The 115,343-nt window shown below is 36.0% G+C and carries 122 protein-coding genes and 6 pseudogenes (1 of these 128 running past the window's edge); 94 read left to right on the top strand and 34 right to left on the bottom strand.

Annotated features, from left to right (window positions below):
* Together namA and proC are read right to left on the bottom strand one after the other, a co-directional pair.
* A protein-coding gene (gene namA, locus ACFTQ7_RS02695) for an NADPH dehydrogenase NamA (RefSeq protein WP_386827125.1) crosses the window boundary here: on the bottom strand, window positions 1–853 show its 5' portion. Its footprint begins 158 nt before the window's first position; 853 of the gene's 1,011 nt are visible here — the first part of the coding sequence; it begins with the start codon at window positions 851–853; the stop codon falls past the left edge of the window.
* A gap of 45 nt (window positions 854–898) precedes the next feature.
* On the bottom strand, window positions 899–1,705 hold the full coding sequence (proC, locus tag ACFTQ7_RS02690; protein ID WP_386827124.1) for a pyrroline-5-carboxylate reductase: 807 nt from the start codon (window positions 1,703–1,705) through the stop codon (window positions 899–901).
* A gap of 454 nt (window positions 1,706–2,159) precedes the next feature.
* On the opposite strand from proC, the gene ACFTQ7_RS02685 reads away from it, so the two are divergent.
* The 18 genes and pseudogenes from ACFTQ7_RS02685 to ACFTQ7_RS02600 all read left to right on the top strand — a co-directional run.
* Entirely contained in the window at window positions 2,160–3,107 is a 948-nt protein-coding gene (locus ACFTQ7_RS02685; protein ID WP_386827123.1) for an MBL fold metallo-hydrolase, read from the top strand.
* An 8-nt stretch (window positions 3,108–3,115) separates the two neighbouring features.
* Window positions 3,116–3,871, top strand: a complete 756-nt coding sequence (locus ACFTQ7_RS02680) for an SDR family NAD(P)-dependent oxidoreductase (protein WP_386827122.1) — start codon at window positions 3,116–3,118, stop codon at window positions 3,869–3,871.
* A gap of 134 nt (window positions 3,872–4,005) precedes the next feature.
* The gene (locus ACFTQ7_RS02675) at window positions 4,006–4,458 is read left to right on the top strand and encodes a MarR family winged helix-turn-helix transcriptional regulator (RefSeq protein ID WP_386827121.1); all 453 of its coding nucleotides are present in this window, start codon (window positions 4,006–4,008) and stop codon (window positions 4,456–4,458) included.
* Window positions 4,445–5,788: a serine hydrolase domain-containing protein gene (locus tag ACFTQ7_RS02670; RefSeq protein ID WP_386827120.1), complete on the top strand. Its 1,344-nt coding sequence runs from the start codon at window positions 4,445–4,447 to the stop codon at window positions 5,786–5,788. Before ACFTQ7_RS02675 ends, ACFTQ7_RS02670 begins: the two co-directional genes overlap by 14 nt.
* Window positions 5,789–6,494: 706 nt before the next feature.
* The gene (locus ACFTQ7_RS02665) at window positions 6,495–7,685 is read left to right on the top strand and encodes an argininosuccinate synthase (RefSeq protein ID WP_079562025.1); all 1,191 of its coding nucleotides are present in this window, start codon (window positions 6,495–6,497) and stop codon (window positions 7,683–7,685) included.
* A gap of 86 nt (window positions 7,686–7,771) precedes the next feature.
* Entirely contained in the window at window positions 7,772–9,145 is a 1,374-nt protein-coding gene (gene argH, locus ACFTQ7_RS02660; RefSeq protein ID WP_386827119.1) for an argininosuccinate lyase, read from the top strand.
* Window positions 9,146–9,357: 212 nt separating this feature from the next.
* The gene (locus ACFTQ7_RS02655; protein ID WP_386827118.1) at window positions 9,358–9,735 is read left to right on the top strand and encodes a carboxymuconolactone decarboxylase family protein; all 378 of its coding nucleotides are present in this window, start codon (window positions 9,358–9,360) and stop codon (window positions 9,733–9,735) included.
* A gap of 489 nt (window positions 9,736–10,224) precedes the next feature.
* Window positions 10,225–10,602: a GntR family transcriptional regulator gene (locus tag ACFTQ7_RS02650; protein ID WP_386827117.1), complete on the top strand. Its 378-nt coding sequence runs from the start codon at window positions 10,225–10,227 to the stop codon at window positions 10,600–10,602.
* Between the two features lie 7 nt (window positions 10,603–10,609).
* Complete coding sequence (locus tag ACFTQ7_RS02645; RefSeq protein ID WP_386827116.1) at window positions 10,610–11,689, top strand: DUF1648 domain-containing protein; 1,080 nt, start codon at window positions 10,610–10,612, stop codon at window positions 11,687–11,689.
* A gap of 13 nt (window positions 11,690–11,702) precedes the next feature.
* On the top strand, window positions 11,703–12,995 hold the full coding sequence (locus tag ACFTQ7_RS02640; protein WP_386827115.1) for an alpha/beta hydrolase: 1,293 nt from the start codon (window positions 11,703–11,705) through the stop codon (window positions 12,993–12,995).
* Window positions 12,880–13,128, top strand: coding sequence for a DUF3784 domain-containing protein (locus tag ACFTQ7_RS02635; RefSeq protein WP_386827114.1), 249 nt, complete (start codon window positions 12,880–12,882; stop codon window positions 13,126–13,128). The genes ACFTQ7_RS02640 and ACFTQ7_RS02635 overlap by 116 nt, the downstream gene beginning before the upstream one ends.
* Window positions 13,129–13,328: 200 nt before the next feature.
* Window positions 13,329–14,066, top strand: coding sequence for an ABC transporter ATP-binding protein (locus ACFTQ7_RS02630; RefSeq protein WP_386827473.1), 738 nt, complete (start codon window positions 13,329–13,331; stop codon window positions 14,064–14,066).
* Window positions 14,035–15,603 (top strand): putative ABC transporter permease subunit, encoded by a 1,569-nt coding sequence (locus ACFTQ7_RS02625; protein WP_386827113.1) that lies wholly within the window; start codon window positions 14,035–14,037, stop codon window positions 15,601–15,603. Before ACFTQ7_RS02630 ends, ACFTQ7_RS02625 begins: the two co-directional genes overlap by 32 nt.
* Before the next feature lie 169 nt (window positions 15,604–15,772).
* Window positions 15,773–16,093, top strand: coding sequence for a hypothetical protein (locus tag ACFTQ7_RS02620; protein WP_386827112.1), 321 nt, complete (start codon window positions 15,773–15,775; stop codon window positions 16,091–16,093).
* Window positions 16,094–16,424: 331 nt separating this feature from the next.
* Window positions 16,425–16,556 carry a protoglobin domain-containing protein gene (locus tag ACFTQ7_RS02615; protein ID WP_386827472.1) on the top strand — a complete coding sequence of 44 codons (132 nt, stop codon included), beginning with the start codon at window positions 16,425–16,427 and terminating at the stop codon, window positions 16,554–16,556.
* A 452-nt stretch (window positions 16,557–17,008) separates the two neighbouring features.
* Window positions 17,009–17,857 carry a MerR family transcriptional regulator gene (locus ACFTQ7_RS02610; RefSeq protein ID WP_386827111.1) on the top strand — a complete coding sequence of 283 codons (849 nt, stop codon included), beginning with the start codon at window positions 17,009–17,011 and terminating at the stop codon, window positions 17,855–17,857.
* Between the two features lie 86 nt (window positions 17,858–17,943).
* The gene (locus ACFTQ7_RS02605; RefSeq protein WP_386827110.1) at window positions 17,944–19,047 is read left to right on the top strand and encodes a C45 family autoproteolytic acyltransferase/hydrolase; all 1,104 of its coding nucleotides are present in this window, start codon (window positions 17,944–17,946) and stop codon (window positions 19,045–19,047) included.
* Window positions 19,048–19,276: 229 nt separating this feature from the next.
* Window positions 19,277–19,552 (top strand): annotated as a pseudogene (locus ACFTQ7_RS02600) (transposase); the annotation flags it as partial.
* Between the two features lie 195 nt (window positions 19,553–19,747).
* Here the strand turns inward: ACFTQ7_RS02600 and ACFTQ7_RS02595 are convergent.
* Window positions 19,748–20,338, bottom strand: coding sequence for a hypothetical protein (locus ACFTQ7_RS02595; protein ID WP_386827109.1), 591 nt, complete (start codon window positions 20,336–20,338; stop codon window positions 19,748–19,750).
* Between the two features lie 270 nt (window positions 20,339–20,608).
* Between ACFTQ7_RS02595 and ACFTQ7_RS02590 the strand changes: the two genes are divergently transcribed.
* From ACFTQ7_RS02590 to ACFTQ7_RS02540, 11 genes are all read left to right on the top strand, one after another.
* Window positions 20,609–21,331, top strand: a complete 723-nt coding sequence (locus tag ACFTQ7_RS02590; protein WP_386827108.1) for an ATP-binding cassette domain-containing protein — start codon at window positions 20,609–20,611, stop codon at window positions 21,329–21,331.
* The gene (locus ACFTQ7_RS02585; RefSeq protein WP_386827107.1) at window positions 21,328–22,077 is read left to right on the top strand and encodes an ABC transporter permease; all 750 of its coding nucleotides are present in this window, start codon (window positions 21,328–21,330) and stop codon (window positions 22,075–22,077) included. Before ACFTQ7_RS02590 ends, ACFTQ7_RS02585 begins: the two co-directional genes overlap by 4 nt.
* An 8-nt stretch (window positions 22,078–22,085) precedes the next feature.
* On the top strand, window positions 22,086–22,370 hold the full coding sequence (locus tag ACFTQ7_RS02580) for a group-specific protein (protein WP_386827106.1): 285 nt from the start codon (window positions 22,086–22,088) through the stop codon (window positions 22,368–22,370).
* 103 nt (window positions 22,371–22,473) lie between these two features.
* A complete protein-coding gene (locus tag ACFTQ7_RS02575; protein WP_386827471.1) occupies window positions 22,474–22,977 on the top strand; it encodes an RNA polymerase sigma factor in 504 nt (167 codons plus the stop codon).
* A complete protein-coding gene (locus tag ACFTQ7_RS02570) occupies window positions 22,970–23,218 on the top strand; it encodes a hypothetical protein (protein WP_386827105.1) in 249 nt (82 codons plus the stop codon). The genes ACFTQ7_RS02575 and ACFTQ7_RS02570 overlap by 8 nt, the downstream gene beginning before the upstream one ends.
* A gap of 122 nt (window positions 23,219–23,340) precedes the next feature.
* Window positions 23,341–24,996, top strand: coding sequence for a sensor domain-containing diguanylate cyclase (locus ACFTQ7_RS02565; protein WP_386827104.1), 1,656 nt, complete (start codon window positions 23,341–23,343; stop codon window positions 24,994–24,996).
* A 28-nt stretch (window positions 24,997–25,024) separates the two neighbouring features.
* On the top strand, window positions 25,025–25,822 hold the full coding sequence (locus ACFTQ7_RS02560) for a nucleotidyltransferase domain-containing protein (RefSeq protein ID WP_386827103.1): 798 nt from the start codon (window positions 25,025–25,027) through the stop codon (window positions 25,820–25,822).
* Window positions 25,823–25,893: 71 nt separating this feature from the next.
* On the top strand, window positions 25,894–26,046 hold the full coding sequence (locus tag ACFTQ7_RS02555) for a YpzG family protein (RefSeq protein WP_068984661.1): 153 nt from the start codon (window positions 25,894–25,896) through the stop codon (window positions 26,044–26,046).
* A 143-nt stretch (window positions 26,047–26,189) separates the two neighbouring features.
* Window positions 26,190–27,068, top strand: coding sequence for a YwqG family protein (locus ACFTQ7_RS02550; protein ID WP_386827102.1), 879 nt, complete (start codon window positions 26,190–26,192; stop codon window positions 27,066–27,068).
* 14 nt (window positions 27,069–27,082) lie between these two features.
* Window positions 27,083–27,556 carry a hypothetical protein gene (locus ACFTQ7_RS02545; protein ID WP_386827101.1) on the top strand — a complete coding sequence of 158 codons (474 nt, stop codon included), beginning with the start codon at window positions 27,083–27,085 and terminating at the stop codon, window positions 27,554–27,556.
* A gap of 139 nt (window positions 27,557–27,695) precedes the next feature.
* Window positions 27,696–28,034 carry a cupin domain-containing protein gene (locus tag ACFTQ7_RS02540; protein ID WP_386827100.1) on the top strand — a complete coding sequence of 113 codons (339 nt, stop codon included), beginning with the start codon at window positions 27,696–27,698 and terminating at the stop codon, window positions 28,032–28,034.
* A gap of 45 nt (window positions 28,035–28,079) precedes the next feature.
* On the opposite strand, the gene ACFTQ7_RS02535 is transcribed toward ACFTQ7_RS02540, so the two are convergent.
* Window positions 28,080–28,568, bottom strand: coding sequence for a GNAT family N-acetyltransferase (locus ACFTQ7_RS02535; RefSeq protein ID WP_386827099.1), 489 nt, complete (start codon window positions 28,566–28,568; stop codon window positions 28,080–28,082).
* Window positions 28,569–28,636: 68 nt separating this feature from the next.
* Between ACFTQ7_RS02535 and ACFTQ7_RS02530 the strand changes: the two genes are divergently transcribed.
* Window positions 28,637–29,065: an NUDIX hydrolase gene (locus tag ACFTQ7_RS02530; protein WP_386827098.1), complete on the top strand. Its 429-nt coding sequence runs from the start codon at window positions 28,637–28,639 to the stop codon at window positions 29,063–29,065.
* 59 nt (window positions 29,066–29,124) lie between these two features.
* Here ACFTQ7_RS02530 and ACFTQ7_RS02525 read toward each other — a convergent pair whose 3' ends face one another.
* Entirely contained in the window at window positions 29,125–30,288 is a 1,164-nt protein-coding gene (locus ACFTQ7_RS02525) for an aminotransferase class I/II-fold pyridoxal phosphate-dependent enzyme (RefSeq protein ID WP_386827097.1), read from the bottom strand.
* Between the two features lie 2 nt (window positions 30,289–30,290).
* Window positions 30,291–31,406, bottom strand: a complete 1,116-nt coding sequence (locus tag ACFTQ7_RS02520) for a methionine biosynthesis PLP-dependent protein (protein WP_349661410.1) — start codon at window positions 31,404–31,406, stop codon at window positions 30,291–30,293.
* A 200-nt stretch (window positions 31,407–31,606) separates the two neighbouring features.
* On the opposite strand from ACFTQ7_RS02520, the gene ACFTQ7_RS02515 reads away from it, so the two are divergent.
* A complete protein-coding gene (locus ACFTQ7_RS02515; RefSeq protein ID WP_386827096.1) occupies window positions 31,607–31,996 on the top strand; it encodes a Rossmann-fold NAD(P)-binding domain-containing protein in 390 nt (129 codons plus the stop codon).
* A gap of 237 nt (window positions 31,997–32,233) precedes the next feature.
* On the opposite strand, the gene mscL is transcribed toward ACFTQ7_RS02515, so the two are convergent.
* The gene (gene mscL / locus ACFTQ7_RS02510; RefSeq protein WP_386827095.1) at window positions 32,234–32,623 is read right to left on the bottom strand and encodes a large conductance mechanosensitive channel protein MscL; all 390 of its coding nucleotides are present in this window, start codon (window positions 32,621–32,623) and stop codon (window positions 32,234–32,236) included.
* 171 nt (window positions 32,624–32,794) lie between these two features.
* On the opposite strand from mscL, the gene ACFTQ7_RS02505 reads away from it, so the two are divergent.
* Window positions 32,795–33,493, top strand: a complete 699-nt coding sequence (locus tag ACFTQ7_RS02505) for a lytic transglycosylase domain-containing protein (protein ID WP_386827094.1) — start codon at window positions 32,795–32,797, stop codon at window positions 33,491–33,493.
* A 263-nt stretch (window positions 33,494–33,756) separates the two neighbouring features.
* Here the strand turns inward: ACFTQ7_RS02505 and ACFTQ7_RS02500 are convergent, their stop codons facing one another.
* Window positions 33,757–34,014 carry a GlsB/YeaQ/YmgE family stress response membrane protein gene (locus ACFTQ7_RS02500; protein WP_079562065.1) on the bottom strand — a complete coding sequence of 86 codons (258 nt, stop codon included), beginning with the start codon at window positions 34,012–34,014 and terminating at the stop codon, window positions 33,757–33,759.
* 217 nt (window positions 34,015–34,231) lie between these two features.
* Window positions 34,232–34,777 (bottom strand): cysteine hydrolase family protein, encoded by a 546-nt coding sequence (locus tag ACFTQ7_RS02495; protein WP_386827093.1) that lies wholly within the window; start codon window positions 34,775–34,777, stop codon window positions 34,232–34,234.
* A 435-nt stretch (window positions 34,778–35,212) separates the two neighbouring features.
* On the opposite strand from ACFTQ7_RS02495, the gene ACFTQ7_RS02490 reads away from it, so the two are divergent.
* From ACFTQ7_RS02490 to ACFTQ7_RS02370, 25 genes and pseudogenes are all read left to right on the top strand, one after another.
* Window positions 35,213–36,388, top strand: a complete 1,176-nt coding sequence (locus ACFTQ7_RS02490; protein WP_386827092.1) for an amino acid deaminase/aldolase — start codon at window positions 35,213–35,215, stop codon at window positions 36,386–36,388.
* Entirely contained in the window at window positions 36,376–36,723 is a 348-nt protein-coding gene (locus ACFTQ7_RS02485; RefSeq protein WP_386827091.1) for an FAD-binding protein, read from the top strand. Before ACFTQ7_RS02490 ends, ACFTQ7_RS02485 begins: the two co-directional genes overlap by 13 nt.
* 668 nt (window positions 36,724–37,391) lie before the next feature.
* The gene (locus tag ACFTQ7_RS02480) at window positions 37,392–37,529 is read left to right on the top strand and encodes a helix-turn-helix domain-containing protein (RefSeq protein WP_386827090.1); all 138 of its coding nucleotides are present in this window, start codon (window positions 37,392–37,394) and stop codon (window positions 37,527–37,529) included.
* Window positions 37,472–37,621, top strand: coding sequence for a zinc ribbon domain-containing protein (locus tag ACFTQ7_RS02475; RefSeq protein WP_386827089.1), 150 nt, complete (start codon window positions 37,472–37,474; stop codon window positions 37,619–37,621). Before ACFTQ7_RS02480 ends, ACFTQ7_RS02475 begins: the two co-directional genes overlap by 58 nt.
* 240 nt (window positions 37,622–37,861) lie before the next feature.
* Window positions 37,862–38,812, top strand: coding sequence for a D-arabinono-1,4-lactone oxidase (locus ACFTQ7_RS02470; protein WP_386827088.1), 951 nt, complete (start codon window positions 37,862–37,864; stop codon window positions 38,810–38,812).
* 353 nt (window positions 38,813–39,165) lie between these two features.
* Window positions 39,166–40,836: a dihydroxy-acid dehydratase gene (ilvD, locus tag ACFTQ7_RS02465; protein ID WP_386827087.1), complete on the top strand. Its 1,671-nt coding sequence runs from the start codon at window positions 39,166–39,168 to the stop codon at window positions 40,834–40,836.
* A 467-nt stretch (window positions 40,837–41,303) separates the two neighbouring features.
* A complete protein-coding gene (ilvB, locus tag ACFTQ7_RS02460; RefSeq protein WP_386827086.1) occupies window positions 41,304–43,070 on the top strand; it encodes a biosynthetic-type acetolactate synthase large subunit in 1,767 nt (588 codons plus the stop codon).
* The gene (gene ilvN / locus ACFTQ7_RS02455) at window positions 43,067–43,582 is read left to right on the top strand and encodes an acetolactate synthase small subunit (RefSeq protein ID WP_079562071.1); all 516 of its coding nucleotides are present in this window, start codon (window positions 43,067–43,069) and stop codon (window positions 43,580–43,582) included. Before ilvB ends, ilvN begins: the two co-directional genes overlap by 4 nt.
* A gap of 98 nt (window positions 43,583–43,680) precedes the next feature.
* Complete coding sequence (gene ilvC, locus ACFTQ7_RS02450) at window positions 43,681–44,715, top strand: ketol-acid reductoisomerase (protein ID WP_386827085.1); 1,035 nt, start codon at window positions 43,681–43,683, stop codon at window positions 44,713–44,715.
* A 34-nt stretch (window positions 44,716–44,749) separates the two neighbouring features.
* Window positions 44,750–44,907: pseudogene (locus ACFTQ7_RS02445) on the top strand (2-isopropylmalate synthase); the annotation flags it as partial.
* Between the two features lie 263 nt (window positions 44,908–45,170).
* Window positions 45,171–46,271 carry a 3-isopropylmalate dehydrogenase gene (gene leuB, locus ACFTQ7_RS02440; RefSeq protein WP_349661399.1) on the top strand — a complete coding sequence of 367 codons (1,101 nt, stop codon included), beginning with the start codon at window positions 45,171–45,173 and terminating at the stop codon, window positions 46,269–46,271.
* A 16-nt stretch (window positions 46,272–46,287) separates the two neighbouring features.
* Entirely contained in the window at window positions 46,288–47,697 is a 1,410-nt protein-coding gene (gene leuC, locus ACFTQ7_RS02435; protein WP_386827084.1) for a 3-isopropylmalate dehydratase large subunit, read from the top strand.
* Between the two features lie 30 nt (window positions 47,698–47,727).
* Window positions 47,728–48,318 carry a 3-isopropylmalate dehydratase small subunit gene (leuD, locus tag ACFTQ7_RS02430; RefSeq protein WP_386827083.1) on the top strand — a complete coding sequence of 197 codons (591 nt, stop codon included), beginning with the start codon at window positions 47,728–47,730 and terminating at the stop codon, window positions 48,316–48,318.
* Between the two features lie 381 nt (window positions 48,319–48,699).
* Window positions 48,700–49,911: an MFS transporter gene (locus ACFTQ7_RS02425; protein WP_386827082.1), complete on the top strand. Its 1,212-nt coding sequence runs from the start codon at window positions 48,700–48,702 to the stop codon at window positions 49,909–49,911.
* Window positions 49,908–50,078: a DUF2197 domain-containing protein gene (locus ACFTQ7_RS02420; RefSeq protein WP_386827081.1), complete on the top strand. Its 171-nt coding sequence runs from the start codon at window positions 49,908–49,910 to the stop codon at window positions 50,076–50,078. Before ACFTQ7_RS02425 ends, ACFTQ7_RS02420 begins: the two co-directional genes overlap by 4 nt.
* Window positions 50,079–50,210: 132 nt before the next feature.
* The gene (gene rbsK, locus ACFTQ7_RS02415; RefSeq protein ID WP_386827080.1) at window positions 50,211–51,092 is read left to right on the top strand and encodes a ribokinase; all 882 of its coding nucleotides are present in this window, start codon (window positions 50,211–50,213) and stop codon (window positions 51,090–51,092) included.
* A gap of 231 nt (window positions 51,093–51,323) precedes the next feature.
* Complete coding sequence (locus tag ACFTQ7_RS02410) at window positions 51,324–53,174, top strand: dynamin family protein (RefSeq protein ID WP_386827079.1); 1,851 nt, start codon at window positions 51,324–51,326, stop codon at window positions 53,172–53,174.
* Window positions 53,175–53,410: 236 nt separating this feature from the next.
* Window positions 53,411–54,475, top strand: a complete 1,065-nt coding sequence (locus ACFTQ7_RS02405) for an RtcB family protein (protein WP_386827078.1) — start codon at window positions 53,411–53,413, stop codon at window positions 54,473–54,475.
* The gene (locus ACFTQ7_RS02400) at window positions 54,448–54,636 is read left to right on the top strand and encodes a hypothetical protein (protein ID WP_386827077.1); all 189 of its coding nucleotides are present in this window, start codon (window positions 54,448–54,450) and stop codon (window positions 54,634–54,636) included. Before ACFTQ7_RS02405 ends, ACFTQ7_RS02400 begins: the two co-directional genes overlap by 28 nt.
* 96 nt (window positions 54,637–54,732) lie before the next feature.
* The gene (locus ACFTQ7_RS02395) at window positions 54,733–55,722 is read left to right on the top strand and encodes a LacI family DNA-binding transcriptional regulator (RefSeq protein WP_386827076.1); all 990 of its coding nucleotides are present in this window, start codon (window positions 54,733–54,735) and stop codon (window positions 55,720–55,722) included.
* Between the two features lie 105 nt (window positions 55,723–55,827).
* Window positions 55,828–57,249 carry an aldehyde dehydrogenase family protein gene (locus ACFTQ7_RS02390; protein WP_386827075.1) on the top strand — a complete coding sequence of 474 codons (1,422 nt, stop codon included), beginning with the start codon at window positions 55,828–55,830 and terminating at the stop codon, window positions 57,247–57,249.
* 217 nt (window positions 57,250–57,466) lie between these two features.
* Window positions 57,467–58,312, top strand: coding sequence for an AhlS family quorum-quenching N-acyl homoserine lactonase (gene ahlS / locus ACFTQ7_RS02385; RefSeq protein ID WP_386827074.1), 846 nt, complete (start codon window positions 57,467–57,469; stop codon window positions 58,310–58,312).
* A gap of 17 nt (window positions 58,313–58,329) precedes the next feature.
* Window positions 58,330–59,511, top strand: coding sequence for an iron-containing alcohol dehydrogenase (locus tag ACFTQ7_RS02380; protein ID WP_386827073.1), 1,182 nt, complete (start codon window positions 58,330–58,332; stop codon window positions 59,509–59,511).
* 231 nt (window positions 59,512–59,742) lie between these two features.
* Window positions 59,743–60,138: a DUF6262 family protein gene (locus ACFTQ7_RS02375; protein ID WP_386827072.1), complete on the top strand. Its 396-nt coding sequence runs from the start codon at window positions 59,743–59,745 to the stop codon at window positions 60,136–60,138.
* Between the two features lie 333 nt (window positions 60,139–60,471).
* Entirely contained in the window at window positions 60,472–60,678 is a 207-nt protein-coding gene (locus ACFTQ7_RS02370) for a hypothetical protein (protein ID WP_386827071.1), read from the top strand.
* A gap of 236 nt (window positions 60,679–60,914) precedes the next feature.
* On the opposite strand, the gene ACFTQ7_RS02365 is transcribed toward ACFTQ7_RS02370, so the two are convergent.
* The 7 genes from ACFTQ7_RS02365 to ACFTQ7_RS02335 all read right to left on the bottom strand — a co-directional run bounded on the left by ACFTQ7_RS02365 (window position 60,915) and on the right by ACFTQ7_RS02335 (window position 68,000).
* Complete coding sequence (locus ACFTQ7_RS02365; RefSeq protein WP_386827070.1) at window positions 60,915–61,115, bottom strand: hypothetical protein; 201 nt, start codon at window positions 61,113–61,115, stop codon at window positions 60,915–60,917.
* A gap of 272 nt (window positions 61,116–61,387) precedes the next feature.
* Window positions 61,388–61,897 (bottom strand): ferritin, encoded by a 510-nt coding sequence (locus tag ACFTQ7_RS02360; protein ID WP_349661388.1) that lies wholly within the window; start codon window positions 61,895–61,897, stop codon window positions 61,388–61,390.
* 108 nt (window positions 61,898–62,005) lie between these two features.
* Window positions 62,006–62,638, bottom strand: coding sequence for a Bax inhibitor-1/YccA family protein (locus ACFTQ7_RS02355; protein ID WP_386827069.1), 633 nt, complete (start codon window positions 62,636–62,638; stop codon window positions 62,006–62,008).
* Between the two features lie 194 nt (window positions 62,639–62,832).
* Window positions 62,833–63,594, bottom strand: coding sequence for a TerC family protein (locus ACFTQ7_RS02350; protein WP_349661386.1), 762 nt, complete (start codon window positions 63,592–63,594; stop codon window positions 62,833–62,835).
* Window positions 63,595–64,258: 664 nt separating this feature from the next.
* Window positions 64,259–65,410 (bottom strand): Ger(x)C family spore germination protein, encoded by a 1,152-nt coding sequence (locus tag ACFTQ7_RS02345; RefSeq protein ID WP_386827068.1) that lies wholly within the window; start codon window positions 65,408–65,410, stop codon window positions 64,259–64,261.
* Entirely contained in the window at window positions 65,407–66,876 is a 1,470-nt protein-coding gene (locus ACFTQ7_RS02340) for a spore germination protein (protein ID WP_386827067.1), read from the bottom strand. The genes ACFTQ7_RS02345 and ACFTQ7_RS02340 overlap by 4 nt, the downstream gene beginning before the upstream one ends.
* Window positions 66,876–68,000, bottom strand: a complete 1,125-nt coding sequence (locus ACFTQ7_RS02335; RefSeq protein WP_386827066.1) for an endospore germination permease — start codon at window positions 67,998–68,000, stop codon at window positions 66,876–66,878. The genes ACFTQ7_RS02340 and ACFTQ7_RS02335 overlap by 1 nt, the downstream gene beginning before the upstream one ends.
* Window positions 68,001–68,210: 210 nt before the next feature.
* On the opposite strand from ACFTQ7_RS02335, the pseudogene tnpC reads away from it, so the two are divergent.
* Both tnpC and ACFTQ7_RS02325 read left to right on the top strand, forming a co-directional pair.
* A pseudogene (gene tnpC / locus ACFTQ7_RS02330) lies at window positions 68,211–68,951 on the top strand (IS66 family transposase); the annotation flags it as partial.
* Between the two features lie 49 nt (window positions 68,952–69,000).
* Window positions 69,001–69,308 (top strand): annotated as a pseudogene (locus tag ACFTQ7_RS02325) (DDE-type integrase/transposase/recombinase); the annotation flags it as partial.
* A 206-nt stretch (window positions 69,309–69,514) separates the two neighbouring features.
* On the opposite strand, the gene ACFTQ7_RS02320 reads toward ACFTQ7_RS02325, so the two are convergent.
* Window positions 69,515–70,411, bottom strand: a complete 897-nt coding sequence (locus ACFTQ7_RS02320) for a DegV family protein (protein WP_386827065.1) — start codon at window positions 70,409–70,411, stop codon at window positions 69,515–69,517.
* Between the two features lie 166 nt (window positions 70,412–70,577).
* Here ACFTQ7_RS02320 and ACFTQ7_RS02315 point away from each other — a divergent pair.
* A pseudogene (locus tag ACFTQ7_RS02315) lies at window positions 70,578–71,169 on the top strand (IS66 family transposase); the annotation flags it as partial.
* 158 nt (window positions 71,170–71,327) lie between these two features.
* Here ACFTQ7_RS02315 and rsiV read toward each other — a convergent pair.
* Together rsiV and ACFTQ7_RS02305 are read right to left on the bottom strand one after the other, a co-directional pair.
* Complete coding sequence (gene rsiV, locus ACFTQ7_RS02310; protein WP_386827064.1) at window positions 71,328–72,218, bottom strand: anti-sigma-V factor RsiV; 891 nt, start codon at window positions 72,216–72,218, stop codon at window positions 71,328–71,330.
* Window positions 72,211–72,729: an RNA polymerase sigma factor SigV gene (locus ACFTQ7_RS02305; RefSeq protein WP_386827063.1), complete on the bottom strand. Its 519-nt coding sequence runs from the start codon at window positions 72,727–72,729 to the stop codon at window positions 72,211–72,213. The genes rsiV and ACFTQ7_RS02305 overlap by 8 nt, the downstream gene beginning before the upstream one ends.
* 613 nt (window positions 72,730–73,342) lie before the next feature.
* Here ACFTQ7_RS02305 and ACFTQ7_RS02300 point away from each other — a divergent pair.
* Both ACFTQ7_RS02300 and ACFTQ7_RS02295 read left to right on the top strand, forming a co-directional pair.
* Window positions 73,343–73,537, top strand: a complete 195-nt coding sequence (locus tag ACFTQ7_RS02300; RefSeq protein WP_386827062.1) for a hypothetical protein — start codon at window positions 73,343–73,345, stop codon at window positions 73,535–73,537.
* A 174-nt stretch (window positions 73,538–73,711) separates the two neighbouring features.
* Window positions 73,712–73,858, top strand: a complete 147-nt coding sequence (locus ACFTQ7_RS02295; protein ID WP_386827061.1) for a hypothetical protein — start codon at window positions 73,712–73,714, stop codon at window positions 73,856–73,858.
* Window positions 73,859–73,883: 25 nt separating this feature from the next.
* Here the strand turns inward: ACFTQ7_RS02295 and ACFTQ7_RS02290 are convergent, their stop codons facing one another.
* Window positions 73,884–74,651, bottom strand: a complete 768-nt coding sequence (locus tag ACFTQ7_RS02290; protein WP_386827060.1) for a sulfite exporter TauE/SafE family protein — start codon at window positions 74,649–74,651, stop codon at window positions 73,884–73,886.
* Between the two features lie 216 nt (window positions 74,652–74,867).
* On the opposite strand from ACFTQ7_RS02290, the gene ACFTQ7_RS02285 reads away from it, so the two are divergent.
* Together ACFTQ7_RS02285 and ACFTQ7_RS02280 are read left to right on the top strand one after the other, a co-directional pair.
* Window positions 74,868–75,293, top strand: a complete 426-nt coding sequence (locus ACFTQ7_RS02285; protein ID WP_386827059.1) for a hypothetical protein — start codon at window positions 74,868–74,870, stop codon at window positions 75,291–75,293.
* A gap of 73 nt (window positions 75,294–75,366) precedes the next feature.
* Window positions 75,367–76,368, top strand: a complete 1,002-nt coding sequence (locus ACFTQ7_RS02280) for an LLM class flavin-dependent oxidoreductase (protein ID WP_386827058.1) — start codon at window positions 75,367–75,369, stop codon at window positions 76,366–76,368.
* A 292-nt stretch (window positions 76,369–76,660) separates the two neighbouring features.
* Here the strand turns inward: ACFTQ7_RS02280 and yfkAB are convergent, their stop codons facing one another.
* Window positions 76,661–77,773, bottom strand: coding sequence for a radical SAM/CxCxxxxC motif protein YfkAB (gene yfkAB / locus ACFTQ7_RS02275; RefSeq protein ID WP_386827057.1), 1,113 nt, complete (start codon window positions 77,771–77,773; stop codon window positions 76,661–76,663).
* A gap of 266 nt (window positions 77,774–78,039) precedes the next feature.
* Between yfkAB and ACFTQ7_RS02270 the strand changes: the two genes are divergently transcribed.
* The 9 genes from ACFTQ7_RS02270 (at window position 78,040) to ACFTQ7_RS02230 (ending at window position 88,921) form a co-directional block, all read left to right on the top strand.
* The gene (locus ACFTQ7_RS02270) at window positions 78,040–78,741 is read left to right on the top strand and encodes a YjjG family noncanonical pyrimidine nucleotidase (protein ID WP_386827056.1); all 702 of its coding nucleotides are present in this window, start codon (window positions 78,040–78,042) and stop codon (window positions 78,739–78,741) included.
* 579 nt (window positions 78,742–79,320) lie between these two features.
* Window positions 79,321–80,112: a methyltransferase domain-containing protein gene (locus ACFTQ7_RS02265; RefSeq protein WP_386827055.1), complete on the top strand. Its 792-nt coding sequence runs from the start codon at window positions 79,321–79,323 to the stop codon at window positions 80,110–80,112.
* Between the two features lie 24 nt (window positions 80,113–80,136).
* Entirely contained in the window at window positions 80,137–81,426 is a 1,290-nt protein-coding gene (locus ACFTQ7_RS02260) for an opine metallophore biosynthesis dehydrogenase (RefSeq protein WP_386827054.1), read from the top strand.
* Between the two features lie 242 nt (window positions 81,427–81,668).
* The gene (locus tag ACFTQ7_RS02255; protein WP_386827053.1) at window positions 81,669–82,298 is read left to right on the top strand and encodes a 50S ribosomal protein L25/general stress protein Ctc; all 630 of its coding nucleotides are present in this window, start codon (window positions 81,669–81,671) and stop codon (window positions 82,296–82,298) included.
* 156 nt (window positions 82,299–82,454) lie between these two features.
* A complete protein-coding gene (locus tag ACFTQ7_RS02250; RefSeq protein ID WP_386827052.1) occupies window positions 82,455–83,693 on the top strand; it encodes a DUF2399 domain-containing protein in 1,239 nt (412 codons plus the stop codon).
* Window positions 83,672–85,096 (top strand): hypothetical protein, encoded by a 1,425-nt coding sequence (locus ACFTQ7_RS02245; RefSeq protein WP_386827051.1) that lies wholly within the window; start codon window positions 83,672–83,674, stop codon window positions 85,094–85,096. Before ACFTQ7_RS02250 ends, ACFTQ7_RS02245 begins: the two co-directional genes overlap by 22 nt.
* Entirely contained in the window at window positions 85,038–85,718 is a 681-nt protein-coding gene (locus tag ACFTQ7_RS02240) for a hypothetical protein (RefSeq protein ID WP_386827050.1), read from the top strand. Before ACFTQ7_RS02245 ends, ACFTQ7_RS02240 begins: the two co-directional genes overlap by 59 nt.
* Entirely contained in the window at window positions 85,715–86,722 is a 1,008-nt protein-coding gene (locus ACFTQ7_RS02235; RefSeq protein WP_386827049.1) for an AAA family ATPase, read from the top strand. The genes ACFTQ7_RS02240 and ACFTQ7_RS02235 overlap by 4 nt, the downstream gene beginning before the upstream one ends.
* Window positions 86,723–86,863: 141 nt before the next feature.
* Entirely contained in the window at window positions 86,864–88,921 is a 2,058-nt protein-coding gene (locus tag ACFTQ7_RS02230; protein WP_386827048.1) for a coiled-coil domain-containing protein, read from the top strand.
* 261 nt (window positions 88,922–89,182) lie between these two features.
* Here ACFTQ7_RS02230 and ACFTQ7_RS02225 read toward each other — a convergent pair whose 3' ends face one another.
* The 3 genes from ACFTQ7_RS02225 to ACFTQ7_RS02215 all read right to left on the bottom strand — a co-directional run bounded on the left by ACFTQ7_RS02225 (window position 89,183) and on the right by ACFTQ7_RS02215 (window position 90,833).
* Window positions 89,183–89,788: a DUF2812 domain-containing protein gene (locus ACFTQ7_RS02225; RefSeq protein WP_386827047.1), complete on the bottom strand. Its 606-nt coding sequence runs from the start codon at window positions 89,786–89,788 to the stop codon at window positions 89,183–89,185.
* Window positions 89,775–90,062, bottom strand: a complete 288-nt coding sequence (locus ACFTQ7_RS02220; protein ID WP_386827469.1) for a PadR family transcriptional regulator — start codon at window positions 90,060–90,062, stop codon at window positions 89,775–89,777. The genes ACFTQ7_RS02225 and ACFTQ7_RS02220 overlap by 14 nt, the downstream gene beginning before the upstream one ends.
* 144 nt (window positions 90,063–90,206) lie before the next feature.
* Window positions 90,207–90,833: a YczE/YyaS/YitT family protein gene (locus ACFTQ7_RS02215; protein ID WP_349661022.1), complete on the bottom strand. Its 627-nt coding sequence runs from the start codon at window positions 90,831–90,833 to the stop codon at window positions 90,207–90,209.
* 159 nt (window positions 90,834–90,992) lie between these two features.
* Here ACFTQ7_RS02215 and ACFTQ7_RS02210 point away from each other — a divergent pair, with 159 nt between their 5' ends.
* Window positions 90,993–91,130, top strand: coding sequence for a pyridoxamine 5'-phosphate oxidase family protein (locus ACFTQ7_RS02210; RefSeq protein WP_386827046.1), 138 nt, complete (start codon window positions 90,993–90,995; stop codon window positions 91,128–91,130).
* A gap of 46 nt (window positions 91,131–91,176) precedes the next feature.
* On the opposite strand, the gene ACFTQ7_RS02205 is transcribed toward ACFTQ7_RS02210, so the two are convergent.
* Window positions 91,177–91,788, bottom strand: coding sequence for a site-specific integrase (locus ACFTQ7_RS02205; RefSeq protein WP_386827045.1), 612 nt, complete (start codon window positions 91,786–91,788; stop codon window positions 91,177–91,179).
* 149 nt (window positions 91,789–91,937) lie between these two features.
* Here ACFTQ7_RS02205 and ACFTQ7_RS02200 point away from each other — a divergent pair, with 149 nt between their 5' ends.
* Together ACFTQ7_RS02200 and ACFTQ7_RS02195 are read left to right on the top strand one after the other, a co-directional pair.
* The gene (locus ACFTQ7_RS02200) at window positions 91,938–92,321 is read left to right on the top strand and encodes a hypothetical protein (RefSeq protein WP_386827044.1); all 384 of its coding nucleotides are present in this window, start codon (window positions 91,938–91,940) and stop codon (window positions 92,319–92,321) included.
* A 63-nt stretch (window positions 92,322–92,384) separates the two neighbouring features.
* Window positions 92,385–92,603, top strand: a complete 219-nt coding sequence (locus ACFTQ7_RS02195; protein WP_386827043.1) for a hypothetical protein — start codon at window positions 92,385–92,387, stop codon at window positions 92,601–92,603.
* Window positions 92,604–92,622: 19 nt separating this feature from the next.
* Here ACFTQ7_RS02195 and ACFTQ7_RS02190 read toward each other — a convergent pair whose 3' ends face one another.
* Window positions 92,623–93,066 (bottom strand): carboxymuconolactone decarboxylase family protein, encoded by a 444-nt coding sequence (locus tag ACFTQ7_RS02190; RefSeq protein ID WP_386827042.1) that lies wholly within the window; start codon window positions 93,064–93,066, stop codon window positions 92,623–92,625.
* Window positions 93,067–93,883: 817 nt separating this feature from the next.
* On the opposite strand from ACFTQ7_RS02190, the gene ACFTQ7_RS02185 reads away from it, so the two are divergent.
* The 5 genes from ACFTQ7_RS02185 to ACFTQ7_RS02165 all read left to right on the top strand — a co-directional run bounded on the left by ACFTQ7_RS02185 (window position 93,884) and on the right by ACFTQ7_RS02165 (window position 95,008).
* The gene (locus ACFTQ7_RS02185; RefSeq protein WP_386827480.1) at window positions 93,884–94,009 is read left to right on the top strand and encodes a hypothetical protein; all 126 of its coding nucleotides are present in this window, start codon (window positions 93,884–93,886) and stop codon (window positions 94,007–94,009) included.
* Entirely contained in the window at window positions 93,996–94,202 is a 207-nt protein-coding gene (locus ACFTQ7_RS02180) for a hypothetical protein (protein WP_386827041.1), read from the top strand. Before ACFTQ7_RS02185 ends, ACFTQ7_RS02180 begins: the two co-directional genes overlap by 14 nt.
* Window positions 94,168–94,338 carry a hypothetical protein gene (locus ACFTQ7_RS02175; RefSeq protein ID WP_386827040.1) on the top strand — a complete coding sequence of 57 codons (171 nt, stop codon included), beginning with the start codon at window positions 94,168–94,170 and terminating at the stop codon, window positions 94,336–94,338. The genes ACFTQ7_RS02180 and ACFTQ7_RS02175 overlap by 35 nt, the downstream gene beginning before the upstream one ends.
* Window positions 94,338–94,757, top strand: coding sequence for a M15 family metallopeptidase (locus tag ACFTQ7_RS02170; protein ID WP_386827039.1), 420 nt, complete (start codon window positions 94,338–94,340; stop codon window positions 94,755–94,757). The genes ACFTQ7_RS02175 and ACFTQ7_RS02170 overlap by 1 nt, the downstream gene beginning before the upstream one ends.
* A gap of 65 nt (window positions 94,758–94,822) precedes the next feature.
* Window positions 94,823–95,008: a hypothetical protein gene (locus ACFTQ7_RS02165; protein WP_386827038.1), complete on the top strand. Its 186-nt coding sequence runs from the start codon at window positions 94,823–94,825 to the stop codon at window positions 95,006–95,008.
* Window positions 95,009–95,167: 159 nt separating this feature from the next.
* Here the strand turns inward: ACFTQ7_RS02165 and ACFTQ7_RS02160 are convergent, their stop codons facing one another.
* Window positions 95,168–95,698: a hypothetical protein gene (locus tag ACFTQ7_RS02160; protein ID WP_386827037.1), complete on the bottom strand. Its 531-nt coding sequence runs from the start codon at window positions 95,696–95,698 to the stop codon at window positions 95,168–95,170.
* Window positions 95,699–96,252: 554 nt separating this feature from the next.
* Window positions 96,253–96,894, bottom strand: coding sequence for a YukJ family protein (locus tag ACFTQ7_RS02155; RefSeq protein ID WP_386827036.1), 642 nt, complete (start codon window positions 96,892–96,894; stop codon window positions 96,253–96,255).
* A gap of 323 nt (window positions 96,895–97,217) precedes the next feature.
* On the opposite strand from ACFTQ7_RS02155, the gene ACFTQ7_RS02150 reads away from it, so the two are divergent.
* Window positions 97,218–97,991: a CsxC family protein gene (locus ACFTQ7_RS02150; protein WP_386827035.1), complete on the top strand. Its 774-nt coding sequence runs from the start codon at window positions 97,218–97,220 to the stop codon at window positions 97,989–97,991.
* A 690-nt stretch (window positions 97,992–98,681) separates the two neighbouring features.
* On the opposite strand, the gene ACFTQ7_RS02145 is transcribed toward ACFTQ7_RS02150, so the two are convergent.
* Window positions 98,682–99,266 (bottom strand): histidine phosphatase family protein, encoded by a 585-nt coding sequence (locus tag ACFTQ7_RS02145; protein WP_386827034.1) that lies wholly within the window; start codon window positions 99,264–99,266, stop codon window positions 98,682–98,684.
* A 2-nt stretch (window positions 99,267–99,268) separates the two neighbouring features.
* The gene (locus ACFTQ7_RS02140; protein WP_386827033.1) at window positions 99,269–100,333 is read right to left on the bottom strand and encodes a M4 family metallopeptidase; all 1,065 of its coding nucleotides are present in this window, start codon (window positions 100,331–100,333) and stop codon (window positions 99,269–99,271) included.
* A 582-nt stretch (window positions 100,334–100,915) separates the two neighbouring features.
* Here ACFTQ7_RS02140 and ACFTQ7_RS02135 point away from each other — a divergent pair.
* The 3 genes from ACFTQ7_RS02135 to ACFTQ7_RS02125 all read left to right on the top strand — a co-directional run bounded on the left by ACFTQ7_RS02135 (window position 100,916) and on the right by ACFTQ7_RS02125 (window position 102,574).
* Entirely contained in the window at window positions 100,916–101,242 is a 327-nt protein-coding gene (locus ACFTQ7_RS02135) for a pyridoxamine 5'-phosphate oxidase family protein (RefSeq protein ID WP_386827032.1), read from the top strand.
* Between the two features lie 257 nt (window positions 101,243–101,499).
* Complete coding sequence (locus ACFTQ7_RS02130; RefSeq protein WP_386827031.1) at window positions 101,500–101,847, top strand: hypothetical protein; 348 nt, start codon at window positions 101,500–101,502, stop codon at window positions 101,845–101,847.
* A gap of 88 nt (window positions 101,848–101,935) precedes the next feature.
* Complete coding sequence (locus ACFTQ7_RS02125; protein WP_386827030.1) at window positions 101,936–102,574, top strand: hypothetical protein; 639 nt, start codon at window positions 101,936–101,938, stop codon at window positions 102,572–102,574.
* A gap of 237 nt (window positions 102,575–102,811) precedes the next feature.
* On the opposite strand, the gene ACFTQ7_RS02120 is transcribed toward ACFTQ7_RS02125, so the two are convergent.
* Entirely contained in the window at window positions 102,812–103,369 is a 558-nt protein-coding gene (locus tag ACFTQ7_RS02120; protein ID WP_349660942.1) for a flavodoxin family protein, read from the bottom strand.
* A 113-nt stretch (window positions 103,370–103,482) separates the two neighbouring features.
* Between ACFTQ7_RS02120 and ACFTQ7_RS02115 the strand changes: the two genes are divergently transcribed.
* Window positions 103,483–104,373 (top strand): LysR family transcriptional regulator, encoded by an 891-nt coding sequence (locus ACFTQ7_RS02115; protein WP_386827468.1) that lies wholly within the window; start codon window positions 103,483–103,485, stop codon window positions 104,371–104,373.
* Window positions 104,374–104,572: 199 nt separating this feature from the next.
* Here ACFTQ7_RS02115 and ACFTQ7_RS02110 read toward each other — a convergent pair whose 3' ends face one another.
* The gene (locus ACFTQ7_RS02110) at window positions 104,573–105,598 is read right to left on the bottom strand and encodes an S-layer homology domain-containing protein (protein ID WP_386827029.1); all 1,026 of its coding nucleotides are present in this window, start codon (window positions 105,596–105,598) and stop codon (window positions 104,573–104,575) included.
* Between the two features lie 149 nt (window positions 105,599–105,747).
* Between ACFTQ7_RS02110 and ACFTQ7_RS02105 the strand changes: the two genes are divergently transcribed.
* From ACFTQ7_RS02105 to ACFTQ7_RS02075, 7 genes are all read left to right on the top strand, one after another.
* Window positions 105,748–105,900 carry a hypothetical protein gene (locus tag ACFTQ7_RS02105; RefSeq protein WP_386827028.1) on the top strand — a complete coding sequence of 51 codons (153 nt, stop codon included), beginning with the start codon at window positions 105,748–105,750 and terminating at the stop codon, window positions 105,898–105,900.
* Between the two features lie 3 nt (window positions 105,901–105,903).
* Window positions 105,904–106,695 (top strand): bile acid:sodium symporter family protein, encoded by a 792-nt coding sequence (locus ACFTQ7_RS02100; protein ID WP_386827027.1) that lies wholly within the window; start codon window positions 105,904–105,906, stop codon window positions 106,693–106,695.
* A 329-nt stretch (window positions 106,696–107,024) separates the two neighbouring features.
* Window positions 107,025–107,180 (top strand): hypothetical protein, encoded by a 156-nt coding sequence (locus ACFTQ7_RS02095; RefSeq protein WP_386827026.1) that lies wholly within the window; start codon window positions 107,025–107,027, stop codon window positions 107,178–107,180.
* 193 nt (window positions 107,181–107,373) lie between these two features.
* Window positions 107,374–108,561, top strand: a complete 1,188-nt coding sequence (locus ACFTQ7_RS02090) for an MFS transporter (RefSeq protein ID WP_386827025.1) — start codon at window positions 107,374–107,376, stop codon at window positions 108,559–108,561.
* Window positions 108,562–108,895: 334 nt separating this feature from the next.
* Window positions 108,896–110,170 (top strand): MFS transporter, encoded by a 1,275-nt coding sequence (locus tag ACFTQ7_RS02085; RefSeq protein WP_386827024.1) that lies wholly within the window; start codon window positions 108,896–108,898, stop codon window positions 110,168–110,170.
* Between the two features lie 238 nt (window positions 110,171–110,408).
* A complete protein-coding gene (locus tag ACFTQ7_RS02080; protein WP_386827023.1) occupies window positions 110,409–110,756 on the top strand; it encodes a DMT family transporter in 348 nt (115 codons plus the stop codon).
* Entirely contained in the window at window positions 110,753–111,067 is a 315-nt protein-coding gene (locus ACFTQ7_RS02075) for a DMT family transporter (protein WP_386827022.1), read from the top strand. The genes ACFTQ7_RS02080 and ACFTQ7_RS02075 overlap by 4 nt, the downstream gene beginning before the upstream one ends.
* Window positions 111,068–111,385: 318 nt before the next feature.
* On the opposite strand, the gene ACFTQ7_RS02070 is transcribed toward ACFTQ7_RS02075, so the two are convergent.
* Complete coding sequence (locus tag ACFTQ7_RS02070; RefSeq protein ID WP_386827479.1) at window positions 111,386–111,628, bottom strand: hypothetical protein; 243 nt, start codon at window positions 111,626–111,628, stop codon at window positions 111,386–111,388.
* A gap of 291 nt (window positions 111,629–111,919) precedes the next feature.
* Between ACFTQ7_RS02070 and ACFTQ7_RS02065 the strand changes: the two genes are divergently transcribed.
* On the top strand, window positions 111,920–114,103 hold the full coding sequence (locus tag ACFTQ7_RS02065; protein WP_386827021.1) for a M60 family metallopeptidase: 2,184 nt from the start codon (window positions 111,920–111,922) through the stop codon (window positions 114,101–114,103).
* A 488-nt stretch (window positions 114,104–114,591) separates the two neighbouring features.
* Here ACFTQ7_RS02065 and ACFTQ7_RS02060 read toward each other — a convergent pair.
* Window positions 114,592–115,343 (bottom strand): annotated as a pseudogene (locus ACFTQ7_RS02060) (IS3 family transposase); the annotation flags it as partial.

Below are 115,343 nucleotides of genomic sequence, written 5' to 3'. Positions count from 1 at the left end.
TAATAAGGCCGACCGTTCCAGTTGGAATATCAGCACCATGCTTAATTGCTTCAGCATGAGGCACTTGATAGCCTGGAAAAACATTTATATGCGCTTGAACGACACCACCAGTAGAAACATCCACTAAATCAACACTTTGTGATTTCATCCAGCGACTGAAGACGAAAAAGTCATCCATTGTTGTACCATCTTCTGCATAGTCTTCAGCGGAAACACGCACAAGCAAAGGACCTTCCCAAACACTACGAATAGCATCGATGACTTGACGTAGCAATCGATAACGATTTTCTTGAGAACCACCATACTCGTCATTACGTTTATTCGTTGCTGGTGATAAAAATTCACTAATTAAATAGCCATGTGCACCATGGATTTCGAGAACATCAAAGCCTGCTTTAGCTGCTCGGACAGCTGCTTGTTTAAAAGCTTCTACAACATACTCAATGTCTTCTAATGTCATCTCAGTAGGCGTTTTATAATCATCGCTAAATGTAATGGCTGACGGTGCGAATATTTCGCCATCTACAGTTGCTTTACGTCCCGCGTGACCAAGCTGTATGCCAGTTCTTGCTCCGTACGCCTTCATTCCTTGAACTAATTGACGTAAACCTTCGATATGGGCGTCATCCCAAATTCCAAGATCTTTACTAGATATACGACCTTCTGGTACAACACCAGTAGCTTCGATAATGATTAAACCAACTTGACCAGCAGCCCGCGTTGCGTAATGTACTTGATGAAATGGTGTTACAAGCCCATCATTCTGTGCTGAGTACATACACATCGGTGCCATCACAACACGATTTTTTAATGAGATATTTTGTAATTGATAAGGTTCGAATAATTTAGCCAAAATAAAGCCCCCTAATCCCTAGTGATATACTATATTTTGCACCCATTATTTACTATTTGCAAGTAAACGGGATCGAGCTTCTGCTTCTTTAATACATGCTTCTATCGCTTCATTAAATTGATATTGTTCAAGAGCCTTAATTCCAGCTTCTGTTGTACCGCCAGGACTTGTTACTTTACGGCGTAATACATCAGGCTCATCGACCGATTGCTTTAGCATTTCTGCAGTACCAGCAAGCGTTTGCGTCATTAATAGTCGTACTGTATCTTTTGGGAGACCGACTTTTGTACCTACCCGTTCAAATGCCTCCATTAAATAATAAATATAAGCTGGGCCACTCCCTGAAAGAGCCGTTACAGCATGTAATTGATCCTCATTCACCTCAATTACTGAACCAACCGCCTCTAATAGCTGTAAGAAAGTGGAGCGCTGTTCTGCCGTCACTTTGTCATTAAATGCAATCCCACTTGCAGACATACCGATCGTAGCGGAAGTGTTAGGCATAACGCGTGCGACTGGACGAGCACCTAAATGTTCTATAATAGTCGCAATAGCAATACCGGCTAAAATAGAGAGAATGGCTGATTGCTCTGTAATTTTAGGTTTTAGCTCACGCATCGCTGCAATGGCATCTTTAGGCTTCATCGCTAAAATGATTAAATCAGCGTTCTGATAAATAGCATCATCAAAATTGCAATTTACACCATATGTGTCGTGTAAAAAATGTAAACGGTCTTTGTCTGAACGATTGGTGACGTAAATTTCTTGCGCTGTAAATACCTTTTGTTTAATCCAGCCCTGAATCAATGCCTCTGCCATAGAGCCTGCACCTATAAATAGTATTTTTTTCATGATAAAACCTCCAGTTTAAAGTCAATTTTGCCTTGGTGTAATTGTAGCTGTAGCTTTGCTTTCGTTACCAAGCATTCTTAATGAAGATAAAAAAAGCGCTCTCGTCCTTATAAAGAAGGACGAAAACGCTGTAGTTTCCGCGGTACCACCTTTGTTTGCCATTTGGCACAACTCATAGCCCTTTTATCGCAAGGGAAACGGTTATGTTTTCATAACTGCTCAGAAGTAGGTTCGGTAATGGGAGTGGGTGATGTTACTTTCAGCAAATGTAACACTCTCTAAGACACCTTCACCAATTACGTACTTGGCTTCATCAACGCATAAAAATAATTAGATTATTCAAAATTATATTGGTAAGACGTCAGCCTGTCAACAGGAGGGTGACGAAAAGAAAAAAAACTTGTAAAATAGAATGAATCGTTGTTCACTAGTTGCATAAAGGGGGAAACAGCTTTTGTCTACATACAAAATAGAAATACCAACACCCTATGATGTAGGAGATGTAAATGCATTTGTTGTCAAAGGCGATGCATTGACAATTTTTGATGTTGGTCCAAAAACAATGGAAGCCTATGACGCGCTAAAATGGGGGATTCGCGCTGCGGGCTTTGACATGCGAGATATTGAACAGGTTGTGTTAACCCATCATCATCCAGATCATGCAGGTTGGGTGGATGCCTTTCCAAACGCAGAAATTTTAGGGCATGCCTATAATGATAAATGGCTTCGTCATGACGAGGATTTTTTACGTTACCATGTGCAGTTTTACAGTGAACGCTTATTTGAGCATGGTGTTCCTCAACAATATATCCAGCCGAGTGTACATGTCCGTCGTGAAATAGAGCTTGTAGGTGAACGACCATTAACACAAATTCTTAACGATGGGGATGAAGTGCCAGGACATCCTGGATTAAAGACTATTGAAACATTAGGACACGCACAAAGTCACTTAATCTTCTGGGATGAAAAAACGCACCATGTAATTGGTGGAGATTTATTGCTTGAAAAAATAACACCAAATCCGTTAATTGAGCCACCACTAGACCGTACATTAGGACGTACGAAATCGTTACTACAATATAATGAATCGCTAGAAATATTACGACGATTACCCGTTAAAACAATGTATACAGGACATGGTGCAGAGTTGCACAATATTCCTGATTTAATTGATAAACGATTAGAACGTCAGCATCAGCAAGCTTTGAAGGTTTGCGAATTATTTGGTGATGAATCATTAACTGCTGTACAAGTAACGAAGCGCTTTTACCCAGCAGTTTTTCAACGACAGCTTGGACTGACACTGTCTAAAACGCTCGGATATTTAGATTACTTAGAGGCCAACAATTTGATTACATCTACAAAATCTGAAGAAGGTATTTATTTATTTCATAGAAAGTAGGTGTAAACATGAGCGTGAATAAAAAGACGATCTTCGTGACCGGTGCAACAAGTGGTGTTGGACTGAAAATAACAGAATTATTAGTAGCACAAGGCCATTCCGTTTATGCGACAGGGCGCAATACAGTGGCATTGAAAGCATTAGAACGCGTTGGTGCAAACGTGATCCAAGCAGATTTAACTAATTTATCTACAATCGATGAAGTATGTGCACAGCTACCGCCTCTCGATGTAGCTATTTTATCTGCCGGGGTAGGTAAATTCGGTATTGCACCTGAATTAACAGATGAAGCTATTAGACAAATGGTAGAGCTAAATGTCAGTGTACCGATGTATTTAGCAAAACGTCTTGCAGCGCCTATGATACAACGTCAGCAAGGTCAACTCATCTTCATCGGCTCACAGGCAGGGAAGGTAGCGACACCTAAGGCAAGTGTTTATGCTGCTACCAAGCATGCGATTGTTGGCTTTACAAATGGGCTTCGTATGGAACTAGCTCCGTATAATGTGAAAGTCACAGCGATACATCCAGGTCCAATCGATACACCTTTTTTAGACAAGGCGAGTGATGAAAGTGGCTATCGGGAGTCTTTAGGGAGATTTTTATTAACGGCTGAAGAAGTGGCACAAGCTACGATAAAAACAATCGAGCACCCTGTTCGTGAGGTTAATTTACCACGGATCATGGGGTTAACGAGCAAGCTATATGCATTGGCACCTGCAACCGTCGAATTTTTAGGGAAGTCATTTTTTAATAAAAAGTAAGTAATTAACTGTAGGCATACTCAAGTGAAAATTGAGTGTGTTTACAGTTTTTTTATTTAAAATTCCCTTTTTATTGACAAAATAATTTATATTGCTTAACATTTAAGTTAACTAAAGCATTAAGGCTGGTAAAGATGACTAATATAAAGCAAATTGTTGATGACATTAATCAATATACTTATGAAATGAATGTAAAATTAGCGAAGGCACAAGAGGCTCTATTTAAAGATGATTTATCGATGAAACAAACGATGGTAATCGATTTTGTACATAAGCATAAAAAGTGTACAATGGGCGAAATCGCTCACTTCATGGAAATCTCCCCGAGTGCTGTGAGTCAAATAGTAGCGAGACTTGAAAAAGAAAACTACCTAAAACGCGATATTAATCCTAACAATCGTCGGGAAGTGGTTGTCATGTTAGCTGAAAACGGAGAGGCGTATTATCATCGTGATGAGCAAATTAATGAACTCATTATTGATAAAATTTATAGCAAAATGCCTGTGGAAGATTTAGAACAATTGCGTTGCTTAATCCAGCGCTTAAATCTAATTGTTGAGGAGGAAATTTCAAATGGATTGGAATAAAGTGAAAGAACAGCTTAACGATACGTTTAATGGTACTGTGCTGCTCGCACAAGATGAGACGGTTTTATTACAAGGTGCCTATGGTGAAGCCTCGATTCAAACACACGCACCTATGGAACTCCATCAACGTTTTAACTTAGCTTCTGTATCAAAGCCGATTACAGCATTGGGAATTTTACTTTTAGTACAAGAAAAGAAATTAACATTTGATGATGACATTAACCAATGGTTCGAGCATTTACCTTACACAAATATAACTGTACGCCACTTACTACATCATACATCAGGTTTGCCTGATTATATGGCATTGTTTTCAAATTGGGATGAAACTACATTTGCTACAAATGAAGACGTGCTGCAGCTATTAATTCAACATGCGCCACCTCGACTTTTTGAAGCAGGAGAACGAATGGAGTACAGCAATACAGGTTATGTCTTATTAGCTCTTTTAATCGAGCGTGTGACCAATAAAACTTATACTGAATATATGGAAGAAGCTATTTTTAAACCGCTAAAGATGATGAACACAACTGTAACATCAACTACTTTTACTGAACAATATAGGTATGAAATTGCACAGGGCTATGTGTTTGATGTGTATGCTGGACAATATGTGGACCCTTCGGAATTTGAGGAAACGAAAGGTACTACTTGTTTGAATTATATTACTGGCGATGGCGGGATCTATTCAACGGTAGAGGACTTATGGAAATTAGGGTGTGCTGTTATTCAGTCACAATTTTGGAAAGAAGCTTTACTTGTGCAAGCCTTTACGCCCTCAACTCTTACAGTGGAACAACCTTTTTCTTACGGGATGGGGTGGATTATTTCCGAGGATGAACAACTTGGGAAATGTATATGGCATAATGGCGGTTGGCCAGGGTATGCAACTACATTTAAAATTTACCCGCAGTCTAAGAGAATCTTTGTATTTTTACGCAGTAAAGAGCAAGAATTAGATTATGAAATAGCGGTCGGTGAAGCAATTGAAAAAGCAATAACGACTCATGAGTTCCATTTGCCGAAAAAGCCTGAGCAATATAAAGCTGTGCCTTTACCAGTAAACGTTTTACAGGGCTATGAAGGGAAATACCAACTTCAAGAACACCCTGAACATGCAGTGGAAATAGCGTTACAAGAGGATAATCGTTTATACATTTTCCTACCAGCTACAATGCCACTTGAGCTACATGCGATAAAAGAAGATGAATTTTTCTTACGTGGTATCGGCGTTCTAGTAACGATAAAGCAAGACATTTTAACAGTTATCAATGAAGGTCAAAAAACGATCGCTAGAAAAATAAACGACCACGTGCTTAAAGGGGAATAACTATTCTCGTAGTTTTATAATTTGAGAACAAATAAAACCGTTGTGCATAATGAATTCAATGATTGTAGACGTTAGCTTTTTTAGCAATCAAGGAGATTGAAGACAAACCAGAGGAATGCGCCAACACGGAGTGAAAAATCAACCTTTGCTTATTTATACACATAAATTAATATTTATCTTTTTGTTAACATAAGAACTCATTTTACACAGTGGGTTCTTTTTTTATAGCGTTTAAAAACAATAAATTATAGAGTCATGCCAGAAATACATGCTAAGTGAAGCGGTTGCTTGGAGTGGAGGATGGACGATTCCTCGGGGATCAGCAATTGTTTTATCTATGCGAAAGCGTAGCGACAGCAACAACAAATGTTTTCTGTAGCGAAAGCAAAGCGGCAGCTACAAAGCGTCCATCCGGAACGGAAATCACCCCCCTCGTTTTGCCGAAAAGCCATTTACTTGCCTGAAACGTATATTATATACATTCATGTTGCGAGTAAAAAATTGTTTTTCCGAGTAAAAATATTCATAGTTTGTACAAGCGCTTAAAGTATTGGAATGACACACTTTTTACAATAAACATAAAAGTCTATTAATTTATAAAAATACACTTGTTTTTATTTTTATAACATGATACTATTCGTGTATAAACTTTTAGTTGAGTGTATAAACATACATATCTTATAGATTAATTGGAGGCGCATTTTTAATGGCAAATAAAAAAGTAGTATTAGCATATTCAGGAGGTCTTGATACATCTGTAGCAATTCCTTGGTTAAAAGAACAAGGTTGGGACGTTATTGCAGTGTGTCTTGACGTTGGTGAAGGTAAGGATCTTGAATTCGTAAAAAACAAAGCTCTTCAAGTAGGAGCAATTGAATCATATATGGTAGATGCGAAAGATGAGTTTGCTGAAGAATATGCATTAATCTCATTACAAGCTCATACTTGGTACGAACAAAAATATCCATTAGTATCGGCGCTTTCTCGTCCATTAATTTCAAAAAAATTAGTAGAAATTGCGAATCAAGTAGGTGCGGACGCAGTAGCTCATGGTTGCACAGGTAAAGGGAATGACCAAGTTCGTTTCGAAGTTTCCATCAAAGCGTTAAATCCTGACTTAGAAGTTTTAGCACCTGTACGTGAGTGGGGCTGGAGCCGTGATGAGGAAATCGAATATGCCATGAAACATAATGTACCGATTCCTGCAACATTAGATTCACCATTCTCTATCGACCAAAACTTATGGGGCCGTGCAAATGAAGCGGGCGTAATGGAAGATCCATGGGTATCTCCACCTGAAGAAGCATACGGTTTAACAGTTTCTGTTGAAAACGCTCCAGATGAAGCGGAATACGTAGAACTTGAATTCGTTGCTGGTAAGCCAGTAGCTTTAAACGGTAAGGAAATGAAGCTTGCTGATTTAATTCAAGAGCTAAATGCAGTAGCTGGTGCACACGGTGTTGGTCGTATCGATCACGTAGAAAACCGATTAGTTGGTATTAAATCTCGTGAAGTATATGAAATACCAGGAGCAAAAGTGCTTTTAACAGCTCATAAAGAGCTTGAAGACTTAACACTTGTAAAAGAGTTAGCGCACTTTAAGCCAGTCATTGAGAAAAAATTATCGGAATTAATTTATGATGGTTTATGGTTCTCTCCATTACGTGTAGCACTGGAATCATTCCTAGCTGAATCACAAAAATTTGTGAACGGAACTGTGCGCGTGAAGCTTTATAAAGGTCATGCGATCGTGGAAGGACGTAAATCCCCAAATTCCCTATATAGTGAAAAACTTGCAACATACTCTAAAGAAGACCAATTCAACCATGCTTCAGCAGTAGGCTTCATCGAACTATGGGGTCTGCCAACAGTGGTTAACTCTTCTGTAAATAAATAACAATTAATTTTGACAAGCAAGGTGTAGTATAGACTTGTGCTGTGCTGCACCTTTTCAAAAAGAAATGAAGGAAAAGGTGAGCTGTTATGACAAAACTTTGGGGCGGACGTTTCCAAAAATCAGCAGAAGCATGGGTGGACGAGTTCGGCGCATCGATTGGCTTTGACCAACAGCTTGTTCTAGAAGACCTTGAAGGTAGCGTTGCACATGTTACGATGCTTGGGGCAACAGGAATTTTATCAGCAGCTGACGTAGAGACAATTCTTGGTGGACTTGCACAATTACAAGAGAAAGCAATCGCAGGGGAACTTGAATTTACAGTTGCTAATGAGGATATTCACTTAAACCTAGAAAAAATGCTCATTGATTTAATTGGTCCTGTCGGCGGTAAGCTTCACACAGGCCGTAGCCGAAATGACCAAGTAGCAACGGATATGCATATTTTCTTGAAAAAACGTGTGAATGAAGCAATCGGTTTAATAGAGACATTCCAAAAGACATTGCTAGAAAAAGCTGAGGAGCATGTGGAAACAATTGCTCCAGGCTATACACATTTACAACGTGCACAACCAATCTCATTTGCGCATCACTTAATGGCCTATTTCTGGATGTTAGAGCGTGATAAACAACGTTTTATGGAGTCACTTAAACGCATCGATATTCTGCCTTTAGGTGCAGGTGCCATGGCGGGCACAACTTTCCCAATCGACCGCTTAAAATCCGCTGAGCTTTTAGGCTTTAGCGAGGTATATGCGAATTCTATGGATGCAGTGAGTGATCGTGATTTTATCGTTGAGTTTTTAAGCAATTCATCTTTATTAATGGCGCATTTATCTCGTTTTGCAGAGGAAATTATTTTGTGGTCGACAGATGAATTCAAATTTATTGAATTAGATGATGCCTTCTCAACAGGATCTTCTATTATGCCACAAAAGAAAAATCCTGATATGGCGGAGTTAATTCGTGGGAAAACAGGGCGTGTTTACGGAAACTTAATGGGCTTATTAACAGTTCTTAAAGGAACACCGTTAACATACAACAAAGATATGCAGGAAGATAAAGAAGGTATGTTCGATACAGTCCATACAATTCTTGGTTCATTAAAAATCTTTGAAGGTATGATTCGCACGATGACTGTCAATACAGAGCGTTTGCACCAGGCAGTACACTCTGACTTCTCTAATGCTACGGAGCTTGCAGATTATTTAGCAACAAAAGGTATGCCTTTCCGTGAAGCACATGAAGTGACAGGAAAACTTGTATTCACATGTATTCAAAAGGGCATCTACTTATTAGATTTACCTCTTGAAGACATGAAAAAAGAAAGTGAACTTTTCGAAGCGGATATTTACGATGTATTAGCACCTGAAGCTGCCGTTCGTCGTCGTCATTCATTAGGTGGTACAGGATTTGATCAAGTAATCATCCAAATCGAAAAGGCAAAAGCTTGTCTAATTTAACGATTATTTTAGCGTGCATGTCCTTGTGACTTTTGCATAGATATTCATTAAAGCTGTCCAGTGAGGCACTATGATAAACCATTTTCCTTTTTCGTTAGAACCAGAGGGTGAAACGCAAAAGAGACCCTTACATAGGTGAAGGACAATCCCCAATTCTGGAGACGCGGAATTGGGGTTTTTGTGTAATTAAATGATAATGGGAGGTGTTTTCAATGAATAAGCGTTTTACAAAGGGGTTCGAAACAATAAAGCAGTATGTGACAACGGAAGAAGCGGCAAGAATGATTGAGGCGGATGCACTAGCTGACATCGCACCAGATTTACGAAAAATGATTATTGAATTTGCATACGGTGATGTTTATTCAAGACCAGGGCTAGATGAGAAAAGTCGCGCACTTGTTGTCATTACAGCAGTAGTAACACAAGGTGCTGCTCCGCAAACAAAAACACATATTAAACGTGGTTTACATGCAGGTTTGGCACAGACAGAAATTGTGGAAGCATTATTACAATTAGTACCTTACATAGGTTTTCCGCGTGTGCAAAACGCTTTAACTATAGCTCAACAGGTTTTTAAAGAAGAAGCGTAAAATTTTTTCTTGGTGTTTCAAGCTATACGAAGGCACTTTAATAAAAATGTGCATCAAATGAATAAACACCTGTGAAACGGTTCATATTAAGAGCGGAACCACTTATTAATCTAATATGATTAGGAGGATGTAGAATGAGTAGTCAAACACCCAAAGACCAGGAATCTCAGGAAAGTCCGCCACAATTGTATAGGGTGAGCTTCTAAAATCTTAAGCAAAAGGTGAGGCAGAGGATATTCTGTTTTGCTGTATCTTAAGAAGAAGCAATAACCGATACAGATAAAATCAATAGAAATAAGTGTTCTTGGATCCAGAATTTTTCTGGGTCCTTTTTTTATCTCGCATTATAGTCGTAAAGCCAGAGTAATGAAGAAGAACCGCGGATTAATTTTCACTTTATAGAAAAATTTGACTTTTTAAGAAATCTGTCTTACTCTAAGTATGACAGATTTCTGTTTGGTGATGAACGATACAGATTGGAGGGATAAGATGAATATTCATTTAGATCCAAGCAGTGAATTACAGCTCTATAAACAGTTAGCAAATCAGTTAATTGAGTTAATTGCTAAGGGAGAGCTAAAAAATGGTGAAACATTACCTTCAGTTCGTTCCATGGCTGCAGATTTAGGGATTAATGTCAGTACGGTAAGTAAGAGTTATCACGAACTCGAAGAAAAATGTTTAATTGAATTAAAGCCGAAAGCAAAGGCTCTCATTATTGGTGGTCAAAAAAAAGAATTGAAAGAGACGGAAGTTGAAAAAGTAGAAAATGCATTAAAACCAATTATGGCAGAGGCATTTGCACGTGGCCTCGAAAAAGATCAGATGACAAATTTGTTTCAACGAATTCTAAAACAATGGAAGTAGGGGAAATATGCTTTTTCTAATAAGCATCTTCATCTTTGTAGGCGTACTGGAAACATTAACACCATTTTTGTCTAGAAAAACAACAGTGTTTGGTGTTTCAATTCCTGAGCCTTATGTGCAACATCAGCAATTACAATTATTTAAAAAGCATTATTGCATGCTGGTAGGGAGCATAGCAGCTGCATTTCTTTTAGGCCAAATTTTACTACTATTTACGTCTATTAAGGAAGAGAAATTTGTTTTATTATCTTTTATCTTGCTATTTGTCATGCTTCTCATATCAGCTGGGCTTTATATGTTTTATCATAAAAAAATAAAAAAACTAAAAAAACAAGAAAATTGGGAAGCGCATGTCAAAACTGTTTATGTGACAGATCTATCTATACGTGATCGAGATGAAGTACTCTCACCTAAATTTTTCACATTACCAATTATTATTACTTTAGCATTGATCACCTTCACTTATATGAATTACAATGCCATCCCAGATGTATTTGCTACCCATTGGAATGCAGCAGGTGAGGTAGACGGTTGGACTGAAAAAACATGGATTTCAGTAATAGTAACGCCACTTATTTTTCTAGGGATACAAATTAGCGTCTTCATCATGAGTTTTGGAATGAAAAATGCCAAAATACAATTGAGCGTACAGGCGAAAGAAGCTTCTGCCAATAGAGAGCTTGCACAGCGTAAATATGGCAGCTGGTACTTAGCGGCGATGAATTATAATATGACCATTCTTCTTGTTGTTTTACATTACACGACAGTGATTTTAAAAAATCAAACAGTTCCTTACTTCTTCCCCCTTTTTATTGTTTTTATGATCGTCTCTTTAGGGGGACTGATCTTCTTTATTTGGAAATTAAGTAAAAGTAATGAGCGCTTTGATGATTTACATACAAACGAAACAGCTGCAGCCGATGATCGCTACTGGAAATGGGGTATTGTTTACATCAATAAAAATGATCCATCACTATTAGTGCAAAAGAAATACGGTGTTGGTTGGACTGTGAATATGGCGAATAAATGGAGCTACATCATTTTACTCGTGATGTTTTTACCTATTTTGTTATTCATTTCCTTGTAGAGGGAGAGATATTATGAAAAAATTATTGTTTTTATGTTGTGCACTCTTATTATTAGCAGCGTGCGCGCAGGAGGAAGACAAAGCAAAAGGTAAAGAGACGAAAGGGGACAATAAAATGAATGAACAACTAATAGGAAAATGGGAAGGGAATATTGAAACACCGAATGGAGCATTTCCAATTATCGTTGAAATGCAAAAGGATAACGGGAAATTATCAGTACCTGCTCAAGGGAATTATCTATTTAAAAGCATTACATATAATGGTGATCAAGTGAATGTTTCCATCAACTTAAATGGCTCGGTAGTTGAAATTAATGGCACATTAAAAGATGGGCAAATTGAAGCCACGTTCCAACAAAATGGTGGCAAATTCCCACTTGTCTTAAAGCCATTCAAAGAACAGCCAGAACAACCAGTTACGTATGAAACGTTAAAGATTCCCGTTCAAAATGGTGAGTTAACAGCGGCTCTTCAAAAGGCTAGCAATGAGCCATCTCCAATTGCGCTTATTATAGCAGGCTCTGGCCCAACTGATAAGGATGGAAATTCAGCCTTAGCTGGGAAAAATAATAGCTTAAAAATGATAGCGGAGGGGTTAGCGAAAGATGGTATTGCAACTGTCCGCTATGATAAACGTGGAATTGGCGATAATCAATCCCTTTTAACAAAGGAAGAAGATATAACTTTTGACCAATACGTAGATGATGCAGTTCAAGTAATTAATACCCTGTTAGCTGATAAAGCATTTTCAAGTGTTCATATTATTGGACATAGCGAAGGCTCACTGATCGGTTTACTAGCAGCACAAAAAACAAAAGTAGAGTCTTTTGTTTCTATAGCAGGTACAGGAAGACCAATAGATGAAGTTCTGCTAGAGCAATTAAAAGTTCAGTTAACACCAGCGCTTCTAAAAGAATCAACAGATGCTCTTGCATCGTTGAAAAAAGGTCAGCAAGTTAAGAACGTTTCACAAGAATTACAGTCTCTCTTCCGTCCTTCCATTCAATCGTATATGATTTCATGGTTAAAATATAACCCTGCAAGTGAATTAGCAAAGGTGTATAGCGGAGTATTAATTATCCAAGGAACAACCGACTTACAAGTAGGTGTAACTGATGCAGAAGCATTAAAGAAAGCAAAATCAGATGCTGAGCTTGTATATATGGACGGAATGAATCATGTGTTAAAAAATGCCCCAGCAGATCGCGCGAAAAATTTTGCAACGTATTCAGACCCAACATTACCACTTCATAAAGAATTGTTGCCGGCCATCCAGCAATTTATTATCAATGAAAATAGAGACTAGGTATGGTGAATCCATTGTTCGTTTTATCATTATGTTTCCATTCCTAATCTTTGCGATAGTTCTATCTCAAGGAAAAGGTGCATTTTTTCTAGAGGGCTATAATACTATGCCTGCTAGTGAGAAAGAGAAATAATACGAAAAAGCGTAGAAAAAGCCTTGAAAAGATTTCTGAAAGAATGATGCTTAGCGATAAGATGATTAATCCAGAATAAAGTGAATGGATTTAAACTTCAAACATTTGATGATAACCACTTTTTTTTTTACTTGTTATGATTTCCACGAAAGCTTTACGAAGGTCATTAGATAATAAGATAAGGAGATGAAAGAATGGGAATCCTAGATATTAAAAATTTTTCAAAAGTGTATAAAGAAGAAAAGAAAGCTGTCGATAACATAAGTTTATCTGTAGAAAATGGCGATGTTTTTGGATTTATAGGTCATAATGGAGCAGGGAAAAGTACAACGATCAAATCAGTAGTAGGAATCCTAGATTTTGAGGAAGGCGACATCTATATTGATGGCCATTCTATTAAGAAAGAGCCTCTAGAATGCAAATCGAAATTTGCTTATATTCCTGATAGTCCCGAATTATATGAACATTTAACAGGAATCCAGTATTTAAATTTTGTAGCAGATATTTTCGGAGTGCCGGAAGATGTTCGAGTAAAGAGAATAAAAGAATATTCTGGAATGTTTGGAATAACAGAAAGTCTAGGGAATCTAATATCCTCTTATTCTCACGGAATGAAGCAAAAGTTAGCAATAACTGGAGCTATTATTCATGAACCAAAGCTTTTGATTCTGGACGAGCCATTTGTAGGTCTTGATCCAAAAGCAGTAGTTGTTTTAAAAGAGATAATGAAGAAAATGACTGCTAAAGGGAATGCAATATTTTTTTCAACACATGTCTTAGATGTTGCAGAAAAGCTTTGTAATAAGGTGGCTATGATTAATCGTGGAAAGCTAGTTTATAGTGGTACGATGGATGAAATAATACAAAATCAAACATTGGAAGAGTTCTTTATGAAGGAGTTAAAAGATGAGTCATTTTCTTATTCTTCTAAAAGTTAGGATTATTTCACAGGCGAGACTTAATACCCTAAAAGGTAAAGCCAGCATTGGTGATAAAATGGTTATTATCGGTATATCTCTTCCGATTGTTATCTTGCTAGCGTATTTTACAAGTCTTGGATATATGCTGAATGAATATAATATGAGAGAACACATACTTGCATTTTCATTTTTATTGAGTACTCTTATATCATTATTTATAGCATTTTTTAATGCTAGTGATGAGTTATTTGGAAAAAGAGATTATGACACATTAATGTCACTTCCTATTAAAACATCAATAATAGTTGTAAGTAGATTCTTTTATATATATTTCTTGAATACGGTAGTATCTTTAATAATCATGCTTTTAATGGGAGCAGTATATTTCTTTACAGGAACAGTAAGCGGAGTTTTTTGGATAAAGATACTGATTGGAATACTTACAGTTGCATTAGTACCATCAATTGTAGCGTCAATTGTTAGTATATTAGTTTTAGAAGTTTCATCGAGAGCAAAATATTCTCGTGCGGTTTCTTCAATTAGCTATATGTGTATTTTTTTATTTTTAGTATTAGCACCAACATTGAGTGGTTATAAATTTGATTCAAGCGATATGAAATTGATATTAACAAATGTATTGAATCAGTTTAACCAAGTGTATCCAATGTTTTATTTGTATAATAAAATACTGGAAACAGGAAAAGTGGAAGATTTTCTTATATATATAGCAGTTTCATTAGTATTAACAGTGATTTTCATTATTGGTCTTTCGTTTGTATACAAAAGACTAAATACTAAAATTCGATCAATGAGTAGTAACAAAAAATATGAAGTAAAAATATTAAAAAGATCAAGTATTTTAAAAGCATTATATGTGAAAGAAATCAAGCGACTATTTTCGTCCGCAATGTACTTAATGAACAAAGCATTCGGAATGTTCATGATGGTTATTTTTACGATTTCTTTAATGATTTCAATCACAAAAGTGATGGAAAAAATTCCGTTAGATAATATTAATACAGTAGAGATTCTGTATGAAATAACACCGTATATATTGTCATTGATGGTATGTCTATCAAATACAAGTAGCGTGTCTATTTCACTTGAAGGTAAAAATATTTGGATGATCAAAACTTTTCCATTGTCGAAAGAAATGGTTGTAAAGAGTAAGATACTTGTTAATCTTACGGTTACAATACCTCTTACGATTATAAACGGAATAATAATCGGAAGAGTGTTTGGAGCAACATTATTTGATTCCATCATATTAGTACTTCTTCCATGTGCATTTGCAGTATTTTCAGCAGTATACGGAATTGCTATTAATTTAAGATATGTAAATTATAGTTGGCAATCAGAGCTCCAAGTAATAAAGCGGAGTGTATCAAGTTTATTGGGGATGTTAGGTGGAATGATTCTGGTACTCATTGCAGCAGTTCCAAGAGTACTATGGTCAGGTTCGATAGTAGGCATATATGATGTTGTTATTATTTTATGCTTGGGCATCGTAACTAGCAAGTTATATGCTAAAACAATAAATGGTGAGCCTATTTAATTGGGGAAGAGTAGTGTGAAAACGAAATTAATAAATATTACTGAAAAAAGTAAGCTAAATAAAGATCGCAATTAATTGAAAAATCTATTAAAAAAATAAAGTGTCCCGCTCACTCGTTTTCATTACTGTTTGTGTCGTGAAGCGGACACGGGAGAGAATGGAGATTATTATGAATAAATCTAAAAAGTCAGTACGTATAATTCCTTGGATATTTTGTGCCTTGTTTTTTGTGTTTTCAATTATTGGTGTACAAAATATATCGGATGAGATTCCTATTACCTTCAACATGGCCGGTCCCAATTTGAACGGCAGTAAGTATTTTATCTTTATATATCCTGTATTGTCATTTTTTATAGGGATTACTGCGTTAGGTGGATTAGGGAAAAAGAAAAATACTAAATTACATGGAAACTTACTATTTATAATTATTGGGAACTTAATAGTAGGTGGATTTATGGTTTATACAATCTTATCAAATTGGAATATGTAATTTTAAAATAATTGGTGAATAAAAATAGAAGTAAAGGATCAAACACAACATCTCTGAGAGTCTTCAACTAGTCTATCATACTATGGATCAGTTTGATTCTGGGGAAAAATGTTCAATCTTGTTGAGCGATAATTGACTACTTTAGTTTAGCAGTTACATAAATAATAGTCGTCTTGTAGTTCCGATAAAAAAATATTAGATAACCAATAGTATTAAGGGTTTGTTCGTTTTCTCAAAATAGTGATATTAAATTGGATGTTCTAAGTAGAAGTGAAATACAAAGACAAATTTATATGATTAATTTGTCTTTTGAGGATAAGATTTATAAGTTATTAATAGATTACAACCATTTGTTGAAGAGAATATAGATTATATTGTAAATCGTTTTTACAAGAATCTTGAAATTGAGGAATCCTTGCTAATATTAATCAATCAAAATAGTTCAGTCGAGGCACTTGAATAATCATTAAAAGTACATATTTTAGAAATGTTTTGCGGAGTAAATGATGGTAACTAAAAGAACTAGGATTGCACTTGCTATATTTATTGGCAAAGTAAAATACCCCCGGAAACAAGGTAATACTCATATGAAACAAGTTAGTATATAACGAAAAGAAGTATGTTCAAATCATGAACACACTTCTTTTCGTTTTTAGGCATCCTTTCACCTTCTGTATTTGAGCAAGTTATCGCTGATAGTTTTTAAAACGTATACCATGATTATACATTGATTAGTGTGAAAGCTGTTTGATGAGACTTAAAGCAGGGCGTTCACCACCTCACGTACATTAAATCTGAAACAATTACTACAATTATATCGTACAATAACTATGCAAGGAGAGGTGTATTTCCATTCATTCAAGGTGAATGAAATAGCATGATGAATCGAAACTAAATTGAAAAGAAGGTGCTTTTATGTATAGCATTGGGAAATTTTCGAATCTATGCAATGTTCCTGTAAAAACCATTCGTTACTATAGCGATATTGGGTTACTCGAGCCATCTTTTATAGATGAAGTGACCGGCTATCGTTATTATGATTACGATAAAATGAAAGAGCTGAATACTATTCAGATTCTAAAAGATTGTCATTTTTCATTAAAAGAAATTGAACAGGTTATAAAAGGGGAAAATGATAAGCAAGATTTAGAGCTAAGATTAGATAAAAAAGTTCAGGAATTAGAGCACCAACAAGAAATGATCGCTGAACAAATTCAAAATATTGTCCATGTGAAAAATTCTATTAAGAACGCTGAGACATTTAATCCAAAGCCAATATTATCAAGTTGTTACATAGAAGAACGACCAGAAGTACAGGTGCTTTTCATTCGGGAAAAAATTAATATTATAGAAATAGATAGGCTAGTACAAAAATTATTTGAACGAATTTATGCATATCAATTAGAGGTAGTTGGGGAGCTTACTGCAATTTTTCATCAACATGGTAGGAAGCAAAATGTAGCAGATGTTGAACTACTGTTGCCAGTAAAAGCAACTCAACCGGCAAATTATATTAAACTAATACAAGAAGGCAGATATGCTTGTATAAATGTAAAGGGACCGTATTCAGAGTTGAATTTTGGCTATAGTCGCTTGCAAGAATGGTTGACGGAACAATCCCTTGAGACAGAAGGGATGTTTATGGAGCAATACATAAAGGGGCTAATCCCATCCGAAGTAGTAAACCCAATTAATATCAAACCAAATATTGAGATCCATCCAAACGATTTTTTGACAACAGTGTTTGTGAAAATAAGAAATTAGCTAAACTCTCCAGTAAATGGAGACTTTATTCTGTAATTAGTAAGGTAACAACGTCTTGCTAGTAACATACAGAATGGAGTACATCAATGACAACAAATATAGGACAGTTTGCATTTCTTAAAGGTAGTTCGTATGAGATTGGACAACATCAAGCACGAGAATTTCAAAAAAAACCTTTTGCGAAATCGCTATTTTTTACGGAAAAATTAACTTCGGACAAAGCTTATTTTCAAATGAAAGCACAAATAGAGCAGTATTGCCCAAGTTTAAATGAAGAATTAGAAGGCTTCGCGGAAGGCTTTGGATATAAGCCCGAGCAACTACATTTCTATCAAAATGCGTGGTTAATTCCTGGAGGATGTAGTTTAGGGGCTATTTTGCCTGGAAAAATGGTGGATGGTAAAACATATGTCATAAGAAATTATGATTTATCGCCCGCTATTTCAGATATGCGTTTATGTACAACGGTCGTCGAAGGAAAATATATTCATACAGGATTTTCTGTTTCTACATTCGGTCGGAGCGAAGGTTTAAATGAGAAGGGGCTATGTGTTGCGTATGCATCGTGTGGCATGCCCATTGGCAAATATCCTGGTATGAGACCATCAGTAGTACCTGGTTTACAGTTTATGGTTATTGTCAGAGCTCTATTAGAAAATTGTAAAAATGTAGAAGAAGCTATTAATATGGTAAATAATATACCAGTAGGAACGAATATGAATTTACTGATAGCTGATGCAAATGGCGCCGCAGCCTTGATTGGAACATATGACGGAATAAAAGAAGTGAAACGTGCAGAACTAGATTATCTTATTGCCACTAACCATGGTCTATTTTCTTCAATACAAAAAATGGAGCCAGGCAAACTTGAGCATTCTCAATTAAGATATGATATTTTAGAGGGGAAATTTACGGAAAGTGGTAAAAGATCTGTTGAAGAAATCCAAGAACTTCTATTAAAGGAGTTTCCTAAAGGACTATCTGTTCATAATTACAACGAAAGCTTTGGAACCGTCCATTCAATTTTGTTTAACCTTACTGACTTACAACTGGAATTTTCATTTGGCTCACCATTACAAAATCAGGTAAACAAGATAGAGGTCGGCGAAAACTTTGCAAAAACACAAATACCTGTTGGATTTACTAATAAAAGCTATGGAACGGAATTTTGGAAAATTATAAAATCCTAAATAACAACAGACCTCCCACTGTGAGGAGGGCATTGAAAAAGTCTATATCTTCTCACATTGCGAAGTATTCAACGATTAAATCGTTGAATACCTCGCTTTTTTCATTTGGCACTGTGACTCTACTGTTGTTTTCCGAAGCATTCCGCTCGCTTTCCGCGGGCGAGCGCAGAGCCTCCTCCTACGCTTCGCTTCGTGCGGGGTCTCGTCTGTCTCGCTTTCCCGCAGGAGTCGAGCGGGCTGTTATAAAGAAGGCGCAAAAAGTAAAACATATTCTGTCACAATTAAGTCGGATACACATGCCGAACAAGAGGCATTTCAAAATACGGAAGCATTTAAGCAATTAGCCGCAAATCGCTACAAAGTAGAAGCGAAGAATAGTGAATTAAAAAACGGACACGGGTACGATACGGCATCGGGTCTATTTAGCATGGAAATTCAAGGTGCTACAACGATATTCGCTGTCAATTTGAAACGGATATTAAAGCTACTAAACGAAAATGAATAAGGAATAGAGACAGAAATAAGGCACTTCCTGTTCAAAATTGAACAAGAAGTGCCTTATTTTTATCTGAAAAAAGTTCGCTTTTATGAAAACATAAGTTTTTCAGTGCCCTCCACTGTGAGAGGTCTTTTTGCGTGTATCCGAAAGGTAAGGCATATTGTGTTCAACTGAAATAACACTTACCAATTACACACTTATTTAATAACTTAATTCGTTCGTAACTACTTCGATAAATTTATCTCGATCTTGTGTTTCAAAAATAGTAATCCCTTTTTCTCTAGAAAGTTGTAGTAACTTTTGAATATTAGCTTCATCTTTCTCCATAAAGGCTTTTTCTACATATTTTAAATCTTGCAAGATATGATGAATAAATGTATCTCCTTCTCTTTTAATATCTATAGCAATAAAGTCGAAAGATAATTTTGTTTTAGGTGGAGTAATAATTGTATCAAACAAATAGTTTAAAGCTTTAAAGGGGACATAAGGGATACCTTTTTTATATTCATATTTCTCTATAATAGGTAAAATCTTATCAATAAATTTTTGTATTTTATCAATATTGTAAAGCTTTGTATCTTCTAAGTTATTTTTCTTAATAATTTGTTGTATTTTTTCAAATTGCTTTTGTTCTAACAGTTCTTTCATATATAAAAGTTCTTTTTTGAAGTTGGATCGTTCTTTTTTACTTAATTGTCGATGTTCAATAACAGCGTATTCGATTAGCTCCCATCCTATTTTCAAACCAAAATGAGGTTCTAAAAAATACTTAAGTTCTTCAAAATCGCGCACTTAGGTAACTCCTTTTAAGTTAGTATTATTAATCTTGCAGGAAAACAAGATAAAAATTTCTTGCCCTAACCGTTCATCAAACATCTTTCGTCAGAGCCATATTAAGATGATATTCCTTTATCTTTACTTAATTCCCAACAATTATGTATTTTACATAAAAAATCATTTTATAGAAATATATAATTTCATTTCATTTTTTTAAAAATAAAATGAACCTTTTCTATTTGCCGTTTGTATAGTCAGTGAACATAGTAATAAGGAGGGATTATTTTGGAGCTTATTGTGAAGGATATTGTGAAAAAATATAATGGTGTGAACGTTTTGGATGGTGTATCGGCCACATTTAAAATGGGGTATTGTTATTTATTATTAGGTCAAAATGGAGCGGGTAAATCTACATTATCAAAATGTATAGCTGGAGATATAAAACCTGATGCAGGTACTATTGTATTCAATGAAGCGTCTCAACATGTACAAGAACAAGTTGCGCTTCAATACCAATTTTTTTCGAGTTATCAGCATCTTAAAATTCGTGAAGTAATGGCTCTTTTTACTACATTGACGAACAATAAGGCTGAGTTGGGAGAACTATATGAAATATTAGGATTACCGACTTATGACCACCTATTGTTGAAAAATGCGTCAGGCGGTCAGCGAAAAGCAGTATCGATCTTCCTTTCTTTTTTATTAAATAAACCAATTATCATTTTAGATGAGCCGTTTGCTGATTTAGATTTAACGAAGAAAAAGCAATTGATGTTTTACTTACAAGGTGAAATTCGTCACCGTAACAAAATGATCATCATTATTAGTCATGAGGTGGCAGGATTAGAATCGTTATTTGATTATGTAGTGATTTTAAAAGACGGAAAACTCATTGAAAATAACACACAGGATGAGCTTTATCAAAAATACACAGAGGCGAAATTGCCGGGAATCGAAGGTCTCTACTATGAAGTGACAGGTCAAATTTTAGGAGGAAAAGCAGGATGATGAAACAAATTGCACGCATGTATATGTTAGAAAATATTCGTAGCCTAGGAATGACTATTAGGAATTTGTTACCAGCTTATATCTTTTTAGGAATATCATTTTTTGCTAAAAGCGCGATGACTGAAGAATCATATGATTTTTTGATTAAAGGTCAGTTTTTACCGATTTCTATAATAATGCTAATCTTCTTCTTTTGTTTTTCTAGTGCTACAATCTATTTAACGGATATGAAAGCCAATAAAACCCTCCAATGGGTGCAACGTACAGGCATTAAGCCACACACTTACTTTATAGGGATGGGAATAGGTGTTTTTACTTTATTAAATCTATTCTTAGTGTTACTACTCATTGGCTACTCTTTTATTATTGATATTTCATTATCTTCATTTTTATTAATTATTTTAATGAGTAACTTTGTGTTACTGGCATTATATCCATTGAGTTTTATATTGGCTGGTCTATTTAAAAATGAAAGAGTGGCAACAAGTATGTTGCAACCGATTATGTTGATATTTATGTTTTCAATACAAATGTCAACGATGTTTTTAACATTAGCGAAAAAAAACCCCCAGGATTATTTTATTTTCTTAATCTGGAATCCGATGCTATATTTATTTGATAGCTTGCAAGTGTCTTTAAATTTAATAGGTGAAACTTGGCTTCCACAATATCAGTATTTAATGATTTTAACAATTCTTAGCTTGGTGCTAGCAGCCATCGCTAAAAAAGTATATACAAGTAAGTAGGTGATTTTATGGGAATTGGATTTATTGTATCTTTAATTGTAGTTGGCGTTTGGACTATTATTATTTTGGGAATTACAATCCCGATGAATAAAAAATATGTTGTTCGCGAAAATGGAAAAATTAATTATAAAAAAACAACCATTTATTTACGTTGGAATGTCTTTGATACGTTAACGCTCGTTATAGCCATATATACAATACTTTGTGTGCAGGCATTAAACATGCTTTTGTCATTCTCTCAAACGATCGAAAATCCATACGTGCAATTTTTTACAAATCAATCGCAAGCATAGGTCATTGTAATAGTCGCATACTTAGTTTCACGTGTGTCCATGACATTGAAGTCTATTAAGGCTCATTGGGGGAATGAGCTAGATGATAAGCAATGAGGAGTGGATGGAGGCCTATAAAAACGGCGAAGTCGAGGGCTTTGAACACCTCTATAGTCGTTTGTATGAGCCATTGTACTGCTTTTTATTTCGCTATACTCGGGAAGATCAGCTAAGCATTGATATTGTGCAAGATACCTTTGAGCGTTTACAATATATAAAAGAAGATTTTGATGAGCAAAAGGGTACGGTCAAAGCTTTTTTATTTCAAATTGCTTATCGCTTAATGATTAATAAATTGAATCGGCGCAAAAAATGGCGTACGCTCTTCCCATTTTTAGTACCGACGTCCAGTCATCGAATGTCTGCTGACGAGAAATTAACGATACAAGAGGCGATACTTCAATTACCCGAAAAGCAACGAGCGGTTATTTTGCTCGTTTACTATCATGATTTGCCACAAGAGGAAATTGCACAAATTTTGTCCATTCCACTTGGCACAGTTAAATCAAGGCTACATAATGCGGTAAGGACTTTAAAGGAAAAGCTAAAGGAGGATTTCGATGCTTAAGGATGAATTTCAAAAGGAACAATGGTTAATAGACAGCTTAGATCAAGATAAAGTGGAGATTCCTAAGCAGCTAATGACATACAAGAAAAGTCGCTGGCAACGTTTTCTTCAATATTTAGCTTCACCAACGAAGGATCCGTTAGAGCCGATATGTACATCTTCAGTCGGCTATACTTCTTTGAAAATAGTGCCCATTGTTGCTGCTGTATTTATTACAATTCTCCAAATTTTATTGCAATAATTTTTATCAACTATTAAATTTCTCACTGCCACAATCATTCGGTTGTGGTATTTTTAATGAATAAAATACTATTTATTGCCCATTTTTTAGGAAATATTTAGATTAATTTGGAGGTTATTGCTTTGAGGGTTTTGAAAAAATTTCCACGACCAAACACGATAAAAGGTCAGCTTCATCGAGCGCTTTTATGGATTACTTTTATTATTGGTCTATGTATTTTTATTCCAACGCTTTACATTGAATATCGGGAAACTATACAGCATCAGAATGAAGAGATGACGCACTATTTGGATGCTCAAACATATTTTTTTGAAAGCTGGTTATCAGAACGATCCAGTGATATACATACATTAGCTAATTTAGATTTTGTAAAGGGCTATAATTATGAAAAATCGCAAGCTTTTTTTCTAGATTTTAAAGAAAAAACAGATTTTACCGACATAATATTCGTTAATAAAGAAGGCATCGTACAATTTGATACCGTTACTGAATATAGTACATCTGGTGTTGGTGTTGGAATGGATGTAAAGAATCGTAAGTATTTTCAGGTTGCTAAAAAGACGAAACAACCATATATAACAGATATTTTAATTAGTAAAGTTACGAAGAAGCCTATTCTTGCATTTGCTTCACCGATTTTAACTGCACAACAACAATTCAACGGTGTAGTTTTTGGTGCAGTAAATTTAGACACAATCGATCAACTGCTACATGAATCAAGAGTTGGCTTTTTAGGAAAAGCTTATATTATAGATCAGAATGGTACTATGCTTACAGAATTTAATAATAAACAGCAACGGACTTCTAGCAATTATTTAGTGGATGAGCATATCCTGAACGCAGCTAAAAAAAATACAATAAGTGACCTAGAGCTTTATAAAGATGCGAATAATAAGCGAGTACTTGCAAAAAGTAAGCCTATAAATGAAGGAAAATGGTTTATCATCTCAGAAATAGGTCTGTTTGAGGCGTATCAACCATTCATCATTAGAATTTTATTGATAACATTTTGTTTAGTCGTAGGTTCGTTTTTTACGATTAAAATGATGTTACATCTTTCTAAAAAAATTGAAGAACCAATTCAACAGCTTCTTACAGGCGTTAGAAAAGTAGAACAAGGATTTTATGATTATCAAATAGATGAACAACAGCTGGCACCTTATGCACATGAATTTCAGGAGCTCTGTTCGTCCTTCAACGAAATGAGTGCTAAGGTGAAAACGGATACAATCTTACTAAAAAAATTATCAGTTACTTGTCAGTTGACGAAGCTGTATAATCGCCGTTATTTGATTGAACATGGAAAGCTTGTTTTTCAGAAATGTTTAGAGGAACAAAATCATTGTTCATGTATAGCGATTGATATTGATTTTTTCAAAAAGGTCAATGATACATATGGGCATTTAATCGGTGATGAAGTCCTAAAACACGTCGCAAATATCATTTCAAATTCTGTGCGAAAAATCGACATTATTACAAGATATGGTGGAGAGGAGTTTGTCATTTTATCTCCAAATACTACGTTAGAGAGCGCAGTAAAGATAGCGGAAAGAGTTCGGAAGCATGTTGAACATTATCCTTATTATGCGGATGATGTTGAGATCAATGTGACAGTGAGTATTGGCATCGCAGGGTACGGTCATTCTAAAAACATTTCAACATTTTATGAGTTACTTGACAAGGCGGATCAAGCACTTTATATTGCAAAGGAAAGCGGTAGAAACCAACTGAGAGTATGTGATCATACAGGTAAAGTTGATACAAATCAGATACTTTAGAAGACTAAATTTGGGAAGTGGTATTTACATGAAGGAAGTTATACTAAGTAAATTAAAAGAAATTGAGAAAGAGTATCAAGTGAAAATTTTATATGCAGTAGAATCAGGTAGTCGTGCTTGGGGATTTCCTTCCAAGGATAGTGATTATGATGTTCGTTTTATATATATTCATCAACCTCAGTGGTATCTTTCAATTGACCCTCAAGGTATTGGTGCTAAGAGGGATGTTATAGAAGTACCGATTAATGATTTGTTGGATATTAGTGGATGGGAAATAACAAAGGCATTAAGGCTATTTCGCAAAAGTAATCCACCGCTATTAGAATGGTTACGAAGCAATATAGTGTATGACCAACAATATTCATTTATTGACAATGTACTATTACTGGAAAGTGAAGTATTTTATCCAAATGCAAGTTTATATCACTATTTAAACATGGCTAAAAACAATTATCGAGAGTATTTACAGGGATCAGAAGTGAAAATAAAAAAATATTTCTATGTCCTCAGACCAGTTTTAGCATGTAAATGGATAGAGAAAAACAATACGGTTCCACCAATTGATTTTCAGGAATTGTTAAATGCAATTATCTCTGAAGGTCCTTTAAAAACCGAAATTGAGCAACTTTTGCAGAGGAAAATGGCTGGTGACGAACTAAATATGGAGCCACGTATTGAAAATATTAATGAGTATTTAGATAAAGAAATAGAGCATATTGAGACATACTGTAAAAACCTCCGCGTTAAAGTGGAAGATCCTACACAAAAATTAGATGCGTTATTTAGAAGTACATTGCAAGAAGTATGGGGATCGAAAACTGAATAATTTTAAATCGCAAGGTCATACTAAAAAAGGTTTCACTTATGAAATCTATATTGATGAGGAGGATGGCGCGAATGAGTAGGTTCGAACATTTAGACCCAAAATCTCAAAAAATCCACCGCAACTGGTCTAGGATTAAGCATTCAAAATCTCAAGTAAATGGTGAAACGGAGATTACTCTCCATAACCGTATTTTGAGAAGTGAAGCAAAAGCCCGACAGTTTTAATCATGCTAGAAAAGTAAGTGTCATCAAGCCCAGAATATATTCTGGGTTTTTTTATTTTCTGTTAATTTATGGGGTTTTTCATTCTTGTTCTGATAAAATGAATATATGAAAAAATAAATATAATTATAGGAGGGGAAAGTAAATTGAGTAGCGTAGAAAAACTAAAAAGGGGATTAAAGGAATTTGGCTTAGAGCATAAAGCGGAGGAATTATTACCTCTCGCAAAGGAATCTATTCGAATGATGGTAAATCAAATACCTGAAGAAAAAATACAGATTGGCGGCTCAAAAGTTAGTGGCTGTCCGGATGTACCATCTGATTTCTCATGGCCACATACAAAAGACAATAGACCGTTGTATTTTCTTTGCCAACTAAATCTAGCAGAAATCAAGGCTTATGATACAAACAGCTTATTACCTACGGATGGTGTGCTTTCCTTTTTCTATGATGCTGTCGAGCAACCTTGGGGATACGACCCGAAAGATTACGATGGCTTTAAAGTTTTCTTTTTCTCTCAAGAGACTAGTAGCCTGAATAGAAAGGAAATTCCTGTATCATTATACGAGCATGGTAACATCGACGGCGCGGCGCTACAATTTAAGAATGAAATGACACTTCCATCATGGGACTCACCATACTCGATGTATTTAGAAGAGATATTAAGTGAAGAAGAAGCTGATAGCTACAGAGATTTTGAATACGAGTGGATGGAGGAAGATGATTTGTCTATGGCAACTCATCGCATAGACGGATATCCAGATGCGATTCAAGGTGACATGTATTTAGAATGCCAACTGGTGACAAATGGTTTATATTGTGGAGACTCAACAGGGTATAACGATCCTTTGCGAAAGGAATTAGAGGCAGGCGCAACTGATTGGCGATTATTACTCCAATTTGATACGGAGGATGATTTAGGGCTTATGTGGGGCGATAGTGGCAGATTGTACTTCTGGATACGTGAGGAAGATTGTAAAAATAAACAATTTGATAAAGCATGGGTAGTTTTACAGTGTTTTTAAAGGAGGGTGATGGAATGCGAGATATTACATTTATTCAAAACTATTTAACGAATCCTGATGATGAAAAATTAGCGGAACACGTTTTTTGGATTGACTGGTGTGAAGACAATGCTGATATTGTCCATTATAGCGAGAAACTATTAAACACAGGGAAGTTAACGTATGAGCATGTTGTAAACAATGAGAGAGGTGTTGATGTATATATTATCTATGGTGATAAAAAATCTCTTGTGGTGATGGAGGAGGATGATAGCTGTGATCCAACTATCATTGCCTTAACCGAGATTTTAAAGCCTGATTATGAAATCCGCATGTGGATGGAATCAATAGGCTCAGATACATTAGGCTTTGTTTTCCTAACGCCTGATGAATGGTCAGCCCTTGAACAGCAATTCGGATTAGAAAACGTAAAAGAGTATTTTATGAGTATTACGGCTGATACAAAAATATTCCGACTTACCTATGATGATGTCGAGCAGCTATTGTAGAATCGTAAAAATAAAGTTGGAAAAAGGATTTGAAAATAAGCTACATGACAATGAATATATAGACGTTGTTTTTAATGTATAAAATAGTTTGCAAATAATAATTTTGGCTTTTAATAAGAGAAAGGAGCATGCAAATTACATGGAAAAATATAATTTCACACAAGAATTGGCCAATCAAATCAATAATTATCAATCGATAGATGCTTTTTATACGAAAATCATGAAGACTGTGGGGCCTGCTAATATTGGCTTCATTTATATAGAACCTGGTGGTGTTGTTGGGATGCATGAGGCGCCTGTACCACAGTTGTTTATTGTCATTCAAGGAGAAGGATGGGTTTGTGGTGAGGATCAAGAGAAAGTAATTTTAAAGACTGGAGAAGGTGTTCTTTGGCAAACAGGAGAGGCCCATGAATCTGGGACTCATTCAGGCTTAACAGCACTTGTGATCCAATCAGAGCAAATCCATCTTGCTTAGATTACATATAAAATGTGTAACGGAGTAAGTTTTAACTCCGTTGCACTAAGCAGTTAGTGTTAAGGTAAGTTTAACTGTTTTCAATAAGTGACCATCAAATAATTCGTCAAATTCCTCTATTTTTTTAAAGCCCTTTGCCTCGTAAAAGTTCATACCAATCGTATTTTCCTTTTCTACACAAACTAAAAGTGACGTTAAATCTGGAAGCATTTTGATCCCTTCCTGTAATAGGGCTGTACCAATTCCTTTGCCTTGAGTTTCAGGAAGTAAATATATCGAGAAAAGCTCTGCCTCTCCATTTACAACATTTGAAAAATTGGCAAAACCTACAATCGTTTCTCCAATTATAGCAACTAAAAATAAACTTTTTTCCAAACGACCTTGCAATCGGTCTCTACTATAAGCGGCTTGTAAAAAACGATCTTGAACCTTAGGAGGGATAATTCCTTCATATGTTTGGTGCCAACTCTTTTTGGCAATTTCTTGTACAGAAATGATGTCATTCTTTTGCATATATCGTATAATTGAACTCAATACTTATCACCTGCAATTCCAATTTTTCTATTTATTGTAACATGAATCACGAAAAGGGGGATGACTTCATGCAAGTTGTTGAAAAAGCATTTGGCTATATTACGAGAGAGCATGAGGGTCAGTTACAAGTGCTAGTATTTGAGCAAAATACAGAAGGAGCAGGGATTCAAATTCCTAAAGGCACGGTAGAGGAAGGGGAAACACCGCTAGAAGCAGTAACTCGGGAAATGTTGGAGGAGACGGGGTTAGACTATTTAGTAGTGAAGGGGTTAATTGCCCAAGATTATTTTAATCATCATTCAGGGGTATTACAAAAGCGCTATTTTTATCATTTAACGGCAAATGAAAAACGAGATTCGTGGATGCATTGTCCGACAGGTGTAAACGAGGCAGACTTAGAATTTTCATTTTACTGGATATCAGATGAACAAAAAGTAACACTAGCGAAGGGACATGGAGATTATTTATATCGAGTACTAGCTCGTGTGAACAATTGAATCATCTAGAAGGTCATAAATAAAACGCGTTTCCAAATTTGGGAAACGCGTTTGTTCTATTATATTGTCTTTGCGGCAACCTCCAATGCTTGAGCGAAATCCGCGATCAGATCGTCAACATGCTCAAGCCCTACTGAGAAACGTAATAAACCATCAGTAATACCACGTTTTGCACGTTCCTCAGGCTCCATTGCTGCATGACTCATTTTAGCAGGGTAGGATAAAATCGATTCTACGCCACCTAAAGAGACAGCGAACACTGGAATTTTCATCGCTTCTACAAGTGCTTTTGCAGCTTCATAGCTAGGGAGGCGGAAGGATAATACTGCACCTGTACTAGTTGACTGACTTTGGTGAATCTCATAACCAGGATGTGATGCAAGCCCAGGGTAGTATACTTGCTCGACAAGAGCGTTTGTATCTAAAAACTCCGCAATCCTTTGTGCCGATTCAGTAGATCGACTAAAACGCACATCAGTTGTTTTCATGTTTTGCAATAATGTAAAGCAGTCCTGTACACCTAATATATTGCCGAATGAATTTTGGATAAAGTAAAGGTCCTGAGCGATCTTTTCATCAGCAGTGACTGTTAATCCTGCAATAATATCGGAATGCCCAGATAAAAACTTTGTAGCACTATGAATAACAACATCGACACCTAGCTCTAGTGGGCGTTGGTGTAAAGGTGTCATAAAAGTATTATCTAAAAACGTAAAGCAATTATGCTGCTTGGCAAGTGCTACTACTCCACGGATATCTGTGATGCCAAGTGTTGGATTCGACGGTGTTTCCATATAGAGAAGCTTTGTAGCTGGTGTAATGGCAGCTTCTACCGCCGTTAAATCTGTGAAATCGACGAAAGTATGTGAAATACCGAAGCGTGGTAAGACTTTTGAGACGAAGCGGTAAGTTCCTCCATAAACATCCTCTGTAATAACTATATGATCACCCTGAGATAATAGCATTAATGCTGCAGATACTGCGGCAATTCCAGAAGAATATGCATGAGCTCTGACCCCACCTTCAAGCTCTGCTACTGCTTTTTCTAATGCATCCCGCGTAGGGTTGCCAGAACGTGCATAATCATATTCGCCGAATTCATCGATACGCTCCTGATGGAAAGTAGATGATAAATACATAGGCACATTGACTGCACCTTTTTTATTTTCATAGCCGTCACGAACACCTGCGTGAATTAAACTTGTTTCAATATGCTGCTTCATCATTAAGCCTCTTTTCTAAGGGTATCGAATACTTGTTTTAAATCCGCAATTAAATCTTCAGCTTCTTCAACGCCAATAGAGAAGCGGAGTAATCGGTCACAAACTCCACGTTCAATACGTTCTTCATAAGGCATATCCGCATGTGTTTGAGTAGCAGGATATGTAATAAAGCTTTCAACACCACCAAGACTTTCAGCGAATGTAATTAACTTCAGGTTTCGAAGGAATGGGTCAATCCACTCGGCTTTTTTCAAGCGGAATGAAAGCATACCACCTTTTCCTGTGTAGAGCACGTCTGTTACAAGCTCTTCTTCCTCTAAATAGGCAGCAATTGCTTTTGCGTTTGCATCGTGCTGCTTTAATCGAAGATGCAATGTTTTTAATCCGCGAATAAGTAACCAGGAATCCATCGGACCTAATACCATACCGCTACCATTGTGAATAAAGCCAATGCGTTCTGCTAATTCAGCACCCTTAGCGACGACTAAACCAGCTAACACATCATTATGACCGCCAATATATTTAGTTGCTGAATGAATGACAATGTCTGCACCTAATTCGATTGGACGTTGGAAATAAGGTGTATAGAACGTGTTATCGACAATTAACCATGCTCCATGCTTGTGAGCTAATTCCGCATATAATTTCAAATCAAATTCCTGCATAAGCGGATTTGTCGGCGTTTCAATGAATAGGGCACGCGTATTGTCGGTGATTAATGCTTCTACCTGCTCAACCGATTCGAATTTTGAGTAGACAGGCTTAATATTATATGTTTCTTCAAAGAAATTAAAAAGTCGATATGTACCACCATATAAATCATCAGGCACCACTAATTCATCACCAGGCTTAAACAATGATAAAACTAATTGAATCGCCGCCATACCAGAGCTACAGGCAAAGCCCATATCTCCGCCCTCTAAATCCGCAATTCCGGCTTCTAATAGTGCACGAGTTGGATTTTTTGTCCGTGTGTAATCAAAACCAGTGGATTCACCGATACCTGTATGTTTGTACGCTGTCGATAAATGGATTGGTGGGTTAACAGCACCTGTTAACGGATCACTTAAATTGCCAAGTTGTACAAGTTTTGTTTCAATACTTCTGCTGTTTGTCATGTCGTCACTCTTTTCTTCATCATAATAATGGGGAGTCAAAATATCTAAAAGATTAGAACTTCTTGTCCCAATATTCTCAATAATAGTTACCAATTTAACATGTATACTAAAGAAGAACAAGATAATTTCAGAAAATTAGAGAGATTATTTAAATTTAATCATCTAGGAATAGTAGGAGATAAGTGAGGGAGGAAAATAAAATGAAAAATTGGTTAGTGATAGGTGGGACAGGTATGCTAAAGGATGTTTCTTTATGGCTTATACAGCAAGGTAATTATGTAACCGTTATCGGTAGACAACAAAAGAAAATGCAAAATTTGATAGATGAAGTTAAAAATGATTCGAAATTGTCACCTATATTAGTTGATTATACGAAATACAATCACTTTAAATTGGCATTAACAGAGTCTCAGCAAAAAAATGGAACATTTGATTGTATGATTGCTTGGATTCATGGTTTTGATAAAAGAGTTTGGGAGTCACTGTTAGAAGCGATTCCTACTACAAAAAATATAATTTTATACCATATAAAAGGAAGTAGCTCTTTCATAAAAATGACGGTATCAAAAGTTATTTACTTCCTAATATAGTTTATCGAGAAGTGCAACTTGGATTTGTCATAGAAAAGAACAACTCTTCAAGATGGCTAACAAATAGTGAAATTGCACAAGGAATTATTGATGCAATAAAACAAGAAATACCGGAAAAACATGTGGGGGTATTTGAACCATGGAATTTGCGTCCATAAATAAATCTCTTCAATAAAAAAGAATCTGCCCATTACCTCGGCTTATCTGTGGTAATGGGCAGATTTTTTTGAATATGGTTTAAGCTTGTTCTTTTTTTAATAAATCTCGAATTTCTTTTAGAAGCTCTTCTTTAGAATCTAACTCTGGTGCTGGTTCTTCCACAACAGCCTCTTCTTTTTTACGAGATAGTTTGGTCATAATTCGTAATGCCATGAAAATTGCAAATGCTATTATTAAAAAGTCAAGAATCGACTGTAAAAATACGCCTAATTTTACTTGAGCATCACCTGAGCCATACTTAAAGCTTTCTGTTAAATCAATACCACCAGTTAAGATACCGACTAATGGCATAATGATATTTTCAACTAAGGAGGTAACAATTTTACCGAAAGCACCACCGATTACTACTGCCACTGCTAGATCGACAATATTGCCTTTCATAGCAAACTCTTTAAAGTCTTTCCACAAAACAAATTCCTCCCTGTAATTATCCATAAAATTAATCGAATTATATTTTACTATATTTTTCCCTATCTTTTCAACTACTAAAATAGTGGTAATTATATTCGGAAAAATCTACTACAAATAACGGTAATTTTGGTAAAATAGAAATAGTAATAGAGAGATTAGGTGTGACATATGGCGAATAAAAAGAAGAAAAACCAACCGAAGCTATCGCCTTCCGTTCAATTAGGCATGATAGCTTTACTAATACCAATTGCGATAACTGTTTGTGTTTTCGCCTTTTTTGCATGGAAGGAGCTACAAACATTAACTATATTTGAAAAATTAGCAAAGCAAAAAGAACTAGAAGAAATTCAACAAAATTTCGATATGAACATTCCTGAGCAATATATTCCCATCTATATAGCAGCGGAAGCGAAATACGGTGTGCCTTGGACGTTGCTTGCCGCCCATCATCGAGTTGAAACACGATTTTCCTCAATGAGTTCGCTCGTTTCACCAGCTGGGGCAGAAGGACATTTACAATTTATGCCTTGTACGTTTGTCGGATGGAAACATTCATCCTGCTCGGGGTTAGGAAAAGGGGATATATCGAAGACTGAATTAATGAATCCAGAAATCATTCAAAAATATGGTGGATACGGAGTAGATGCAAATGGAGATGGAATAGCAGATCCTTATGATATTGAGGACGCTATATTTAGTGCCGCGAATTATTTATCGAAAAATGGTGCAGTAGATGGTCATATTCGGCAGGCGGTCTATACATACAATCACAGTGATGAATATGTTAATAAGGTGTTACATTATTTTAATTTATATAATGATTATCATGATGAGCTAAAAGAAGTAGTCCTATATAAAGAAAGGTAAACTACTTTATGGGTGCAATGACAGAAGATACATCTTTGTTGATCTTCGTTATGGCTTGGCCCCAAGCGACTTATCAGATGCCACAGGGAAGCTTTGCTCTGCGCGAAAGTGAAGCGACAGCAACAACAGCAACAACTAAGCGCACAGCCGGAACGGAAATCAATCTTCCGTTTTGCCGAAGAGCGATTTGATTTTTATGTATGAACACAATTTTTTTACAACAAGTAAAGAGCCATCAAAAATGATGGCTCTTTATTACATATTTAGGTTGCTTTACGCATACCTTTTAAAATAAGGCTTACGATGAAGATCAGCACGACAGCACCAATTAATGCTGGGAATACGTAAAAATTACTAACTCGCCAACCCCAGTTGCCAAGAACCATACTACCGATCCACGAACCGACAACCCCAGCAACAATATTTCCAATAATGCCGCCAGGTACATCTTTACCTAAAATTACGCCAGCTAACCAACCTAATACTCCGCCGATGATTAAATACCAAATGAAGCTAATCATTTTTTTCATCTCCTTAAACTAAGATATAATGGCGATTGCTTAGTTATGCCCTGAATGGAGTATATTAAACGCGCCTCGCTTCTTTAGTAATTATTACAAATTCACAAAAAGGTTTTATTAATATTTAGCTTATGCTGATACCTCACTTTTGTGAAAAAAACATCTGTAAGTGTTTTTTCTGTAGCGAAGAAACTACATTACGCCAACGAGAAATGGATTACTTAATAATAGTTGCACCTAATGTGTGCTTAAAATGACGCAATGCCCATTCATGACCTGCAGCATCAAAACTTGCAACACCATCTGCATAAATGATCGTTGATATGCCCAAATTATAAGCATCAACCGCAGTGTGTAAAATACAAATATCAGTACAAACACCAACTAAATGAATTTCTTTAATCCCTCGCTCATTCAATAAAATCGATAAATTAGTTCCTGCAAATGCGCTATAACGCGTTTTATCGAGCCACATCACTTTATCTTTGTGAAGGTTATACAGTTCACCAACTTGCCCGAATAAATGGCGTCCTTTAGTGCCGCGAATATTATGAGGAGGAAAGAGTTTGGTTTCAGGGTGGAATGGGTCATCTTCCTCATGTAAATCATTTGCAAAAACAACAAATTCTTTTTCAGCAATAAATTGGTGAATTAAAGAAGAAATTTTTTGATCTAGTGCTTGACCGGGCTCCCCACATGTTAGTTTTCCATCAGAAGCGACAAAATCATACGTATAATCAATTACTAATAAAGCCTTTTTCAACCTTTTCACACTCCTTATAGGTATAATTTCACTTATTATCATGCCATATTTGGGTCTGTTTGTCAGAAAAATGAATAAAATTTAATGTTGAGAATAGTTTGAAAATTGATTTTTCTGAGCGTATAATGTGAAAAAAGGAGAGTGGTCTATATGAATATGACAGCTATGAAACGTTTAAATCGCCAAGGATTTCTTATTGCAGGCTTGCATCTGCTAGTGTTATTAAACTTAGCAGCGGATTTTATATTCTCCTCGTAATCTCTTGAAAAATAGAAAGGTGAGTTAAATGCTTGTCCATTATTAAAACAACCGTGAAGGCATATTTTATTACATGTCCACGGTTGTTTTTTATTTGTCCTCATAGAATTTGCATAGAATTAAAAGGAATTTCTACGGTAAATGTCAAAGACAAAATACAAACAAAGGAGGGGTAGGATGACCACTAGATTTGATCGAGCGTTCCGTGAACTAGAGCGTCCTTTTGCTTGGGTGGACTTTGATGCACTGGATCACAATATAGCGACTGTATATGACTCCTGTGGGCAGAAAAATATACGTATTGCTACGAAATCGATTCGTTCTGTCGAGATATTACGCTATATACAAAATAATCTCCCCAATGTGAAGGGATTTATGACGTTTACTGCGGCAGAAACAATATTTTTACTTCAACAGCATTTTGATGATTTATTGCTAGGATATCCGGTGATGGAAGAGGCTGCTGTACGTCAGTTATTGCACTTCGTAAAGGCAGAAAAAACTGTCACTTTTATGGTCGATAGGTTAGAACATGTTCGATTTTTAGCGGAACTAGGGCGAGAGCTAGGCGTTCGTGTGCGAGTATGTATTGATATTAATGTATCCACGGATTTTAAGATGCTTTATTTTGGTACAAAACGCTCTTCGCTCCATTCACTTGAGTCACTAACACCATTCCTCGAATATATTAAAAATCAGGCTTTTATTGAGGTAGTTGGAGCGATGGGTTACGAGGCCCAAATTGCAGGAGTTGGTAATCGTCCAGCTAATTCTGTGAAAGGAAAATTGATTGAAGTTATGCAATTGCAAGCTAAAAAGCAAGTTACTCAGTTTCGTAGATTAGCCATTGCGCATATAAAAGCATATTTTCCAAGTTTGCACTTTGTAAATGGTGGTGGTTCAGGAAGTATGGCATACACAGCACAACAAAAGGAGGTAACAGAAATTACGGTTGGCTCAGCATTTTATGCACCTGCTTTATTCGACCAATTTACGCATCTACAGTTGGAAAAGGCAGCTGGATTTGCTTTAAGTGTCACAAGAAAGCCAGAAAAAAATATTGTTGTTTGTCACGGCGGAGGCTATACGGCGTCAGGGGCAATTAGTGCTGATCGCTTACCGGTATTCTATGATCCAACCTTTTTTTCATATCTTAACCTAGAAGGCGCAGGAGAAGTTCAGACACCCGTTAAGGTAAAACATAAAAATGTTCACGTAGGGGACACGCTTTATTTCCGGCATGCGAAGGCTGGAGAACTTTGCGAAAGATTTAAAGAACTACATGGAGTTAGAGGGGACAAGTATGTAGGAGCTTATACAACCTATAGGGGGGATGGACAATGTTTTCTATAGATAAATGGAAAAATGGTGAGAAGTGGACAAACTGGGCAGGTAATGTAATCTCTTATCCATCTGAGATGTACTTACCTCGTTCTATTGAAGAGGTTACAAATATCGTGGGGCATGCACGTGAATTTGGAAAAACGATTCGTGTCACAGGTGCAGCTCACTCCTTTAGCGCTGTTGCGATGCCTGAGCATATAGCATTGTCTTTACATAATATGCGTGGGCTTATAGCAGTGAATGAGGAGAAACAAGAAGCGACTCTTTGGGCAGGGACTTATTTATATGAAATAGGACCATTGCTTGCGAAGCATGGATTTGCCCTTATAAATATGGGTAACTAAACTGTTACAACAAATTTAGACAAACCTATACAAATCTGTATAGAAGCATAAATTTATAACAAAATACCCTTCGTATCAAGCGATTGGTGCGAACTCCACGTTAATTGCTTTTAACTCCTAAAGCCTTGTGACCAAAGCGGAGCTGGAAACGGCAGACGTAACGGTGCGAAAGCAGAAAAAATAACAAGGATGGCATAAGCTGAAAAAAATCACTCAGTGTCCGTAAAGGATCATCGTGACAACGGAAAACGGTGGCGCTAAGTGCTTTGACAATGGATGTTTAGCAGCGAAAGTCCTAAATCTCAAATGAGACAAGGAAGACGTTCAACGACTATCTCCTTGAGGGAGAGTAAAACCGCAAGCGAATGGCGGAAGAAAAATGTGGCTCTTATTAGAAAATAAGATGAAGATATAGTCTGCGCTTATGTGAAAACATAAGAGGTCTACTCGTGAGAGAAAGACTGCATGAAGGGTTGCGCCTCCGTGTGAACAAGAAAAATATATACAACTATAAAAATGTTAACAACCTCTCTAAATAGGGTAATGTGATTTTATCCTAGTGAAAGAGAGGTGATACGCATGGAATGAACGTCCATTGGGAAATTTGCTAAACAAAAGTTGGTCATTGGCTATTGTCGAGTCAGTACATCAAGTCAAGGTGAAAAACAATGATAATGGCGACAAAGATAAAACTAAAGCCAACTAAAGAACAAGAGGTTTTGTTTTGGAAGTCTGCAGGGACTGCGAGATGTGGTATCCATCATCAAAAACTTGTTCTAGTTGTGGACAAATCAAAATCGATTTGAGATTGAAAGACAGATTATTTATCTGCTCTTGCGGATTAAAGATGGATAGAGATTTGAACGCAAGCATTAACTTAGCAAATTATTCAATCTAAGGAGCTTAACTAAAAACTAACCCTTAGATGTGTACGCAACGATACTGCGGAATTTAAGCCTTTGGAGAGTCATACTAAATGGCAGTAGCTTTTTGCGAAATCAGACTCGGAGAATAAGGAAGACACACATACGAAAGTCGGAAGATATAAGTTGTGTCACAGTAGAGATGGCTACATTTTTTAAGAAATGTATATATTTTTCGTATCGGCGATATTCAAGAGCAAACGATTGCGGGAGCAGTGTCAACAGGGACCCATGGAACGGGCGTAACACTCGGGTCGCTATCCTCAGCTGTAACAAAATGGGGGTTTGTAGATGGTACAGGTACTTATAGGGAGCATATGAGAGGAATGGATGATTTATCGGAAGCTTTACATGTTTCATTAGGTATGCTTGGTGTGCTTGTTAAAGTGACGATCAAAGTAATCCCTCTTTACAGTTTACATTATGTAAGCACAAGAGATACTTTAGCAAATGGGTTGGCGATATTTGCTGAAGATATTCGACAGCATCGACATGTTGAGTGGTTTTATTTCCCTGGTAGCGAAACAATTCAAGTAAAGCGTATGAACGCTATAGCGCCTGTTTATCAGAGTGAATGGAGTAAAAGAATTGAAACATTGAAACTTCAAATAGTAGAGAACGGTGCTTTTTTTGCTATGTCAGAACTTTGTAAATGGAGGCCATCGTTTAGTGGTGCTATGAGTAAGTTAGCTGCAGCAAATGTTGTAGAAGGGGAGAAAATGGGGATAAGCTATGAAATTTATCCGTCTCCACGTAGCGTAAAGTTTCAAGAAAGTGAATATGCTATTCCATTAACGCAATTTGAGTCATGTATGGAGGAGATCCATTCAACTTTTAATAGTGGAATTTTTAATGTGCATTTTCCGTTAGAATGTCGGACGACAGCAGGTGAAGCAGGTTTTTTAAGTCCAACCCAAGGTCGAGAAACAGCGTTTATTGCCTTTCATATGTATAAAGGAATGCAGGAAGGTCCTTATTTTGAATGGGTCCATACGATGATGAAGAAATATAAGGGACGACCACATTGGGGCAAACTAAATCATTTAACTGCTAATTATGTATACGAGCTATACCCGGATGTTGAAAAATTTTTAGCCATTCGAAGTCAATGTGATCCTGATAATGTGTTTTTGACAGGGTACTTAAGAAAATTATTTACATTATAAGCGCTATCTCGTTAATTGCAGTTCTTCTCTTTTGAAAGATTAAGCAAAAATTATTAAAAGATTATTGAAAAAATTAAAATTTGAACGAAATGTCAAAATATTCACAGGAGCGAGATAAAAACGACGATTAGTCAGCATGAAAACGATTTCAAATTTTGTGGATTTTTTAAATTGTTTAGACAATTCAAAAAATACTGTTGACGAGACCTTTTTTTCGTACTATGATAACAACAATTTAACAAGTTCGTTACAGCAGTTAGTTGTCTTAGGCGATTAACATATACGCAAAAATAAAATAGACAGAACATTTCGTATATAGCAACGAACATAGCAATAAATGAGGGGCGTTTAAAATGAGAAGTGACATGATTAAAGTAGGCGTAGATCGTGCGCCACATCGAAGTCTTTTATATGCAACAGGCAAAGTAAAAGCGAAAGATTTAGGCAAGCCATTTATCGGGGTTTGTAATTCTTATATCGACATTATACCAGGTCACGTTCATTTACGTACATTTGCTGATGTTGTCAAAGAGGCCATTATTGAAGCGGGTGGAATTCCATTCGAATTTAACACAATCGGTGTAGATGATGGTATTGCAATGGGGCACATTGGTATGCGTTACTCGTTACCAAGCCGTGAAATTATCGCAGACTCTGCTGAAACAGTTATTAATGCACACTGGTTTGATGGCGTATTTTATATTCCTAACTGTGACAAAATCACACCGGGGATGTTAATGGCAGCAGTTCGTACTAACGTACCATCAATTTTCGTATCTGGTGGTCCTATGGAGGCAGGTACTTCTGCTACTGGCAAGCAACTTTCATTAACTTCAGTTTTTGAAGGTGTAGGAGCTCTTAAATCAGGCAAAATGTCATCTGAAGAGCTGTTAGATATTGAAAACAATGCATGCCCAACATGTGGTTCATGTTCAGGAATGTTTACTGCAAACTCTATGAACTGCTTAATGGAAATGCTAGGAGTAGCTTTACCTGGTAATGGAACAATCGTAGCTACTTCTGAAGAGCGCCATAAGCTTATTAAAGAAGCAGCTAAACAATTAGTCCGTATGGTTAAAGAGGACATCAAGCCTCGAGACATTATTACTAAAGAAGCAATTGATGATGCATTTGCACTTGATATGGCGATGGGTGGTTCGACAAATACAGTCCTCCATACATTAGCAATCGCCAATGAAGCTGAAATCGATTATAACATTGAAGATATTAATAAAGTAGCAGAGCGTGTTCCGTATCTAGCGAAAATTATGCCTGCTTCAGATATTTCAATGGATGATATAAATAAAGCAGGTGGCGTTAGTGCCATTATTAATGAATTAGTATCTATTCCGGGTGCTATTCACCCAAATCGACCAACTGTTGCAGGAGTAACAATGGGCGAACTTGTAAAGGATTATCACATTACAAATGATGAAGTTATTCGTACGAAAGATAATCCTTATAGCCCAGTTGGTGGTTTATCAGTTTTATTTGGTAATATCGCGCCAGACGGTTCAGTTATTAAAGTAGGCGCTGTAGACCCTTCTATCAAAGTATTCAAAGGTGAAGCAATCGTCTTTGATTCACAAGATGCAGCACAGGAAAATATTGATAACGGAACGGTAAAAGAGGGTCATGTAGTCGTCATTCGCTATGAAGGACCAAAAGGTGGCCCTGGGATGCCTGAAATGCTAGCACCAACCTCTGCAATTCAAGGTCGCGGTCTTGGTACAAAGGTTGCGTTAATTACGGATGGACGTTTCTCCGGTGCATCTCGCGGTATTTCAATCGGACATATTTCACCAGAGGCAGCAGAAGGCGGTCCTATCGCTTTAGTAGAGAATGGCGATGTGATCACAATTGATCTACCAAATCGTACGATCAATTTAGAAGTTTCAGATGAAGTATTAGCGGAGCGCCGTGCAAAATTACCGGTATTTGAACCGAAAATTAAGCGTGGTTGGCTAGCAAGATATTCTAAATTAGTAACAAACGCCTCTACAGGTGGCGTAATGAAAATTTAAAAAGGTAAAACGTTGATGAGGTTAAAGGTTCTAGAGCCTTGTATCTACCAGAGAGCCGGTCGTGCTGGAAGCCGGCGATACAACTAGATCCGACATCCCCTCGGAGTGAGCTATTAAACGCGTGTACGCAATTAGATAGCTCCGGGCATAATCGAAAGTGCTCGTTATTAATGAATAAATGATTTATGACATCGTTTTGGATGCGAGTGATTTCGCATAGGTGCATAAATACTTACATTTATTCGCGAGGTAGCAATTATTTGCTATAAACAAGGGTGGTACCATGGAAAGTCTTTTTCATCCCTACGCAAGGTAGTTCTTTGCGTGTGGAGAAAAAGGCTTTTTATTTTTTTAACGACGTTTGAAAGAGTCTGTTACCTCTTTTCAATGGGAGAACCAGCTAGTAACACTTCAATGATGCGCATTACTGATATGTGAAATTGAATGATAAGAAGGAGGCATATTTGATGAGTACGAATGTTTCTATCAATGAAAAAGAAGAATTAGCAACATCAGCAAAAGCTGAACAAACCTATCAAGCGAAAGATGGTGCTGACGTATTAGTGCAGGCACTTCATGAACAAGGTGTTGAAATTATTTTTGGTTACCCAGGTGGAGCGGTACTACCAATTTATGATGCCATTTATAAAAATCCGATTCGTCATATTTTAACTAGACATGAACAAGGTGCAATTCATGCAGCGGAAGGTTATGCACGTGTTTCCAATAAACCGGGTGTTGTTATTGCAACTAGTGGACCGGGGGCAACGAACTTAGTAACTGGTATTGCTGATGCAATGATTGATTCTATTCCATTAGTTGTTTTCACAGGTCAAGTTTCAACGGCTGTAATTGGTACAGATGCTTTTCAAGAAGCGGATATTATGGGGATTACGACACCAATTACGAAGCACAATTATCAGGTGCAGGATGTTAATGATATCCCGCGTATTGTTAAAGAGGCATTCCATATTGCGAGTACTGGTCGAAAGGGCCCGGTTGTAGTTGATTTTCCGAAAAACGTGTCTCAAATGCTATTTGATGTAGAGACCCCACCACAGGCACCTGATGAAATATATTTACCAGGTTATCAACCAACGTACAAACCAAATTATTTACAAATTCAAAAGGCTATACAGGCGATTTCATTGGCCAAAAAACCAGTTATTTTAGCTGGTGCTGGTGTTCTCTTCGCAGATGCCAAAGAAGAGTTAACAGCATTCGCTGAAAAATACCAAATTCCGGTAGCAAACACTTTGCTAGGACTTGGTTCAATCCATGGAGAGCATGATTTATTCATCGGCATGGCAGGAATGCATGGAACTGTAACAGCCAATACAGCTATTACAAAGTCAGACTTATTGTTGAATATCGGAGCTCGCTTTGATGATCGTTTAACTGGTAATTTGGCGACATTTGCTCCAAATGCGACAATCGTACACATCGATATTGATCCAGCGGAAATTGGAAAAAACGTGCCAACAGACATCCCAATCGTTTCAGATGCTAAAGAAGCTTTAAAAGCATTATTGAAAAAAGACTTCGATGGTCCGGATACAGCAGAATGGCTAACATTCTTAAATAATCATACAAAGGAATATCCATTATGGTACAGCAAGGAGCCGGGGGACAAAGAAGTATTACCGCAGGAAGCATTAGAGCTTGTGCATAAAATTACTGAAGGTGATGCAATTGTCACGACAGATGTTGGGCAGCATCAAATGTGGGCTGCACAATATTATCGATTAAACAATGATCATGGATGGGTAACGTCTGGTGGACTTGGTACGATGGGCTTCGGCTTCCCAGCTGCAATTGGCGCCCAGTTTGCGAAGCCAGACAAAAAAGTTGTTTCCATTGTAGGTGATGCAGGATTCCAAATGACTGCGCAAGAGCTTTCTATCCTGCAAGAGTTCAACTTACCGGTAAAAATCGTGATTTTAAATAACAGCTGTTTAGGAATGGTACGCCAATGGCAAGAAACATTTTATGAAGAGCGTTATTCATCTTCACTTATGCCGATCCAACCAGATTTTGTTAAATTAGCCGATGCATATAATTTGAAGGGCTATCGAATTAACACAATCGATGAAGCAGAGAGTATTTTCCGCGAGGCACTACTTTCTGATGAGCCAGCGTTAATTGATTGTCGTGTAAAACAACTTCAATGTGTTTACCCAATGGTAGCACCAGGCAAAGGCTTACATGAAATGATTGGGGTGAAAAAGAATTGAAACGAGTAATTACAGTAACAGTGATTAACCAAAGCGGTGTTTTAAACCGTGTAACAGGTTTACTTATGAAGCGCCAATTCAATATTGAATCAATTACAGTTGGTCATACTGAACAGCCAAACTTTTCGAAAATGACTTTTGTTGTAAACGTAGAGGATGAGCGTAAAATTGAACAGCTAGTGAAGCAATTATCAAAGCAAATTGATGTGTTAAAGGTCAATGACATAACAGATAAATCAATCGTGCTACGCGAGTTAGCGCTTGTAAAGGTAATTTCACCACCAAATTTACGTCTGGAAATGAATTCAATTGTTGAACCATTCCGTCCACAAATTATTGATACAGCGAAAAACGTTGTCACCTATCAAGTTGTAGGAGATCCAGATAAGATTGATGCCTTTATTGAACTTATTCGACCTTATGGTATTAAAGAATTAACGCGTACAGGGGCTACTGCATCTGTTCGTGAAACACAAAAAATCTCAAATTCGCAGCTCTCTATTTTAAAATAGTTTGCATATAAAATGGATAGCTTTGGATACATAGCCCTTAGTGGTTTACTGGCATCCGAAGTTTAAAAAAACAAACCAAAAATTAGGAGGAAACAACAATGGCTACTATGTATTATGATCAAAACATCAACGAGGAAGTATTAAAAGGGAAAAAAATCGCAATCATCGGTTATGGTTCACAAGGTCATGCACATGCCCTAAATCTTAAAGAATCAGGATTCGATGTAGTAGTAGGAGTTCGTCCAGGTGGATCTTTCGATGCAGCAAAAGCGGATGGAGTAGATGTAAAGACTGTTGCTGAAGCAGCGCAAGAAGCAGATGTTATCCAAATTTTACTTCCGGATGAGCGTCAAAAAGCTGTATATGAGGCTGAAATCGCTCCACATCTTGAAGCAGGTAAAGCACTTATGTTTGCACACGGCTTCAACATTCACTTCGGTCAAATTACACCGCCAGCAGATGTGGACGTATTCTTAGTTGCACCGAAAGGTCCAGGACACTTAGTTCGTCGTCAGTTCCAAGAAGGTGCTGGTGTACCAGGCTTATTCGCAATCCATCAAGATGCAACTGGTCAAGCAAAAGATTTAGCTCTAGCTTACGGTAAAGGAATCGGCGCAGCTCGTGGTGGTTTACTTGAAACATCATTCAAAGAAGAAACTGAAACTGATTTATTCGGTGAGCAAGCAGTACTTTGCGGTGGCGCTACACAATTAGTAAAAGCAGGTTTTGAAACATTAGTAGAAGCAGGCTACCAACCAGAGTTAGCATACTTTGAAACTCTTCACGAACTAAAATTAATTGTTGACTTAATGTTTGAAGGTGGTATGGCAACAATGCGTTACTCAGTATCAGATACAGCTGAGTGGGGTGACTATGTTGCAGGACCACGTATTATCAACGACTCCGTAAAAGCTCGTATGAAAGATGTTTTAACAGATATCCAAGATGGCACATTCGCTCGTCGCTGGATTCAAGAAAACGAAAACGGTCGTCCAGATTATACAAAATTCAAAGAAGCTGGTGCAAATCACCAAATCGAAGAAGTTGGTGCTAAATTACGTGCTATGATGCCATTCATCAATGAAGGTAAAGAAAAAGTTGTGAGAGAAGTGGCTACAAGCGTGAAAAATTAATATTTTCGATACAACACAAATTGCCAAGTAACCGGAGCGCCTAGGAGTGACAATTAGTGAAGCAGGTTTTCCTGCTTCGTCACCCGGTGACTTTGATGCGGTACATCGTATTGTAGGAACAGTAAAAAACTCTACTGTAACAGGATTAGCCCGCTGTGTATAAAAGATATCGATACAACTTGGGAAGCAATCGGCAAAAGCTTATTTAAATGCCATTAACCGTCATTTGATACAAGCAAACCTTCGTGCACAGCCTGTAAGTTAATCGATTTTCAAGCTTCTGTGTAAATGTCGCAGGTTTTGATGGTAGTGAATGGAATCAGCATAATGCACATTCCAAACGCAATTATGCCAATAACATGTAGTCGTAATATTGATGACCTCACCTATAAAAATTGGTGAGAGTATTACTAAAATAGCGTAGTCAACGCTATACAAAGAAAGGTGTTTTGACGATGGAGAAAAAAATTACAGTACTTCCTGGTGACGGAATTGGGCCAGAGGTTGTTGCTTCTGCTGTACGTGTATTACAGGTGATTGGTAAGCGATTCAACCATACATTCCATTTAGGTTATGCAACAATCGGAGGCGCTGCCATCGACCAACACAATAATCCACTACCAGATGAAACAATTGAGATGTGCGAAAACAGTGATGCAGTTTTACTTGGAGCCGTAGGTGGTCCGAAATGGGATAATAATCCTCCTGAATTACGTCCAGAAAAAGGTTTACTACGTATTCGCAAACATTTTGACTTATTCGCAAATCTTCGTCCAGTAAAGGCGTTCCCGAGTTTACTAGATGCTTCCCCATTAAAGCGTGAAGTAGCTGAAAATGTCGATTTAATAATTGTACGTGAATTAACAGGCGGCGTATACTTCGGGGAACCACGTATGCGTACTGAAAATGGCGCGATTGATACAACGGTTTATTCAACTGCAGAAGTTGAGCGTATCGTTGAAAATGCCTTTGAATTAGCACGTTTACGTGGAGGCAAATTATGCTCTGTTGATAAAGCAAATGTACTTGAAACAAGTCGTTTATGGCGCGAAGTAGTAGAAGCGAAGAAAAAGGATTATCCAGATGTGCATGTAGAGCATAATTTAGTTGACTCAGTTGCTATGAAATTAATTACAAATCCTAGTCAATATGATGTGGTAGTTACTGAAAATATGTTTGGAGATATTTTAAGTGATGAAGCATCTGTTATTACAGGCTCTTTAGGCGTACTACCTTCTGCGTCCATTCGCGGAGATAATTTTGGTCTATATGAACCAGTACATGGCTCAGCACCAGAAATTGCAGGTCAAGGTGTAGCTAATCCAGCAGCAACAATTCTTTCGGTTGCTATGATGCTACAATATTCATTTGGCTTAAAAGAAGAAGCAGCAGAAATTGAACGTGCTGTGAGTGCAGTATTTGATGATGGTTATTTCACTGCAGATCTTGCAAGTGACGGCGCTCGTATAATGTCGACAAATGAATGGACAGATAAAGTAATTAACGAAATAGATACAAGCTTTGTTTCAGAAAGCATTATGACAACATACATTTAAGAAATGAGTGAAGATAATGGGAAAAAATATAATTGAAAAGATTTGGGATAAACACGTCGTTTATCAGGAAGAGGGCAAACCGGACCTGTTATATATTGATCTCCATTTAATTCATGAAGTCACTTCTCCGCAAGCTTTTGAAGGTCTACGTTTGAACGGACGTCAAGTGCGTCGTCCAGATTTAAGCTTTGCGACAATGGATCATAACGTGCCTACAAAAAATCTACCGACGATTCATGATCCAATTGCACGTAACCAAATTGAAACGTTAGCTAAAAATGCTGAAGAATTTGGTGTCGAGCTTGCAGGAATGGGGCACCCTGACCAAGGTATTGTTCACGTAATTGGACCTGAGCTAGGTTTAACTCAGCCTGGTAAAACGATTGTTTGTGGGGACTCTCATACGTCCACACATGGTGCGTTCGGAGCGATTGCCTTCGGTATTGGTACATCTGAGGTAGAGCATGTATTGTCAACACAAACCCTATGGCAAAACAAACCAAAAACAATGGAAATTCGTGTAGAAGGTGAACTTCCTGTAGGTGTAGCTGCAAAAGATATTATTCTAGCGATTATTTCTAAGTTCGGGATTGGAGTAGGTACAGGACATATTGTGGAATTCACTGGAGAGGCTATCCACAAACTTTCTATGGAAGAACGGATGACAATTTGTAACATGTCGATTGAGGCGGGCGCAAAGGCAGGGTTAATTTCTCCTGACGAAACGACTGTTGATTTTATCCGTGGACGTAAACATGCACCTCAAGGAGAAAAGTTTAAGGAAGCGGCGAATTATTGGTTAAGCTTAGCATCAGATGAAGATGCAACATATGATACAGTTCGAATCATTCAAGCACAAGACATAGAGCCAATCATCACTTGGGGAACGAATCCGTCAATGGGTTCAGGTGTGTCAAGCCATGTTCCAACACAAGCAGATTATGAGGATGAGTCAGATAGAGCGGCTCTTCGAAAAGCGCTTTCTTATATGGGCTTAGAGGAAGGTCAACCGTTAACTTCAATCGATATTCAACACGTATTTATCGGTTCCTGCACAAATTCACGCATAAGTGATTTACGTGCAGCAGCAGATGTCATCAAAGGGCGTAAGGTGCATGAAAATGTAACAGCAATTGTTGTACCTGGCTCCTATTCGACGAAACAACAAGCAGAAGCAGAAGGATTAGATAGAGTCTTTACAGATGCTGGCTTTGAATGGCGTGAGACAGGTTGCTCAATGTGTCTGGCGATGAATGATGATGTAGTACCAGCTGGTGAACGATGTGCATCAACATCAAACCGCAATTTTGAAGGACGCCAGGGAGCTGGTTCTCGTACACACTTAGTTTCACCGCCAATGGCAGCAGCGGCAGCAATTGCTGGTCATTTTGTGGATGTTCGTGAATTCGTAAAGGAAACTGTGTAAATTCCATTTACACGGAAAGGATGATTGCAAATGGAACCAATTAATATCGTAAAAAGTGTGATAACACCACTTGATCGTAAAAATGTCGATACAGACCAAATTATTTCGAAAGAGTTTTTAAAGCGTATTGAGCGTACAGGGTTTGGGCAGTATTTATTTTACCATTGGCGCTTCGACGCAGATGGTAATGAAATAAAAGACTTTGTGTTAAACAAACCTGAATTCAAAAACTCTAAGATTTTAGTAGCACAAGATAACTTCGGCTGTGGTTCTTCTCGTGAACATGCACCGTGGGCAATAGTAGATTACGGCTTGAATGTAGTGATTGCACCATCATTCGCAGATATTTTCCATAATAACTGCTTCAAAAATGGGATATTACCAATCAAACTGGCTGAAGCAGAGTGTGATGAAATTTTAGCAAAAGGCTTAGAAAAAACGTACACGATGGAAGTCAATTTGGAGGCACAAACAGTAACGGGTGAAGATGATGTAGTTTATAAATTTAACATCGACCCTTACTATAAAGAAACATTGCTGAATGGTTGGGATGAAATTGCTCTTACCTTTAAATACGAAGAACAAATCGCTGCTTATGAAGCAAATCGTATTGCATTTTAATAGCTGAAGGGATTTCCTTATGACTGAAGACAGACTTGTTGTCTTCAGTTTTTTTATTGCTTAATTTAGGAATTGTTCGGGTAGGAGTGGGTAATGAAAAAAAGCTCTTTGACCGGTAAATGTCTAGACCTAATCACTTTACATAATAAAAATACGTTATTTTAATTCGTCATTTATTTGTAAAAAATGTATAACGAATTGAAGCAATATTTTGATAATATATAAATAGAGTTATGGTAAATAAATGGAATGCTATCCAGTTTATTGATTCATCAATAAAGCGCGCAGTCCAAAACTGAGACAACTACATGTTTTAGTAATGAGCTAGTTTATATAAATGTTTACAGAAAAAACTCAAGTGAAAAATAAAGGGGGAGCAACATGAAAATCCTTCGAAAATACAGCTTGTTAATTGGGGGCTTAGGTTTTTCTACATTAGGGGACTGGATTTATCTTGTAGCGCTCAATTTATTTGTATGGCATTTAACACAATCGCCTGCAGCGATGGCTGGAATCTTTATTGTCGGACCAGTTGCAAGAGTTTTAACAAGTTTGGTAGCTGGCTCTTTCATTGACCGTATGAATAAACGCAAGTTGATGATTACAACGGATATGATCAGAGGCTTGATCGTTTTTTGTATGCCGTTTATGGAATCTATTTGGCTCATCTATACGCTGTTATTTATAGCGAATATAGCAAGTAGCTTCTTTGGACCTAGTAGTACATATTATATTACGAAGTTTGTTCCTTCAGAAGATAGACAACGTTTTAACGCAATACTTGGCACGTTCAATTCAGGCTCGTTTTTAATAGGTCCAGCACTAGCAGGACTCCTCATCATTCTTTTTAATACGACAGTGACAATTTGGTTCAATAGCTTTACATTTTTTGTTTGTGCTTTGATTATTTCCTTTTTACCAGATGTAGATGATATGAAGGAAACTTCACGGCAATGTATTACGTGGCAACTATTAAAAAGTGACTATCTAGCTGTACTAGCTTTCATTCGACAAAATTTATTATTTATAACGATTTATTTCCTCTTTCAAAGTGCATTAATGATTGCATTTGCGCTTGATTCTCAAGAAGCCACTTTTATCAAGCATGATTTAGCTTTATCTGATAGTTTATATGGGGCCTTTGTGAGTAGTGCAGGAGCAGGAGCAATTTTCGGTGGGATAGTTGCCGCAAGCTTCGCCCAAAAATGGTCCACTCGATCATATATAGCTTTTGGTTTGTTTCTGACAATGCTGTTTTACACTGCCTTTTATGCCTCGACATCAAGTATTTTGGCATTTGTAAGTTTAGTTTTTCTAGGATTTTTTATGGCATTTAGTAATTCTGGTTATGAAACATTTTATCAGCAAAATGTACCGCCTGAAATAATGGGTAGATTCGGTAGTTTTGCGAATATATTTCAAAATATTTTGCAAATATCCTTAACCTTACTATTAGGACTATTTGCAGAATTATTTACACTTCAAATGACTGCAATTATTTTCGGTATTATTAGTATTTTATTTTCGATTTCATTATATTTTGTTCTATATTCTCAAAAAAACTATATCGGCTTAAAGGAGGAAATATTATGATTAGCTATTCGCTTCGTTGTATCTTTTGTAAGAAAACATTTGAGGTTGTAGAAGGATCAAATAAATATAGATTGTATAAACAAAATATGGAAGGAAAATTTTCTTGTGAAGATTGTGATAGAAAAATTGAATTGGAGTCAAGGAAAGGTTTATTAGGAAAACTTTAAATTGAAGCTTGTGCTGAATTGGTGAACATCAATAAGAAGATTAGTACTCCACAATTTTCTAATGGTATGCCCTGTCTTTCTACGGATTTCTCAGTTAAAATGAAAAAATAAGATGGAAGGCAGGGTATAAAGATGATTACAGTTATCGGTAGCATAAATATGGATTTAGTTGTACAAATGGGGAATTTTCCAAAGCAGGGAGAAACGATCCTCGGTAAAGATTTTCAAACGATTCCAGGGGGAAAAGGGGCTAATCAGGCAATAGCTGCGGCACGTCTTGGAAGTGAAGTCACAATGATCGGCTGTGTGGGCTCTGATAGTTTTGGTGAAACATTGCGCACTGTTTTACAACAAGAGCATATTCAAACTGAAGCTATTACAAGTGTATCGGCACCTACTGGGATTGCTAATATTTTACTCTATAATAATGATAACCGTATCATAGTAGTACCTGGCGCTAATTATGAATTAAAGCCTGCACATATAGAGGCAGCGAAAGAAATCATACAAAAAAGTCAGATGGTCATTATGCAGCTAGAAATTCCAATGAAAACGACTGCGTTTGCAATAAAACTTTGTAAAGAAGCAAATGTACCTGTTTTATTAAACCCAGCACCAGCGGCAAATTTTGATGTGAAATGGATGGAGGATATTACCTATATCACACCGAATGAAACGGAGTGTGCTGAAATTTTTGGAGATAATATAGAGCAGGTTTTAGAAAAATATCCTAATAAAATGATTATGACGCTAGGTGGTGATGGCGCACGCTATTTTGATGGTGAATACCCTATTCATGTTCCGGGTTATATGACGAGAGCGGTAGATACAACAGGAGCAGGTGATACGTTTAACGGTGCACTCGCTTATGCTTTAGTTGAAGGGCAATCTTTAGATCAGGCAGTGTATTTTGCAAATATTGCTGCTTCGTTATCAGTGGAGAAATTCGGTGCACAAGGTGGTATGCCAACACTTGGAGCAGTTTATGCACGTATGGCTGGAGTTGAAGAATAAAAAGAAGATCAACTCAATACAAATATTTACTAATAATTATTATTTCTTTTAGTCTGAATGAGGAATAATATCTGCGATAGAAGGTTTTGTGGAATAAGATTTTTTACCTATTTGTGACGGCGGTATTTAAGTATATTGTCCTTTTTTATCGTTTATTCTTAGTACTATGTATTAATAAAGGAATCTTTTCATTTATAATAACTTTAGATACATAGAAAAGAGGTATTGAGGATGACAGATATTGATAATGTGCCGATCGAATATACAGCCTCAGCGAATAATATTTTGCCACAGCTTGTGGATCATTTGCGACAATTACATGGCATTATTGTACAAAATACATATGTAAAAGATACAGCTAAACACTTAAATCGTATCATTCAAGATGCTGACAACGAAACAATGATTCTTATTGTTGGGAAAGAACGTGTCGGAAAAACAACATTGGTAAATGGATTACTAGGACGTCAAGTTTTGCCTGTTAGTGAGCAGCATCCAACTGGGGTAAATACATTTTTGCGATACGGTGAACATGAAGAAATAAAGGCGTATTTTTTAGATGGTGTTGTAGCCGTATTCGATATGAGCAAGCTAGAATTATTGACGACTGGCGATACGTTCGCCTCTCAAATACTACGAGAACATTTAGATTATCTAGAAGTATATTTAAAAAATGATTTATTAAAATCTGTGACAATTATTGATTCTGTTTCATTGGAAGCTGGGGGAGGAGAAATGGCCTACTTCCCAGAAGCATTGATGAACCGTGTGGACGAGATCTTTTGGGTAGTACGTTCAGGTTCGATGGCTATTAATCCAGAAATATTATTAATGGAAACGTTAAAAAACAAAGGTGTTGAGCCTCTTTGTGTCATCAATGCTATCGATTCAAATGAAAATACGAAGGCGTTTATTGAAGCTGAGAGAGAACGATTTGGTCATTTAATAAGTGATTTTGTTGCGATCTCTGCAAGAGAAGCAATTGAAGCTAAACAGATTAAAAGTGATGAGCTTTGGAAAAAAAGTGAGTACGAGCAATTAATTTCAGAAATTCATCGAGTTGCAGAAAATAGTGATAAGAAAACGTATGGTATTTTAATTCGTTTCTTGCAATGGCTTGAACGTTTCCGCTTCGAATTAACTGTTATTCCACAAAGAGACCCATTCCAATCCGCTGTTAAGAACATTGAAAAGTATACAGGCGATACACAATACGAATTTTCGCGCTATCAACGTGATTTAGCGATTGTGACCGAATATGAGCAAGAATACGAACAGGTTGCCAATGTATTTAAAAATGTTCAAACATTATACCAACTTTTACAAATAATTTCACAAACAGATTATTTGCAGGATGAAATTGTAGAAGGCTTTACAGAAAAGGCTGTATCGTATCAACAAATGTTACGAGAATATCGAAATATGCATAGTGAATATTTACGTGAATATGATCGATTGGATGCACAGCATAAAAAAATTCACGGGAAAGGTCTTATGAAGGCCATCTTTGGTCAGCATACACAAAATGGATTTTTCAAGGAACGTGTTAACAAGTTAAATGAGCAACAATTGGTTTGTATTGCGCAATATGAAAAAGTGCAAGAAGCGGAGGAATTAATTCTTCATTCCATCCATTCCATACAAAGTTATCTTATGGAGTTAACGAAAATACGTTTAGCACGTATTGAGGAAAAAGTACTAGAGCTAAATCAACAACGTTCAAAAGAAAAGTCCCAATTACAATTATACGCAAATAAATTGAATGAATTTTCTTGTTTGATGGAGGCGCAGGGCTATATTAAAGACAATATTCAACCGTTTTTAATGGACGAACAAATGCCGCTTAAAGCAAAGGATATTGAAATGCTAAAAGAAGCGGTTAACAGTATTATGAGCATTGATCTGTCGAATAATGGCCTACTTGCACGTAGTCAGATGAACAATAAAATGGAGAATACTGCAATTCCTTTCGATGTTCAGAAGAAATATCCATTTCATCCGTTAGCTTTAGCAGAAGTAGATGTAAAATCAAACGATATACCAGAAATTCCGAAAAAGTTAGATATTCAGTATGAAGATTAAACAATAAAGGAAATGTTCTAAAAGTAATTTAAACTTTTAGAGCATTTTTTTAGTAGTTCGTTTTTTTGCTCATCACCCAAAGTTGTGGATGACATTTAGAGGACCTCCCCAGGAAAGCGTCCAGTCGGAACAGAAATCAACAACAAGTAATGTTGATGCCCCTTGATTATTATAAATTGGGATTATATTGAAACAAAATGAATTGTTTTTTCGTATAAATAGAAGGAGGGGTTAAAATGATACGAATTAACGGACGTTTTACGGAAGCAAAAATTTATTCAAATACAGCATTACAATCAGCTATCGATCAAATTAAAGAATTGGCAAATCAGGCTTTTATGGAAGGAACAAAAGTACGGATTATGCCAGATTATCACGCAGGTAAGGGCTGTGTTATTGGCACAACGATTCAGCTTCAAAATCGTGTAGTACCTAACCTTGTGGGCATTGATGTTGGTTGCGGGGTATTTGTAGCTGAGTTAAATGAAGCGGATATAGATTTTTCTAAACTCGATGCTACAATTCGAGCATATATACCAAGCGGAAAGGATATCCATCAGGAAGTATCTCCTGAACGCTATTTTGCTGAATTCGAGGGGAGACAGTTTGTAGCAAGTGGCTTAAAGGATGACTATACAAATTTATCGCTTGGTACACTTGGGGGAGGAAACCATTTTATAGAGCTTGCAAAAGATAAAGCAGGTACACATTATTTACTTATCCATACTGGCTCGCGTTACGTCGGAGCTAAGGTAGCAAATTGGCATCAAAAAAGGGCTTTTGAAACATTGCAACGGGAAGATTTAAAAGTGAAAATAGCCGAACTGAAAGATCAGGGGCGTGAAAAAGAAATTCAAGCGATGATTAAAGCTCATAAAGAGCAAAATCCAATTGTACCAAAAGATTTAGCTTATTTAGAGGGCGAATATTTCCATGATTATATTCACGATATGAAAATCGCTCAGCAATATGCTCGGATGAATCGCTGGACAATTGCCGAAACAATTGCCAAGCATATGAACTGGCATTTTAGCGAAACATTTGATACGATCCATAACTATATTGATACGGAAACAATGACGTTAAGAAAAGGCGCCGTTCGAGCAAATAAAGGGGAGAAGCTCGTTATTCCTATGAATATGCGAGATGGTTCACTCATTTGTATGGGGAAAGGGAATGCAGATTGGAATTACTCTGCACCACATGGGGCAGGTCGTATGTATTCTCGACGTTCTGCAAAAAAAGCACTACATATGGAAGATTTTAAGAAACGATGCAAGGTATTTGGACAACATCCGTAAACGAAGAAACATTGGATGAAGCCCCAATGGCATATAAACCGATGTCAGAAATTACATCTGTTCTAGAGGAAACTGCGGAAATATTAAAAGTGATTACACCCGTTTATAATTTCAAAGCTAGTGAAGCAGCTAAGCCATATGAGCGGAAAAATAATCCCTAATAATAGAAATTAGTGATACTTGTACTTTCCCTTATCTATTAACATTATATCTGTAATAGTATAAAATAGGCTTACAAAGATGAAATGGGTGGTTTTTTGGTATCTTCAAAAGATGTGGCAAAGTATGCGGGTGTCTCTCAAACAACAGTTTCAAGAGTGTTAAATACTCCTGAACTCGTAAAGCCGAAAACTATTGAAAAAGTGATGAAGGCGATTGAAGAATTAAACTATATTCCAAATGATATTGCAAGGTCACTTGTACAGAAAAAAACAGGCATTATTACATTGATTTCGGGGCCATTACATAATCCTTTTTTTGTCGATACAACAACTGCAATCGTTAATTATGTTAATGCTCGGGGCTATAAAGTAAATGTTTATTTTGGTACGGAAGATAATTTAGATTCTATTTATAATGCTGTTTTGGAAACGAAGGCTGATGCGATTATTTTATCGTCTATGTTATATGAAGATGACTTATTTTTTAAGCTTGAAAAATTAGGTATCCCATTTATTATGTATAATCGCAAGCATCAGGAAAATAGGCATTTTGTAGAAATTGATAATGTGAAAGCTGGTTATATAGCGACGAATCATATTTTATCTTTAGGTCATCAAGATATATGCTGGATTGGTGGTCCACATGAAATAAGTACTTTTTATGGAAGGTACAAAGGCTTTAAAAATGCATTAAAGGACAGTGATATAGATGCGAAAACAGTGCCGGCGTTTTTAACAAATACTAACAAAAATGATATTAAACGAGCATTTGAAGAAATACTTGAACTTCCTAAAAAACCTACAGCTATTTGTGCTGCAACAGACGCAATTGCCATTGAAATATTAAGTCTTTGTTTAGAACAGGGCTTTCAAGTTCCTAAAGATTTTAATGTTATTGGGATTGATAATGTGGAGCTTAGTAAACACCATTCGATTGCTTTAACAACAGTAGGCTTAGAATCCGAGAAAAGCCTCGGATTTATTGCTATTGAAAAATTATTTGAGGTAATGGAGAAAAAAAGCACTTGCATCCAACAAACAGAATCTGTTAAACTTTTCCCAAGAAATACTACGAGTAAGAAATGAACTGATGAACATCAGTTTGTTTTTTACTCGAAAATGGTTACGTATTCATTTTTTTGTTTCCTGAAATGAATACGTAACCATTTGGAGAGAGGAGTGAGTGAGGTCTTGAAAAAGGGCTTATTTATTAATGGACAATGGCAAATGACAAATGAGTATATGGAGGTTCAAGCCCCCTACTCAAAAGAGGTTGTAGCTCAATTTGCGATGGCAACTGAAGATGATGTACAGCATGCAATTGAAAGTGCTCATGCAGCAGAATCCGAAATGGCAGCATTAACAGCATTTCAAAGAGCAGAGATTTTAGAACAGCTATCTGTTCTATTTACTGAAAATCGAGATGAGGCAGCTAGCATTATTTCGCTAGAATCAGCAAAGCCGTTAAAGTATGCCTATGCTGAAATTGATCGAACGATTGAAACTTACAAATTTGCAGCAGAAGAAGCGAAGCGACTATCTGGTGAAATGATTCCGATGGATGCATCTAAAAGCGGAGAGGGTAGATTTGGTTATACAATTCGTGAACCATTGGGCGTTATTGCGGCCATTACACCTTTTAATTTTCCGCAAAATTTAGTAGCCCATAAAGTTGGACCGGCATTAGCAGCTGGTAACACAATTGTATTGAAACCCGCAACACAAACAGCTTTATCTGCTCATTTTCTAGCAAACCTATTGGCACAAACAAATTTACCAAAAGGTGCATTTAACTTAGTAACTGGGCAAGGAAAACTAATAGGGGATGCATTTTTAGCACATCCAAAAGTAAAAATGATTACATTTACCGGGAGCCCAGCTGTAGGTATTTCCCTTCGCAATCGCGCTGGCTTAAAGAAAGTAACATTAGAACTAGGTTCGAATGCTGGTGTTATTGTGGATGAAGGCGTTCAACTCGATCGAATAATGGACCGAATTGTTATGGGTGCTTTTTCAAATCAAGGTCAAGTTTGCATCTCGCTACAGCGTATATATGTAAAAGAAAATATAATGAATGAATTTTTAGAGCAGCTAAAAGCAAAAGTAGAGCGCTTAACAATAGGGGACCCACTTGATGCAACAACAGATTTAGCGATGATGATTTCAGAAACTGAGCAGCAGCGTGCTATCACGTGGATCGAAGAGGCGGTAGCAGAAGGTGCGCAGGTACTGACAGGTGGTCGTATTGAAAACAATATTTTACTTCCAACAGTGTTATTGAATGTATCTTCTACTAGCCGTGTATCTTGTGAGGAAATATTTGCGCCTGTAGTTATTGTCAATACTGTTTCATCAGTAGAAGAAGCCATTGACGCTGTTAATGACTCAAATTATGGCTTACAGGCAGGGATATTTACACCTTCCATTGAGACGGCCTTTAAAGCTTCAAAAAAATTACAAGTCGGGGGTGTCATTATAAATGACGTTCCGACATATCGTGTAGATCAAATGCCATATGGTGGCGTTAAAGAAAGCGGAACCGGTCGTGAAGGAATTAAATATGCTGTTGAGGAAATGACAGAAATGAAGCTTGTGATTTGGAATAATAATTAATTTCTAACAGTGGATGTTTCGACACCCTCTGATATAGAGGAACTCAGTCTAAGAACGCCACGTCCTGTGGCTGCGACTGAGTGACCAACATCTTGTTGCTGACGCTACGTTAGCACTGCGCTTTCGCACAGAAAACATTTGTTGGCCCAAAGCCTCCGGCGGATTCCTGACGTAATTACGGCGAGGCATAATTAATCACGAATGGAGATGGTTGTAAATGAATACTATCAAACAACACCCGAAATTGTATGTTATGGACAATGGAACAATGCGAATGGATAAAAACTTTATGATTGCTCTGCATAGTCCTGCAACTATTGATTATCCAAACAAGCCAAATGAATTTGTAGAGTTTCCAGTTTATACAGTATTAATTGATCACCCAGAAGGAAAAATATTATTTGATACAGCATGTAACCCAAATTCAATGGGATCTGAAGGGCGCTGGGGTGAATTTACTCAGAAAGCATTCCCAATTAATATGCCAGAGGAATGCTATTTACATCATCGATTAGAAGAGTTAAATGTGCGTCCAGAAGATATTAAATATGTTGTAGCTTCACATTTACATTTAGATCATGCAGGCTGTTTAGAGCTTTTTACGAATGCAACAATTATTGTACAGGAAGATGAATTCAATGGAGCTTTACAAACATACGCAAGAAATGTAAAAGAAGGTGCCTATATTTGGGGTGACATTGATATGTGGATAAAAAACAATTTACAATGGCGATTAATTAAGCGTGGTGAGGATAATGTGAAACTTGCAGAAGGAATCCAAGTTTTGAATTTTGGAAGCGGTCATGCTTGGGGAATGCTAGGTTTGCATATTCATATGCCAGAAACAGGGGGGATTATTTTAGCTTCGGATGCCATTTACAGTGCCGAAAGCTTTGGTCCACCTGTCAAGCCTCCTGGTATACTGTATGATTCTGTTGGCTATAATTCTACAGTTGAACGAATTAGAAGAATAGCAAATGAAACTAATTCGCAAGTGTGGTTTGGCCATGATCCAGTCCAATTTAAGTCATTTAGAAAATCGACAGAAGGCTATTATGAATAGATAGGAGTAGAACGATTATGCATAAATTAACCTTTACTCCTGCGAGTTATACAGGCTGGGGTTGCTTGAGTCAGTTACTACCGGAAGTAGAAAAATTGAAAGTAAATAATATTTTAATAATCACAGATCCATTTTTAAAAGAGTTAGGTTTAACAGATCATCTTGAAAAGCCTTTACTTGAAAATGGCTACTCTGCAACTATTTATACCGATATTGCCCCTGAGCCACCGCTCGCAATTGGTGAAAAACTAGTTGAGTTTACAAGAAAGCATCATTTTGATTTAGTAATTGGTTTAGGGGGAGGAAGTGCATTAGACTTAGCGAAACTTGCTGCGGTTTTAGCAACACATGATGGGAAAGTGGCAGATTACTTAAATTTAACGGGAACAAAAACTCTTGAAAATAAAGGATTACCTAAAATTTTAATTCCAACTACATCTGGAACAGGCTCAGAAGTGACAAATATTTCAGTACTGTCACTTGAAACAACGAAGGATGTTGTGACACATGAATACTTATTAGCAGATGTCGCTATTGTAGATCCTGCGTTAACAATTTCTTTACCACCAAAAGTGACTGCTGCTACAGGTGTAGATGCTTTAACACATGCAATTGAGGCCTATGTTTCCGTAAATGCAAACGAAGTAACGGATGCACTTGCACTACAAGCTATAAAATTAATTAGTGGCGCTATCCGAACTGCTGTGCATGACGGTCAAAATAGGCAGGCACGCTCAGATATGAGTTATGGAAGTTATTTGGCAGGATTAGCCTTTTTCAATGCTGGTGTTGCAGGAGTACATGCTTTAGCTTATCCACTTGGTGGCCAATTCCATATTGCTCATGGAGATTCCAACGCAGTGCTATTACCATATGTCATGGGCTATATTCGTCAAAGTTGCGAAAAACGAATGAAAGATATTTTAGACGCAATGGGTATTTCATCTGCGTATTTATCGCAAGAAGAGGCTTCTTATAAATGTATAGATGCATTGAAGCAACTTGTGCAGGATGTTAATATTCCGTCAACATTACAAGGATTTAATATACCAGAAATAGCATTGGAACAACTAGCGGATGATGCGACAAAGCAAACAAGAATTCTAGCACGTAGTCCGATGCCACTTAAGCGAGAAGATATCTATACTATTTATCGTGCTGCATTTGATGGAGAAGTTTTAGAACCTCAGCCATTTTAAAAGAAAAGAGAAACGTTGAATGCCGGCGTTTCTCTTTTCTTCCTACATGTTTTATGTAGCGAAAGCAAAGCGGTACAAGAAGCAGCCGACAAGATATGATTGAAGCGAATGAAAAGAACTTGGAGAGATACCAAGAAATATATAATACCATTAAGAGTGGAAGCGTCATTTTCGGTAACTTGGAACGTATGCAGAGAAAACTAGAGCGTATGAAAAAGAAAGGAGTTAAGAATGGCTAGTATCAACCGAGAAGAGCAAATAAGGCACTTACACGAGGAACGTAAACGCAAAACTAAAGAAAAGGTTGAAAATGCCATTAAACGGCTTACAAAGGATTATAAGGCTATTAACTTCAACAGTGTGGCAAAAGAAGCTGGCGTAACAAAAGCGACCTTATATAATCATTCTGATATTCGAGAACGCATCGAATTCTTAAGAGATCAACAAGAAAAAGCATATAGTAATGCAAGAGTTAAGCGAGACGAAGCAAATCAAGACTCTATAATTGCTTCTCTTAGACGGAGAATTAAGAAATTGGAAGAAAGAATTGAAGAGTTGGAAGATGAAAACAAAAAATTACGCAAAACAGAAAGTACAGAACTAGCAGATTATATGAAAAACTTATAACAAAGGCTAGGGTAGTAAACATTGTTACATAGACCTTAAAAAAGAGACAGAAATCGCTGTCTCTTACTAAACGAACGCACCCGTTAGCCATCCATGTAGCGCAAAATCGGCGCTACACCACAGAAAATGAAAGACGATTACGTTCTTTCATGGGAGTTGAAGTATGATTCTTCACAAATTCTTGGATATTCGTAATAAGTAGTGGATTACCTTATTTGTTATTTTCCTCATAGTGTGCAGTAATTGAATTAAACAAACCTGCATTTTCAAACATTCACCAATTATGTTATTCTACTTATAAGTTATTAACATAGGTATTAGGAGTGTTATGCAATGAGAACAGACGGTACACATTCTAAAATTGGATATATAATATTTATTTTAGGTATCTTCTTGCTTGTTAGCGGAACAGGCAGATTATCGGGTCCCCTCGAATACAATTCATTTATTCCAAATAAATCTATTGCAATAATATTCATTTTTATTGGGCTTTCTGTTGTATTCAGTTCATTCTTTATAAAACCAAAAAAAGATAATTAATTTTACTGAACAATTTTTATCAAATATTTATTCAACATAGCGATATGTGTGGGATGTTTAAAACAGCAAATTGTTGAACTAAACTGCGCCGTTAGTTCAATAAGAAAAAGGGGTGCCTATGCAACTCAATGATCTTCAAGAAAAGCACCCGTTAGTTCAATTAGTAATACATTATTTAAGCAACGGTTGAAGACCTATTAGCAATGGAGCATACACGATTAGTGGAATAAGCAAAATTACTGCACCAATTTTTTTATTTCCCTTTGTAATAGCAAAAGAGAAGTCATGAAAAATAATGGGTAAATAATAAAAGCAATTATTAATATACCATCAACTAATTGATACAGTTTTCCTGAAAATGCCCCTATGAATGGGATTGAAATCCATTCTAGTACGCTAAACGCAATAACCAATATCCATAACCATTTAAGTGTCATCACTAATCACCTCTAAATCCCTGATTTCAAAAAAGTAAAAACTCTTTTTCTTCTTTATGCTAATATTTCAATTTCTTGTATTAATTTTACCAAATAAGCCTAAGTACTGATCAACTAAATTGCGCCGTTAGTTGAGCAAGACAAGATAAAATCATAAAAAAGACCAAACATATTATATATATATAATATGTTTGGTCTTTTTATTTACATACGTTTGAAGGTTGTCACCCTAAGATAACAATTACAGATTCTTTTTTGTTTAAAATTATATTTTATGCTTCAGCATCAGGTGAAAATGATCGTGTAGCTAATTCTGCGTCAAGCATAAAGATTGCGTTGGAGTCATTTTCAATGCGTTCGATTTTACGAATTAACGTGTCAAACGTTGATTCTTCCTCTACTTGCTCGTCAATGAACCATTTTAAGAAAGCCATAGTCGCGTGCTCGCGTTCATCTAAAGCTATATCCGATAAATGATAAATACGGCGCGTTACTTCTTTCTCGTGTGAAAGGCCAGTTTTGAAGGCATGTAAAATAGACTCAAAATGATTATCTGGACTATCAAAACCATGGATTGTTGCACGGTAACCCATATCACTTAGGAAATTATAAAATTTCATCGCATGGAAGCGTTCTTCTTCAGCCTGTACTAAAAAGAAGTTGGCAAAGCCATCGTAATCTTGATCTGTGCAATATGCCGCCATCGCCATATAAGCATGCGCAGAGTAAAATTCAAAATTCATTTGTTCGTTTAGTGCTGTGTGTAGTTTTTCAGATAACATAAATATTTTCCTCCCTTTACAGTAAATATTTACTGCTTCTCCTATAGTATACAGCGAAGAATGGTAGTATGGCAAAGTTTAATTGATTTTTATTCTCAATTAGGGAAATTAATCAAATTCGTTCTTTAAACGCCAAATTACTTCTAAAAGATTGACAAATAAATTAATGAAATCTAAGTATAGATTTAAAGCCATACCAACGACTTCAGCATCTGAAACGTGATTATGTCGGATTTTGTTAAAGTCATAGACCGTATAGAGACTAAAAAGTAGTACAGTAATTCCCGCAATAATCAATGCGACCAAGTTGCTAACAGGGAAAAACATAAAGACTAATGAAAATACAATAACGACAATTAGGACAGTGAATAAATAGCTTCCCCAATTGGAAATGTCTTTATTCATCATCATACCAATCAGTGCTAGCACAATGAAAATAGCTACGGTCGCTACGAATACAAGTAAAACAAGCTGTTCCCCTAGTTCCGCAATGTAAAATTGTGTTGTCCAAAATAGTGTAATTCCCATTAAAAAGGGGATTGTATACATAATGGAATTAGCAAGCTTCACACTTCGCACAAAGCAAACGATGATAAGAAGTACAAGAGTAATAATAGATAGCGGCATGACAACCGCTGGAGGTAATAATGTTGCTATGTACATTCCGACAACTGTCAATACCCACATAAAAGCAAAGTGTTTTAAAATTTTGTTTAAGTTTTGATTTTTAGCATACGTCATATAGAATAATCCTTTCTTTTTTAAAATAACTTTTATATAGTAACATACGTGTCAATTTAGAAAAAGATTCAATTACAAAAAAATTTGTATTTTTAACATAATGTGGGTTCAAATGTTGACCAAGTGCCAAGTATCTTCCGTTTGGTAATGCAAAAAACCTGGTCTTCGTAAGGACCAGGTAATATTTTTACAGATTATTTTACATTTTTTCTTTGATTTTTCACACCAACTAAATAACCACCAAGGGCAATTCCAATTAAGACAATCCAGAAAATGGCCTTCCATATCGTTGAATGTGGGAATTCATGTGGAATTATACCTAGTTTTTCGTGTGCTAATGTTAAAACAGCCAGCTTTACACCAACCCAGCCAACGATTAAGAATGCAGCTGTTTCAAGTGATGGGAATTTATCGAGAACTTTCACGAACCAACGAGCTGCAAAACGCATCATAATAACACCGATTAGACCTCCTAGGAACATCACTGAGAATTGACCTGCGTTAATGCCGCCAACATCAAAATTTCCGATATGAGGTAGTGTCACTGCAATGGCAACAGCTGCTAAAATTGAATCTACCGCAAAGGCAATATCGGCTAATTCTACTTTTATGACTGTCATCCAGAAGCCAGATTGCTTTTTAGACTCATGAATTTCTTCAGGATTTTGCGCGGCTTTCCGTGAATCATAAATATGCTTACCAGACATGATTAATAAGTACGCAGCACCAATTGCTTGAATTTGCCAAAAATTAACGAGCGTAGTAATAAGAAATAATGCAGCAAAGCGGAAAACAAATGCTCCTACCAAACCATATAATAGTGCTTTTTGCTGTTGTGCCTTTGGTAAATGTTTAACCATAACGGCCATTACAACTGCATTATCAGCAGCTAATAAACCTTCTAAAACAATTAATACGACGAGTACCCATGCGTATTCGAGTAAGATTGCCTCCAAATTTATTTCCTCCTTTTTACTTAGAACAGAAATGAACATACTGCTTTTAACGTAGTCTTTGCTATTTTAGGCAAAATAAAAAGACCTCTGCCTAAAAAATAGGCAAAGGTCTTGCTAAGCGATCACTGTTATACAGAAAATATCTTGTTCGCCAAGATATGCCTTCACACCCGATGGTTAATAACCATGTAATGACGAATGTGAAATCAGATGCTCGTTCACATCTGCTAGCTACTCCCCTTTGACATAATTGTCAAAAGCTATTCAATTCTTTATACATGGATTATAGCATGGTGATCGTCAATTGCAAATAAAAATGTGAAGTTATGTTAAAAAAAATTTGGTGATTGTTTTCATGGAAAGGCAATTTAAGCAATTATACAAATAATTTTTTGTTGAAAAATTAAGCAGGATATTTCAAAGGTTATAAAAACAAAAGTCGTATTAAGTTGGTTGGGCTTGAGAATAGGCAACTCCTTAGGGGATACTACAAAGAAGTGAGTAGAGGAACGAAGGCTAAAAGTTCACACATGTGAACTTTTTAGCCTTCATGTTGAGTCGATAAATTGAAAGACGAAAAGAATAAATCCCTAATCCAGATATAATCAATAAATAAAAATATCCTCTCAAATAGGTAAGTCGCCTTTGAGGGGATATTGTTAGATTATTCATTAATTGTTCGTGAAAATGTTTTACGACCGGATTTTAATTGGTTAATGTTTATTTCTAATTTACTAATAGAACTAGGTGTTAATGGGATTTTCCCATCCTTCTCGAGTTTCTTCCATACTTTCACATTTTTTCGATATAGATGTTCAGAAAGGCGATAAATATCAATATCTTTCGCTAATGCTTCTTTATATGTTGTTCTAATTTCTTTTTTCACTTCTTTTATTAATTTTTTTCTTATTTCTTCTTCTGAAACATTAGTTTTGAGACCGTTTATCCTTGCGTTTAAATGTATTTCTACATCAAATGTTACTTGATCATTTTTAACAATCGGTTTGATATCGACCTTGACTTTTTCCAATGTTGTCGTTAAATAATTATTTTCATTTAACTTAAAGGTTGTTTCACCTCTTTGCGTTCTATCATGCATCCATTGCGTTCCTCTTGCAGCATCATTCTTAATAAAGCCTTTAAATCCATCTTTGGAAAGTACGCCAATCCCTATAAAGGCAGTTTCTTGTTCTTGACGATCTTCAGTGCCCCAGTCTTTGTTAATGGTTACATAAGGTATGCCAATTTCGTAATTCGGTTCATTTAAGCCAATAACTAGATTTCGGAAATTAACGGGTTCGACGAATGTTTCTTTATCTTCGGTATTTAAAGGATTACTAAGCTTTGACGTAGTAAGCGGCTTATTCAAAATTGGCGTTACTAGAAGAATGTCTTTAATAGGGTCTTGTGTACAATAGGCCCATATTTGATACCTTGTTTCCCTATATCTCAATACAGTGTCTATAATGGAGACAGTATTTTTATCTTTCATTACTTCTTCAGAGAAAATAATGTAAGTCATATGCCCCCAAAACACTTCTTGGTCGATGGATCGAAATAATTTAAAAAGTGCTTCTTCCAGCGTCCTGCCTTTAGATTGTCCAACCTCAGCTGGTGCCGCCTGAGGAGTAAAATTTTCGGATTTTACAACATCAGAGAAACTAATTAATTGCAAGTAGATTTCATACTGACCATCTTTATAATCGATACCAAGTCCATCAACATAATACATTTTTTGAGGTTCGGTAGCATCCCAACAGCCTGAAAGAAGTAGTGAAGTAAGTAAGCTTGATAGTAAAATGATTTTTTTCTTCATTGCTGCTGCTGCTTCTTCTTTCTCATAGAGGTACGAGTGCTATCTTGGGGTGCAAGTGCTTTATTACGTTCAGTGTAGCCTTTTGGTGATAAGCGGAATATCGATTTTTTAATAGTCATCCAATTTAAATCTGTTGCAAGATTCATGTAAGAGTACCCATAGATCCGAATATTACACAAGTAAAGAAGTGTAAAGTATAGTGATACAAAAAATCCAAATAAACCAAAAAAAGCACTGGCAATAATGAATGTAATACGCAATAAACTGATGGTTGTGACAAGTGATTGGTTCACAAGAGTGAATGATGCAATTGTAGAAATAGCAATAACTACAATCATTTCTGGGCTTGTTACACCTGCGCGAATGGCCGCATCACCAATAATTAAACCGCCAACAACGCTTATCGTTCCACCAATAACAGAAGGCAGACGTAACCCAGCTTCTCGAAACAATTCAAACATGAGTAGCATTATTAGCATCTCCAGAGAGGAGGGGAGAGGTAAACCTGTTTTTGCTTGGACAACTGTTGCTAAAAGTTGGAATGGTAGCTGATTCTGGTGATAGGTCGTCAGTGAGAGCCAAAATGCAGGTAATAGCAACCCAATTAAAATGCCAAGAATCCTCAAAAGTCGTTCTATAGAACTGAAAATGATAGGGTACTCATTATCTTCAGCGGATTTTAATAATAAAAATAAATTGACCGGTGTGATCATGGCATAAGCTACACCGTCGACGAACATGAGAAAACGTCCTCTAACTAGAGCTTGAATAGCATAATCGGGTCGTCCAGTGTAATCGAATTTCGGGAAAAGCTTAGAGTTTTTATTAATTCTCTCCATTAAAACGTCCCCGCTAAAGACAATATCTGTGTCTACTGCAGCAAGCTGTTTTTTTATTCCGTGTAAAATATCCATATCGACAATATCGTCAAAATAAAGAATAGCCACGCTTGTCTTTGAACGTGTTCCTAACTCCACTTTCTCAACGCAAAATGAATTTGTAGGTAAACGTTTTCGCAATAGTGCAATGTTGACGCGGATGTCTTCAATAAAGTTATCTCTTGGTCCCTTAACGAGAACTTCCATCCTAGTTTCTTCAGGATTTCGATTAGGCTTTTTAGCAATACAACTAGCATACAAAAGGCCTTCCTCTTCAAAATAAAGCAGTAGAAAACCAGTATATACAAAGTTCATGGCTTGTTCTTTATCATTAACTTTTTCAAGCGTCGGAACATGAAGTTGATTTGTAATATTTTCTTCTAACGATGTATCAGCTAAATTGTCATAAAGATATTGAACACGCCGAACAATTACTTCATTGAGCATTTGCTGGTCTACCATCGCATCACAGGTAATGAATTGAACCTTTTTTTGATTAAATACATATTCCTGAAATTGGATATCTGCTGATTTTTGAAATAGTTGTTTTAAGGTGTTTAGGTCTATCGCCTTCTCCTGCTGAGGCATTATGATTCACCACTTTCCATTTCTTGTTTTTCAGGTTGCCCCTTTTTAGAAGACTTACCTGAAAAGAAAGCTACTAGTAAGAAGAAAATTGACAAAAGAAAAAAGAAAACAAAAGTAACTGTTAATATATAGTTCCCTTTCACCTTCAAAAATATGTTTTCATTTAAAATAATTAGCGGCAGACATAAAAGAAAGAAGGGTGGAGCTATCATTCTCCATATTTGCTTTGGATCACCAGTCATCTTAAACAAATCTGCTATAACATATAAGAGGAAGCTAACTCGTATAAATGTTCCAGTTAGCCATTGGTAAATTGAGAAAAAGTCAAGATGCTCAATATAGCGACCAATTGATACTAAGCCCCATTCCTCGTAGGCAGGATATCTTTGCTTTGCAGCCTCGGTTGGACCAAATTCTGCAATTGCGCCCATGAGTGGTCCTAAAGTAAGCCCCATTAAAATGAAAAGCATGATGCCAAAATGATACCAACGAATGCGTTCTTTAAATTGGTGCTGTAAAAATAAGAGTATTAATAATTCAATAAATCCTGATGCAGGATAAATCATTCCTTTTATAACAGGTTGGAAACCATGCTCAAAAAAAGGACGTAGTAGTTCGTATTCTTTTACCTGTATATTTGTAAATGCTACAAAAAAGCCAAAGACTACTACACCGAATAATACAAAGACATTTAAAATAACAATGGTTTGTAAACTTGTTGTAACGAGAAAAATACAAAGAATTGTATAAATGAGTAATAATATAGTGACTGGTGTTTGAGGTAAAAATGTTGTGTTTACCCATTGCAATGTTTCAACCATTGTAAAGGCAGCAAGAATGAATAAAAAAATAGCTATAATATATATGACAATTGTAGAGCCAGTTTTTCCAATTTTCCCATCTAACCAGTCTCGAATAGGTTCCTGATTTGTCTTTTTTTGAATATAAACTAAAAAAAATAGCCAGAAGAATATAATAACTGCAGATATTATGACAGATATCCAACCATCTCTCCCAACAACATCTAGTAGCGGGGGAATAATGGTCACGTGATTTTTTAAGCCAATAACAGTCATAGATAAGAAGATAACATGTAAAATACTAATTGATCCTACACCTTTCATATGAAAACCCTCTAACGTTAATTGATACACTTTAGCTTTGACAAAAAGTGAGAGGATTATAAGCATGACCAACTACTTGTAAAAGAAGAATTTAAATCTGTATTCCATCACATTCATGAAAAGTTTATCACCGAAAAAAACGAGTTATTTGACGAATGAAATGTCAAATAACTCGTTTTTGGGAAATGTTTTTACTCTCGTTCAGACTGAAAATCTGGTCAATCGAACGCCTATAATTGGGTATTCCGCAGTGTGCCAATCCAAGGACCGATCATTGTTCTTTTTCAAAGTGCATTATCGAGAAGTCGTTCTGTACTAGAAGAATTTTCAGAAGGCTTTAAAGGAACCATGATTTGTGATGGTTATTCGGCATACGGTAATCTACCTGATGTCACGTTCGCCAACTGTTGGGCGCATGTGCGACGTTATTGGCTGAAAGCCGATAGCAAAAACGGGCAAATTGGCGTGGATTACTGTGATCAACTGTATCACCTAGAACGTCAATTCAAGCATCTTTCACCAGGTAAACGCCGAAAAACACGGCAAAAACATTCAAAGCCGATTGTAGAGAAATTCTTAAAATGGGTGGATGAATCACCTTTCTTCGGAAAAAATACCTTAGCCAAAGTTGCGGAATACACATTAAATCGTGTCCATGGATTAAAAGCTTTTCTGTTCGACGGTAGGATTGAAATCGATAATAATCCGGCTGAAAATGCGAATGTGATTGGTCGTAAGAACTGGCTTTTCTCTATTAGTGAAGCAGGCGCTAAAGCGAATGCCATCTGTTTAAGTTTGGCTGAAACGGCATAAGCAAACGGCATCGATTTCTATCAATACCTAGTGACGTTAATGACAGAATTGCCAAATTTACCGATTCACCAGCAGCCAGAGATTTTAAATAATTACATGCCTTGGTCGAAAAAAATCCAAGCCACATGTACAAACTAGCCATCTATCCGAAAAAAATTAGGATAGATGGCCATTCGTCGTGTGTACCGAAAAGGTGTTTTATATTTTGGGTTTACTCTATATCGGAGAAATTGTAGCGCAAACAATTGATTCTACACAAGATACGTCATTCGTTTTGGATACTTTATATCAATTCTACCGCAAGGCTGCATCTTGCATAGCGATCAAGGTTCTGTGTACACATCATATGCGTATCAAAAATCAGTCAAAGAAAAAGGAATTACCCTAAGCATGTCCCGCAAAGGCACGCCCACTGATAATTCCCGAATTGAAACGTACTATCTCGACGGAATCTACCGCACGACAAATGCGCATATGATTCAAATCGTCGAAGACTAAATTACCTATAATAACAATATCCGTATTCAAACAAAATTTAACAGCCAGTCCCCCATACCTGAATGAAAACACTGCTATCATTCAAAAAATAACGTTACATCTGCCAGTTTACTTAAGCTAAAATGCTCTCTGACTGTAAAATAGTTGGTTTATAGGAATTTCGCAACTTCATGTACCTACAATAATTTAGATTACAATTATGTTTATATAGTAACTAATTCAGCTTTCTTTTTCTTAAGTGGTGCAAGCTCTGGTAGACGTACCCAACTTAAACCAAGCGTTCCTTCACCTGCATGAACTGCTACACAAGCACTTAGTGGTAATACGGAGAAGTTTATGAGCGGATATTCGTTCTCTAAAGCTTTTTTCCAAGCGGTTGCGCCTTCTTCATCATTACAGTGAATAATTGCAACTTCAGGGATAATACTTTTTTCTAAATCTGTATTTAAAACATTTTGTACATATGTTTTAGCTCTAGTAGTAGCGCGTACTTTTTCTTTCATAACGGGCTTCCCATCTTCAAATGATATGACAACTTTAATATTCAACAAGTTACTTAAAAATGCTTGAGTCCCTGAAACTCGACCACTTTTATGTAATTGTGATAAGTTAGCCGGAATAAATGAAAGCTCACTGTTATCTGCCATCTCATTGATTCTTTCAACAATATAGCCAGGTTCAAAACCTTCACGCTCTAACTGCTGACCGAGTTTAATCATTTTCATCATCGGAAATGACCCGATTTTTGAATCCACTGGATATACTTCAAATTCAGCTTGATCGGCTGCTGTGAAAGTGCTTTGATAAGTGCCCGAAAGATGTTGAGAGGTATGAATTGCAATTGCACATGTATACCCTTGTTCTTTTAATGATTTATATAAGTCTACAACTTCACCAATAGCAGGTTGTGATGTCTTTGGATTTTTTTTAGCATTTCGTAGCTTTTCGTAAAACTGATCATGTGTCATATCAACAGTTTCGCGCAAAGCCCCTTCTTCGAATACTATATTAAGTGGTAATACGTGAATTTGATTGTCCTGTATGAACTTTTCATCTAACAATGCTGCTGTATCTGTAACCCATGCAATTTTCTTTCCCATTTAAAAGTAATCCCCTTCATCTATCGTAGAATATTATTCATTTTATCTTATGCAACTATACACAGATAAGATCATCATGAGTAGTGATATTTATAATACTGTATTTATTTTTTACAATCTTCGACATTATTTCGACAATAATTGCGATAAAAATAGCATTTTATAAGCATACGGTAAGCTATCTAATATTTCATTCGCTAATTGTTGGGCGCATATACGATGTTATTGGCTGAAAGTCGATAGCAAAAATGGGAAAATCGGCTTGGATTACTGTGATCAACTGTATCGCTTAGAACGGCAATATAAGCATCTCTCACCAGGAAAGCGTCGTAAAGCACAGCAAAAGCAATCAAAACCGATTGTCGAAAAGTTTCAGGAATGGGTAGATAAATTTCCATTCTTCGGAAAAAACACCTTGGATAAAGTTTCCAAAAACACATTAAATCGTGTACATGGGTTAAAAGTTTCTCTGTTCGATGGTCGGATTGGAATTGATAATAATCCAGCTGAAAATCCGATTCGTCCTAATGTGATTGGCCGAAAGAACTGGCGTTTTTCTGTGAGTGAAGCTGGTGCTAAAGCGAATGTACTGCTTGAGTCTGGCTGAAACAGCAAAAGCGAATGGTATCGATTTCTATCAATATTTAGTTAAACTAAGGATGGAGCTGCTGCCGAATTTACCGATCCATCAGCAACCCCAAATTTTAAACAAATACATGCCTTGGTCGAAAAAAATCCAAGCCACATGTGCAAAATAGTCATCTATTCGAGAAAAATTTCAGATAGATGGCCATTCGTAGTGCGGTCCGAAAAGTTGTGCATATTTTTTATATTTCGGGCTTACAGCCCAATTGGGTGGAGACGAATAATCCGTGGGGGATAAAGAAAATCCCCCACGGATTATAGGATTACATTATTAATGAATATAATTAGAGCTTACAAGATGATTTTTTAAGATATCTGTTGGGATTTCAAATTCCACAACACCCATATAGCCAGGAGCAACTTCGTATTTATCGAAGGAGATAACAAGCTTACCTTCATCGGAAATATAGAATTGTTGATCAGCTTTAACAGCTGTAAATTCATCTAAAACTTCTTCATCAGGAAGACCTGCTCCTTTTAACCAGTACACCTTTTCTTGGTTAGATGCAGCAGCTTGTTCGCGCATTTGTTCCTTAATGTTTTCACTGATCGTGTTAATATAACTATCGTCTTTAAATAGCATTGGCAGTGTAATTAAAATTTCATTTTCTTTATCAATTGTATCGTAGTGCATCGTTGTAGAAGATGATGCAACTGTATTGACAGTGTAACGACCAATCGACAAGATTTGGTCATTATCTGTTTTTACGTCGAAGCCGCTATCTACGCCTAAATGGCCGCCACCGTTAGCCTTTAAATCACCAACTTCGGCAACAAAGTCATTATAAAGAGCTTTACCTTCTGAACGATATTTTTCATTTAAAGCATTTGCAAGATCTTTATTTTCTAGGTTTTCGATAGAAGGTACTTTAATGTCTGCATCATATGTCTCTTCTTTTACTTCATATTCAGTCCAAGTTAAGACTTTTACGACACTACCAACAACAGGAATATCTGAAAGTGTTCGTGCCATTGCAGGACTGACATTTAATCCAGCTGTAAAAAGCATTGCAGCTGCAGCAGATCCTAGAAACCATTGTGGTGCTCGTTTTTTTCTTTTCTTTTTACCTTGTTTTAGTGCGTTTTCAACCACAAAATCAAGCTCCTTTGGAATAGATACCTCATTATATTGTTTTTCTAATTCTTTTAATTTTTCATCCATGTGCTGTTTCTCCCTTCACATCTTCCAACTGTATTTTCAATAGTTTTAACGCTTTATAAAGACGTGATTTAGCAGTACTCAGCTTAATGTTAAGGATATTTGCAACATCAGCGAGTTTTAAATCTTCAAAATAATGTAAAATAACAACCTCACGATACATTACGGGTAAGTCTTCTAACGCATGCTCTAAATCAACGTTTTCGTAGATATCCTCTTGTGCAGGTGTTAAAAATTGCAATGTAACATCGTCTGTCACTTGTAAGCGTTTATGCTTACGTAAAAAATCTATAGATGTACGTACGACGATTTTATAAAACCAGCTTTTCATATATTCGACATTTTCTAATCGATCGAGAGAAAGCATTGCTTTTTGAATACTGTCTTGTACAACATCAAGTGCGTCCTGTTCATTTTTCGTATAGCTATACGCGAGCAAATAAAAACGCTCTTTCTGTTCACGAATTAACTGGACAAACACCTCTTCATGTTGAAATGCATTTCTTGTTTTCATGTCCAAAGAAGCTCCTTTTTAACATTTTCAAATTGTATACAACTAATAGACGTATGAAAGGGGAAAAAAAGTTGATAGCATAAAAAAACTTATCTTTTTCTGTTAATTTCAAAGATAAGTCATTGGTACCTGGTAATTTATCCCGTATTAAATTCTGTGATAATCATCAGTGGGGATGAAGAAATCCGCCACTTGTTAAGTTGCGCTTTTCTGTACATTTTATTGTGAAGAAAAATCATAGCAAATTATAAACCTTTTACAATTGCTTAGAAAGGGGAAAAGGTAAATTGGTCACAATTACAAATAAAATTGCCCGGGGAGGATCTAAATAACTGGCATTGCAATCGAAGAAAATGTCCTAAAATAGTATCGAACTGAGAAAGTGTCAACGGTCCTTTTTCTACATGAACCATCCCATACATATAGTAGATTGAAAATAAAAGCAAGTAAGCTATACTTCTTATAATCAGATTTGAAGAGGAAGAATGCTTATTGTAAAGGGAAGTGTAAAACACAATTAAATGGCGCCGTTCTTTGATTTAGAGCAGCACCATCTTGGCTCTGGAATAGATATATTTTTTCACAATTATAAAAACAGAAAGGAGCATTAGGTATGAAAAAGTCAAGCGACGCTAAAGATTTAATAGATAGTTTAATTCCATTGGGAATGATTTTTGGAAGTGCTCTCGGTGTGGTTTTTGGCATGTTTTTCAAACCAAACTTTCTAGTATTTACAATTGCTTTAGGGGCTGGAATAGGCTATTTATTTGGAGTTATTGCTTACGGAATTTTTAGGAAGCAAGAATAATTATAGACGGAGAATTTTGGATAATAAAATTATTATAGAAGCATGCTGTATTTTTAGCATGCTTCTATTTAGTCGATATATTGATAAGTACGAATACAAAATATCTTTAATGAAGATTGCCACAGTTGAGTGGAACTCATTCTAAGAACAACAATGTTCTGTGATAACGACTGAGTGACCAACATCATGCTGCTGTCGCTTCGCTTTCGCGCAAAACACATCATGCTGCTGTCGCTTCGCTTTCGCGCAAAACACATCATGCTGCTGTCGCTTCGCTTTCGCGCAAAACACATCATGCTGGGCATAATGGATCTGCATTAAAAAATTGGTAGATATAAAGAATCAATCATGAAAAATAGTCATATGTATTTTTCAAAAGTAATAAAATTGTCACAACGATAAATAAATTACGTACATACCCGCTGCCACGTTTAATGGCAAACTTAGAACCAACAATTGCCCCAGCAATTTGTGCAAGTCCCATAGGTAAACCATAGGCATAATTTATTTGCCCTAAGTATATAAACATAAGAAGGGCTGCGATATTACTTCCGAAATTTAAAAATTTAGCATTACCTGCCGATTTTAAAAAGTCGAAGCCAACTATTAAAAAGGCAAACAGTAGAAATGAGCCTGTCCCCGGACCTAAAAAGCCATCATAGAAGCCGATTAATGTAATAATCGCCACAAAAAATGCGTAACGCTTAGGTGTCAATCTTTTATAGGTAGAAATGCTACCCCAGTCTTTCTTGAAAATAGTATAAATAGCCACAGCTGCTAGCATGACAAGCATAAGTGGTTTTAGAACACTAGGATCCATAAGATGGACAATCCATGCACCGATCATGGAGCCTATAAAAACAAAAGGGAATAGTTTGTAAACGGCTTTAATATCCAATTTACCAGAGCGATAAAATGTTATGGTGCTCGTTAATGACCCCATAGTGCCTGCTAACTTGTTCGTAGCCACGGCTGCAGATGGTGGAAGACCAACAAACATAAGAGCTGGTAAAGAAATAAGCCCGCCGCCTCCTACAACAGAATCGATAAATGCGGCTAGAAAGCCAAAAAGAATAAGGATGAGTAAAATGTTTACATCTAAATCAAAAGGCACAGCAGTTCATCTCTTTTCTATAATAATAATCTGATAGTAGCGAAATGAAAAGTAACTGTAAATAGCTTCAATAATTTTTTTCTGTTAATTTCGAGGATTTAATCTCTTTTGATATTTTTAAATTCTATAAAAAGCTAAAATATTCTACTTTGTGTATTTATTTTAATGTATTATGTAGTTGATAGTGTTTTTTGCGTAAAGGGGACGTGATGACATTTGAGTTTAGGAAATCATGTAAGAGTATTTGTTTGTGTTGTATGTATGGGGCTACTTGTCGGATGTGTGTATAATGCCAAAAAAGATATAACTGATAATGAGTTTATCGATACTGTAAAAGAAGGGTATTTGGGGCATTTTTCAGATGTATCTGTTCGTAATGCATTTAATTACGCATTTTTTGAACCATATTGGCGCTATTACCAGGCAAAAACTGGCGAGCATGTTGTCGAATTATCAGGTGATATTACATTTGAAAATGAAAAAGGACATGCCATTTTACAGTTCGTAGTGGATGAAGAAACAAATCAATTTTCTATTTATGCAATGAAATTTAATGATGTTGTATTGAGTCCCGAACAAAAACGTTTCCTTATTGGCATGGTTTATGACACATGGCATGCAAAGCGGCTTGCCTATGAGTAAGGTCTTTTACTTTGTATAAAGAGTTTACTATATTACAGTAGAGAGGAGTGCTTAGACAGAGAGGGTGTTTTCAATGAGATTAAGTATATTAGATCAAATGCCTATACCAAAAGATCATACTGCTGAGGAGGCCTTTCAGCGTACAGAACAAATAGCGCTATTAGGTGAAGAGCTTGGCTATCATCGAATGTGGTTAGCAGAGCACCATAATAGCCATTCACTGGCAAGTTCAGCTCCAGAGGTTACAGCTGCTTTCCTGGCGGCGAAAACAAAACGTCTTCGTATTGGTACTGGAGGCGTAATGATGATGCATTATTCTCCATATAAGCTGGCAGAGGTCTTTAAAACATTAAGTGGCTTAGCACCAAATCGTATTGATTTTGGCGTCGGCAGAGCCCCTGGTGGTGACCATGCCTCTATTTATGCACTGGCAGAGGGACGAAGACAACGATTTACAGAGCAATACGATAAGCTCGAGATCATTTTAAAACTGATGAATAATCAAAAAACAGGGGAAGATGTCTATGATCAAGTAATTGCGGCACCAGTGAATATCCAATTACCTGAAGCTTGGTTACTTGGGTCAAGTGGTCAAAGCGCTATGCAGGCAGGTCGATTTGGTGTAGGTTATTCATATGCACAATTTTTCACTGGCAATATGTCAAAGGATATATTTGATACGTATAGAGATTACTTTATACCTTCTTTTTATATGGAGAAGCCGCAAATTATCGTTACTTATGCTGCGACGGTTGCAGATACGTTAGAGGAAGCGGAATATTTGGCGAAACCGATTGATATTACACGTCTTCATCTCATGAAGGGGCAAATTATTCAAGCGATGTCACCCGAAGAAGCAAAGGATTATCCACTTACGGAGTTGGATAAAATGACAATCGCCAATAATCGAAAAGCCAATCTGGTCGGAACACCGAAGGAAGTAGCGAAATTTTTAGTAGCAGAGCAAGAGCAATATGGATTTGACGAAGTGATGCTAAACTGCAATCAATACGCACTAGAAAGTCGCTTGAATACTTTCAAGTTAATGGCAAAAGAATTAATAAGAACACAATAGCTTTAGTGAAAGAAGAATTACTGTATTAGTATATTAAATATACTAATGAACAGAAATAAATCCGAATTTGCTATCAAAAAAATCTATTATTCATGTAAAAGGAAGTCATGTTCAGTATGTGAGCATGGCTTTTTTGATTTCCCCTTTATATTTATGAAGAACTTTGTCATTAAATTTACCTCAGGAATAAAAAGAAGCAACAGATAATAGCTTAACAGATTGTTAAGGCGAAAATTTCATAAATCTTATAAAAAATGTCCAATGCAAATGTATGCATTGGACATTTTTCCTTTTACATTTTGGCTGAACCACTAACAAACTGTGTATCTTTATAATACATATTTTTAACAAGAACGTTAGGACCTAAGCATTTTACGGCTGGACAGTGGCAGTTTAGTGATTTCGCTAAATCTGTTGCCATCCATTTATCAAAAATTGCTGATAATTCGTCGTTTTCAATATTGCCGAGTGCTGGTGTATCGCCAAAGTCTGTCACAATGACATCACCTGTAAAGATATTGATATTTAAGCGAGAGCGACCATCCGGATCATTACGCATCGTAACGTTCTTTTCTTCTCGTAGTCGTTTTAGGAGTTTTTGATCTTCCTCATTCATGCTACATGGATAGAAAGGTAGGGTACCAAAAAGCATCCAAGTATTTTCGTCTCGAACATCAAGTAGATGATGAATCGCATCACGAGTTTCTTCAAGTGATAAAGATGTAAGGGCACTTGCGAAATCTGAAGGATACATTGGATGCACCTCGTGGCGAGCACATTTCATCTCATTGATGATTTGGTTATGAATATGTTCTAAGTAAGGTAAAGTTTTTTTGTTTAACATTGTCTCTGCTGATACCATTACACCGTGTTCTGCAAGCATTTTTGAGTTATCAATCATGCGTTGGAACAAAGCTGCACGCTGTTCATAAGTCGGTTTTCGCTCCATCATGGCAAAGCCTGTTTCGACGAATTCATCAATCGTACCCCAGTTATGTGAGATATGTAAAACATCTAAATACGGAGCAATCAGTAAATAACGTTCAGGCTCCAATGTTAGGTTGGAGTTGATTTGTGTTCGCACACCTCGTTCATGCGCATATTTCAATAAAGGCAATACATAGTTTTGAACGGATTTCTTAGACATCATCGGTTCTCCACCAGTAATCGAGATTGTTTTAAGATGTGGTATTTCATCAAGACGCTTTATAATTAGCTCAATTGGCAGTGCATCTGGATCTTTAGTTTGTAATGTATACCCAACTGCGCAGTGAGCACAGCGCATATTACAAAGAGTTGTTGTTGTAAATTCAATATTAGAGAGGGTCATATGCCCATGTTGTTCAACATCTAAATACGCTTCCCATGGATCAAAGGCAGGCGTAATTTTTTGTAGAGTCGTCATAATTCGTACATCTTCCTTTCTAGCATTCTATTGTCTCATATTCGCTGTTATTTTCAAATATGAAATTATTGAAAGGGCTATTTTTAGGCAAGATGATCATTTTTATTACGTAATGAAGGAAATATTTTTTATGAATTTCCTTGTGTGATTATTTGCAAAATTCTGAAAAGTTGATGGGTGGGTAAATTTACTGTTATTTTTCTAAAAAAGCGTTATGATAGTAGGAATGATATGGTAATACAGCAACGAAGAAAGTAGGAAAAGACATGACTAAGTATGAAACACTATTGTTTGACGTGGATGACACATTATTAGATTTTGACTTGGCTGAAAATGCAGCACTTGATCGTTTATTTAAACAGGAAAATATTGCAGTAACTCCGACGATGATTGCGCGTTATAAAGAGATTAATGAATCTATGTGGCGTGCTTTTGAACGTGGTGAGGTGTCTAAAAATACATTACATAACACTCGATTTTCGATTGCGTTAAAGGAATTCGGCTTAGATGTAGATGGGGAGTATTTTGAAGCGGTCTTTCAAAAATATTTGAAGGAGGCTCATCATTTTGTAGATGGTGCCTACGAAGTAATCGAACAGCTTGCCGATAACTATGAATTATATGTCGTTTCAAATGGTAAAACAATGACTCAAAATAAACGCCTAAAGGATGCAAATTTAGCACAATTTTTTAAAGCCATTTTTATTTCAGAACAAACAGGCTATCAAAAACCAATGCCAGCTTTTTTCGATTATGTTTTTGAGCGTATCGAACATATAAATAAAGATAAAACCTTGATTATTGGTGATTCCTTAACATCCGATGTTAAAGGTGGACTACAAGCCGGAATTGATACATGCTGGTTTAATATACGTGATATTGAAAATACAAGCGATATTCAACCACATTTTGAAATTAAAAAGCTTCATGATTTACACGTATTATTAGATAATAAAGTAACAATTTGATAAGTACATGTCTGAACTACGCTTCAACTGTTCGTAAGTCTGAACAGTTGAGGTGTAGTTTTTTGATTGAACAATTCTTGAAAAGTACTATACTTTTGGGAGTTGAATCCAGTAGTTGTTCATGTATTCAGCTAAAGACATTGATGCCAATAAATCTTGGTATGACAGTTATGTTGGTGTTTTGCTTTCTTTAGGGATTTTAAACCGGAAAACGCTATCTACATTTGATTCAAATACTATAGTCAGGGGGAAGCATTGCGTCATAATTTGCCCCAAACGACAAGACAAATTTATTAAAAATGCTAGTGGTGTCATTGGATGTTGCACGTAGAATATAAAAGTAGTCAGTATAAGTCGAGGACATGATGTCTCTCGACTTTTTTTATTGTTTTTTTTCAGTGTAAGTATTAAACAAAAGAGGTACCACATATAATTTTTATTGCTACCTAGATAAGTCATAGTACAGTGAACATGCTAGTTAGAAGCATAAGTACAAAATCTATCGGTTTATTTATATAAAAAAGTGCGGTTGCGAGAGAGGAATAGTTGAATAATCTACAAACATTGGGAGTGACAAGAGTGAAAGATCCAGAAACCTTATTAATGAAATTACATTACTTTGCTAGTAAGCTTGAGTTTTTAATTGACAAACATAATCAAGATCAAATGGTAGGTTATTATTCAGAGCTAGAGGAAGTGATTGATGATTATTCTTCCTTTATAACTAACAGTGAGAATGAAAATCAGTGGCATAATTTAGAACAAACATATGAAATCTCACTATTAATCGAGAAGTTAAGAAAAATATCTGCTAATTGTGTGAAAATAATGGAAAAATATTGGGCTTTGAAATACTTACATGAAACCGAAGAGATGACGGATTATTTTCGCAATATAGAGGTCTGCATTGAAAAAGAACTTAGTGGTTTTCCTATTACAAATAAATCAAAGGTGTTAGTAGTAGGGTCAGGTCCTTTTCCAATAACATTATTATCGATTGCTAAACGTACAGGAGCAAAAGTTTTTGGTATTGATATTGACGATGAAGCTATTCTGTTGGGGAGACAAGTGGCTGCTAAACTTGGAAATCATACAATTCAGATTGAAAATAAATCAGTGAATGAACTTCAATCCATTCAACAGATTAGTCATATTATTTTTAGCTCAACAGTCAATTGTAAATATGACATATTAGAGCAATTACATAATTTAACAAAAAAGGACGTGATGATTGCGATGCGTTATGGGAATGCTTTAAAGTCTCTTTTTAATTACCCAATGGAAACAGTAGATGCAACAAAATGGCGTATAGTCGAGCAAATTGCAGTCCCTCAAGGTGTATTTGATATCGCTTTATATCAAAAAGTGTAAATACTAAATTTTAAGGAGAATGATATGACATTTTTCAAAAAGGTTTTATTATTAGGGACAGGGCCAACATCTGTTCAATTAGCTGTAAATTTTAGAAGTCATTTCAATAGCAAAGTGGGGATTGCTGGTCGAGAGTCTTCACGGTCAAATATGTTCTTTGAAAAAACAATCAAACAACAACGTACACTTAAAGCACATATACAAAATAAACAACATCAGACTGCAGCTGGAGAATGTGTGATTGATTGTCTTTTTAAAGGTTATAATACAATATCAGGAGATTGGGATACCATTGTTCTCAGTGTGACTACAGATGCCTATATGGCTGTATTATCACAAATTGATATCCATGTTTTGAAGCAAGCCAAGTGTATTATATTGATTTCTCCTACATTTGGCTCGAATCAATTAATTTTTAACTATTTAAAACAGATATCCTCCTGTGCTGAGGTAATTAGTTTATCTACATATTATGGTGATACTAGATGGTTAAACGGTGTGCCATCGAATGAAGTGTTAACAACTGGGATAAAGAAAACGGTTTATATTGGATCGAATCAATCAAAATCGGAACATATGGATAAACTAAGCGAGTTATTTAATCAGCTAGGAATTTATGTGAAAGTTTTAGCATCACCATTAGAAGCGGAAACAAGAAATATTTCCTTATACGTACATCCAGCACTGTTTATGAATGATTTTTCATTAAAGGCAATATTTGAAGAACAAGAGACTATAAAGTATGTTTATAAGCTTTATCCTGAGGGACCTATTACGTACACAATGATTCGCCATTTACTGAATCATTGGAAAGAAATGATGAAAATAGTAACGCATGTCAATATTCAGCCTCTAAACCTTTTGAAATTTATGGTAGATGATAATTATTCATTACAACCGTCAAGTATAGCACGACAAGATGTCGAAGATTTTGAAAAACTGGAGTCTATTCATCAGGAGTATCTGCTGTATATACGTTATGCATCGTTATTGATTGATCCATTTTCTAAACCTGATCAAGAGGGAAGATACTTTGATTTTTCAGCTGTGCCTATAAAAAGGATATTTATGAATCATGAAGGTATATGGGATATCCCAAGAATGCCAAAAGAGGATTACTATCGTCTGAAAATTATTCAAGGGGTAGCTAGAGCCTTAAAACTTGAATGTCCAACGATTGATCAATTTATATTTACGTATGAACAAAAGCTCAAGCAAGTAGTAGCATCATCTGAGCAAATGTCCTTTTCCGAAGCATTTCAAATAAAAACTTTTTCAAAAGATATTAATATGATTTGTAAAGAATTAATATAAAAACCGGTGAATAATGGTGGACATTTCGGTGGCATTTTAATGTTTAGGGCATGGTATACGATTGAAGGAAATATGTTACGTATCATTTTAGGGTAATTTTAGCGGGCAATGTTCTGTTTTTGAATGGAGTAGCGTTTACAAACCCACAGATATTTATTGAACAGTAGATTCAAAAGGTATAAAAATCATTAGAACGGGCAAAACCTTTTATGAGACTAGTTTCCATGAAAGGGGAAAAGACGATGAATACTGTTTTAACTGTAAATAAACGCGATAAAGGGCGTAATTCATCATTAACTCAACTTAGACAGAACGGTGCTATTCCGGGTGTTGTTTATGGCTATCAAATGGAATCCACAGCAGTATCACTGGATGCCAGACAATTTGCAAAAATGTTAGCTCAATTCGGCAATAAAAATGTCTTTCAATTAGATGTAGACGGTAAACGTGTCAACGCGGTATTAACAGAAGTACAACGCTGTGCGTTAAAGGGCAATGTTAAGCATGTAGATTTTAAGTCCATCAATATGTCCGAAGAACTAGAGGTTGATATTCCAGTAACGGTTAAGGGTCATGCTATTGGAGTTGCTGATGGTGGTTTTCTATTACAGCCTAACCGTGAAGTTCGCATAAAAGTAAGTCCGTCAGAAATTCCTGAAACAATAGAGGTGGATGTGACTGATGTAGCAATCGGGACATCACTTTATGTAGGAGATATTCGCGAAAAGTTCTCTTTTGAAATATTACAGGAAGATGACTATACATTAGTGACGATTACACCTCCTGCCGCTGAAAATGTACAGGAGGACGACAAAGTGGATGGGACCCCTGAAGTAATCGAGGCTACTGGGAAAAATACAGAGGAACCGTAAAAAAAACTACATCACCCTTCAGATTAGCCTGGTGGATGATGTAGTTTTTATGTTGTGTTTTAACAGATTTTTTAGATTTAATTTAAAGAAGTAAACTAGGTATACTGCATTCATTACTCTAGTTTTGTATAATGAAGGGAGAAAGGGTGTGATAGTATGATAGAACATTTTTTGACTTCGTATTTTGTCAAAAACGGGGAACACCTTGAAGTACCTCCAAAATATATTTCGGATACAATTAAGCAGTATACAGTAGCGAAACAGACTGCACGAACATACCGCAACGTATCGTTTTTAAAGGTTGGGCAACTTACTAAAATCAAGCCATCACAAGAGCTATTAAATTATAGATTTACAAACAATTCAAAGCGAAAGCTAACAGAAGATTTTTCTACAATTCAAAGCTGGATTAAGGAAGGGTGGATTATAGAAGAAATTGTTTTCGCACAGGATGGACGTACTGCAAAAGCAATTCATTACCGAATGGGACCAAGTTTAAAATATTATTTTGATGTACAGAACGAGCAACAGATGCAAAGGTTAGAAAATTATGCATTACAATTGCAAAAAAGTGCTGACATACAACCCATAAAAGAACTTCAACAAGCCGTGCAACAATTAAATGAGCTTGTAGCAATGCAAATTGTAGAATTAGCACATACAACAAAATTATTATCTCATTGGTCGACTGAAAAACGATTACGTTTTTTGCATTTTTCAATCGGCTTTTTTCAATTGGCAAATAAAGGGGTATTATTTGATTTTAAAGAAATTGGTGCAACGCTTTTTGATAAAATTGGTGGTTCAAAAGTTTTCGACCGTGAACAAAAAGAATTTATCGAAGAGTTAGAGCGTGTCTTCTCTGTACATGCAAGCGATTGTGGATTAATTAGTTTAGGGAAAATTACACCAGTCTTTTTTGCAGGAGAGTTAACGGGAACATTTAGCCATTATCAACAAGGTGTTATTCATGCATTAACCGACGATGCCATTTTAAAGGATAAGTATAAAACTGAAGCAAGCATTATTTGGCTTGTTGAAAATAGAGCAATTCTTACACGAATGGCACAGGAAACGAGCTTTTTACAGCGTACTAATTCCTTTATTTTATGCTTAGACGGTCAAATAAGGTCTGCACATAAAATGTTGATTCGTCAGCTAGTCGTCACACAAAATGTGATTGTTTGGACAGATTTTGATGTTGCAGGCTTAACGATAGCTATGCATGCAGTGCAAATGATGAATACACCGTATAAAATTATTGCTAGGGATAATCAGACTTTTTCTGATATCGAAGCTTATAAAAAGTGGCTACTTGATGAACTTGAAATAGCTGAACACGAACAAGAGCAGCAATTAGGAGATGTAGAACAATGGATGAAATGGATACAGTAAAGCGTGCGCCAATCTCTATTTTTAATATTGAATCGAACACAGCTGAGCTTAAAACATCAATGCGTGATATCGCCTCATTGGCTGGGGTATTAAACGAACTTGGAAGTCAACAAATTTATGAGTCACCGCTTGAAATTTTGCGGTTTCTGAATACGATTCAGCTTTTGTATGAAGAATCTTTAGGTTTAGCAGGCGTGATTGAGGATACAGAAATGCTGTATTATCGCTATCAAAATACATATATCGACGATACACCACCAACTATTAAGCAACTTGATCACTTAATTTACATTTTGGCACGTAATAGCTGGCTCACAAAGCAAACGCGTCAAATAAAATTATTAGATCGGGGTAAAAGGATGATGGATGCACTTATTCGTCTTGCGAATGATTCATTAGCCTATTATTTACAGGATGATATTGGACGTTCGCTCTTCCAAGCACGACGAGATGCGGAACTCAGTGCCGCCTATGATGATAATGGGATCTCAGGAGGCAATAAAATTGCATCTATGATTCGCAATGTTGAAGATGCAATTCAAAAACTGGAACTTCGACAATTAGAGTTTTTTGCTGATAGAAATGCTTTACCACAGCTTGAAATTATCCATCAGCTTATGCAGGAACTTGAAATTAAAATGCAAGAGCGACTTAGCCAGTTCCAAACAGTAGAAGAGAGCTTAGTGATGAGTGAACTAGTACAACGTGGGACAGCCGTTTTATCCAAGGGAACTGCGCTTAGTCTAGGAATGCTTACGAAATATATTCGTTTCGTAACGATGCAGAATACACCTCTCTCTGAATCGATTTCACCGGAAAAGATACGCTCGTTTATAGTAAATATTTACAACCCACCAATCGATTCGAATATCCCAAATGCGTATGATTTATTTAGTTTTATGGAGCAGGCACAGTATAAAGATGAGGAACTGGACGGTATTTGGTTGCCAATTAAATTTGCAGCTCCAATAGGTGGACAAGATATTGATGAAGCTATTCATTATTTAGAAACCTATGAGCCTAAAGTGAATCATCCAATTGAGACTGAGGAGGAAATCAACTTTGAAGAAACCGTTGTTGAAGGTGCATCCGTTCAACAATTGTTTGATGATGCAGCTTGGCAAATGACGAAGGCAGTTATTAATACAGATGTAATCGAACACTACTTAGACGTACATGGTGAAAGTGAACTAGAGGAAGTAATGATAGAATCAAGCTCTGCTGAATGGGGGGATGCAATTCGTTCCCTACTAGCTGTATCTGCTTTAACGAGTAAGCAAAAGGTAAATATGAAGGAAGTATTGGACACAAAACAATTTGATAAACGATGGGAGTGGGTAGAAGATGACGACAGACGATTTACAATACAACAACACGAACGGACATCTCGCAACAATGAGTAATTTACGTGCCTACTTATCGGCGGAGGAAGAGCTAGCATTCATGCAGCTATTATTTTCATCCTCTGCAAGTGTACTAGGCAGTAATTATGGTTTAAGGCGCAAGGATTTAGAAAAGTTATTAAACATCAAAAATGATGACAAGGCTTTCTATTCTTTTATTGAACGTGTAAATGCAGCGGTGCATCGCTACTTTCGTGTAATTTATGATGAAAAAAGAAAGCGCGTGATCGTTATGATGCGTGTTTCTGCTAAGGACGCAAAGTCGACATTAAGCAAAGAGGCACTTGCCATTTTATTGTATATGTTTTATCAGCAGGAAGTTCTAAATCATGAATATACATTAGTACAGCAAATATTAACAGATTTCGGACATGAGTTATTAAATGCAAGTGCTAAATTACTGAAAAACATCGATCAACTGAAAAAAATTGGTGCAGTAGAAGAAAATGAAATTTCAAAAAATGAAAAAGCTTACTCGTTAACTGCGATTGGTGTTCATATGTTTTCAGATTCATTTTTACGAAGAACAGCCGAATTTGCCCAATCTACTCAGTTAAATAAAGAAGAAGTATTGAAATTTTTCAAACGCTACAATTTGTATATTAGGGAGGATGCACTATGATTCCCTATCGTTTGCAGTTTAGTGGTATACGTGACTATCAACCAACACGCATTTTTTTTGGTCAAGCGAATGACCATATCCTAATCACTGGTCCAAATGGCACAGGGAAATCAACTATCTCATTTTGTATGGGAGCAGTACTATATTCGTCAAAAATAGATTTAGAAGGCTTGCGATCAAATAATTTACATAGCCATCAAAAATGGAGAGCGATGGTGGAGCTAATATTTAAAAATGAAGGTCCTTCTCGAATTGACGCAGCACCTTTTGTTTCATTTCGTTTAATAATTGAACAGGATGCAAATCGGGGCGCATTGCAGCGTGAATATCATGTCCTTACAGGGGAAACAGAGGATACTTTGACTGTCAGTGATATATATCGTTCAGGTGATGTCAATCAACGTAATTTTACAACATATAAAGAAGATTTACAGTTTAAATATAAAATTGATTCAGATTTATTTTATTTAATTTGGTATCAGCAAGAAGTAAATCAGTTCGCTGTAATGGCGCCAGAAGAGCGTTTTCGTCGATTTAGTGAAATGCATAATATTACTGAAATCCAGCAGTCGTGGGAAGCGGCAATTGAAGGTGTTAAAGAACTGGAACAAGAACTGATAGCTGCAAAGACAGTTGTTAAGCAGGCTGAATTTAATTTGAAAATAGCAAAAGAAGAATTTGATCGTTTGAAAAATAACAAGTCCCGTCTATATGAAGCGGGAAAAGCGCATATCCTTTATACCATGTCACTTGTGCAAATATACGACAATCACAAGCTAGAACTTGTAGAAAAACAATTAAAGCAAACGGATATTCGTCAAGATACAGAGGGGAAAATTGTACAAATAAAGAAACAAATCGAAAAAGCAAAATTCTTATTACAAGAGCTGAATAAAAAGCAACTGCAAATGGATGAGGAAAAGAGATCAAAATCAACATTGCTTGAACAGCTATCCAAGAAACGAGAGACCTTGATCGTGACAGAGCAGGAATTAAAGGATTAACTTGTTCATACAGAGGAACAGCGTAAACAGCTTCGATTTACAGAGGAAGTAACAAAAGCGAAATTCAATGATGCACAGCAAGAACTAGTTAATATTGAACACCAATATAAACAATTACAGCAGCAATTAACAAATCTGACAATGCAAAAGGATGAACTTAATGGTAATCGATTAACCCTTAAATGGGAGCTTGCGCAAATTGAAAAAGAGGAACAGGAAGCAATCGCGCTTCTAGCAGAGCATACTAGTGCCCACCATGTACAACGAAAAATTACACATCTTGAAGAGCAAATTCAAGATTATTATAAGAAAAAAGTCTCATTAGAGCAGGCACTTGAAAATACAACAATTGAAATTACACAACGTGAAAACAATCAAATATATTCAGCTCGTCAATTAGCGGGCTTACAACAATTCAAGCAACGAGATATTTCGGCTTATACATTCCGAGATTTAGTTACGTTAGCTGAAGGTGCCACAATTGAGCATGAAAATCGTTTGAAGTCAATTAAATACACTATTTTTTATGATGCTAAAGAGAAAGTAGCGTTTAATGATTTGTATCATGTGTCGTTACGTTCCATTGTACCAGAACGTTTTACAACTAGTTTACCAGCGCAAAAACTAGTTATTCGACAAGGGTTGTCGGAAAAAGAACAAAATTTTGCCGTAAAAGCATTATGGTGGGCACAGAGATTTTTCGAGATTCAAGCGCCAAAAATCCAAGGTGAATTATTAGTGGACGAGCACGGCTATCGAGGAGCGCAAGAAAAAAATACGGTTATTTTAAATGATAAAATGCTGATAGAGCAGATACACACAATGCGTAAATTAAGAGCTCAGCTTGAAATACAGTTGTCAGAGGCGACAACACAATTTAAAGAAGACCAAATTAATTTGCAAAAGCTAAATAGTATTATTAAAGATGTACAGAAGGCAGAAGCGAGTGTTGTAGATGCTGAATTTAAGCGTCATAAGCTACAGTACAAAACAAAACTAGACGAACAGTTTACAGAGCTTCAGAAACACGAAATCCAGATGACAGTAGCACTACAAAACGAGCAAGGGAAAAATATAGGCATCCAATTTGAATTAGAAAAGCTAAAAAACGAGCTAGATATTTATGAGCAACTTGGAGTTTTAAAGAAAGTTCAAGAACAGCTTGCAGAAACGAAATTAAAGTTAAAAGACATGAATGATACTATTGATGAGACGAATAGCAAACTTAATCAATTAAAGGATGAGAGCTATAAACTTCATGATATTTGTAGACAGAAGGAAAGTGATATTCGATCGCTTGAACGTGATTTAACGGATGCAGGAAATGAAGTGCAAGGTACGAAGAAGCTGCTTGTCAAATATCAGGAAGAATTTGAAGTGGCAGAAGCCTCCATTTTACAAGAACAGCTTCGTTTGGAAGAGCTATCAACAATTATTCCAGATATTTTTGCTGAAGTACAAGAAGAGACTCTAGAATTAAATAGCACTGTGACAAAGTTGAAAAATGATAATACTACAGCCCGTATCAACTTTGAGAATGCACGGGTAGAAGATGTGAATCCGGAGGCAGAGCGTAATTATATTGCAGTAAAAGATGACTTTAACATAAAAAAAGAGACAGTAGATCAAACACAGGAATACTTAGAAATCCACAGAAATCGAGCATTAGAAAATGAGAATCGTCTTGAAACAACCATCAATATGAATGTTCTTAAAATTAACAATTTATTTACGAAATATATGGATGAGTTCCGATTTGAAGGAAAAATCGAATATGAACGTTTCGAAGATAAAAAAGGTCGTACGATTTTTAAATTATATATTAAGGCACGGAAAATAGGTCATAGTGGCCGTTTAGAAGATGTTGGCACAAAGGCCAGACATGGTAAGCTAGGAAAAGGTGTGTCAGGCGGTGAAGAATCATTAAGCTCACTATTATTTGCACTTGCCCTGCTACAAAATTTAAATACTTCACCAAGCTTCATCGTCCTAGATGAATTTGATAGTGCATTAGATGAGGAACGGAAAGAAAAAGTTTTTGATTTATATGTAAACGAATTACAACGAAAGCTTATTATTTTGTCTCCTAAAGCACACGATGACCATTATTACAATAAATTTTCAACTGTTGTCGTCGTCGAGCACGATTCAGCAGTGCCGATTAGTCGTACAAAAACGATTCGATTGCTCCCGCATTAGATCAGAACCTGAGAATATATATAATAAGAGCACTTTTGATAGTATCCCCTTTAAGTAGAAAATGTTAAAAAAGCTACAGTTATCTGTAGTTAACATCTACTTAAAGGGGATTTTTGAATGGCTAGAAAAAATTGTATAAAATGCTTTTGAATAAGATGTTGTTCAGTCATATTTAGCAGGTAGCGAAAGCTATGTTTCTATTGCCAAACGATTTGGCACTCAAATGAAGGGGGGGTAACTCCATAAGCTGTTCCTTGCTGTTTATTGCATAAACTGCTGTAAAGATTTGCGGTAACGGAAATATATGACTACGTACATACTGCAAGTTGCTAAAAATAGCCAGGGTGGGATAAAACGCATGATGGCAAATGGTGTTTCAAATAAAAAGGAAAAAAGGAAAGTAAAACCCTTTACATCCCATAAACCTGGCGTAAAATAAGCATCTTTTATATTAAAAAAGTAAAAGTTGTCATTGGAATAAAAAAACATTAACCATATAAAAGAGAATATAGCGAAATTGCTGGAATGCTTCATTAATCTTTTATATTTAGCAATTTGCGAATCATGATCAGAAAATAATTCATCATTGCCATCTTTTCTTTTAAACCAATAATAGGAACCATCATAAGATTTTTCTTTTAATACTTGCCATCCAAAATCCTCATACAATTGTTTATAATTAGTTCGCTCTGCTTTTTTAAGATCTTGCTGAAAATCAATACGGATAACTTGTTCAAGATCATCTGTCTTTTTAAATGTATAAAAACCGCCAGAAATCACATTTGTACAAACCAATCCTTTGGACAACATATGATTTAACCATTTTTCTTCTTTTTCGATATCAAAAAAGAGTTTAAACTTGATCATGTCCATCAGCTCCCTCATATAAAGATAAAATTCGCTGCAATCTTTTTTGCTCAGCCGATAATATTTCTAATCCCTCAGCTGTTGTTTGATAAACCTTACGTCTCGTATCTTGGGTCTTTACAGGCGAAATCCAATGGTATTTCAACAAATTTTCAATTGCGCCATACATAGTGCCGGCCGCAATCCTTACACTACCAGCGCTCATTTCCTCGATTTTTTGCATCATCGCATAGCCATGAAGCGGTTCACGTAAGGCGAGTAGAATATAATGCATGGTTTCAGATAAAGGTAGTAATTTATGTTTTTTCACAAGTTCACCTCATATACAGTTCAACTATATAGTTCGATTATATATAGTTGAACTGTATATTTCAACCGAATAAAAAAAGACAATGCACTTTTGCATTGTCTTGTAAGCCTATACTACAGCGCTTTTCACGCCAGTCCATCTCATAAATAATTTTTCATTATATGTTAAAGCAAACTGTACAATCGGTCCGAGTCCGAAAGCCATTAGCACAGTACCAACGCCGATAGGACCACCTAGTAAAAAGCCGATCAAAGCGACAGTTACTTCCATAGTTGTTCGAGAGCGTGTGACACTCCAGCCAAGCTTATGAACCATTAGAAGCATTAATGAATCACGAGGACCAATCCCTAAATTTGCCACCATATACATACCGCAACCCCAGCCAAGTAATAGTAAGCCACATACATATGAAAGCAGTTGCAACCAAAAACCATCTATATCAGGAATCAAATAGTTAAAAATATCAATAAAAATTCCTGCTAAAAACATATCTATAAACGTACCCGGCAGTGGGAATTTCTTTGTTATTACTATATCAAATGCTATTATGGCTAGTCCGATGAGAATGGACCAAGTACCAATAGTTAATCCCAATGTTTTAGCTAGTCCAATATGTAATACATCCCATGAACCAACACCGAAAATCTGACCTTTAATTGTCAATGTTATACCTAAGGATAAAAGCAAAATACCCGTTAAGAAGAACAGACACCGTGTGAAAAATGCTTCCTTCATCATTATAACCCTCATTCTAAAAATTCATGTTGTTCAACAAATTATTATAACAATAGATTTTAAAATGAATCGAATATTGTCAATTCATATTTTTCAAAAAATATGATTAGCTAAGCTAAATAAGGACAAAATAGTATGGATAAGAAAGGATGAGATGATATGACCACTGTGCGAGATGAAATACTAGAAGTTTTAAATCGTGAAAAAATAGGAACGATGGCAACCGTTGAGAATGGTAAACCGTACTCACGTTATATGATTAAAGAGCGTCAATATTACAGTGGTATCAAGGTTTGAGATACTTTTTGAGAAACGGGTTCCCCAAAAAGTACCACAAAAAAATTCAAAATAAAACTTTAGATAAAATTTGAACAGCCTCTTTTTCTTTATCCTTCATAGAATGAGCATAATATTCTATTACTGTATTTGGCGTATCGCCAATCATTTTCGCTACAATGGGTATAGGCACTCCTCTGGCACACATTATAGTTGCGTACGTATGACGAAGTCCATGGGGTGTTATTTTTTTTGAGATGATTTTATTTTCAAATGCTTTATTTAAAATTGTTCCAGCCAAACCTCTTCCGATAGGTCTTAATGTAATTAAATTAACAAAGACATGATCATTTATAGAATGTTGTATTCCTTTTTCAAGTTTCTTCTCAATTACTTTTTTTCGATATGCATCTAAGAGAGAACATAAATTTTTATCGATTTCAACAAGACGTATACTATTTTTGGTTTTCGCTTCTCGCTGTCCCAAATAATCACGTGTTTCGTATATATTGATTGTACCTTCTTTTAAATTTATGTCTTTCCAGTGTAATGCTGCTGCTTCACCTTTTCGCATACCAGTAAGTGCAATTGTCCAAATTAATGATGTGTGAGTCATATCATCTGCATTTTTCAGATATTGGAGTAGATTTTTTAAATCATCCTCATTTAAAAAATTCAAATCCTTTTCCTCGTTATAACTTCGCTTCTCTTTCTCTTTAGTAATATTCATAGATGAAAAACGATTCTTTGGTAGTTTGTGGGAGTGGGAGCAACACGACTAAAAGATTAATCGAAAGATTTTGTTCAGAAACGAAAGGGGAATTGTTTATGAAAATGTTTGTAGCACATCCAGGACCATTTGGACCAAATCAGCGTGAAGTATTATTGCAGCAATTAATATTACACAACGGTGCTTACTTAGCTTTGCACAGACCAGCTAGATTACATGAAAAATACGACATGTGGATTGTGTCAGATTATCTAACAGGCATGATGTTATCTCAATCCATCAGCAAGAATTATGCAATAGAAAAAGCCAAAAAGCTTGTGTCATCAGTAAATAAACAAAAGATGCAGGTATCTCAAAATCATGGATTAAAAAAATTAATGTCTTCTTTCAATGGATCTGTTGATTTTAAATTGTTAGAACGGATAGAACGTAAATGTGCGGAGCGAGGCACTACGTCAGTGAGAGTAATGAAATACAGGTAAGTACAAACGAAAGTTATTTTCCTTTAAAAAAAACAAAATATGGAATAAAGGGGTGGAGTCGTAATGAATATTGAACGCGGGGATAGTGTGAAATTTGGAGAGAAATGGTGTAAAGAACATGGAAGGGAAAACCTTATAAATCAGGTTATTAAATTCACGCCACAGTGGTTTGAAGATGACAATTTCTTTACTCTTATCAAACTGAATGTCCAGGAATTTATAATGAAGAATGCGAAGAGGCTGATAGTATTTATCAAAGGAAGAAAAAAACGAACACCGTGAGATGTTCGTTACAGAGTTATTATTTTTCAGTTGCTGTATTCCCCATTGCAATAGAAATTCTATTCCAACTGTTGATTTGATTGATGATTAGAACAAGGTCAACATACTGTTTCTCGTCATAGTATTCACGTACTCGCTTATATAGGTCATCTGGAACTCTTTTAGTAGGAATTAAAGTTATATGCTCAGATAATTCTAGAGCAACTTTCTCTTCAAGTGTATAAAAAGTACATTCATTCCAAGCATTTAAACAATAAATACGCTGTTCGGTTTCACCCATCTTCCGAGCATCGGATGTATGCATGTCTATGCAGAACGCACACCCATTAATTTGAGAGACTCTAATTTTGATAAGTTCCCTAGTTGCTCGATTAATTGTAGACTTTTTAGTGTATTTTTCCATATCCATCATGATTTTCATACCATCGGGTGCAACATCATAGTAGCCAACTCTTTGACTCATAGGGCAAGACTCCTTTTGTTTTTAAGATAAGATAATTATAACTATATACGAACGTTCGTGCTAGTTTTTAGCACTATAACATTTCGATTAAATGGGATTTAAGTTAAACGTATAAGTAAAAGTATTAAATAATTCGTCGAAGTTCCTGCAAAATCAGCTTGCGTAAAGGAACGAGAGAATTACTAGATGGAATTGATGAATTTATACGTTTTATTGCTTATGATAAGGATGCTTGTTTCGATGGAGAATTGATAACAGATGAATTAAGAGAATATCTAGTTGAGACATTTGAAATGACTAAAAAAGCTTGTACTTAATATTGCACAAAAAACGTTACGAAACAAAAAAATATTGCATCAATCAAAATGATATGTTTTATAAGATTAATCAAATTCTCTACTATTTAGATATTTATAATAACCTTTATTTAGATGAAGATTACTTGAATGATATAGCGCGAAAAAGTTTGAAAAGTAATTTAGAAAAAATATCCCAAGCTGTAAAGGTTGATAAAACTCTAACAATAGATAGAGATATTTTAACAACAATACAATAATAGCCTTTACGGAAAATACCGGAGGCACTAACAAACAGGTGAATGGCCTGTCGAACGAAGGCGATACGGTACTAGACAATTGTATGGGTGGTTTTACAACGGCTGTAGCTTGTGATAATACAGGACGCGCAGCTGGATCGGCTTCGAGTTAGAGCTGGAATACTGCGAAAAGGGGAAACAACGCATTAATGAAAACCGACAAAAGTTAGGATTACAACCAGTTGAAATTATTAATAAGTCATAACTTTTGGAAGGTGCTCTATGGAAAATATAGCTAGTTTTGTAGGTGCTGTTTTTGTACCAGTATTTGAATTTTTGTATGGAGAGGGCGAAGTCGTAATGTATACGATGACCGCACTCTTTTTTTTTAGTAATGGATTGGATTAGTGGAATTCGTGCAAGTAAGAGAGATAAAAGTTACGGTTCATCGTATGGTATCGATGGTTTATTCCGTAGCCTCTTTTTATTGCTTCTACCTGCAGGTGGACATTTGTTAGATATGTTTCGGTGCGCCTGGGGTTGTATTTGGTTTATTAGTAGCTGGTTTGTTATATCACATTATTCAATCGATGACTGCTAACGCTATTCGTGCAGGTTGGGGACAATGGTTCCCAGACTGGCTACTTACAAAGCTTACTGAGTGGGTACGTAGCGAAATTGAAGCGAAACTTGCACGTGCTGAAGAACGAAAAATGAAGAAAGAGGGCGAAGCGTAATGAGTACAAGTGTAACTACTACATGTCGAGATCTTTCAAAACTATTAATAACTGCACAAACAGCATGCAGATTGTTGTTTCAAGAGTGTTTTAAAGCTGGTATTAAAAATATCTTCATCACGGAAACATATCGCTCTCAGGAACGACAAAAATACCTATATGCACAAGGACGAACACGACCAGGGCAAATTGTTACTTGGACGCTTTCAAGTAATCACAGTAGTCGTTTAGCATGGGACGTTGCAGTTGGTCCTCCTCAATCGTTATATGATGTGACATTGCTCAATCGAATTGGTGCTATCGCACGTAAGCTAGGTATTACATGGGGCGGTGATTGGGTAGGAACATTGACCGACCTCACTTTGAAGTTAAGAAAAGTTGGGTTATTCCTAAAGGTTAAAAGCTTGAAGGAAAAGTAATCGTACCAAGCAACAGCGAAATGAAAGTTCAATTAATTTTGGAAGACAAAAAGGAGGAAATCAAAATGACAAAATGGAATCCGAGTTCACCTGCTATGAAAACAGAAGCAGAAAACTATATCGCACAGGCTATTAAGGATGGTATTATTCAGGCTTCACATTTGAAGGATTTACAGAATGGTAACATGACTACAGACCGTTTGTTAGGGTTGCATATGACGATTCAACAGCGTAGAAATAATAAAAAATAGTCAAAATTAGTACAGTACATGGTGAATTTATTAAAATCGGTTGGGTGGCATACATCGAGCTTGATGGAGCTAACTGGCGTGTTAAAACAGTAATACAGGTATGAGGGAGCTAGTAGTTTAAACAGCTAAATTAGCCTAACAAATATAAGCCCGGTGTACTCAATTAAATTTTGAGCCTGGGCTTAATTTTTGGATCATCGAATTAATTATCTTCATGATTCCATTTACATCAATCGTTTTATTACTTGTTTTATCTACAATAAATGTGTATTCAAACTCATTCACCACAGTTCTGTAAGTTATAAAATCATTTCTTTTAAAATAAACCATTTCCTGACCATTTTCCAAATTAACTTTTTTTGCATCGTTTGGATATGACATATCATTATCGTTAGGTATGATAGCTAGAGTGTAATGTTTTTTTCCGTTGTTTTCATCTAAATAATATATAGTTAATTGTGAACTCTTTTGGTTAAATGATGCGAAAACATGTGTAAATAAAATTGGAGGAAGTCGAGTAGGCAATGGAATGTCCTTATTAAAAGATGTATTCCCCTCTTGAATAGCTTTGGTCGCCTCAGTATATTCTCCATTTTCTAAATATATTTTTTCTAAATCAGTAGTAATAGCATATGCATTATTCATATGAAAAGTTAGAATCAAAAATAGAAAAAAGCTTAATTTTTTCAATTTAAAATCTACCTCCGTATATAATTTTTTTATACTCTTTGATACGAATGTAAAACAGGCTTATGCGTACTATGCGTGTAGTAAAAATGAGGCAAGGTGTGCAGATGCATCTTTTCTTTATGGGGGAAGTAAAACTACATCAACATCATCTATTTATTTTAGCAAGGGTGAAAAAATAGAAATACAATGGGAAAATGACTCTCCTGGTAGAGAGCACGTTGCTTTCTATATAATGAGTGACAAGGATAAAATTTCAAAAACTATATATGCACCTGCATACGGTAATAATCGCCATGTTGAAGACGCTCCATTTTCCGGTTATTACTATATGGTTGCATTATGTAAAGGTGGAGAAACTAATACTTGCAAAGGCGGAGGAAGAATTAGCATCGAATAATTGTTTTATTAAAAGACCAGGCGCTCATTAAAAAGTAAGTACCTGGTTTTTTTGTGTTTATTCATCATACGGTCTGTATTTTGTATGAAGCTCCTTAGATGCTTCTTTTCGAGTTTCTATATCTTCTCTTAAATATACTTCTTTAGCCTTTAACTAATTAGCAGCCACTTCTATGATTGCATTCTTCAACAGGTTTAGTAGCATGTCCATCATCATCCGTACACCAGGATTGTGATTGGAAAGCCAAGAAAATTGCAGCCCATTTGTCAGTATCTTTAAAATGCAAAAATACACCGCCATCTTGCCATATGCCATCATCACCTATATATTCCTGAACATTGCCTTGATTCATATGAACATCATGGACACCAGGAGGGATTTTTTCTCCATAAGCATAAATATCTACTTCTTGATTATCCTCAGCCATTGACATATAATGAATTAATTTTTCTAATAAATCATTATCTTCTCCTGGAGCTGTCACTGGAAGCGGAATCATTTTACAAGGATCAAGTAAATTTCCTCTAATATAGTCAAGTGCGATATTAGAATTAGTATCTCCAATTTGTGTAAAGCCATATCCCAAATCCGGAAGATGCGTTATTTGCTCTGAGTGAAAGTCCTCACCCGCATAATATAGTAATTCAGAAGGGTGTTCTTTCGATAAAACATTAATAATAATCTTATCTGTTCTTTGATTGTCTTTAATTCGAACTGTCAGATGCGGGGTTCGGTCATGTGAGTTGGGAAGCGTATAGCCTGTTACTCGACCTTTTAGTACACCATAATTAATTGGCATAAATTTTTCATCTCCTCAAAATGTATTCAAACAGTATTGTCGACGATATATTAATTTATATACGTGGTTTAATTTTTGTAATAAAGGAGCTAAATCTCTTTATTAGATAGATTTCTTTCTATATAAGAATAGAATTAAAACTAGTTGCTTAAAATGGTGAGTATCTAGTATTTTGATGTTCATTCTTATCTTTTAGTTCAAAAATCCCTTTTTTAAAATCAGAAAAAAACTAGTATACACGTCCATACATAGATTTAATCGTTACATATTCTAGCAATATAGAGAGCGCTCTCTAATACTAAAAAATGAAAAGAGGAATTTTTTTGAGTGATCAATTAGAAAATCTAAATCAAATAGCACCTTGTCCAGTAACATCAACTGAATTAGTACCATTAGATAATGAGGTTACTCCATTAGTAGCTACACCGGTTACAGCTCCAACTATTAAAATTCCAGTTGTACTTGCAGAACCAACACTTCAAATAGTTGTGGAATCAGATATTACGCTGAATCCTGCTGCAACTGAAATCAAAAGAGTGAAAAAAAATGTATTCCTAAATCAAGTTAAATTAGTGCCTGTTAGATTTGCACGTATTGATAACACTGACTTTTTTAGGGTAACAAGAGCTAAATTATTTGTAGCAGGACATATTCGTAAAAATATTGAATATGCTTCAGCAGCATGTAATGGAGCGCTACAAGATAGAATTGCTGATGTTCCATTTTCCGGTTTTACAGAACTATTTTTCCCACAAACACCTGGAGGCCCTACTCCAATCTTTGGAATTTCTGAGTTTGCCGAAGCGAACTTCTTGAATGAAAGAACTCAATTGGATGCTCGATTGGATAAGGCATTCTTCCAAAATCTCGTGAAGTACAATGAACAACCATTTGGCGAGTTAGTCGCTGCAAACTTCTTTGAACTTGATTTTTCACCAAGGATGGCATCACCAGAAGGTACTTTCAGCACATTGCGTGAAAAAATTGTTCTGGATCTTACAGTAAAAGTACTGCAAGTTCAACAAGTCCGCCTTGGAGCTGGTAGTACTGTAGTAACTCCAGTTCTTTACGGACTTACTCCTCCTGTTAGTCCTTGATAATCTCTAGTTTTTAGAGGAGCAGAACAAATAAAAAAGGTAGTTCACTGCAAAAATGTAATCGAAAAAACAACCCTGTAATATTTAAGGTGCACTAATAAAAATATAATATTTGAGTTGGCAGTTGAAAGTTCGGTTGAATCTGATTTTTAACTGCCTTTTTATTATCAAGAGGTATTAGACGTTATGTAATTTAAGGAAGGCTAGAGGGTTGCAAAAGGGCTAATTAAATCTAAAGAACGCACAATAAAAAGATTAATTCATCAATTATAATATTCTAAAAGATACAGAATTTTATATTACGTTTGATGGGTCAGGCATAGAGTTTGAGGGCAATATAAAATAATTATATAAAAGGGGTAGCATATAGCTACTCTTTTTTATTGGTCAGAGAGAAATAAACAGATGTTAATAAGACTGTTGATAAGAAGAAACTAAAAGGGCCTCGTATAAGAGGGTATATTGTGCAGCGATATGAAAAGGGATTAATCCTTAACAAGACCACTCCAAAAAATGGGTGGTCTTAATTGTTTCCTTATTATATATTCGTTTTGTTATTTATGTGACTATTATAAATAGGTCATTGTAGTATCGCTCTTATTTTTCACATCAAAATTAAACAACTTTGTTGTCACCTATAGTTTTGTAATAAAGTGAACTGATTAAAAATTGTAACGTTTTGAAAATAGTTTAACGTTCATTAGAGGGCATTCGCCATATTCGCTCAACTTGACTGCCGTTATTCACTGCTGTAACAAGATAAACATCTACATTGTTCATAGTTTTGCACTGCTCTAATCCCATTTCTTGATTGAATTCAGACAATAAAAGGGTCATTGTTACCCGATGAGTGACTAGGATGACAGATTTGCCATCATCACTTTCATTCAATTCATTGAGCAATGATCTGACTTGGTTCGCCACCTGAGAAACTGAATCGCCACCTGGAAATGCGAATTCTTTATGTTCGAAAAGCTTCTGTAAATGATTCCAAATATCCCCGGGGTAATCTGTCGTATTGCCCAAATTAAGCTCTTTGAGCTTGACATCCGTTTCACAACTCACACCATCAAAAGCACGACAAATCTCGTCGGCTGTCTGTCTTGCGCGTAGTAAAGGACTAGATATAATGCGAATAACATCAGAGCCATGTTCTTGAGCTAAAAAAGCTGCCACTTGTATTGATTGTTGTATTCCAAAATTCGAGAGAGGGGCTTCGGGATGGTTCCCCGAAGCTTCTCCATGACGCACGACATATATTCGATTCGCTTTCATAATCAGGATTGTCTCGGAATACCCACTTCACGAAATGCATTCTTTACAGCATCTACAGCTTGTTGAGGCAACTTACCTTGACCTGTAAGCATATCTGCCGTATGAACTATAGCTTCGAATGCTTCTTCGAATGTGGCGTTCGGGTGAATAATCTGCTTGTTTTGAAAAGCAGTATACCACAGGAATGCAGCTTGATCCGTTCCGATTTCTAACGATACAAGGACAAATGCCTTATTAGGTATACCGCTATAAAGATGGACGCCGCCATTATCTTTACTAAGGGGTAGTTCTTTGTAATCATCAAAGTGCGCAGGCTGATGATCGAATTGAGAGGCTGTTCCCGGATCTTTCATTGACCGTAACGCCTTGCCTGGAAATTCTGGTCCGATAATCTCATTCCCGATTAGCCAATCTGCATTTTCAGCCGTTTGTCCCTTCACATGCTGCTTCACGGCACTCCCTATCACATCCGAGAAGTGCTCGTTTAAAGCGCCTGATTGATGCTCATAAACGAGCTCGTTAGTAAACTCCGTCACCGCGTGTGCCATTTCGTGAGCAATTACATCAATACTTCGAGTGAAATTGATAAACAATTTGCCATCGCCATTGCCGAATGCCATCTGCTGCACGCTAGGTACCCACATGGCATTGTTCAAATCTTTAGCATAGTGGACATTGAATATCAGATCCATTCCTTCATTATCTACTGAGTTTCGCCCGAGCTTATTTTTGAAATAATCTAGTGTTTGTCCGCAAAGATCGTAAGCAAAATTTACGCTCTCATCACTAGTAGGAGGATCTCCTTCCTTGCGAACCAGTTTCTTCTTGAAAATTTCCGTATTTTCACTGTCATAAATCTTCCGTCTGCCCTGAAGTGGCGCTACAGAAGTAGATATTTCAGCGTCATCGCTATTTTCAGCATCATCGCTATTTGTTTCCTTCGTTTTATTTTGTACTATACTTTCCATTTGTGTAAGCGTCTTTTTTGCTTCTTCATGTCCCTCTTTTGCCAGTTTCTCAAGCAAATATTTTGGTACAAATCCTTCCTTGTGAAGATGTTTACTCATGTGGTATTCCTCCAATTGTTTATTAGTATGGTTGAGTTAACCAATCCTAGGTTGAGGATAAACACATTCTTTTATACAACCACACAATGTAAAGTGAAAAGTTATTAAGCCAAAACAGCCAATGGCACAAACTTTCTTTGTCTTATCATCCATATGTATCATCCTTCGCTTATAAGTACCGTTTTAAGGGATATGAAGATGGGTGTACATACAAAAAACAGACAACCAAATTAGTTATCTGTTAAACTAGTACCTGCCCACAGGATTATTTAAATTATATTAATGTTCCTCACAGAGTTATTATTCCTGAAATGAAATGTCTTCTGGTGGCAATATACAATGGATTTACAAGTCACTCAATTATTAAATAGAGCCAATTGTATAATTATAACCGTCTGTGAATATTGAAAAAGTTACATATTATAGTTCCCCATAAAGTTCCTCAAATGAATTCATTTCATTTCTTTTAATTTCTAATATTGATTTTTTGAGATTACCACAAAATACTTAAAACAATAGGGTATAAAACATTTCACCAAAGTTATTTCCGCAGATTTCCTAAACGACTCATACTCACGTTATATGACATTCCAACATGAAGATTTTGTATTGTACACAGTAACGAATAAACATTCTGAAAAAATGGAAGAGCTTCGTAAAAACCCATATACACATATATTATATGGATACGAAAATGGAGGTTTTGGTGACACGTACGTTGAAATTGAAGGAAAGCTAACAGAGATTTTAGAGGAAGGAATAAAAAATAAGTTAGCCGAACTTTTTACAAGCATTTTCGTTGGAAATCAAGATGAAATGATTACATTAAAAATCGAGCCAATCCGTATGCGCTTGATGAATAAAAAAGGCGATCCACCTAAAGAGCTAGAATTTACAAACGACCATTAAAATGTGGTCGTTTTTTGATTACAGTGTGATTTAAAAAACATGGTATAGCGAAAATAGCTTTCTCGGAAACTTGCGTTAACTATATTAATAGCTCCGTATTATTAATTTTTTTTCTAATTTACGGTTTATGGTTGTTTTTTTAGTATTAAAAACCTCTTTATTAGATACATATTCAAAAGTTCAATAATGACTAGTTATTTGTAAATTAAGTTGAATATGTAAATGTAACTTAACTATCAAGGAGAGGAGGAAGTAGTATGAGTCATGAAGTAAATTCTGTACAGCCATTTGTTACATGTACGGGAAATGGAGGGGTAGCAAAAATTGAAGATCAGGGCGGCGGAAAAATATGGTGGTATGTTAACCCGAAATTTAGTACTCTATATTCATTTGTCGGAGAAATTTTAATTTCAAATGGAAAAAAAGTTGTTAACACAATCCCAGTAAGTGGAATGGGTCAAGCGTCAAAGGCATTAACTGACATTGCCTATGGTCCGTCAACTGGAGGGAAAACTTACTCAGCGAAACTAACAGGAGTAGCAAGAGACAATCAAGGAACATCGAGTTTTGTGGTTCCAAACTGTAGTACTGCTTATAGAAAATAAAAAATTTAAAAAACTAAGTCCTTGAGGCTTAGTTTTTTTTGTTATTATAAGGTAATAATCAATTAAAAACTAAAGGTGGGATGAAGTAGTGATTCTTCGAAATGATTGTTCAATCATATTAAATTTTCTTGTCTATGTTTCAAACGTTTATAAAAACTACTATGAATATAGTGATGAACCAAAAGTATTTCCTTTCTTGTATTTAGAGAAAAATACACTTTTATCAATGGATGTTTTTATAGATGAAATATCTAAACATTGGGGAAATTATATTCATTCTCTCCACGATCGTATTGTTGACAATGAGGTTCTAACAATGGATATCAATTTTATAAATAAGCCAAATAGTTTTAATTATCAAACCCTCTTTAAAAATAATATAGAAGGCAAGGAGACATTTGATCAAATATTGAAGTCCTTTAAAGCTTGGTGGTTCAGTCCTTATAATGGATATCGGATAGGAGACCAACTATCAGGGGATGTAATTCCAATGGTTTGGGAAGGGATAAAAAATAAACTTCTTACTAAATATAGTACGTTACCAAATTATAATTTTGTGTTATTTGCTATATATGACAATGTCCCATTTAGTTTACAAAGTAAGGGGAGTAACTTCATTATTGAGCCGCTGTCAAATCTTGATTTAAAATATAAAGATGAAAGTGAACAATCAAAAAGCATCGGCTGCTTGGTAGATAAATTTACACAAAAATTGTTTAGCGAATAGGATTTTTAATTTTTTTTTGAAATTTAGTGAAGATTACAAGCATAAGGAGAAGTCGTCTTATATACATGGGGTGGCTGCCCTTAGGAAAAAGAAATCAGTCGGAGCGGAAATCAACCACTTGTTTTGATGAAGGGGGACATTATAGAGGATGCCTTAATTCACACTAAAATTTCCTCGATCATTCAGTTTCAACATAATGAAACGACCTAAAAGCATTGCAGCTTTCAGGTCGTTTTTTTAAATGGGATAGATACGTGCTTTTAACTGCTTATTTAAAATAGATGCCTGCGTCAGTGCCTGTTCATCGTGACGTATCTCACCGGGTTTGTTTGCTTCTCCAATAATGTACGAGGAGAACGGCATCTTTAAGAAGTCAAAAATATACTGGAATTGCTGAATCATTGGTAGACCCTTTATATATGGGGCATCACCACCGACGGCAAGAACGATGGCCTCGGTAGTTTGTAGCTTTTCTTTTAGCTGTGGGAAACGCTCATCTCGAATAGCATGACTCAGTCGATCTACCATGTTTTTCATTATTCCTGACATGCTGTACCAATAGATCGGTGTGGCAAAAATAACGACATCACTTGTTAAAAGCGCATGGATAATTTGATCATAATCATCATCTACAAACTGAAAGCCATTATCATCATGGCGCAAATCGTGAATAGGCTCGATCGTTAAATTTTTTAGATCTATTTTTTTATGATGTAAGCCCTCTAAAACATAATTAGCTAATTGTTCACTATTACTATCGGCTCTAGAGCTACCAATAAATGCGGTAATGTTCATGAAAATCCTCCTCTGTCCCTCAGGTTATAACTAGTGTAAACTTATCTTTATTATCGATAAAGCTGAATGTTTCGATGGAATGTATCGGAAAAAACGATTTAGGGGTGGGGAAGATAGATATTAAACAGCTGCAAACGTTTTTAACAGCTTCAGAAACGTTAAGTTTTACGCAAACAGCACAGCTACTAGATTATGCTCAATCGAGTATTACAGCACAAATTAAATCGCTTGAAGAAGAGCTTGGCGTAGTCCTTTTTGAGCGGCTTGGCAAACGCATTACCCTTACGGAGGAGGGCCAGCGATTACAACAGTATGCACAAAAAATGTTAGATCTAAATGTGGAGATGAAAAAAGCTGTATTAAATGAACAAACACAAGCGGTATTAAAAATTGGTGCACAGGAAAGTCAATGTGTATACCGTCTGCCAAGTGTTTTACAACAATTTCAGAAATCCCATCCACAAGTCAAAATCATTTTTAAACCTGTGCATACAACCGAAATAGCCAAAGATTTATTACAGTCAGGCAATTTAGATATAGCATTTATTACGGATGCCTATAAAGAAACACCTATGTTACATCGTGAGCGACTTATTCAAGAGCAATTAGTTTTTGTCAGTGCACCTACTGATAGTAATGAGGAGAGAGCGGTATTTTCTTTACAGCAACTTTCAAATGAAACGATGCTTCTGACGGAGAGCGGTTGCTCTTACCGTAATCAATTGGAAGTACAGCTGCAACAAGAAGCTGCGCTACCAATACAAATGATTGAATTTGCAAGTATTGAAGCCATTAAGCAATGTGTGATGGCGGGCTTAGGTATTACATTTTTACCCAAAATGGTGGTGGAGGAGGAGCTAAAAAACAAACGTTTACAAGAATTGGTTACATCAACGAAATTAGCAAACATTTTTACGGATATCGCTTGGCATAAGGATAAGCATATATCTCCGTATCTCGCTGATTTTATAGAAATTGCTATGAAAATGTATAAGAAGTTTTAAGGGCATATATTTTTTACCCGTGACCTTTTTCAAAATGGATTCTTTTTGTTTACTGACTTAGCAATCTTTTAAAGTACACAGTTATATCAAAAAAGTGCGAATGAATTTTTTAATCCATTTGCACTTTTTAGTTCTTTTCACAATTGAAGAGTATTATTGTGATTTAATAAAGGGCCATACAGTTTGATCTATGGGGAATTTATTGCTTCTTTAAAGTCCCAGTAAAATTCGTTCCTTCGTCATGCTCTTTACGACAATCTACCTCGGTAATTTTAAGCGCATTATTAAGACGTTCAAATTCCAATACACATCGATTGCCGTTTGAGGATTTATTCATCACGGCCTTAGTGTTAGAAGTAATCGTCGCTGTCCCATCGACACTCCCTGCAGCTGTCCCATCATTGGCAGTAATGAAAATAGTAAAGCTTTTGCTTGTTGCGTTTGAAATATAGGCATCACGGCGATTAAAATCAGTTGAGCCAGTCCCCCATTTATAGTAATACGAATAGGTGCCATTCCAAGCACTATTAGAAGGTGTTGTCAGCTGCATTGTTTTATCTAGCTGATTTTGGCCATTTTTCGCTCGTGTATTTAATGAAGCATTACTCATATTTTCGTGGATTTTTTGTGCGTAATCTGAAATCTCATAAAAATTTCTTTCATCCATACGGTGAAGCATTGTAACGACTTGAGCTCGCGTCATATTGTTTGACACGCCAAAAAATTTCTGTAAATTACGGTTTTCATACTGTAAGTTTTGACCAGTGGAAATGTAATAATCGAGTAAAAACTGTATGGATTGATCTAATCCACTTTTACCATTAACTAAATGTGAAATAGCCTGTGCCACAACCCCGCGCTTCACATTAGCTCCTCGAATATTGTTATCGAAATATCCGTTTAATGGTACACCATAGCTTGCAAGTCGATTGTAAAATTCATCAGACCAGTTTGCTAGAGGGGTTTGTTTTTTTAGCTCATCATAAGGTGATTCGAGCTCATAAAAATTAGCAAGTAGTTTTGCGAATTGTTGCTCCGTGATTGTTGCATTGGGCTTAAATGTACCATCTGCATAGCCATTAACGATATCATATTCCTCTGCCCACAGGATGGCTTCATACGCATAGTGATCTTCTGGCACATCTTTAAAACCAGCAGCTTGCACAGTGTATCCACTTGCCACAACAAGTATGGGAAGCAATAAAGCGAACACTATTTTTTTCATTTGTCTCTGTCATCCTTTCTTTCTAGTACTATTAATAGTTTGAAGGATATGGATAAAAACTGCAAATTTTTCTAGTTTATTTTAAGTAGAAAGGATGAGATAGTGCAATCCTATAAGAGATTCTTTTGGGAAAGAAGGAATAAACAGAGATGTTGAATAGTTTCAATAAATATCTCCAAAAATGGATGCCTATTTTAACACCACTAAGTTTAGTGATGGGTGTTTTATTGAGGAATGTAGGGCATCAGCTACTATTTTTAATGCCGTGGCTTTTTGCTTTTATGACGTTTGCAGGTAGTTAAAATATGAGTTTTGAAGGGATAAAAAATCTTCGAAGATACTCAAAGGTTATAGTAATAGCCCTTGTATTTTTACATCTGATGATGCCAATGTGGGCTTATTTTGTATCAACCGTTATCTTTCACGATCACTTACTAACGATTGGCTTTGTCTTATCGGTCGCTGTGCCAACTGGAGTAACGAGTTTTATTTGGGTAAGTATTTGTAGAGGACATCTTCCATTGTGTCTTGCGATTATTTTAATCGACACACTTATATCACCCGTAGTTATTCCTGCTTTACTACATATTGTTATGGGGCAAACAATCGAAATTGATACTGCAGGTCTAATGCTAGATTTACTTTGGATGATTGTTGTGCCTTCACTTGTAGGTGTAGCGTTAAACGAGTTGACGAAAGGCAATATTGCAATGACACTAGGAAAGAAATTAGCCACTTTTTCAAAACTAAGCTTATTTAGCATTGTGATGATTAATAGTAGCGCAATCGCCCCGTATATTAAACATTTTAGCTGGGAACTTGTCGGTGTTATAGTAGTCGTATTTGTTCTAGCTGTATCAGGATATGCGCTATGTTTAGTACTCGGTCATATTCTTTGGAAGGATATAAGTATTATAACAATGTTTGTTTTTACAGGAGGGATGCGGAATATTGCTGTTGGAGTAGTGATAGCCACTACATACTTTCCTACAAAAACGGTCATGCCAGTAGTATTTGGTATGTTATTTCAGCAAGTTCTAGCCTCGTTCTTTAGCCGAATAGTGGAGCAGTATCAGCTGAAAGTTGCGAAAGGTTAAATATGTTCTCAATTCTTTTGTGGAAGTGAATAAATTTTTTAAGACTTACGCTATCGATTGTTATTAAGACGCCACATTAATTGTCCCAAAAGAAGAAGAGAACAAAAAATGTGATGTAATATCATCAAATGAAAATATCAAAATATGAGGTTTCCATTATGCTACCTTCAGAATATGATGAAGATAAGCAGTATCCATCGTTATGTAGGGTGGGGGAGATATTCTATTTTAAAATTTTACAATAATAATAATTTGAAAGTAAATATCAGTTGTGTTTGCGAAAGTATTATGAATGCTAATTATGTCTCATAAGAAAGAAGAGTGCGCGAATGAAAGAATTAGATGATTTGAAGCTGACGATTCTTCCGTTAATTATTTTGCTGATTCTTATACTTTTGTGGAAACTGACCGAGTCTGTTGGAGCAGGTATGTTGATTATTATTTTCTGGATTGGCTGGCGGCGCCTTATTAGAAAATCACTATAAATCGAATATGAGTTACAGCCAGCTTTATTCAAAAAAAGCTAAACATCGTTTGATACTGGAATCAAACGGTGTTTTTTTGCATTTGCCTCTAATCTTCTGCATAGTTCTTACTTTTGAAAAACGACTATGTACGATTATTTGTAATTTTGTTACTATGTAGTAATTAATAAATGAAACAACAAGGAGATACGGCATGTGGCATAATCGGAATGTATGGATTATTTTATTGGGTGAATTTGTCGTTGGTCTTGGCTTATGGGCTGGGATTATAGGCAATCTAGCTTTTATGCAAGAGGTCGTTCCCTCTGACTTTCACAAATCATTAATTATTTCTTGCGGTATACTGGCTGGCTTAATAGTAGGTCCGTTGGCAGGACGTATTATTGATAATTCGCAGAAAAAAACAGTTATACAGTGGGCAAGTGTAGGACGAATTATAAGTGTTTTATTTATGTTTATGGCACTTTTTACAAATTCGGTTGTATGGATGATTCTTTTTTTAATTACGCTGCAAATAGCAGCAGCCTTTTATATGCCTGCTCTACAATCTATTATTCCAATGATTGTTAAGGATAAGGATTTAATCACACTTAATGCTTGGCAAATGAATGCCCGAACGATTTCAAGGATTATTGGTACGGCTGCAGCAGGATTCATGTTAAGTTTCTTTGAGTTGAAATGGTTGTACATCATTTCATTTATTGTTTATATTTTGATGTTTGTTATTACGAGCTTCCTACAATTAGACGAGATGGATAATCATTCTGTAACAACTAAGGAAAAGGGCGGCTTTAAAGAAGTGTTACCGATGGTGAAGGAGCACCCAATAGTTTTAATGACACTTGTTTTAATGTTAATTCCAACATTATTTTTAGGTTCCTTTAATTTAGTTATTATGAAAATTTCTGAGATTCATCATTCAACGACAATATCTGGACTATTGTATACAGTTGAGGGCATTGGTTTTATGCTTGGTGCAGCTGGTTTAAAATTGATTACGGAACGGGTGAAAATTGGTACACTCCTCTTTACTTTAGCATTTATCATCGGCTCGATGGAGCTCATGCTACTATTATCGGATATTAAATTTTTTGCATTAGTAGCTTTTGGTGTTTTTGGTTTTTCAGTAGGCTGTTTTTTCCCAACGACCATGGTGATTTTTCAAAAGCAAGTGCCAAAAGATTTTCATGGCCGATTTTTCTCATTCCGTAATATGATCGATTCTGTCATCTTTCAAGTCGTCTTATTGTCAACAGGTATGATGCTAGATTTAGTTGGTTTAAGTGGATTGGGACTAGTTTTTGGTATAATCAGCTTAAGCTTAACGATCACTTTTTTACTATATTCAAAGAAAAAGAATGTTGTGATGCAAGCGCATTAATTAAAAAGGAGCTGTCAAATTTGTATTCTACTTTGACAGTTCTATCTTCTTATTACGTTCTATATACATTTTACATAGTAATATTTAGGATACGGTCTATGGACGGTACTTCTGCTTTCTTTTGCTAAGAACTTTTATGACTAACGAGGACAGGTTTGTTGAAAGGAAAAGTAATAGGGGGTATTTTTATAATAATTCTAAATAATATTGCGATAGCTTGATAAAACATCTATTGTCCAATCTCTGCAATGAATGATTTTGTTGAAGTTGTCGAATGGGCTGACAAAATGGTTATGTTTAATCATTAAGATAAGTAGAAAGAAGGTATTTAAAAATGTTTGGAAAAACACAAGACCCGATAGAGACTTATATAGAATCACCCGAAAAGCTAAAGAGCTTATATAGACGAGTGCTACTCGTTGTTAGTCTCTCACAAGTTTTTGGTGGGGCAGGGCTTGCAGCAGGTATTACGGTAGGAGCTCTTTTAGCTCAACAAATGCTAGGAACAGATGCTTATGCAGGGGTACCGTCCGCTTTATTTACTTTAGGGTCGGCAGGTGCAGCTTTAATTGTAGGGAAACTATCACAACGGTATGGTCGTCGTACAGGTTTATCGGCAGGTTTTATTGTCGGAGGAGTCGGTGCAATTGGTGTAGTGATTGCTGCCATCATAAATAGTGTCATTTTATTATTCGCTTCTCTACTAATCTATGGCGCAGGAACTGCAACAAATTTACAAGCCCGCTATGCAGGGACAGATTTAGCCAATAATAAACAACGAGCAACGGCTATCAGTACAACAATGGTGATGACAACCTTTGGTGCTGTTGCAGGGCCAAATCTAGTAGATGTTATGGGGAAAATTGCTGTTTCTATTGGTGTACCGGCTCTTGCGGGTCCATTTATCTTATCAGCAACAGCATTTATCTTAGCAGGTTTGGTCCTTTTTATTATGTTACGTCCGGATCCATTAGAAATAGCGAAAATGATTGAAGCGCACAAACAAGAAACTGAGCATGGGAATAAGATCGAATCCTTTAATAAAAAAGTTTCAAATAAAAGAGGTCTTACAGTCGGTGCAACGGTTATGGTACTTACTCAAATTGTAATGGTTGCTATCATGACAATGACACCAGTACATATGAAACATCATGGTCATGGTTTATCGGAAGTAGGAATTGTTATAGGATTTCATGTAGGTGCTATGTATCTTCCGTCGCTCGTAACAGGTATTCTTGTGGATAAAGTCGGACGAACAGTTATGAGTATTGCATCAGGAGTGACTTTGTTATTTGCCGGTTTATTAGCCGCATTCGCGCCGAGCGATTCTATGGTTCTATTAATTATTGCGCTTTCTTTGCTTGGATTGGGTTGGAACTTTGGTTTAATTAGTGGAACTGCTCAAATTGTGGATTCGACAGAACCTTCTACACGAGCAAAAACGCAAGGAAAAATGGATGTTTTAGTTGCACTAGCAGGAGCTTCAGGTGGTGCTCTTTCAGGCATGGTAGTGGCTAATGCAAGTTATGCGACATTATCATTAGCTGGGGGGCTCTTATCTTTAATACTTATTCCAGTTGTCATTTGGTCAATAAAAAGCTTGAGATAAATTATATGATACTAAAAATGGTTACTAAAATAGTTTCAAAGTAACCAATACAATCTTTTTTTAAACAAGCAGTGAAATCAAGAATTTAGAGTGAATTTAAAGCGAAGCGCACTCACTTAATGGTGATTAATTGAAGAACTAGAAAAGACTATATAAAATTAGTGATAAAAAATTCTTTTATCACTCTCAATAACGGGTCAAACCGTTGATATATCAACATTTATAGAGGGAGTATAAAATGGTTTATACATTATTATTATTTTTAGCGATTTTACTTGAAATAGCAGGGGTCGCTTTTTTAAATTTATCTGAAGGTTTTACTGTCCTTATACCTACAATACTAGCAATATTATTTTATAATTCTTCAATTACTGTATATATTCTAATTACTAAAAATAGAGAAGTAGGGATTGTTGGAGCATTATTTGCAGGGCTAGGGACAGCGCTCGTAATAGTAGTTGGTATACTGTTTTTTAATGAGTCAGTAACGCTTTTTAAATTTGTAGGTATAGCATTAATTATATTCGGTGCTGTATTAGTTAACTTAAAGCCTAAAAGGTTAAAGTTAGAGGAGAATCAAATATGATCGGATATTTATATTTAGTTATAGCAGTATTGGTAGGTACTTCAGGTCATATGTTTGTAAAAAAATCTAATGGTTTTGAAATTAAATCAAGTGGAAATCTAGCGCTAGTATGTTTCACAATTTCAATTTATTTTATTTCCTTGTCTGTTAAGTTTATTGAGGTAGGAGTAGTTTTTGCAATTTGGGCTGGACTTACAATCGTTCTTGTAAATCTTATTAACATACTATTTTACAATGAATCCAAAAACGTAACAAAAATATTAGGGATAGCTTGCATAATTCTTGGGGTCATAACATTGAAGATTTTTTGATTTGTCTATGAAATTTACAGTTATAGAGTAATATGACCGCCAGAGCTAAGGTTGCATTGCAATATCTCGAAAAAACAAACTCCGGTTCATTATGGCACGTCCTGATCCATTAGAAATTGCAACAATGATAGAAGCGCACAAACAAAAAAATGAGCATGGAAATAAGACAGAATCCGAGTATTTTAGGGACCTAACTGTTACAACACCCGGAGAGGACCAATTATTACGCTTAAAACACAAGTGGTAAATTACTTTTAAGTCATATAGTAAAAAACCTTATTGTAAGGTTGCAGACAGTCGACAAAAGGCATCAAGAAGCTATCTCTCGATGTCTTTTGTCATTTTTTTATGTTCAGCAAATGGCATTTTCCTACCAAAAAGAACATACTTTTCGAACATTATTTTCTTTATTAAAGAGCTTGCCATGTTCAAGTAGCAAGCTTTTTCAAATTCATGGCAGTAAAAATAAGCATCCGCAAAAACATGTTCAATTGTTTCTTTACGCCTCGCATAGATTTGCTTGATATCATCCGGAGGACGTAAATGTTTGGCTATTTCCACTTACATTTCCCATATTTGAGGTTGAAAGGTGTCTTATATAATGAATAATTTATGACAATAAAGGTATTATTTTACTTTGTTTTGTATTAAATATTACTACTCAAAGTATTTATTGATATGTTTATATGATTTGTTTAAGGGATTAAGACAATAAATGACTTATAATGCATTGATTTTAGTGTGTTTATGGGAAAATTGTAAAAAAATACATCAAAAGATACTATGGGAATATAAGTAATAAGAATAATAGTATTACTTGATTTAATTAAATAAACAGTAGGAGAGATTATGATGACAAGAAGACAGAAACAAAAAACAAAAAAGTTAGTGATGACAACTGCTTTATTTTCTATGTTTGCTACCGGAATAACGCCTTCATTAGAAGTCTTTGCGGAAGAACAAACACAGCAACAGAAAGTATCTAACATGTTAAAAAACGAAAAATCAGTGGCAGTGGAAAATCGGAAGTTTGCAGTTCCAGGAAAAGGGGATATCACGAAATTCCAAAAAAGCGAAAGAAGAGATAGACCATTTAGTCCCTATGAACCGACTGGCATATACGCTAAGCCTAATGAACAAATAATCATTCAAGTAGCAGGAAATCAAAATATCGAAGCATACATTGGAACTTATTCATATGATGCTTCATGGAGAGAAGACCCAAAAATAAAATCCTTTACATTAAAACCTGGTTCAAACACTATACAGTCTCCAAATGGTGGGATGATTTATTTTTACAATAAGCAACAAGGAGGCACCATTCAAACAACAATAACAACAGGCGGAACGGCTACCCCTCTGTATGAACTTGGAAAGCATACAAAACAAGATTTAATAAATATGCTTAATCAATATCCAAATGCACATGCGGTGGAATTAAAAGGGGAGCGTGTATTGATAACTGCTAGCCCAGCACGTGTAAAAAAATATTTGATAGGCTCTAACACTGATCCGACTCAACTATTGAAAAAGTTGGATGAAGCTACTAGAATTCAAGATAAAATATCTGGGTTATCTGAAGATCAAGTAGATAAACATTATCTACACTATGTTGAGGATAATAATTCTCTAGATTATTTTATGTATGCATACCCTCATAGAACTGCATATGTAGGAGACGCAATCCAACATGTCTTAGATATTAATAAATTTACAAATGATGGATGGGGCCCGTGGCATGAGGCGGGGCACATGAGACAACAAAATCCTTGGGCATTTTATAATATGACAGAGGTTCAGAACAATATTTATAGTCTTGCAGTAGAAAAAACATTTGGTCATCTGACCAGATTAGAAAAAGAGGGTGTTTATCCAAAGGCTTTTCGCTACTTAGAACAGCAGAATAAAAATTATGACGAGATTAATGATCTTTTTGTTAAACTTGCTATGCTATGGCAATTACATCTGGCGTATGGAGAAGAATTTTATCCTAAATTGCATCAATCGTATAGAGATATGTCTGATAGTATGTTACCTAAAAATGATGAAGGCAAGAAACAATTATTTATGATTGAAGCCTCTAAAGCAGCTGAACAAAATTTAATTCCATTTTTTGAAAAATGGGGATTGCGACCAAATAATGATACAATCCAAAAGGTAACAGCTCTAGGGTATCCAAACTTAACAGCTGAAATTTGGAAAAGTACAGATTCTAATCCAATTAAACCGGACACATCAGAATCTGGCAACATTTTAGATGGTAACCAATTTGCCTGGTCGCTGAAAGGAATTGGAGATTTTGAATTTGCAAAGGTAGTTTTGAATAAATCGACAGGGGAGATGCAAGTAGATCTAAAAGCAGGTGTGCCACATCACTACTTTGATAAAACATATGCAAGCATAATAGTGCAGAATCCATCTGGACAAGTGGTATACAATAAAGATATTTACGGAAACAAACAACAGAATGCGGAACAAGAAAGAGTGTCCATAAATGAAGGAGATTATATCGAGTTGACACATCTTGAAGGTGGAGAACGGGCTACGATCACAAATGTAGATAACGGAAAACAAGAAAGCTTTGAAGAAAAAGGCATCTACAAGGTTACCGTAGAGGGTCTCAAGAAGGTAGAAAAATTACCAGAAGCAAAAACTATGGATGGTAACCAATTTACATGGTCGCTGAAAGGAATTGGAGATTTTGAGTTTGCGAATGTGAACTTGAATAGATTGACTGAAGAAATACAAATCAATTTAAACGCAGGTGTACCACATCATTACTTTGATAAAACATATGCAAGCATAATAGTGCGGAATTCATCTGGACAAGTGGTATACAATAAAGATATTTATGGAAACAAACAACAGGATGCGGAATCACAAATGGTACCAGTGAAAGTAGGCGACAAAATTGAATTGACACATCTAGAGGGGGGATACAGGGCTACTATTATGAAAATAGACAATGGTGAACAAGAAAGTTTTGGGGAAAAAGCAGTTTATGAAGTCACTTCTACAGGTTTGTTAATAAAGTAGCAACGTTATTAAAGGTTTAAACATGACAATCCACAATGAAGCGCATTTACATATGGTTTCTACCCTTTTCTAGTTTCGCCTAAAATAGGTCCTTTCTAAACTGCTGTGGAGGACTAGACTCATAGAGATCGTCCTGTTGAGCTCCAAGTTGTGCTTTTGCTGTATGGAATTTACCGCACATTAGCCTTGTGTATTCTCTAGTTGACAGACCTGTAATTGACTGCTTTTAACTAATTTTTAAATAAAGTGTATATTGTGATAAAAACGGTAGACATTTTCCCAGATACGGATAATATACGAATTGATATATGTGAAACAGAAGTACCTTTAAAGTAGAAAGTGAGAATTAATCTGTATGGAAGGATAATGGATTGAAATCTAGAAAGGTATTTATCTAATAGAAACCTAATCTCGCAAGTGGAATATTATGTAGATAAGAGGAGTTCTAAATTAAAATGTACCCTTTGTAAAGGGCATTAATAAAAAGGTTAGGCAACTTTTTGAAGCTGCTGTCTGTATTTTGCAGGCGGCAGCTTTTTTAAATTCCATTGCCCTCGATAATGATTGTAATAAATCATATAACTCTTTATTTCTTTTTTTTACTTCTTCTAACGTTTCACATGCTCTAATAGTTGTTTCATCTTTAAAATGCCCAAAGAATGATTCTTGTGGCGCATTATCCCAACAGTTTCCTCGGCGTGACATGGACTGCCCTGAGCCCATTTTCTTTACTAAGGCTCGGGATTTTAGATTCGTATAGTGGAAACCTTGATCCGAATGGATAAAGGCATCTTCCCTTAAATGGCGATGCTTCTTCAATTTATGTAACGTGTTAAGGGCAATTTCTATACTTAATGTAGAAGTTACTTCATAAGCTAGAATTTCATTTATTTCGGCATCTTTTATGTTGATAAATAAGCACGTTTACCGCCTCCATATGTTAAATATGTGATATCGGTTAGTAATACTTTTCCTGCCACACCTTGCTTGAAGTTACAGTGTAGATTGTTAGGGCATGTGCGATGTTCCTTCGTTGCTTTTGCCATACGACGTGCTGGATTCGCTTGAGGTTGTATGTAGTTCCATATTGGTTTTCGAGTGTCATTTTTATTTGACGTGCACCTTTCTTTCGTACTCGGAAATGCAAGGCCTTTAAAATAACTTCCTTCACCACTTCATCTTCTTCATTCTGTTTTTGACGAGTCAAGACAGCTTCTTCCTTAAAATAGCGATAGTAACC

Source organism: Lysinibacillus sp. NPDC056959, assembly GCF_042674095.1.
In the GTDB taxonomy this organism is placed as follows: Bacteria; Bacillota; Bacilli; order Bacillales_A; family Planococcaceae; genus Lysinibacillus; species Lysinibacillus zambalensis.
This window is presented reverse-complemented; position numbering and strand designations above follow the sequence as displayed.

What these genes read in the sequence shown, in the direction of transcription:
- proC (WP_386827124.1), bottom strand. Translation starts at nt 1,705, where the DNA reads ATGAAAAAAATACTATTTATAGGTGCAGGCTCTATGGCAGAGGCATTG.
- ACFTQ7_RS02680 (WP_386827122.1), top strand. Translation starts at nt 3,116, where the DNA reads ATGAGCGTGAATAAAAAGACGATCTTCGTGACCGGTGCAACAAGTGGT.
- ACFTQ7_RS02675 (WP_386827121.1), top strand. Translation starts at nt 4,006, where the DNA reads ATGACTAATATAAAGCAAATTGTTGATGACATTAATCAATATACTTAT.
- ACFTQ7_RS02670 (WP_386827120.1), top strand. Translation starts at nt 4,445, where the DNA reads ATGGATTGGAATAAAGTGAAAGAACAGCTTAACGATACGTTTAATGGT.
- ACFTQ7_RS02665 (WP_079562025.1), top strand. Translation starts at nt 6,495, where the DNA reads ATGGCAAATAAAAAAGTAGTATTAGCATATTCAGGAGGTCTTGATACA.
- argH (WP_386827119.1), top strand. Translation starts at nt 7,772, where the DNA reads ATGACAAAACTTTGGGGCGGACGTTTCCAAAAATCAGCAGAAGCATGG.
- ACFTQ7_RS02655 (WP_386827118.1), top strand. Translation starts at nt 9,358, where the DNA reads ATGAATAAGCGTTTTACAAAGGGGTTCGAAACAATAAAGCAGTATGTG.
- ACFTQ7_RS02650 (WP_386827117.1), top strand. Translation starts at nt 10,225, where the DNA reads ATGAATATTCATTTAGATCCAAGCAGTGAATTACAGCTCTATAAACAG.
- ACFTQ7_RS02645 (WP_386827116.1), top strand. Translation starts at nt 10,610, where the DNA reads ATGCTTTTTCTAATAAGCATCTTCATCTTTGTAGGCGTACTGGAAACA.
- ACFTQ7_RS02640 (WP_386827115.1), top strand. Translation starts at nt 11,703, where the DNA reads ATGAAAAAATTATTGTTTTTATGTTGTGCACTCTTATTATTAGCAGCG.
- ACFTQ7_RS02635 (WP_386827114.1), top strand. Translation starts at nt 12,880, where the DNA reads ATGCCCCAGCAGATCGCGCGAAAAATTTTGCAACGTATTCAGACCCAA.
- ACFTQ7_RS02625 (WP_386827113.1), top strand. Translation starts at nt 14,035, where the DNA reads ATGAGTCATTTTCTTATTCTTCTAAAAGTTAGGATTATTTCACAGGCG.
- ACFTQ7_RS02620 (WP_386827112.1), top strand. Translation starts at nt 15,773, where the DNA reads ATGAATAAATCTAAAAAGTCAGTACGTATAATTCCTTGGATATTTTGT.
- ACFTQ7_RS02610 (WP_386827111.1), top strand. Translation starts at nt 17,009, where the DNA reads ATGTATAGCATTGGGAAATTTTCGAATCTATGCAATGTTCCTGTAAAA.
- ACFTQ7_RS02605 (WP_386827110.1), top strand. Translation starts at nt 17,944, where the DNA reads ATGACAACAAATATAGGACAGTTTGCATTTCTTAAAGGTAGTTCGTAT.
- ACFTQ7_RS02585 (WP_386827107.1), top strand. Translation starts at nt 21,328, where the DNA reads ATGATGAAACAAATTGCACGCATGTATATGTTAGAAAATATTCGTAGC.
- ACFTQ7_RS02580 (WP_386827106.1), top strand. Translation starts at nt 22,086, where the DNA reads ATGGGAATTGGATTTATTGTATCTTTAATTGTAGTTGGCGTTTGGACT.
- ACFTQ7_RS02575 (WP_386827471.1), top strand. Translation starts at nt 22,474, where the DNA reads ATGGAGGCCTATAAAAACGGCGAAGTCGAGGGCTTTGAACACCTCTAT.
- ACFTQ7_RS02570 (WP_386827105.1), top strand. Translation starts at nt 22,970, where the DNA reads ATGCTTAAGGATGAATTTCAAAAGGAACAATGGTTAATAGACAGCTTA.
- ACFTQ7_RS02560 (WP_386827103.1), top strand. Translation starts at nt 25,025, where the DNA reads ATGAAGGAAGTTATACTAAGTAAATTAAAAGAAATTGAGAAAGAGTAT.
- ACFTQ7_RS02555 (WP_068984661.1), top strand. Translation starts at nt 25,894, where the DNA reads ATGAGTAGGTTCGAACATTTAGACCCAAAATCTCAAAAAATCCACCGC.
- ACFTQ7_RS02545 (WP_386827101.1), top strand. Translation starts at nt 27,083, where the DNA reads ATGCGAGATATTACATTTATTCAAAACTATTTAACGAATCCTGATGAT.
- ACFTQ7_RS02540 (WP_386827100.1), top strand. Translation starts at nt 27,696, where the DNA reads ATGGAAAAATATAATTTCACACAAGAATTGGCCAATCAAATCAATAAT.
- ACFTQ7_RS02530 (WP_386827098.1), top strand. Translation starts at nt 28,637, where the DNA reads ATGCAAGTTGTTGAAAAAGCATTTGGCTATATTACGAGAGAGCATGAG.
- ACFTQ7_RS02525 (WP_386827097.1), bottom strand. Translation starts at nt 30,288, where the DNA reads ATGAAGCAGCATATTGAAACAAGTTTAATTCACGCAGGTGTTCGTGAC.
- ACFTQ7_RS02520 (WP_349661410.1), bottom strand. Translation starts at nt 31,406, where the DNA reads ATGACAAACAGCAGAAGTATTGAAACAAAACTTGTACAACTTGGCAAT.
- ACFTQ7_RS02515 (WP_386827096.1), top strand. Translation starts at nt 31,607, where the DNA reads ATGAAAAATTGGTTAGTGATAGGTGGGACAGGTATGCTAAAGGATGTT.
- ACFTQ7_RS02505 (WP_386827094.1), top strand. Translation starts at nt 32,795, where the DNA reads ATGGCGAATAAAAAGAAGAAAAACCAACCGAAGCTATCGCCTTCCGTT.
- ACFTQ7_RS02500 (WP_079562065.1), bottom strand. Translation starts at nt 34,014, where the DNA reads ATGATTAGCTTCATTTGGTATTTAATCATCGGCGGAGTATTAGGTTGG.
- ACFTQ7_RS02490 (WP_386827092.1), top strand. Translation starts at nt 35,213, where the DNA reads ATGACCACTAGATTTGATCGAGCGTTCCGTGAACTAGAGCGTCCTTTT.
- ACFTQ7_RS02485 (WP_386827091.1), top strand. Translation starts at nt 36,376, where the DNA reads ATGTTTTCTATAGATAAATGGAAAAATGGTGAGAAGTGGACAAACTGG.
- ACFTQ7_RS02480 (WP_386827090.1), top strand. Translation starts at nt 37,392, where the DNA reads ATGATAATGGCGACAAAGATAAAACTAAAGCCAACTAAAGAACAAGAG.
- ACFTQ7_RS02475 (WP_386827089.1), top strand. Translation starts at nt 37,472, where the DNA reads ATGTGGTATCCATCATCAAAAACTTGTTCTAGTTGTGGACAAATCAAA.
- ilvD (WP_386827087.1), top strand. Translation starts at nt 39,166, where the DNA reads ATGAGAAGTGACATGATTAAAGTAGGCGTAGATCGTGCGCCACATCGA.
- ilvB (WP_386827086.1), top strand. Translation starts at nt 41,304, where the DNA reads ATGAGTACGAATGTTTCTATCAATGAAAAAGAAGAATTAGCAACATCA.
- ilvC (WP_386827085.1), top strand. Translation starts at nt 43,681, where the DNA reads ATGGCTACTATGTATTATGATCAAAACATCAACGAGGAAGTATTAAAA.
- leuB (WP_349661399.1), top strand. Translation starts at nt 45,171, where the DNA reads ATGGAGAAAAAAATTACAGTACTTCCTGGTGACGGAATTGGGCCAGAG.
- leuC (WP_386827084.1), top strand. Translation starts at nt 46,288, where the DNA reads ATGGGAAAAAATATAATTGAAAAGATTTGGGATAAACACGTCGTTTAT.
- leuD (WP_386827083.1), top strand. Translation starts at nt 47,728, where the DNA reads ATGGAACCAATTAATATCGTAAAAAGTGTGATAACACCACTTGATCGT.
- ACFTQ7_RS02425 (WP_386827082.1), top strand. Translation starts at nt 48,700, where the DNA reads ATGAAAATCCTTCGAAAATACAGCTTGTTAATTGGGGGCTTAGGTTTT.
- ACFTQ7_RS02420 (WP_386827081.1), top strand. Translation starts at nt 49,908, where the DNA reads ATGATTAGCTATTCGCTTCGTTGTATCTTTTGTAAGAAAACATTTGAG.
- rbsK (WP_386827080.1), top strand. Translation starts at nt 50,211, where the DNA reads ATGATTACAGTTATCGGTAGCATAAATATGGATTTAGTTGTACAAATG.
- ACFTQ7_RS02410 (WP_386827079.1), top strand. Translation starts at nt 51,324, where the DNA reads ATGACAGATATTGATAATGTGCCGATCGAATATACAGCCTCAGCGAAT.
- ACFTQ7_RS02405 (WP_386827078.1), top strand. Translation starts at nt 53,411, where the DNA reads ATGATACGAATTAACGGACGTTTTACGGAAGCAAAAATTTATTCAAAT.
- ACFTQ7_RS02400 (WP_386827077.1), top strand. Translation starts at nt 54,448, where the DNA reads ATGCAAGGTATTTGGACAACATCCGTAAACGAAGAAACATTGGATGAA.
- ahlS (WP_386827074.1), top strand. Translation starts at nt 57,467, where the DNA reads ATGAATACTATCAAACAACACCCGAAATTGTATGTTATGGACAATGGA.
- ACFTQ7_RS02380 (WP_386827073.1), top strand. Translation starts at nt 58,330, where the DNA reads ATGCATAAATTAACCTTTACTCCTGCGAGTTATACAGGCTGGGGTTGC.
- ACFTQ7_RS02375 (WP_386827072.1), top strand. Translation starts at nt 59,743, where the DNA reads ATGGCTAGTATCAACCGAGAAGAGCAAATAAGGCACTTACACGAGGAA.
- ACFTQ7_RS02370 (WP_386827071.1), top strand. Translation starts at nt 60,472, where the DNA reads ATGAGAACAGACGGTACACATTCTAAAATTGGATATATAATATTTATT.
- ACFTQ7_RS02365 (WP_386827070.1), bottom strand. Translation starts at nt 61,115, where the DNA reads ATGACACTTAAATGGTTATGGATATTGGTTATTGCGTTTAGCGTACTA.
- ACFTQ7_RS02360 (WP_349661388.1), bottom strand. Translation starts at nt 61,897, where the DNA reads ATGTTATCTGAAAAACTACACACAGCACTAAACGAACAAATGAATTTT.
- ACFTQ7_RS02355 (WP_386827069.1), bottom strand. Translation starts at nt 62,638, where the DNA reads ATGACGTATGCTAAAAATCAAAACTTAAACAAAATTTTAAAACACTTT.
- ACFTQ7_RS02345 (WP_386827068.1), bottom strand. Translation starts at nt 65,410, where the DNA reads ATGAAGAAAAAAATCATTTTACTATCAAGCTTACTTACTTCACTACTT.
- ACFTQ7_RS02340 (WP_386827067.1), bottom strand. Translation starts at nt 66,876, where the DNA reads ATGCCTCAGCAGGAGAAGGCGATAGACCTAAACACCTTAAAACAACTA.
- ACFTQ7_RS02335 (WP_386827066.1), bottom strand. Translation starts at nt 68,000, where the DNA reads ATGAAAGGTGTAGGATCAATTAGTATTTTACATGTTATCTTCTTATCT.
- ACFTQ7_RS02320 (WP_386827065.1), bottom strand. Translation starts at nt 70,411, where the DNA reads ATGGGAAAGAAAATTGCATGGGTTACAGATACAGCAGCATTGTTAGAT.
- rsiV (WP_386827064.1), bottom strand. Translation starts at nt 72,218, where the DNA reads ATGGATGAAAAATTAAAAGAATTAGAAAAACAATATAATGAGGTATCT.
- ACFTQ7_RS02305 (WP_386827063.1), bottom strand. Translation starts at nt 72,729, where the DNA reads ATGAAAACAAGAAATGCATTTCAACATGAAGAGGTGTTTGTCCAGTTA.
- ACFTQ7_RS02300 (WP_386827062.1), top strand. Translation starts at nt 73,343, where the DNA reads ATGAAAAAGTCAAGCGACGCTAAAGATTTAATAGATAGTTTAATTCCA.
- ACFTQ7_RS02280 (WP_386827058.1), top strand. Translation starts at nt 75,367, where the DNA reads ATGAGATTAAGTATATTAGATCAAATGCCTATACCAAAAGATCATACT.
- yfkAB (WP_386827057.1), bottom strand. Translation starts at nt 77,773, where the DNA reads ATGACGACTCTACAAAAAATTACGCCTGCCTTTGATCCATGGGAAGCG.
- ACFTQ7_RS02270 (WP_386827056.1), top strand. Translation starts at nt 78,040, where the DNA reads ATGACTAAGTATGAAACACTATTGTTTGACGTGGATGACACATTATTA.
- ACFTQ7_RS02260 (WP_386827054.1), top strand. Translation starts at nt 80,137, where the DNA reads ATGACATTTTTCAAAAAGGTTTTATTATTAGGGACAGGGCCAACATCT.
- ACFTQ7_RS02255 (WP_386827053.1), top strand. Translation starts at nt 81,669, where the DNA reads ATGAATACTGTTTTAACTGTAAATAAACGCGATAAAGGGCGTAATTCA.
- ACFTQ7_RS02250 (WP_386827052.1), top strand. Translation starts at nt 82,455, where the DNA reads ATGATAGAACATTTTTTGACTTCGTATTTTGTCAAAAACGGGGAACAC.
- ACFTQ7_RS02245 (WP_386827051.1), top strand. Translation starts at nt 83,672, where the DNA reads ATGGATGAAATGGATACAGTAAAGCGTGCGCCAATCTCTATTTTTAAT.
- ACFTQ7_RS02240 (WP_386827050.1), top strand. Translation starts at nt 85,038, where the DNA reads ATGACGACAGACGATTTACAATACAACAACACGAACGGACATCTCGCA.
- ACFTQ7_RS02235 (WP_386827049.1), top strand. Translation starts at nt 85,715, where the DNA reads ATGATTCCCTATCGTTTGCAGTTTAGTGGTATACGTGACTATCAACCA.
- ACFTQ7_RS02230 (WP_386827048.1), top strand. Translation starts at nt 86,864, where the DNA reads ATGCAAAAGGATGAACTTAATGGTAATCGATTAACCCTTAAATGGGAG.
- ACFTQ7_RS02225 (WP_386827047.1), bottom strand. Translation starts at nt 89,788, where the DNA reads ATGATCAAGTTTAAACTCTTTTTTGATATCGAAAAAGAAGAAAAATGG.
- ACFTQ7_RS02220 (WP_386827469.1), bottom strand. Translation starts at nt 90,062, where the DNA reads ATGCATTATATTCTACTCGCCTTACGTGAACCGCTTCATGGCTATGCG.
- ACFTQ7_RS02215 (WP_349661022.1), bottom strand. Translation starts at nt 90,833, where the DNA reads ATGAAGGAAGCATTTTTCACACGGTGTCTGTTCTTCTTAACGGGTATT.
- ACFTQ7_RS02210 (WP_386827046.1), top strand. Translation starts at nt 90,993, where the DNA reads ATGACCACTGTGCGAGATGAAATACTAGAAGTTTTAAATCGTGAAAAA.
- ACFTQ7_RS02200 (WP_386827044.1), top strand. Translation starts at nt 91,938, where the DNA reads ATGAAAATGTTTGTAGCACATCCAGGACCATTTGGACCAAATCAGCGT.
- ACFTQ7_RS02195 (WP_386827043.1), top strand. Translation starts at nt 92,385, where the DNA reads ATGAATATTGAACGCGGGGATAGTGTGAAATTTGGAGAGAAATGGTGT.
- ACFTQ7_RS02190 (WP_386827042.1), bottom strand. Translation starts at nt 93,066, where the DNA reads ATGAGTCAAAGAGTTGGCTACTATGATGTTGCACCCGATGGTATGAAA.
- ACFTQ7_RS02185 (WP_386827480.1), top strand. Translation starts at nt 93,884, where the DNA reads ATGGAAAATATAGCTAGTTTTGTAGGTGCTGTTTTTGTACCAGTATTT.
- ACFTQ7_RS02180 (WP_386827041.1), top strand. Translation starts at nt 93,996, where the DNA reads ATGGATTGGATTAGTGGAATTCGTGCAAGTAAGAGAGATAAAAGTTAC.
- ACFTQ7_RS02170 (WP_386827039.1), top strand. Translation starts at nt 94,338, where the DNA reads ATGAGTACAAGTGTAACTACTACATGTCGAGATCTTTCAAAACTATTA.
- ACFTQ7_RS02165 (WP_386827038.1), top strand. Translation starts at nt 94,823, where the DNA reads ATGACAAAATGGAATCCGAGTTCACCTGCTATGAAAACAGAAGCAGAA.
- ACFTQ7_RS02155 (WP_386827036.1), bottom strand. Translation starts at nt 96,894, where the DNA reads ATGCCAATTAATTATGGTGTACTAAAAGGTCGAGTAACAGGCTATACG.
- ACFTQ7_RS02145 (WP_386827034.1), bottom strand. Translation starts at nt 99,266, where the DNA reads ATGAAAGCGAATCGAATATATGTCGTGCGTCATGGAGAAGCTTCGGGG.
- ACFTQ7_RS02140 (WP_386827033.1), bottom strand. Translation starts at nt 100,333, where the DNA reads ATGAGTAAACATCTTCACAAGGAAGGATTTGTACCAAAATATTTGCTT.
- ACFTQ7_RS02135 (WP_386827032.1), top strand. Translation starts at nt 100,916, where the DNA reads ATGACATTCCAACATGAAGATTTTGTATTGTACACAGTAACGAATAAA.
- ACFTQ7_RS02130 (WP_386827031.1), top strand. Translation starts at nt 101,500, where the DNA reads ATGAGTCATGAAGTAAATTCTGTACAGCCATTTGTTACATGTACGGGA.
- ACFTQ7_RS02120 (WP_349660942.1), bottom strand. Translation starts at nt 103,369, where the DNA reads ATGAACATTACCGCATTTATTGGTAGCTCTAGAGCCGATAGTAATAGT.
- ACFTQ7_RS02110 (WP_386827029.1), bottom strand. Translation starts at nt 105,598, where the DNA reads ATGAAAAAAATAGTGTTCGCTTTATTGCTTCCCATACTTGTTGTGGCA.
- ACFTQ7_RS02105 (WP_386827028.1), top strand. Translation starts at nt 105,748, where the DNA reads ATGTTGAATAGTTTCAATAAATATCTCCAAAAATGGATGCCTATTTTA.
- ACFTQ7_RS02100 (WP_386827027.1), top strand. Translation starts at nt 105,904, where the DNA reads ATGAGTTTTGAAGGGATAAAAAATCTTCGAAGATACTCAAAGGTTATA.
- ACFTQ7_RS02095 (WP_386827026.1), top strand. Translation starts at nt 107,025, where the DNA reads ATGAAAGAATTAGATGATTTGAAGCTGACGATTCTTCCGTTAATTATT.
- ACFTQ7_RS02090 (WP_386827025.1), top strand. Translation starts at nt 107,374, where the DNA reads ATGTGGCATAATCGGAATGTATGGATTATTTTATTGGGTGAATTTGTC.
- ACFTQ7_RS02085 (WP_386827024.1), top strand. Translation starts at nt 108,896, where the DNA reads ATGTTTGGAAAAACACAAGACCCGATAGAGACTTATATAGAATCACCC.
- ACFTQ7_RS02080 (WP_386827023.1), top strand. Translation starts at nt 110,409, where the DNA reads ATGGTTTATACATTATTATTATTTTTAGCGATTTTACTTGAAATAGCA.
- ACFTQ7_RS02075 (WP_386827022.1), top strand. Translation starts at nt 110,753, where the DNA reads ATGATCGGATATTTATATTTAGTTATAGCAGTATTGGTAGGTACTTCA.
- ACFTQ7_RS02065 (WP_386827021.1), top strand. Translation starts at nt 111,920, where the DNA reads ATGACAAGAAGACAGAAACAAAAAACAAAAAAGTTAGTGATGACAACT.